The sequence below is a fragment of the Mucilaginibacter sp. PAMC 26640 genome, from assembly GCA_001596135.1.
Taxonomy (GTDB): Bacteria; Bacteroidota; Bacteroidia; order Sphingobacteriales; family Sphingobacteriaceae; genus Mucilaginibacter.
Genome location: CP014773.1, coordinates 173,015 through 288,357 on the forward strand (window position 1 = coordinate 173,015; position 115,343 = coordinate 288,357).

The window sequence follows — 115,343 nt, forward strand, 5'->3', positions numbered from 1 at the left end:
TAGCTGAAATCTCTTTCATGGCACTCTCCCCAATTACCAGAAGAGCGCACTCGGTGATGGCCTGTAAATAGTCGGAAGGAATGATGGGAAGAAGTAAATAATTTGCAGGTGTAATAAAATCCCCTTCCCCGATCAGGCTACTCGTGATGTTCTCCGCTTTACTATTATAATAATTATAACGTAATACACCTTTATCTACAAAGGCAAGGCGCGATTCGATATGACCTGGCTCGGTATAATATTCCCCCTCATTCAGATGAATATTTTCGACTTTATCGCTAATGAGTGCTATTTGCTGTTCATTTAAATGATCAAACAATAGTAGCTTGTTTATTAATGTGTTCATGATGATTTACAACTATTTCGTTTTTATAAGCGGGGTCAATGACCCTAAAAATCAAATGTCCAGCTAAATGAACTTACGCCATTTGCCAAATGGCAAAAACGTCTTTTTATAGATGAGAAATATTTTTTTGCGTTTTAACGCTATTTGCCATTTGGCAAATGCTGCCAGGGATTATCTGCGGATGTTTGTATTGTCGTAACGAGACAAGAAAAATTATAAATCACAAAACATAAAATCATGAAAACACAAGCAACAACTCCCGCAAACAGCAAGTATCCTCAAACAACTGTAACCGCTATCGTCGACGCTCCAATTGGTCAGGCCTTTAATTACATTGCCCCAATATATCTTCCGCACATCTTCCCTGGTGCCGGGCTTATTCCTGGCATCACCAACACCAGTATCAAAGAAGGCTGGAACAAGGCGGGTTTAAGCAGGACAGTTTATTTTGCAGACGGCTCTACATCACAAGAGACCATGCTAACCCATAACGGGCCAACCTCATTTTCTTACAAAAACGATAACTTTACTTCTCCCATTTTGGGTGCGCTGATTGCCCGCCTTGAAGGTGAATGGCTATTTACAAAGCTAAGCGATGGAAAGACAAAAATAGAGTGGACATACAGGACGATACCTACGAATTTCTTCGCAAGAATATTCATCCGTGTAGTGCTGATCCGCTTTTTCAAGCAAATGCTTCAGCAAGCGATCGATATTTCAAAAAATGATCTGGAGACCGGTAACCTGATCGGGGCAAATTACCCCTCTGAGCCGGTATTATCAGTTAGTTGAGATTGCCGATTTAAAAAAAGCCACAATAAATGCTTTCAAGACTTTAGTTGTGGATTTTTGCTGGCTTCCCCAATGCAACGAAATTGAGAGGGCGTTGCCAATACAATTAAAATGCGTTAGTAGTGCGTGCAGTATTGCTTTGTAAACAATTAAATTTATCCGTACCTGGATTTTAGTTATGCAAATCCGCAATTCGGTTACTTGTGCCCATATCGCCTACTGCATCTTTGTATGATCAAATACAAAAAACATGAACATCGTCATAACAGGCTCAATAGGCCATATCGGAAGACCGCTGACACAAGAGTTGGTCAGTAAGGGACATACCGTAACAGTTATCAGCAGTAAAGCAGAAAGAAGCGCAGAAATCGAGCAACTTGGAGCAAAGGCCGCCATAGGCACTTTTCAAGATGTTGATTTTTTAATGCAAGCTTTTAAAGGTGCAGATATCGTGTATCTCATGGAAGCATGGGAAGGCATCGGCAGCATCTTCGATAAAGAGTTGGATTTTGTAGGAGCCTTTAATAAGATCGGTAATAATTATAAAATAGCGATAGAACGATCAGGCGTAAAACGCATCGTGCATTTAAGCAGTATAGGTGCGCATACCAACAAAGGAACCGGTAGCCTTTACTTACACAACAGTGTCGAAAACATCTTAAAACAGCTGTCTGACGAAGTAGCTATTAAATTCATCAGGCCACCCAGCTTTTTCACCAATACATTTAGGCTGCTGCCAACCATCAAAGCCAAAGGAGCGATCATCAATACGTACGGTGGTGACAAAGAAGAACCATGGGTATCACCTATAGACATTGCTTTTTTTATTGCTGAAGAAATGGAAAAGCCGTTCTTTGGCAAAACGGCCTATTACGTAGCGAGTGAAGAATTATCGCCCAACGAAGTTGCGCGAATCATTGGTGATGCTATCGGAAAACCGGATCTGGAATGGATCGTGGTTCCGGAGGAACAAATGCTGAAGCAGATGCTTGATGCCGGATTAAATGAATTTATTGCGAATGGATTCATTGCTATGCAGGCCGCTCAGGGAAGCGGAAGTTTATACGAGGACTTTAACCTGCACAGACCGGAATTCGGTAAAACCAGGTTACAGGATCTTACAGACGAAATCGCTAAGATTTATCACAACTTATAATTTAATACATTATGAAAAAAGTATTGATCACGGGTGCCAACAAGAGCATCGGATTTGAAACAGCACGACAGTTGCTGCAAAAAGGCTATTTCGTCTACCTTGGTGCACGTGACCTGGGGAAAGGTATTGCTGCAGCGGAGAAGCTTAAAGCAGATGGTTTGACCAACGTAGAAGCTGTTCAGTTAGACGTCAGCAGTACGGAGTCGGTTTTGGCTGCACGCAAATTGATAGGCGAAAGAACAGAGGTGCTTGATGCGCTGATCAATAATGCAGGGATCAATGGAGGGTTTCCGCAATCAGCGCTTGAAGCAAGCATCGATCAGTTTAAACAGGTATTTGAAACCAACCTATATGGTGTGGTGCGGGTTACCCAAGCATTTATGGACCTGCTGAACAATTCGACGGAACCCCGAATTGTTAACGTATCGTCCAGCGGTGCTTCCCTAACCCTGCATAGCGACCCCACCTGGAAATATTAAAGTCATAAAGCGGCGCTATATCCATCATCAAAAGCGGCCTTAAACATGTATACGATCGACCTGGCTTATGAACTACGGGATACACCCTTTAAGGTGAATGCCGTATGTCCCGGTTTTGTAGCTACCGATTTCAATGGTCACCGGGGTACCGGCACAGTTCAGGAAGCCGGTACAAGGATCTCTAAATATGTTTTTATCAGTAAGGACGGGCCAACTGGTAAATTTATCGCAGAAGAATACAACCCTGCAACAGGCGAAACACCCTGGTAAATTATCTTTTCAAATACATTAAATTTGTTTCTTATGAAAGAAGTTGCTTCGATATACAAATTTGATTCATTAACGGACTTTCACTGGGTGTTCGGGCTGGCTAAGCCCTTACACCCGCTGATCAGCTTTATCGATATTGCTGATATGAAATACATTCCAGGTCAGTTGCCTGCCTCTATAATAATGGATTTCTACAAGATCGCTTATAAACCTGGCCTGTGCGGTAACGCTAAATACGGCCAGAACTATTATGATTTTGGTGAAGGTGGATTGGTATTTACAGCGCCTAATCAGGTCTTTGAATCACCGAACGGAAGCTCCACTTCTGGCTGCCTGCTGCTGGTACATCCTGATTTCTTCTTGTCTTATGCGCTCGCAAAGAATATCAGTAAATATGGCTTTTTCTCCTACGCAGTCAACGAGGCCCTGCATTTGTCGGATTCTGAACGGATTACGATCATGTCGGTCTTCAAGATCTTGAGTGAAGAACTGAACAGCAGAATTGATGATTTCAGCCAGGATGTGATCGTCTCCCAGGTGGAGCTTCTACTCAATTACAGCAACCGTTTTTACAAACGCCAGTTCATTACCCGTAAAGCGGCACACGTCTATGTACTTCAGAAACTGGAAACTATCCTTGATGATTATTTTAAAAACGAAAGATCATTGCAGCAAGGATTACCAACTGTGCAATATCTCTCAGATCAATTAAATATTTCTGCAAGTTATCTGGGCGATATTATGAAATCATTAACAGGGCTGAACGCGCAGCAGCACATCCATCATAAGCTGATCGAAAAGGCTAAGGAGATCCTGTCCACCTCTAATTTATCTGTTGCTGAAGTTGCCTATCAGCTGGGTTTCGAACATCCGCAATCCTTCAGCCGCTTGTTCAAAACGAAAACTAACCTGTCACCATTAGCGTTCCGGCAAACGTTTAATTAACGAATTACAGCCGCCTTCTGATCCAGTTCGTTAATAACGTTCTACCTATCAGGCAGACAAATCTTCATCCACCAGCTTAAGCCTTTTATTTTCAATTTATCTTGCAATTCACTGATCGCTTTTAATGGCGGCTACGCGTGAAAGTTTAATTTATCTACCGCTTTATCTACTTTTTTATTTTCTCCATAAATAACGATACCCACCAGGCCGAGGCCCGCATCAGGATGCTTTGCAATTTCGGCAAGATTCCCTTCTTCGTTCTTTGTCCCAAACAGATCCCGGGTGTAAATACCTAGGTGCAGCCCTCTTTCTACAGCCCTGCTAAAAGCCCGCCTGAGCTGTTCGTCCGAGCCTGCCGCATACACTAATATGGGATGCTTCATAAAGGGCAGATACACTGTTCCGGTCGCACTGACCAGCGCCGCCCCGTGCGTCTCTGGAAAGGCGATCGCTACTGAACTGGCCAGGAAAGCGGTTACGTTTAATTTTTGCCAGTCGTACAGGCTTTTATGGATAACGATGGCTATTTTGTTTTCATACATGATATTCATTCATTTTTGAGCTTACCGATCGTTACCGCCATTTGAATATTGCACCTTTCATAAGGAGTAGCATGTCCGACGATCTTCTGAAAGCCCAGTTTATGATAGAGACTGATGGCGGGTTTTAAGCTGGTGTTACTTTCCAGGTACACTTTTTTACCACCCAGTGCCTTGGCCTGTTCCAGCGCGTGACTACCTAAAAGCCAACCAATACTTTTGCCCTGCGCGGCAGGATCAACCGCCATTTTAGCCAACTCAAAATCGAATTCACGACCCTGCAACCGAATCAGCGCGCAAACGCCGACGGGTTTTCCGCGATAAACGGCGACATAGATCTGCCCGCCTTTACCGATAATGTAACCTTCCGGATCGTCTAATGACTTATAGTCCGCCTCTTCCATTTTGAAATACGTGCTTATCCATTGCTCGTTCAAAGACCGGAACGCCGGGGCGTATTTACTTTCATAATTGACGATCTGCACCGTGCTACTTTCCCGCAACTTTTTTTGCTCGGTTACCCGGCGCAGCAATGACTTTTGTTCCAGCAAGAACTCCCATTCTTGGATGGCCTGCCAAAGGTCATGGTTCGCCTGATCGTTGATCGCTTTGATGGCATATTCTACATCCTGATATTGATCCTGTATTTTTTCCTGATAGGCACGCCCTTTTTCACTCAGGCATACCGTATTTCGCCTGCCGTCCGACTTGTCGTTTCCTTCGCTGATCAATCCATGGCTCGTCATCTCGCTGACGATCTTACTCACCGATGGGTGAGAATGCCTGATTTGCTGCGCAATACGGCTAATGGTCAACTCTTCTGCTTGTGACAAGGCGTAGAACACCGGAAACCATTTAGGCCGCAGCTCGATATCATATAAGTGGTAAACCGCTGCCGCATCCTCTGTTATCTTTTCCGTCAACATCCGCAGCCGGCTCCCGATCGCTTTAATACCTGCGTTATCATAAAAATCCATATTAAATAAATTACGTAACTTGTTACGCAATTATAAGGAGTTATTTAATTAACTCCAAATGAACTTCATGATATTTTGATATTTTTACCTACTATGAATCCTTTCCTTCTTGCCTTTCAAGCCCGCAACCTTACCGTAGAGATCCATCATCATTCGGCCTATCAGATCGTCTTATCGAACGATACGCCCTTTAATTCAACAATAAATGGAATGCTTTATGAACGTATTCACGGGTTTCTCATCAAACCGCAGGTGCCACATTTTTGCGAAGCCGAAAAGGGAACGTTGAATGTTTTGAATATAGAACCTTACTCGAGTGTTGGGTTAGAGCTGGCCGGCAGATTTAAAGAGAACGAGGAATATATTGTCTTTGATTCACCATCCGAAACCAATACTTTCTTTCAGACAGCAAAAGACAGTTTAGCCATTAGCCAAATAGTTGATGCTTTGCTCGCTAAATTGCCGGGTACAGCCTATGATGAAAGAGTTGCCAAAATAGTAGCCTATATCAAATCCAATTATATCGAACAAAACATCACGCCGCAAACATTTGCCGATATCGTTTTTCTTTCGCCATCCCGTTTAGCATCACTTTTCAAGCAACAAACGGGTAGCAGCTTATCCAAGTATTTATTATGGACAAGATTGCGCCAGGCTATCTATCTCACCCTTTCTGAAAAAGACAGAAGCCTCACCGAGATCGCCTACGATACTGGATTTTACGACCTACCGCAATTTAATAAGTATATGTACGAAATGTTCGGTATGCCTCCTAAAGCCTTAAAATTCAATAGTGACCTGATTGAGATCTTATAACTACAGTGATTTGATACAAGTTTACTGATCAGGCTGTTCGCAACTTTGTGATATCATTTCAACAATTAAAAATAATATCATGAAAGCAATAGTATATGAAAAGTTTGGCAAGACAGATGTGTTGCAAACTGCAGAACAACCTAAACCTACTATCAAAGCAGACGAGGTACTGGTCAAAGTAAAAGCCTTTTCCATCAATCCTATGGACTGGAAGATCAGAAACGGTGAAATGACGCTGATGTCCGGTTCAAAATTTCCAAAACGCATCGGTACTGATTTCGCAGGTATTGTTGAGCATATCGGCGCTGCTGTTAACGGCTTCAATAAAGGCGACGAAATTTTCGGCGTGGTTAGAAACATGATGAAAGAAGGCGTTTCTGCCGAATACGTAGCCGTACCTTCTTCACTGGTCTGGAAGAAACCCTTTAACATCAGCTTTGCCCAGGCTGCCTCTATTCCTGTAGTCGGAACTGCTGCCGTTACTGCTTTAGAAAAATTGGGTAATTTTAGTTTGCAAACCAGCATTTTGGTAAACGGTGCCACCGGCGGTTTTGGGATGTTTTTACTGCAAATATTAAAAGAACGGGGCGCTAACGTAACAGCCGTTGCCAGCAGCCAGGGTGCAGCCTTTGCGAAAAAGTGGGGAGCCAGTTCCGTGATAGATTATACCAAAGAAAACGTGCTTTCCCGAAAAGCCACTTATGATATTGTGATCGACTTATCCGGGAAAATAGGTTACAAAGCTGCCAAACAGATCATGAAGCCTAGAGCCATTTTTCTGAATCCTATACCAAAGCCAATTGACATACCGCTTTCGTTATTAGGCAACTTATTCAGGGGCAAAAAGCATGTAGTTATCCTTTCCAGCCCTGCTACAAAATACACTAACGTACTGCTACATGCCGTGAATAATGGGCTGCAGATCGAGATCAACAAAGTATTTCCATTTGCGCAGTACAAAGAAGCTTATGAATATGCTGAGCGTGGCGGTTACATTGGTAAAGTAGTTATAGAGATCAATTAAGATGCTGACCAAGATTGATAACACCATCAAGTATGGTAAACAACATGGCGGCTTTGGCATCCAGATTTTGTATCCGGGGCTCATCCGGCCCGAATTATACGATACCGGCTTGTCAACAATAGGAAGAATAGACCATGCCCGGATAACACCAGGCACACTCATCCCTATGCATCCCCATAGGGATGATGAAATAATTACCTATTTACGAAGTGGCCGGGTAAAACACTTAGACTCTAAATGCCACACAGGTATCATCTCCAATCAAAATTTAATGGTAATGAATGCGGGTGCCAGCTTTTATCACGAAGAAAGGGTGGTGCCGGAAGGCGGTGTTTTAGAAGGCTTGCAAATATTCATCAGGCCGGAGACGGCTGGACTATCACCGCAGGTTCAATTTTACGATTTGCCTGAAATTTACAGTGACACCATTTGGAGAAAAATAGCGGGCAAAGGCGACGATTACCCGTTGCAGATCAGAAGCAATACCTGGCTGATGGACTTGCGACTGGAAAAGGGCGAAGAGATCATCTTGCCCGAAGCACCAGCTGAAAATTGCACCTTCCTGTTTTATGTATTTGACGGAAAAATAAACGTCAATGAAGCCATGGCCCTTACTACAGGGGAAAGTGTCTTGATCGAAAATGAAAGTCCAACGTTTTATGCAGCGGAAACCAGTGACATCATCTTATTTGTAACCCAAACAGATGCGGTTCATTTTGACGGCGGCATGTATAGCGGCAATCTTCACAAATAACAAAACAGTGATTTGATACAAGTTTGCTATGCGCCATCAGCGCACCTTTGTATAGTAATAAACAACAACAATTAAATAATAATACCATGAAAAAGAAAATAGTCGTACTGGGCGCCACCGGAACAGTGGGCAGTAAAGTATCCGAAATGCTTTTAAACGAAGGACAACAGGTAACCCTGATCGCCAGGCACACAGGGAAATTAGAAAAATACCGCAGCCTGGGCGCAGAAATTATTGCAGGTGACATTACCGATGTCGAAACGCTGACCAAGGCTTTCAAAAACGCCGACAGCGCATTCATTCTGCTACCGGACAATATTAAAGCAGAGCATACCAGGGTTTATCAGCGCATGGTTACAAGCACGCTGATCAAAGCCATTGAAGACTCCGGCATCAAATACGTTGTGAACATGAGCAGCCTTGGTTCTCATATGCACGAAGGCAACGGCATAATGGCGGGCACCGGAGAGCAGGAAGTTCGGTTTAATCAGCTAAGCGATGTAAACGTGCTGCATATCCGCTCAGCCTATTTTATGGAAAACTTCCTAAGAACAATAGGCCTGGTGAAGAATAAAGGCATCAATGGTACAGCAGCGGTTGGTGATCATGCTATACCGATGGTAGCCACTCAGGATGTGGCAAAGATAGCAGCTGGACATCTAGCCAGCCTCGATTTCAGCGGCAAAAGCATTCATGCTGTGATGGGTCCAAGAGATTATACCTACAGAGAGTTTACCACCTTGATAGGTAAAGCCATTGGCCAGCCTGGTCTGCCTTATGTACAGGTCCCCGTTGAGCAGATGAAGAAAACCTTTTTAGGCAACGGCTTTGCTGAAGATTTTGTCGATAACCTGCTCGAAATGGCTACCGCTATCAAAACCGGCTTTATGAACTATCAAAAAAGGGAAGATTCAACAACCACCCCAACAACGGCGGAGGATTTTATCAACCAGGTTTATGTACCTGCCTACAATTTATAAAACGATACATTAATCATTATATCAAAATTAAGATCATGAAATTATTAGAGAAAACAACTTTAGGAAAGCTAACCTTAAAGAATAGCATGGTGATGTCGGCCATGACCAGGAGCCGTGCGAACCAAAACGGCGTGGTAGGCGAAATGACCGTTCAATACTATACGCAAAGAGCCGGTGCCGGGCTGATGTTTACTGAGGCCATCCGGATCAGTGAAGAAGCGACAGGCAGCCCATTAACTCCCGGAATTTATACCGCAGAACAGATCGCTGCCTGGAAAAAAGTCACTCAAGCCGTTCATGACAATGGTGGCTTGATCGTTGCCCAACTTTGGCATACCGGCCGTGCAGGACATTCTGTTGACCGGAACGGCAAATTGCCGCTGGCGCCATCTGCACTACCGATCACAGGCGCGCAGCATTTTACCTCACAAGGTCCAAAAGACTATGAAACACCTCAGGAGATCACTATTAACGAGATCCGGCAAACGATCGCTGATTACGGGCAGGCTGCCAAAAATGCGCTTGAGGCCGGATTTGACGGCGTTGAATTGCATGCGGCAAATGGTTATTTACCAAGCCAGTTTCTGGCGGAAAGTGCCAACCAAAGAACAGATGACTATGGTGGCAGTATTCCCAATAAAGCCCGTTTCGTGCTGGAGGTGATGGAGGAACTGATCAGGGTAGTTGGAGGTGATAAAGTCGGTATTAAACTTTCACCTTTTCACCCTTATGGAGATATGATTTTGGATGACCCTGCCGGAACCTACACTTATTTAGTTGAGGAATTAAGCAAACTGAACTTCGCTTATGTAGAACTGATGAAGCGCAGCCCATACTTTCCATCGCCTGCTCACTATCCCGCGGATGATGAAATAGATTTTTTCGGCAGTAGGATAAAGCAAACCGTTATTGCTAATGCAGGTTATGACAAAGTAATAGCCGAGGCAGAGTTGGAAAAAGGCATTGCTAAACTTGTATCTTTTGGGACACTATTTTTAGCCAATCCCGACTTGCCAAAACGTTTTGAGTTAGATACAGAACTCAATCAGTCTGACAGGGCCACTATGTTTGGCGGCGGGGACCAAGGCTATATTGATTATCCATTTTTGGATGTTTAAAGCGTTTGTCAGCTAAAACTATTTTAAGCCTAGTCTTCACGGTAAAGGTCGCCAACCCGATTCTTAACGGTGAAGGCCGTTTTTTTGAGCTTCTTTAATTTCGCAGACTGGGCTCGAATCACTTTAATTCTTAAATATTCATATTTTATAAATAGTTCGATGTTTTTCGCACCGAAGATTCTCAACCCAAAGATTAACTAGCCAAAAGCTTCAAATCACCTACAAAAGAGTTCGAGATCGTTCCCTTACGGGCTAAAACCGAAAAAGAATGAGGTAATTAATATATAGTTTCGTTTTTCTTATATTAAGCGTTGATTAAAAAAAAATCTAAATTCCATGGCAATTAAACCGCTTAATGTTATTATTGTTGGTACCGGAATTTTGGGTTCTAGCATCGCTTATCATTTAGCTCGTTTAAATGTGCGTGTTACAGTGATTGAAAAATCGCGACATCCTGCGACTGAAATAACGGAAAAATCTTTTGCATGGATCGTTGATAATTATGACGAGCATAAAACATCGTTGAATATAAGAAGTAGCGCAATTGCGGATTGGCATAGGATAGAGAAAGAATTTAATGGCCAACTGAAAATTGATTGGCAGGGGTCTTTGATGTGGCTTGGAAATAATTCAAAAACCAAAGAATACGGCCGTGAACTGATTAATATGGATCACAAAATTCGAATCCTTGAACAAAAAGAGATTAGTTTATTGGAGCCAAATCTAAAAATTGTACCAGACAACGCTATATTTGCACCAAATGAAGGTTCAATAAACCCTGTTAGCACTTCCGAGCTATTTCTTGAGGCAGCTCGTGAAGCAGGCGCTAATATTCAAATGAACAACGAATTTATTTCTTTTATTACAACTGATTCAAAAATCACAGGTGTAAATACAAAAAATGGAATTATTCATTCCCAACTTGTTGTATTGGCTGCTGGTGCAGAAACCATTAATCTTTGCAAGCAAATAGGCGTTACTTTGCCGGTTTGCATATCACCTTCGATTTTAATGAAAATATCCACTGACCACCGATTCGTTAAAAGAATTGTATCCAATCCATCCATGGAAGTACGTGCTGCCTCTGAAAACCTTTTATTAGCCGCAGAGGATTATATCGACGAATCGATAGAAAATTGTCCGCAAGCTATTGCTATACGTACAATAAAAAGTATAAAAGAACATTGGTTTGGCGCTCATCAGATTGAGCTTGAGGAAGTTTTAGTAGGAAGACGTCCTTTATCTCAGGATGGTAAACCAATAATCGGCCACATAAATGATGTAAATGGATTATACGTTTCAGTAATACATCCCGGTGTAACCATGGCTCCCATTGCAGGCAGGTTGATTGCAGGCGAAATTGTATGTGGTCAGGATACTATGGCATTAAATGCTTATCGACCAGGAAGGTCGATTAATTATTAGAGTTAATTACTATAATCTTTTATGGTTAACATAATTGTCTAGCCCAAAAGAAAATCGAACCTCATTTAGGCAACCTTAATATCATTCAAAATTTTTCAATTGCTCCACCAATTGGTTCGAATTGTGCCCAGTCTAGAGACAAAGTCCTAAACCTCATCGTTCCCGAGTGATATGATTCTAATAGAATCAGACTTTCCATTTACTGCTTAATAATTTTACAGCATCCCTTATTGCCAATTTCTGTCTGTTTTAAGGACTATCGAAATAACCTTATTCAAATTACGAGGCAATTAGTTAAAACAAACACTTGCTCAATATAAGTGTTGATCTAAAAAAGCTTAATGAACAAAATTTACGCATTTGCAGCAATGTTTACTTTCATAACTTTTGCCTACACGTATAGCTTCGCACAGGACACAGCCCGTAAGCAATATCACCTTTTTAAGCCCTTACCCAAGTCGCTAATGCGAGAGGATATGGAAACCGACCGCCCAAATGTAACGGAGTCACCTTATACTGTTGAAGCTGGCCACTTCCAATATGAAGCAGATTTTTTTAACAAGGAAACGCTGCACACGGAACAAAGCATACAAAATACTTGGCTGATCAACCAGGCCAACCTAAAATTTGGAATTTTAAAAAATACCGCCCTGCAGCTTAAGATACAAAGCTATGGCCACGAATTCAGCCAAGACCTGGTAAGTGGTGACAAACAAAAAGGTTCAGGCTTCGGCGACGTTACCTTGCGTGTTAAACAAAACCTGCTCGGTAATTACGACGGCAACTTTAGCATCGCAGTAATGCCTTATGTAAAGTTTCCGATCAACCGCTATTCAGATAATAAAAATTATGAAGAGGGCCTGATGGTGCCTATGGTAGTCAAATTACCGCACGATTGGAGGGTTGGAATAATGGTGGAAGGTGACCGCTTGAAAGATGATGATACAGAAGCTATGCATAACGAGTTATTACAGTCGCTTACCGTTAGCCATGTGCTGTTTAAAAAACTGGAAGTTTTTGGCGAAAGCTATTACACGTATAATTTTAAAAACCACCAAATCCTTAACTTTTTGGATGCCGCCTTCCAATTCGAAATTGTAAGCGCTTTGAAGGTTGATATCGGCTTAAACTATGGCCTGCAGCATGATGCGCCTACGAATTATTTCGCCGGCATTGCTTTCAGGTATTAGCCGTCACTCATAATATAGAACGATCTAGCCAATAGGAGATACCGAGCAAATTGAATAATCTACAATTGTCAACTTATTCGGTTGAAAAGTTCAGGATTTCGATCAACTTAATAATGGATAAAATTAATTTAAAAATAAATTTGCAATTATTGTAGTCAAATCGTTTTCTACCAGTTTGTAATGATGTTAATTTTCTACCGACGGTATCGATTAATCATTTAAAACTATTTTAATTTGTTAATCAGATGAATCCGCTTACAATGGGAAGTGAATTTGCTTTCTATTAGCCAATGGTACCCGTTATTACTTTGCCCGCCTTGCTGTATTCACCATAATTAACCCGGTTAGTGTAATATGGTGGATAGTCCGGACGCCCTGACCATGTAGTTTTGTCGGATGTAGAGCGCCGATTTGTGTAGTCGGATTTGTAAATTTATTGTTTTTTAGTCAATAAATTAGCATGGTCAAAGTGTTGTGGAATCGATTTATTGTAGTCACGGAATCAGGTGTTCAATGCCCCCGGAATTTCCACATCTGCGAACCCACCATTAGCACACTTAACTGGCCTACAGCATAAAGCTTCGATCGCTAAAAGCAGGTAGTTTGGCAGCTCCTTCATAAAAGTGCCTGACTTCATCCTTTCTGTCCATCAGGCAAGGCTGTAGAACACCGGCACAAAATGATACGGCGTGGGTGCAGCCAGCTTTCCTAAAATATGGCTGGTGCCGTAATTAATGATGCTGTCGAAGTTACGCTGGTCAATTTCCTTTTTTATCCAGTGATTGTAATCGGCCTCCCAGCCGAAAGGGCTCATATCGCCGGTCGCGAACCGTTGCCTGACCAGGCTCAAGTTATGGATCAGCGACCCGCTGCCAATGATCAAAACCCCTTTATCGCGTAGCGACTTAAGCTGCCTGCCCAGTTGAAAGTGATACTCCGGTGCAGCATGATAATCAATGCTCATCTGAAAAACCGGGATATCAGCATTTGGGAACAGGTGCATCAGTATGGGCCAGGCGCCATGATCCAGCCCCCATTCCGGGGTTTCGGTTACCGATGGAACGATCTTTATTATCTCCCGTGCGATATCCGGCGCACCGGCTGACTGGTATTTCACCTGATAATATTCATCCGGAAAGCCGTAGTAGTCGTAGATCTGGGTTTGCTGAGGCGAAATGTTGACAAATGTGCCCTGCGTACACCAATGGGCCGATACGATCAGAGCAGCCTTAATTTCGTACTTGTGCTGCAGATCTTTTCCCAATTCAAACAAACTGTTCCAGAAGGGTTTCTCGTCTTTAGACAAGGGGATATCCATCGGGCTGCCGTGCGATGTGAATAATACCGGCATCCGCACACTTTGCACGGCAAGCATATCCGTGAAATTTTTGAAATTGTTTAACGTTCCCATCAGTCTATCACTATGCTGTTTACAGTTTTCTCCATGGCCTGCTCTTTTACGCCCGGCACTTTTTACCCTTCGGCACGGAAAACCGTTAAGTCGGTCATGCCTAAAAAGCCGAGGAAAGCTTTCAGGTAAGGGGCGACAAAATCATTGGCTTTGCCCGGGCCCTCTGAATACACCCCGCCCGAAGATATAGCAACATACACCTTTTTGCCGGTAACTTTGCCGACAGGGCCTTTTTCACCGTAGCCGAAAGTGATTCCCGCCCGGGTAATATGATCAATCCAGGCTTTGAGCGCACTATGGATGGTAAAGTTGATCAGCGGCGCACCGATCACAATGATATCCGCAGCAAATAATTGTTTAACTAAAGTATCGGAAAGTTGAATAGCTGCCTGGTCCGGGTCAGATGAAAACATGGCATGAAGTACCTCCGGTTTCAGATACCGCGCCAGCGACAGCAGATCCCAATCTTATCGTAAATGATCCTCTTCTCCGAGTTGCCGTCCGAGGAGATCCCCAAAAGAAAAAGTAGCATGCATCTGTAAGATAAAAGGGCTGGGGTTAATGACCGTTGCTATTATCCTGGCAGAAACCAATGGCTTTGCTCTTTTTGAAAACAGCCGTCAACTGGTAAGTTACGCCGGTTATGATGTTCAAGAAAACGAGTCTGGTACACACAAGGGCAGAACGCGAATCACTAAAAAGGGAAATAGCAGGATAAGAAGGTTGCTACATATGCCCGCATTTAACATGATACGTTATGAGCAGACCTCCTTTTTAAACTTGTTTAACAGGACCTTTCAAAAGCATGGTCGGAAAATGAAAAGCTACGTTGCTATTGAAAAGAAATTATTAACAATCATATTCGCACTATGGAAAAACAACAGCGTTTATTAGCCCAATTATGGGGTAGAATTTACTGGAGAAATGGAGCTGGTGCCTTCCTCTCTGCACACGCTAAAAGAAAGTAGCGCATACCAAAAGGCTGCGCTACCACAAGATAGACCTACTGTCGAAAATTCGCAGTTTGCCTTCTCTCTACAAGAATAAAATTAGTTAAAATAATTTGGTTTTAATGATTGTACTTTTGACCACGCTTATTTATTAACTGAAGAAAATGACTTTGAAAATTCGACTTCACATATCGGTGACCTAAAGCCTACGGAATTGCATGGTTGAGCCCTCCGGAATCTCCAGCCACGTAACCAAATCCATCAAACTCCTTTAAAAGCTAAACAGTGATCAGTTCCGGGTCGCGGTCATCAGGTCCGCCCTGCACTAACCAATGGCCGATAGCAAACAGGTTAAAAGATTGGCTTTACAGCCATTGGATCGCGGCCACAACGGCGGTCGGCATATCACGGTAATGGGTTTTATATCCGAGACCTTCTGTGCCTGATCGTTGTGATCTTAAACTGGCTGGAGTTTTCTCCTATACTATTAATATTACCGGACCGGTGCAACTGTTGTTCGGCCGATCCATAAAGGCTGGATTTCAGGCTGGACGATCCGCAATTTATTACCAAAATAGTTTCTTCTGTAAGGACTGTCATCAAAACAAACCTACGCCGGTAAGGCGCTTTTTTAAATGACAGCCAACTTTATAGAAAGTGACTCTCGTCATTAATTGGTTTAGGATGTAACAAAAACACTTTCAATTGCTTAATAGTGATGAGCATCATTAATTTCCATGCGACTCGTCAGCTATTGCCCTTTTGATAAGCTGGTATTCGTGTTGGCGATTATATAGTCAGGTCCTCACCAAATATGGAAAACACCGCGCTATTAATTGCCATTATTCAAAATGCAATAGATGGGATCATTACCATCGATGACAGGGGAAAGATCGAGCTGATCAATCCCGCAGCCTGCGCATTGTTTGATTACGAGCCGGACGAAGTAATTGGCGAAAATATTAAAATATTAATGCCCGACCCCGATAAGAATCAGCATGATAATTTCCTCTATCGCTACCAGGCCACCGGAAAAGTTAATGTAATAGGCGTTGGCCGTGAGGTACTGGGACTTAGAAAAGATGGTACGATCTTTCCCTTTCGTTTAGGGTTGAGCGAAGTGCAGTTTTTCGGTCGCCGGATCTTTACCGGGTTTATACATAATCTTAGTAAAGAAAAAGAAGCGGAGCGCAAGCTAAAAGATTACGCCGCGCACCTGGAAGAATTAGTGGAAGAGCGGACGATGGCCTTAAAGGATACTGTAAAGGCTTTGCAGGTCGCACAAGATGACCTGAAGGTACTGCTCCACAAAGAAAAGGAACTGGGATTATTAAAAAGCCGGTTTGTTTCCATGGCTTCGCATGAATTCCGCACCCCGCTTACCTCGGTCAAGCTATCCGCATCCCTCATCGAAAAATATGCCGAACCACTTAAAAGTGAAAACATCACCAAGCATGTCGGCAAGATTAAAAACGCAGTTGGTAACCTGACCATCATTTTAAACGATTTCCTTTCCCTTGAAAAACTGGAGGCCGGTAAGGAAGAAGTTAATTACCTGAATTTTGACCTCGTCAAATTCTCGGAAGAGCTCACTGAGGAAATGCAGGTTATAGCGAAAAAGAACCAGTATATCATCTACCTGCATTCCGGCATCCACAGTATGGTACGGCTGGATCAGAACCTGCTCAAGAATTGTATCAATAACCTGATCACCAACGCTATTAAATACTCCGGAGAAAATACCTTTATCGATTTCAACACCGAGATCAATGAGACCCATTGCATCATTACGGTAAAAGATAATGGCATCGGCATCCCGGAAGCCGATCAGAAACATTTGTTTGAAGCATTTTTCCGGGCGCATAATACCGGCACAATACCCGGCACCGGCCTGGGCCTAAACATTGTGACCCGGTATGCGGGCCTGATGAACGGCTCGGTAAATTTCAAATCCGAAGTAAACAAGGGAACGTTATTTACCATTTCATTTCCAAATCATGAGTAAGACCATATTAATTATTGAAGACAATGATGACATTCGCGAGAATGTGGTCGAAATATTGGAACTGGCCGGGTTCAACGTTCACGAAGCACCCGACGGAAAAACCGGGGTTGACTTAGCCGTTCAGGACCACCCTGACCTGATTCTTTGTGACATTATGATGCCGGAACTGGACGGTTACGGTGTGTTATATATGCTCAACAAAAATCCGGAAACGAAGCATATTCCTTTTATCTTTCTAACGGCACGGGCGGAAAGGCTTGACCTGCGAAAAGGTATGGAAATGGGTGCAGATGACTACCTGACCAAACCTTTTGATGATCTGGAATTATTGAACGCTATCGATGTTCGTTTGAAAAAGCAGGCGGCACAGGAAAAGTTTTATAGCAAGTCACTTGACCGGCTGCATACCTTGTTCAGTAAAAATGATGGACTTTCTGAGCTCAAAAAGATTATTCAGGAACGCCGGACAAGAGCGTTTAAAAAGAACCAGGTCATCTATTACGAGGGAGATAAAGGAAACGGGCTGTACCTGCTGCTAAGCGGTAAGGTTAAATGCATCAAACTCGCTAAGGACGGTCGCGAACTGATGACCGGGCTTTACGGCCCGGATGAATATTTGGGCATCAATGCCATCTTTTTGAACAAAGAACATTCTGATACAGCTACTGCAATGGCGGATTCCTTGTGTTGTCTGATTCCAAAGGACCTCCTGGAACAGCTGTTAGATCAGTACCCTGATGTGGCCCAAGAATTTATTAAGCTTTTAGCACAGGATATCAAGGAAAAGGAACAACAGCTGTTACAAATGGCTTATCATTCGGTGCGAAAAAAAATGGCCGAAGCGATGGTGCGCCTGCAGGTAAAACACCCTGAATTGGAGCATGGCTTTAAGATTTCCCGGGAAGACCTGGCCGCCCTGACCGGTATGGCAACCGAGTCGGTAAGCCGGACATTGACCGAATTTAAGGCCGAAGGCCTGATCGGTAAAAAAGGAAGTGTGATCACGATTTTAAAATTAGACGCGCTGGCTAAAATGAAAAACTGACCAGTGTCATACTAATATGCAATGCAGCGCATGCTTTATCTGCTTCCCGAAGCCTAATTTTGTATAATAAATACATTATTATGAAAGCAGTAGCTTATGGCGTTCTGGCTTATGAGAAAGAATACATCGCCAAAGCCAATAAAAAGAAGCATGATATCACTCTCATTGCTAACCCGCTGGGTATGGAAACCCTCCATTACGCGGAAGGGAAGGAAGCCATTATCCTGCCGGAAGACTTTAGAGCCTCCAAAGAAGTGACTAACGAATTATTCGGGATGGGAATTAAATATATCATTATCCGGCATGCCTGCGATAATATGGCAGAGTTACAGGAAATCTCCGAACAAACGATCAAAGACCTCGATACGGCCAATGAGGATAACCGGCTTTGCCGGCTTCCTGAAAGATAAAAACATTTAATAACAAAACCGACATGAAAACAATTGCCAATGTACAGCAGGTGAGCGCTGAAAAATTATTTAACCAGTGAAAAAAAAGCATTTCCGGATTACATTAATTCAAAATTAGATTCCAGCCTGGCGATTGAGTTCGCGCACGTCTATAATGTGATCAATCTATTGTTCCCGGAAGTGATCGAAGGCGTGGCTTTAACGGTAACCGTTACAGATGAGGAGATCACCGTTTCAAATAACGCCGTAGACCATTTTTACAATACTGCGCTCCTGGAAGAACAACTGGTTAACTTTATTACCGAAAAGTGCAGCTGAAGCGGAGCGGTCGTTTTAATCAGTAATGCAGCTTTTCCAGGAGTTGTGCCGAAACCGTAGCCGAATTATCTCCATAACCCGTTGCTAAAATTCCTTTTATACCCGCAGACGAAACGATCGCATATACGGTCGCTTCATCCGCCGGGTCTGAATTCCCTTCATAGCGATAAATGTCCCTGATCTCGAAATCTGCCGCGGCTTGGCTGGCAGAGTCAGACCTGATCCCTTTTTTAGCTAAATTAAAGTCCGTGGTATACCCTTGCTGCCGCAATATATCGATCGCTTCAGTTACCCTTGCATAATGAACAGACCTTTTTCGCGGTCCCCTTTTTTGGATGTTTTCCATTTTGTTGTAATCGGGTAGCTGACTATTTCCTGTATTTTGTAGTTGATCTGCGGGCGATCATTTCCGAAACCTGGTAAAACGCATTTGTTAAACGCTGATCGAGCCCGTAAACGTCTTGGTAGCGGACCAATCCCCATTCACCTATCGCGCAGGTCAGATAGGTTACCCGGACAGGAATGGGCTTTTTAAGTGTGTAAACCCTTGTTTGCTTTGCGCTTACTTTCCTGCCAAGCTCACCGGCAGTGAGGTTCACTCTGTTGTTCTTTAAGATCAGCGCTGATAAACGTGGTGCTTCGGGTATTTGCACGGTACCGTTGCTTAGTGGTCTTGAAGGTTGTTTGCTGGTGACTGTTCTTGCGGAAACGCCTGCCATGGCTAATGAATTGTTGGAAAGTTTAAAAGTGATACCAGATTGGTCTTTGATGATAGCCGTGATATTGCTTTGCACCAAAGCAGTAGCTGTTTCGGGTTTACCAACCATTGCCTTGAACTGATAAGTGGTATCCTTTTGATGGAATTTTAAAGTATAGCTGGGTATATCGACACTGATATAGACCGTGTCAGTACGGTTGATCCAGCGCAGGCGTTCCATATTGATCGCCATGATCTGGATTTCTTCAGGTGGCGTTTCATAGCAATCGAGCGCTTGCTGGCCGGTTACCAAGCGCATATGGCGCTGCAAACTCAGGTAGGCTTTAGAGACTGGCTGCGTGTTTTCTATAGCTGTCATAAAATCTTTTTGTTTCAGGCTGGCGGACAGCACGTCGGCAGCCCTGCAGTCACCCGCATTGCCTTTATCCAGAACATCAGCCGTATAAACCGGGTTGAGTTTCCCGAAATGCATATTGTTGATCATCGTGATCATCGCATCGGTCAGTAAGATATCGTAAATAGCTTTTTGCTGTTGACCGACCTTTTCATGTTTGGCCATCATGGCATTTAACCGCTCGTATAAAAGTTCCCGCGGATGATAGTCGGTAGGGCTTAAGCCATAATGCAGGGCGCAATCTAATAGCAGCATCGCATCCCAGGCATGGGTCTTCACGGTATCCGGGGCGATCCAGGCCAACCGGTAACCGGTTTGCTTGTAAAATCGCTTTACCGTTTGCGGGTAGTTCAAAAATGGATAACCGGCCAGTTGCGTTTTCAGGCTTGCTGCAACGAATGTATCCCTTTGGGTAATGGCCGCTTTTGCGTTGACGGTTATGGATAGTATCAGGAAAATAACACTGATGATCACGCTTACCTGCGCAAATATCTTGCAGCAGGGGATCAGTTGAATGGGCTTTTGCATAATTGATTTGTTTGTATGCAAATATCCCATATACCCTTCTTCTAAAGCGTGATAGCTGTCAGCCTGAATAATGATCCTCGACACCCGATCAGGCCGAGATCACCAGTAAGGGGATTGCGATACGACTAGCCATACGTTCAGTGTGACTGCCGTTAAACAGTGAATCAAAGAAACCATGCTGATGGTGCAGCATCGCCAGCATATCAACCTGGCCGTGTTCACAAAGCCATTTTAAACCCTTATCGGTATTGTCACTGGTCACGATCCGGTAATAGATTTTCGCATAATCGGCTTTGTTGGAAAGCTTCGTCAGAAAATGGTCCATCCATTTTTCGAATCCGAATGTGGGCTTCTTGTCGTGCTCGATATGCGTGATCAGAATTTCTGCATTTAGTGATTTGGCCAGCGGAATGAGTTTGTAGAGTTGCTCCAGGTCCTGTTCGGCGCTTTCCAGATCGATCGCGAAAGCGATCTTTTTTACCGGATTAAATTTTGCAGCAGGCGGTATCAGCAACAATGACTTTAAAGAATTATCGATCATTTTATTGCAATGGTTACCCATTAAAAAGGTGCTCAGGCTATCATTGCCGTGGGTCCCCATTACGACCAGGTTGATATGCTGTGTTTTCATGATCCGGTCTACCACGTCGGTAACGACTCCGGCCTCCTCAACAAAAGTAATTTCCGGACGAAACTGATCTGAATGGTCATGCTGCTGCATGCCCGCTTTTAATTTTTTTAATTCTTCTTCGCTATCGCTGAGCAACAGGTCTGTTTCTTCCATAGGCCAAACGACCAGACCCGCCTGCGGGGTTTCCGCCGGGACGATAACCGCGTTGCAAAGGACAATGTCATACTTTAATTGCTGGGCGAGCTGATACCCATACTTGGCAGCGTTCGTTGCGGTGGCTGAAAAATCGGTCGGAATGAGGATCTTTTTCATAGCTTAAAGCTGGCCAAATTAAAGCGTTCTGCTAATGACCAGGATCAGTATATTTAGTGCGCCATATCATTTTTAAGCTGGAGGATATACAGCATCTTTGTAATCACTCCTGATCAAAAGACCCATCATGAAATTCTTAAAATTCAATTTTAGCCACCCCTTTACAGGCAGGGCTAACCTGATCCAGTTGAATACAATTGCGCCCCAAAACCAAACGATCCTGATCGATAATGAAGGCTTACTAGAGATTCCAATCAGTGCCTGCCAGACCGGCAAATGGCGGCTGGTTTTAGATTGGATATACGAAGAAAACACTTTTTGCTACCACGAAAATTTCGAAGTTTTTGACCACTTGGGCTATAGCTCATTAATTAATTGTTAAACTATTGATAAAAAACACATTCAGGTTAATAGTCGTACATTTGGTATGCTCCTATTCCCCTTGTCAGGATCAATATTGCTTTTTTAAACATTAATTAATCGTTTAACATGCAGAATATCATCCCTGATTACATCATTGCCATCGGCGCTTCTGCGGGAGGAATGGACGAGATTAATTCGTTTTTTGACCATACCCCGTTGGACGGAGTAGCCTATGTCATTATCCAGCACTTATCCTCTGATTATAAAGCGTGAAAGAACTTCCAATTCCATCGAATGAAAGCGAGCGCTTAATAGCACTTCAGCGTTATGCCGTACTGGATACTTTGACCGAGGTTGAATTCGACCGGATAACTAAATTGGCGTCGCTAATTTGTCATACGCCGATTTCTTTGATTTCGCTCATCGACAAAAATAGGCAATGGTTCAAATCAAAGGTCGGGCTAAGAGTTAATGAAACTTCAAGGGATCTTGCTTTTTGCCAGTACGCGATCATGGACACCGCCATTTTTGAAGTGGAAGATGCAACCTTTGATAGTAGGTTTAAAGGTAATCCCTTAGTGACCGGTGATCCCAATATTCGTTTTTATGCCGGTTTTCCTTTAGTTGACCCGGCAGGGTTCGCCCTCGGCACATTGTGCGTTATCGACAATCAGCCGAAAATATTAACAGATGATCAAAAAGAGGGTTTGCAATTACTTGCCGCGGAAGTGATCGACCTGATCGTTGAGCGGCGCAAAAAACAAGAATTAAAGTATTTTGAAAAATTGTTCAACGTGTCCAATGACCTTGTTTTCGTTGGTGGTTTGGATGGTTTTTTTAAAAGGGTCAATCCGGCTTTTCAGCGATTATTAGGATGGGATGAGCAATATTTATTATCGACCTCTTCTTTAGAATTGATACATCCCGATGATATACAGGCAACCGAAAATGAACTTGAAAAATTAACAAAGGGGGAAGATACTATTAACTTTGTTCAACGGTTCAAAACAAGCAATGGTGCGTATAAACGCATTCAATGGACATCATCTCCTGAACCGGCAAGCGGCAATATATTTGGCATAGGGCGGGACATTACTGAACGATATCTCTTGGAAAAGGAATTGGAGCATACCCGAGAAATGCTGGAGCAAACCAATAAGGTTGCCCGTGTAGGCGGATGGGAGTTTGATGTAACGACGCAGACGCTATTTTGGTCATCAATCACTAAAGAAATACATGGGGCTGCAGACGATTATATTCCTGATCTGAGTACAGCCATTGATTTCTATAAGGAAGGCGAAAGCCGGGATAAGATCACCGTCGCTTTCACAAGGGCTATGACGAAAGGAACGCCATGGGATGCGCAATTACAGATCACTTCCCTGAATGGAAAAGATGTTTGGGTGAGGGCCTTGGGCGATGCTGAATTTGAAGACGGTGTTTGCAAAAGAGTGTATGGCACGTTCCAGGATGTGAATGATTTCAAGATGGTTGAAAAGGCCCTTAAATTATCAGTCGAGACCCAGGAAGCATTGAATGTTGTATTGCTTGAGAAAATCGAATTAGTTAAAGAGCAGGATCATACTATTGAAAAGATCAAAGAGTTTAAATTTTTAGCAGACTCTATACCGGAGATCATCTGGACTACCAAGCCGGATGGAACGGTTGATTATTATAATCAATACTGGTTCACTTATTCCGGCATGACTTTACAGGAAACAGAAGACCAGGGCTGGGCATCCGTTATGCATCCTGATGATCTTGACAAATGCCTGGCAGCCTCTACAGAATCCTTTACGAAAGGTACACCCTTTGAAAGTGAATATCGGCTTAAGCGGGGTTCTGATGGTATTTATAAATGGCATTTGGGCCGTTCACAGCCGATGAAAAATGCAAATGGTGAAATCAGCAAGTGGTTTGGGTCAAGCATTGATATTGACGAGTATAAAAAGGCGATAGAACTGCATAAAAGAATCGCACAGTTTGAAGATTTTAACCGGATAGTAGCACATAACTTACGGGGGCCTGCGGGAAGTATTCAAATGATATTAGCAATGATGTCCGAATCCGATTCGGATACAGAAAAAGCGGAACTTTTTGGGATGCTGGAAAAATCGAGTGTGACACTTAACGCAACATTAAATGATTTGATGAACGTTTTGGAAGTCCGGACGAACAGTACTTTGCCGTATGATGATTGTAATCTGGCGGAAATAGTGGCAGGAGTGGAAGCCATGTTAACTGGGCAAATTATTTCCAAGAATGCAAAGATCTATACCGACTTTGAAGCCCTTTCCATAAATTTCCCCAGGATTTACCTGGAAAGCATATTCTATAATATGATCAGTAATTCCCTAAAGTACAGTAAAGCCGATATACCACCGCAGATCAGGATCACCTCCCGCCGCTCAAATGATAAAATTATCCTTACTTTTAGTGACAACGGACTTGGAATTGATTTAATTATGCATGGAAACAATATGTTTAAATTGAACAAAATCTTCCATAAGGGATTTGAGAGTAAAGGTGTTGGTCTTTTTATGACAAGAACACAAATAGAGACGTTTGGTGGAACGATCAGTGTAGACAGTAAGCCGAATGTTGGAACTACTTTTACAATTGTACTGTAAGTTTTTTTATTAATTAGGTTGCCAAACCTAATTAGGTTAACACAACATACCAGTTTTATTGAAATGAAGATTACCAATCAAAATAATAGTTTCATCCCTAAATCGCCTGTAAAATTATTACAATGAAAAAAATTGCGGTAGTAAGCATTATTGATGATGATGCTTTTTTTCAATTCTCGACAAAAAAAACATTAGAATTGAGCAACAAAGTCGAACGCATACTTCAATTTCATGATGGTGAAGAAGCCATTCAATATTTTGTAGAAAACAAGGATGATCCTGGAAAAATACCTGATCTGGTTTTTTTAGACCTTAATATGCCTTACATGGACGGATGGCAGTTTCTAGATAAATTTATCATCAATGAATTTAAAAAGGAACTCATAACGATTTATATCTGTACCTCCTCTATCAGTAAATTTGATTTGGACAAAGTTAACGGTTATCCAATACTAAAGGGATATCTGATCAAACCCATAACGAAAGCGGAATTTTTTGAGAAATTAGACCAAGAACTCGAAAACGATTCCCTCCTGAATTAATATCTCTTGATGCTGGCCTGTTCGCTTTTAGTAGTACCTATCTGTTTTTTATACGCCTACCTTTGGAAGATGCTTACCTCTGTAGCATTACATTAAAAAGAGACTGCTGCTATCAATATAGCGGCCAATTAAATTTTCAGGCATTTGTGCTGCAAAACCCTGAACGTCAGGTCCGCGTTCAACGCATCATTTCATCCGTGCCTGTTCAAAACGCTCCTCTTCGTTTCGCCGGGCAAACCGCACTCGTCTTTCATTCCTGCCCTGAACATTAGATTGTTGTAGGGCCGCCCCCGTCGCTTTCAAAAGACCAGGGTGAAAGCACAACCAGCCCTTCGGGAGCCTCGTCCGGCAACGGTAGCCGGAAAGGCTTTGTCCTTTCATCCGGTCAACGTCCTTTCTTTAATTATTTCCAGGTGTCTTTCGTAATAGCCCTCCCGGAATGCACTAAGCTTTTTAAATGCTTTTCATTTTGCCTTTGCTGAGGCGAATTTACACCTCTTCAGCGGCCAAGGCCACGCAAGTGCCGCTATAAAAAATCTCCACACCTGCGCTGCGCTCCGGGTAGTATTTTTTGCGGCAGCCTTGTCCGCTAGCCCCCCGCGCAAGTATTCTGCCTCTATCAAAGGCCAAATGAGGGTTTTACCAAATGGTCATTGAAGAACAGATTTTTTAACAAATAAATTTTTAACGAGATGGAAATCACAGGAAGATTGGTAGCAGACGCTACCGTGAGAGCAGTAAACGAAAACAAAAATGTAACAGGGTTCAGGGTAGCCGTTAACCGCCGTTACAAATCACAGGGGGCGCAAAAAGAAGAAACCGCCTACATCGATTGCACCTACTGGCGTGGCGAGGGTATTGCCCCATTTTTGACCAAAGGCATGTTGGTGCAGCTTTCGGGATTTATGACCGCTGAACCGTGGGTAAGCCGTGACGGTGAACCGATGGCAAGTTTAAGGTTTCGCACTGACGAGATCAATATGTTAAGCAGACCGGCTAAAACCGGTGCAGGTGATAAAACCCCCGCTAAACAGGCAGGCAATAAAAAAGGCGTGATCAAACCAAGCGAACAATTCAACTAAGCGAAGCAGTAACAAATTTTTTAACTATAAAATTTAAGAAAATGGCACACAATCTTTTTTATAACGAGCAGACAGAAAAACACAGTTTTTTTAGTGTAAAGGAAAAAGCATGGCACGGTTTGGGGCAGATCGTTCAGGATTACCCCACCAGTGCGGAAGCGATCCGCTATGCGGGATTAGATTACACCGTGGAAAAACGCCCTTTGTTCACCAATGCGCTGAACAATGAATTAGCAGGGTTTGATACCGATTTTGCGACCTCCAAATTAGATGTACCTGCATTTTATGCCACCGTTCGCAATGATAATGATACCGTTTTAGGCGTAGTGGGTAAAGATTACGAAGTGGTTCAGAACGCCGATGCATTCCAGTTCTTTGATGCCATCGTAGGTGGTGGTGACGGTATCAAATACGAAACAGCGGGGGCTTTGGGTAAGGGGGAGCGCATCTTTATTACCGCCAAATTACCTGATTATATCAAAGTCGGTAAACAGGATTTAATAGAACAGTATTTATTCCTGACCACTTCGCACGATGGTTTCGGCAGTATTACCGCCGCTTTTACCCCTACACGTATCGTTTGTAACAATACCTTAAACGCTGCTTTGCGCAACCAGTCGGGTGGTATTAAGATACGGCACACCGCCTCTGCTAACGACCGCCTGAAACAGGCGCATACCTTAATGGGCATTTCGCATGTAGTGGCGCAGGAATTAGAGGAACTTTTTAATCATTGGGCAAAAGTGCGTATTACCGATGTACAAGTGAAAAAACTAATACAGGTTGCACTGGCACCAAACAAAGAGGTTATCCTAAATCTCGAATTGGGTTTACTGGATAAGCTGTCTACTACCTATACCAATATCGTGGATAACGCTTATGCCTATGCGATGGGTAACCCGACCCAGCAAATGGAAACCACGGCAGGGACAGTTTTCGGTGCATATAATGCCATTACAGGTTATTATCAGAACGTCCGCAACTTCAAGGACGGCGACGCCAAATTCAAATCTATCATGGACGGTACGGCCAAACAACGTGCGCAGGTCGCTTTTGACCTTTGCGGAAATTTTGCCCGTCTGGGTGCGGATGCTTTAAATCTTAATTAATCAGCAAGGGGGAGCAATCCCCCTTGTTTTAATATATTTTTTTATCATGAGTATATTATCAATAAAAACAGAACGAAACGCCCTTAAATCAATAGCTAAAACCCTGCGCTTTTTTGATGAACTCACCTGTTGCCAAATGACAGCGGAGGACGATGCGGACACCGCCAATGCTAAAAACTTGTTATTGGGCATAATCGAAAGCGGGGATTACCGTGCAGTTTACCAACGGCGAAAAGGAACGAAACTCATTAAAATCGAAAAGCCATGAAAAACACATTTTCAACAGCGATGATACTGATCGCAATAGGTTTACTGCTACGCTACCATATCGGCAGGCGCAGGTTCAACCGCAGGGGTATCGGGGGTTTACAGCAGTTCTCCACTTACGGCAGGTTCATTTTTACCATGGTCGTGGAAAAGGTCATCTATTTTATCGCAACGCTATGCTTGTTAGCAGGCTTGTTTTTACTCGCCTTAGCAGGATTTAATCACTTTAAATATTGACGATTATGAAAACGAATTTTTTTCAGCAGATAGCAGGATTAGGCTTTAAAGGTAATTTTCTACTCAATATCAATCAGGACGAAACAGGGTTGCAAACCGTCTGTAGTTCTCAAAAAAGATAAGACCATTGACGGTTTACCCCCGATGTTATTCAAAGCGACCGCCGAATTAGGCCTATACAAATCGGTCGCCTTGATTAACCGCATCAATCGATTTTTTGGTACGAACTGGCGCGCGGAAACTATCCGTTATGATAAAGCATCATTAAAAGACAGGGAGTTGGCAATCGCCACCATTACTTTTTCCTGCGTTGATGTGGTCGATGCCCGTTACGAAATAGCTGAAGTCCTGAAACACCTGGCTGATAAGTATAGTGGCCGAAACCGTGTGCAGTACTGGATGGATTTTGGCAACAGCTGTTCGAGCGGTCAGGTTATCCTGTCAACTTTGGAGAAGATCAAACAACCCGCTTCGGAGCTCTATCGTCCTGTAGAAACTTTACCCTTATTTACCGATGAATTTAAAGAACTGCTTTATTCCTCGGAGCAGGGGGACAATACCCCAAGCTGTTCGCTTGCCGAAACCTTGACCAAGCAGGATTTGTTTATCAATTCCGCACTCGCTAATTGTGGGGCGTCCCTTGTATGGCAGCTATTCAAAGAGGGTATCTTATTTAACCGTGGGTTCTTTTTGAATTTGCAGGATTTCAGGACACAGCCTTTGAAAGTGCCTGATTCTTTGATGTCAATTAGCACTAATACGTTAACGATTTAGTGCGGATTGACACCACTCCGCCAAATTCCCCGGCGGGCGGGCATGAGCCCGCCCCGTTTCGCCCCGTGTTTTCGTATCATTTTGGTTACTATGGTGAAAACACGGGGCGCTCTCATTTCCTGATATGGAGATAAGCTAGGTAGCAGCTCGGACTGACCACCGAAACGATCAGCCAATTGATCGTTGAAATTAAACTACACAACTCTCAGCAGCTGCACAATAAATTACTGCCTATCAACCTCGTAGCAGAAATTACGACAGTCAGAGTGAGCCAGTTGCCATTGATCGGTAGGGTCAGTGCGAAAGAACGTGGTAGGGAGTTTCAGGATGATGAAAGCAGTTTGGCGCTGAATACGTCAAAAATTGACATCTGCTCGTACATTTCATTCAAAGCTGTGCCCACCAATACAATGACCGATTGAAACTGAGCAAACTGTTCTTCTACACAGATTTCTATCATTACCGCAATTTTGGAAAGCCTGTCAGCGGACTGGCTTATAAGAATATCAGTGTTGGACCGGTTCCGAGATGCTATGATCATTTCTTTACCTACTTCGAGCAACAGCATGTGATCTTCCCGGAATGGAAGCAGATCACAGACGGCGGAGCGCAGGAGATTGTCAGTACCCGGCGTCATTCAGGTATCAATGAAATTTTCAATGAGCAGGAAAAGATGACCATTTTCTGGGTGATCGATTCGTTCAAGCTTATGTCCACTTGGGATATGGTCACCAAAAGCAATGCACATATCAAAGCGGAAACCCGTGAGCACGAACATATGATCGGCTTTCAGGAGAACGCATTTCTATTGGAAGGTGTGTAAGCGTCACCGTAAAATTCAATCTCAATCACTCGAGGAATGTACTTGACTTTTCAACGGATCAATTAAACCCTTCACTGAAAATTGGCCCGGGGCGACGCCAAGCGCTTGGAAGATCTTCAACAGGCTACTGTATTTGAAGTTGCTGCAAAGTTCCATCCGGCCCAGTAAGATGCAGCCATTGTTATTCTTAAACGCGAATTTCTCGTAATCGTGATGGACTGCTTTAATGCGCGGGGTTTTAATGCGGTTATCTGATTTTTTAAGGAAATCCGGGGCGATGCCGTCGATCACATTTAATTTATTTGATATCATCCGGCAAAATAAAATAACGACAAGAACATACGCCACTCCTTTAAATCGGTTTCTTTTGCGAACTTTTTAACATAAATTTGGATGTCTTTTTTTATGGACTCTTTCCGTCAATGTGATAAGGTTTAGGTTGAAAGGTCCCGACAGTAGGTGTTTATTTGTATAACCCACGCCTAATTGGAATAGAAGTGACAATAATACCAGATGACGTTTTTGCAAATTTACAAAATACAATTAACCAAATATTTAGTCTTTTAACCAGCGGTTCTACTTTGGTAAAAGGCTTATTGTATCAGGACGTTGACGTTTCAATTAAGATTATTATCTGAAAGGCTCTAGGCACATCTTTAATTGTGTGAGCAATTGATTAATCAGAAGTACTTCCGTTTAAATCATAGGATTGAACCGGGGTTAATAATTGTGTATAATCAAGGTTTCATTTGTATATGTGAATGAATATTGAAACGGTCAGTAGGCAACTCAACAGCCCTCATAAAAGCCTTATTTTGACACGATCATTGGTGATTTCTATAAACAAAAGACTCTTCGGAATCTATCCGAAGAGTCTCACTATTGACTAAAGAACACCCCTGCTCTTCAGTTCTTCTCTTAGACACAATTCATTAAATTTAGTTTAATGAATAATATAATTTATTTTGAAGCCGATATTTCTAAATTACCAATTTTATTAATCATCCGTACTCTTAATTCACCATTGTAAACTTCTAGCAGCTTAATATATTTATCTTTCCAGAAGTCAGAACCACTTTTTTCTTCACTTAGCGATTTGAAATTTTGGTCTCGCCTATTTTTCTTTAGGTCAAACTGGTCAGTGGTAAATAAATGAGGAAACTCCTTTGAAAAATCATGTCTAACGATTAGTCCAATTTTGTAGATAATGTCATATTTAAGATTTGGCGTTTGGAAATAATTATAGATTGATCTCCTTTTGACATTTAATTGGGTAGCTAGATCGGTTATACTGTAACCATTCTTCCTCACTACATATTCTACAATTTGTCCGTGATGTTGGTCCATAAATGTTACTATTTACAAGCTTAAAGCCAATTACCAAGCCAGAAAAAATTGCATCCAGTCTTAGTTATTATATGAGCAAATAATTTTAATAGACTTATATGGAAACTGAGTCTATGAATTGTTTTAACAGTAAGCTATTAGAGATTTTCAGTCTCATAAATGTACCAAATTGTGGTCTAATTTTGTAAAATATATACACTATCTTTCCGAATAATTATTTAAAGCATAGTCAGAAGGTGAAATTTTGCATGTTTAAAGTCAGTCTAAGAATGGGCACTTATATTGGTGATCGATCTACTAATGCAGTTATTTTAAAGCTAATAACCAAATTATCAGATCAAAATATTAACACGAGGTCGTTATTTAGGAAATAGGATAAAAATAATTAATCCAAATCTCAAAGGAAGATCCGAACAGCTCCAGTCTGTCGGTGGACTTACAATGCAAGTTATGGAAGGCTTTAACATTTAACATTACAGTTCTTTAAATATAATTGGAGATACACATTAATGAAGAGACGAATACTTATTATTGAAGATGACAAGGACATTTTAGAAATTACCGCGATGGTTTTAAAAATCAATGACTTTGAAGTCGCCACAGTTAGTGAAACTGATGACATCATCAACTTAGTGAACATACACCGGCCACATTTGATCCTTACAGACTACATGTTGCGGGGTTTGACTGGAGGTCAGATATGCAAAATCATTAAAACAAATGAGGATACAAAAATGATCCCTGTTGTACTATTGTCATTCTATAGCAAAACAGCAATTGACATTGGAAACTTTAAGTTTGATGCATTTGTGAGAAAACCTTTAAATCTAGAATATTTGACTACCGTGTTGAACAAACATATTATCAATTGAATTTGTAAGCAATCGCCTGCCTTTTTTGCGGAGGAGCGACGGTTCACCGAATAAACATCGCCGTTGATTAGCTACTACTACTAGGACTATTTTTCAAGAGAGCCATCTTTTTCTGACCCTTTAACAATTGGTAGCAATCTTTTTTTAATGCAAACGAATTGGCAAATTGCCATTACGATGAACGAAAGGGAAAAAAACGATGCTCATTGAAGACATTTCTGTTTTTGTTCTTATAATTTGCATGGGACAGCTCATCACGAGACCTGTTTATTAGGAAAATCAATTCCGCAGTATCATATTGTTTTCCTCTCCTAAATAATTCACTATTTAACCACTGATAATGCACAGGATAATATTTATCGATCTTAGGGTTTTATTTATACTACTGTTTAAACATATTTTTCTACTATACGCATCGCTTGCGATTCACCAACCCTTCTCGTTAAAATTATACTTTAACATGATATAGAATGTACAAAACGCAGACTGATACCTCCTCGAGTGGAATAAGTTCTTTCCATCTCGAAAAAAAGAAAATGGAACATACAACTCGCCGAGTTGATTTTTATAATTTACTGAGAGCAATAACCAATTATTAGAAGTAGCATCCATTAGGCGTGGTTCGTTAGTATTTCTGGTAATTTCAGTAAGTGGGCGAAAATGAAATCATTTTAATATTCAGCAATCCACTTCAGGGTTACATTTACTGTGTCGATCGATTCGAATTTATTATTTAAGGAACCAAAAGATTCGACATGATTGATAATTTCAATCATGTCATAATAGGAAGTTTGGTTCGGTAAGCAGTCTGAGTTTCGGGTAATTGGTTTGGAAATGGATATGAAAGACTCACCAGATTTTGTGTATAGTTTTATTTGGTAGAGATGCCTTTTGATTTTTATATGGCATTATCCAGATTCAAGATGCCATAGACTCGGCAAACTATTGCAAAAATCATATAGCAGCGATGTTTATTTTACTACAGATGTAAATCTAATAAAACAATTGTAGATTTATTTTAATTTTCAGTTGCCAAAGCCTATACTAGCTTATGATAGAGCATCATCGGAGATGCATATTAATTCATCGTAGCTTTATTAATGTAAATTAGAATAAAAAGATATGTTACCTTCCTTCTTTATTCACTTACTGGCTACCAAGAGTAAGTTTTAATTGTCATCATCAGAAATAGTGGAATAATGATAAGTTGTTACGCAAAAACCTTCGTTTTTTGTACTCCAAATTATCAAAAAGTCATCATCAAAAACTAAAATTCTGATTTGAATAATGGAATGGGTTTATGATAATAAGCAAAAAGAAAAAGAGATACTTAATGCTTATCTGGAACGGTTTACTTTGCTTAAAGGCGTCGGCATTTGCTCACAATCGACTATCAGGAAAGTAGGGTTTAATGGGAATATAATCTTTATCCTAACTAGTCGTGCGGAAGAAATCATATACGTTGGTCACGGTCTAAGTGATATCATAGCAAGTAGTAAAGTCGGGATCCTGGTAGTGGCAGTAGCCTGCAGAAACAGCAGAGCCTGAAGAGTTGAAAAAATTATATCCGGATATGTTGTTTAATAGTATCAGCGATGTAGTCATTGGTTAACATTAAGTATATGAAAGGTTATCGAAATGGAAGCCAATTCATGGCAATGTTTGATAATAGCATTTAAGCAAGATCGGAGTTATAGACCGCAGGCTTGAGCTCAACGACAAATAAATCAAAATCGTTCCTGAAAAATTGAGTAAGAGCTTGATGCCGGTAGCAAGCATGGATGAATACTAAGGAAACTAAGCTAAAGGAATTGTAAACCAAAAGGCACTTCCTTTACCTACCTCGGTATCTACGCCGATCTCTCCAAAATGCTTTTTAATAATTTCCGAACAAATATATAAACCTAGTCCTAAACCGGAATACTGGCTACCTTTACTATCTGCCTGATAATAACGTTCAAAAAGGTGAGGTATTTTTTCAGCAGAAATACCTGGGCCATTGTCAATTACAGACACTTTAGCCATATCGTTCACTTTTTCAATTTTGATCAAAATTTCTTTTGACCTCGAAGCGTACTTTATAGCGTTGTTAACAAAGTTCACAACGACTTGGTCAAGTCTCCCTTCATCTGCAATAACCTGAATTTCATGATGATATTCAGTTCGGATAGTATAAACACCTTCTGTGTGTAAATGAGCGCAGCAATCATCAATCATTGTAGATAGTGAAAATTGTTTTTTAGTCAAGTGCAGCTGCCCATTATTTACTTTACTGGCGTTTAATAGATCCTGGATAAGCACACTGACTTTGTCTAAGCTCTTATTAGCTAACCCTAAAAGTTTAGCATTCATAGTAGAAGAAGTATTACCCTTGATTTTATCTAACAGTTGTAAGGAGGCTTTAAGACTGGTGATTGGTGTCTTAAGCTCATGGCTCGCAATGCTGATAAAGTCGTCTTTCTGCTGTTGTAACAACTTAAGTTCCTGTATATCAGTTGCCGTACCAACCCAAAGCTGGACCGTACCATCTTCATTGCGAACGGGCATCAACCTGAATAATTGCCACCGGTAAAGTCCGTCTACACGCTTTAAGCGAATCTGTAACTCCCCGCCCTCACTGGTTTGTCTTATGGATTTATATTGACTGAGAACATTTTTTAAATCATCAGGATGAATGGCCGTTTCCAGTCCCCCATTGTTATTTCTGGTACGATCCAGTCCGGTATAATCATACCATCGCTGATTGTAAAAAGTAACCTGACCATCCGGTATGTTTGTCCATGCAATCTGAGGAATGGTTTCCATCATGGTCCTAAACCGAATCTCACTTTCAGTTAAGGCTTTGGTGCGGTCAGCCACCCGTTCTTCCAGTTCTAAATTTAGCTGTAACAGTTCTTTGTTAATAATTCGAACCTTTTCTTCCTGCTTCGTTAGCAGATCATTCGCTACCTTTAATTCTTCCTGCTGGGATTTTAAATTTGCTGACAGTGCGATCAAGGCAGCTGCACGTTTCTCTTTCTGGTCATTCTGGTAGGCCAGTTCTATATTTGCGATGAGCAGCTCTGCGTGCCGATCCTCTTTCTCGTTATTTTGAAATGCAAGTTCTATGTTAGCAAGGATAAGCTCGGCAGCCCTGTTTTCCTTTTCATTATTTTGAAAAGCAAGTTCTTTATTGGCGATAAGCAGCTCAGCTTGCCGGTTCCCTTTTTCATCGTTCTGATAGGCAAGTTCTATATTAGCAAGGATCAACTCTGCTGCTCTATTCGCTTTTTCATTATTTTGAAAAGCAAGTTCTGTATTTGCAATAACCAGTTCTGCAGCCCGATTCCCTTTTTCATTATTTTGAAAAGCAAGTTCTTTGTTGGCAATTCCAAGTTCGGCTGTCCGTTGAATAAGATACTCCTCTGCTTCTTTCCGATGGGTAATGTCTACTCTGGTGGCTAAATATTGGTAAGGCTTCCCCTTTTCATTCAAAAAAGGTACAATGGTGGTATCTACCCAGTAAAAGGTTCCGTCTTTGGCTTTGTTTTTTACTTCACCTGTCCATATTTTACCACTGGCAATAGTTGCCCATAAATCTTGAAAAAATAGTCTTGAATGATACCCTGAGTTGATAATTCGGTGGTCTTGTCCTATTAATTCTAGCTCTGTATACTTCGATATTTTACAAAAATTGTTGTTTACCTTTTTTATGGTTCCTTTTCGATCAGTTATGGCAATAATTGTTGCTTCTTCTAAAGCATATTTATATTCAGATATTTCGTTTAGATTGCTGTGACGTTGATTTTCAAATTGGTCAAATTCATCATTTGTAGTTTTTAAATCTACCCCATGATTTACTTCATAATAATTGAGGAAAGCCGGTTGTACGGCTTTGCTATTCTTAGCATCGTCTTGAAAAGCAATTTTCTCTTTAGCAACGATTGACTCCTTCAATTTCTTCATGTTCACCTTGCTAGTCTATAAATATTAAGAATTTGTACAAACTCTATCTAGCATAACTGTACCAACCGTTCCATCCGTTGCTACGTTACCAAAATTCATATCATTATACTTTGAAATGCTGATAGGCGTATCAATCGTAGCTGATGCATTTGCTGTAGCAGAAGCCTGTGCAAATGTGTCAGTTGAAAAAGTTAACACGAAGAGGGCAATGCCCAGAGTTACATAATTTTTTTTCATTGTATAAATTTATTAGGATTAAATTATGGTTCCTTACACGTTGCAAAAAAGTCAATGTTCTATTTTTGAAAAATATTTAATTTTTATTTTAAAAAATATAAATAATGGTAAAAATATTTAATTATTAATAACCATGATGCCTTTTAGTTAAAATTTGGGACTGCCTATATATTTCACTTGAAAGCTCGGTACATCTTTATTGCTTTTCGAGAAAGGCATTATGAGGAAATTCAAATTTGGCCTTCCCCATATGTTAATACGCAAGAGGTTAGAGCCCTACCAGCAATTGGAGCGAGGAAGGCACGCTTTAGAGCCTCTAATTTTTATTATAAATTTCACACGGAACAGACATTGGCACCTGTAAATTCTACTTTAATTATGCTACTTATTTCAGTTACATTGTGATGGATGAAGATTTGCGGCGCCTTTTAATTAGAAAAAAATAGCCTACTATGCGCGATCCCCGGTCCGCGTGGACATTCCGGAGCCATTGATCACCCCATTCCGGAATAGCCAACAGGTAATTCCGTAACACTTTGACCATGTTAATATATTGATTATTAACTGGGATTTTCTTAATTGCTTACACAACTCGGTGCTCAAAAAGGCACGGAATAGCCTGGTCAAGCCTCCCGGAATATCCAAACCACAAACAAAATCTAAATTATATAGTTATTATGTCTAAAATGACTAACAGTCAATTTATGAAAGTAAAATCAAAACACCTTCCAAAATTGGATAGAGAAGAGCAAATTATCAATGCAGCAGATCATGTATTGAGAGAAGTTGGTGCCCATGATTTTACGGTTGACCGAATAGTAGAATACTTGGATGTGGCCAAGGGGACTATTTATAAGTATTATAAAAGTAAAGACGATATCCTTGCGGAAGTAAGCGTGAAAGCCATAGAGCTGCTAATGGATCATTTTAAACTTGCGGTTGAAAACGAAAAGAACCTGCTAGAAGCTACAAAAGCTTTAATCATGGCTTGTTATCAATATTATTTAAGCCATCCCAAATATTTCGAGCTCATTCTTTATATGGAAAGACCAGACTTTAACAGTAGCATTAAAAACTATTTAATGATCAGTAGAGAACTGAGAAACTATTTCACAGAACATATAAGCAACTGTCAGGAATCAGGTGTAATTAAGAAAGAATTAAATGCTACATACTGTACTTACATGATATGGGGAAGCTGTATGGGATTGATGAACTTTATTGAAGCAAAGCGGGTTTTTATTGAAGACCTTGAAAAAATAAGTCGGGAAGAACTGCTAAAATTATACGCCGAGACATTAGTAGCAGGAATGAGCACTTGATTTTTTTTTTAAAAAAGTGACTCATAGTCATTTTAGGAAAAATGATTATACTGTATGTATATAACCATTGAAATAAGAATTAAAAGCCGAAATAAACAGTTATGACCAGAGGATAAATATAGAGCCTATCAGGCCTATTTAAACGTACCCCAAGATTGACATTATCAAAACAAATTCTATAACTATAAAAAAACAACTTATGATTTTAATTACTGGTGCAACAAGTGTCATTGGACAAAAGCTTTGTCAATTATTAGCTGACAACAATGAACCCTATCGTGCAATGTGCCGAAAAGAAGAGCAACTAGAAAAATTTCACAAACAAGGTATTGAGGCTGTTCTAGGCAACTTTGAAGACTCTAAAAGCTTAAGAGCAGCTATGCAGGGCTGTAATTGTTTGTTTTTGACTAGTCCTCCTACTCAGAATCAAGTGCAATGTGAAAAAAATGCCATTGATAGTGCGAAACAAGAAGGTATAACCTACATTGTTAAAATTTCGGCTTCTGATGCCAATCTACAGTCTTCAGTACCATGGGCAAAGTCTCACGCTGAAATTGATCATTACCTTCGTAAGTCTGGCGTAGAATGGACAATACTTAAACCAACTGCGTTTATGCAAAACTTCCTGACTTTATCTAAACCCATCTCAAAAGGCATATTACCTCAGGTAGCGGGTAATGGACTTGTAGGTTATATTGATGCCGAAGACATTGCCCGGGTAGCGTTGAAGGTACTGACAGAAAATTATCATAAGCGTGCTACTTACTATCTTAATGGCCCCGAGATGCTGGACATGAAAAAAATCGCTTTCCAGTTATCGGAAATCATAGGTAGGAAAGTACGCTATGTAAATCTACCTTCATTTGTCTTCCGCATCATATTAAGACTTTCGGGTCTGTCCCGTTGGTTTGCCAACGGCCTTATTGAACAATTCGCAGAGGTAGTAGCAAGAAATCACGATAATGATTTAAATGAAGAAGTTATACGCATTACCAATGCCCAACCGCGCTCATTCCTAGACTTTGCAAAGGATCATAAGGATGCCTTTTCAATCTAATATAATACGGACAATATTCAAATCCTAATTTTTCGAGTTATCTAACATTCGCACGAAACGGTGTATTGAATGGAAATTCCGAGGCCATTGACCATTTTATTCCGAAAATGCAATAATCGAATCCGCTACTCTTTGACCAGGCTAATATATTGACTGAAAGAAATGACTTTGAAGAACCGACTACACAAATCGTGCTCTTAAGCCTACGGAATAGGATGGTCAAGCCTTCCGGAATCTCCAATTAAAGGGTTGTTTTTATCATTAATACAAAATATCAAGAAACGGTCGAATATGAAGATGATACGATAGATGACCTTACCACATCAAAATCAGCACTTTCGATTGTTCTCTACATTATAAGGAAATGATATCTATTTTTGAGAGCACTATCATCTACACGCGCGGCTGATTAAGATTGACCTTTCGTTTGAATTGGTCTCTGGATAGGGATTAATTAATAACCTGACTTGGCCTAGAACTATTCCGTATAGCCATTGTTCATTGTAACAAATTTATATAAAATGGGTTTTGGTTTTTCAGTAGTTGGCATAGGGTATTCTGCAGGAGGTCTTCCTGCGGTACTTGAATTATTTTCGTTAATTCCAGTAAATAGTAATGTGGCATTTGTTTTGGTTCCACATTTACTACCTACTAAGAAAAGCAATCTTAATACCATACTATCAAGACTTACAACTATCCCTATAGTTTGGGCAATTGATGACCTTGAAATAAAACCTCAAAATATTTATATTCTTCCTGAAAATAAAATTATGACCATCAGCGAAGGGCGTTTGGCTTTAAGAGACCGACGTCCTGAAGAAATAATAAACCATGCCATTGACATCTTCTTTTTATCCTTAGCATTGGATGCTAAGAATAATGCCATAGGCATTCTTCTATCCGGTTGTGGGGATGATGGAGTCAAGGCCGCAGAAGAAATTCACAGAAACGGGGGCACTGTAATTGCTCAAAATCCTACAACTGCTGAATTTCCATATCTGCCTAAGGCTTTGATCTCAGCTGACCACCCAGATTTTATTCTTAGTCCACAGGGCATAGCTGATAAAATTAAAGAAACTATATTATAGGAGCGGCGTCGTGTCTTGTCTGTATGCTATCAAATGAGAATCTCGAGAAATGATGGAATAGTGATAATGAGTCACATGAATACCTTCGTGTTCTTGTAATCCAAATATCAAAAACTCATCATCTGCTTTTTATACTGACTAAAGCCATGTGTAGATATTAGTGATCGAAATTTGGCTATGTAAAAATCCAAATTGGTTTTTTGTTCTTTGTACGGTATAGAAAATCCAATCTACGTAATTAATATTATCTTATTTTCATGAGGAACCTCTCTTTAAAAAAGGCGAAAATCTACAGCGATTGATAAAGGTGGAAAAGTTGTATCTAAGTAGGTGGCTGTTAATAAAATATTGTTTGTAAAGAGTGCATTGTTATAGTTTTTAAGAAATCTCATTTTACAAAATTTTGGTTAATGTCCTTAACAACGTTTGGATCCTTACTTTGGTCATTGCCTTTTAAATTTATATCGTTCACACTTCAAATTTAGGTTTTCGATATTGCTTCAGAATGAAAAAAATCTTTTCATTATGAAAAACTGTAACTTGGAAAAAAATGTCTGTTTTCTAAATTTAATTATATAGACTTGTATATCAATATTTTAATTTTAAATAACGTTTACTGGCATCGTTTCCGCTAACGAAATTATCGGCTGTAGAGATCTGATTATCTACACCCCGCTGACTGATGAATACAAACAATTTATTTGATGGAAACGAACAGGTAAAAATTGATTCCGATGAAAAATTAGATACCTATATTCAGGCACATCACAAGCGCTTTCACAACATTCTATTTTGGGCAGGCATACTGATCGTTTTAAATTTTGCCATGCTGATAAACAAAATTCTAAACCTGTATACCGGAACCGCATCAACTGAGATGCTCTATTTCAAAATGGGATTGGGTTTAATGATCGTTGCATTTGTACTATTTTTAGTTTTCCTATGGAAGGCTGATAGCGAAATCGGGCCACCTGAATGGAGCAGAATAAAAATCTTAATTCACTATCAAATTGGTATAATTAATAAAGAAGTCGGTTTGATACTTGCTTACCTCGTAGCATATTCTTTGGTGTTGCTATACGGATATATTTTTTACACCTCGACAAAGGTGATTTCTACAAAAAAAATTACAGAGATCGTAACACCTGGAACCATGCTGGTTTACGGCATAGGTATTTATTTTTTATACCATGGCTACAGCCGTCGCTCAAAATTGAAGAGCGGAATAAAACAATTGGAAAATGAATCTGATCAACAATTTTTATAGCTTATTTTATCATTAGCCAATGTATTAGTTTAACTGTGATAAAAAAGAAGATGGATCTATTACTTCATCCCAATTTCAATTTAAACTATACAGGTTGCTATCGTGTAGTCGGGCCGGGGTTCTATGGTGGTACATGTTAGAGATCATTATTATTTATCGATTATACAGGTTTTTTCAAGACAAGCAACTATTTTTAATGGCAGGAAGCTTAGGTGGAGAGTCGAAACGCTTGACCATCCAATTCCGTAGGCTTAAGAGCACCGATTTGTGTAGTCGATTCTTTCAAGCATTTGTTTCAATCAATAAATTAGCCTGGTCAAAGAGTAGCGGATTCGACTATTGCATTTTCGAAATAAGGCGATCAATGGCCTCGGAACTTGCACTCACGCTGTCTCGTCCTGATATAGCTGGTCGTTTTTAAATAGTAATACTGGAATCAGTTTACACCAATATTCCTTGATCCTGATTCTACTTTACAAGGGTACCGTTTTTATTTTCATAAAAGCTGGAAGCTTACGTCTTATTGTTATTATTGGCGTGTTAGCAAGCGGCAAACTCCTTCAGTTTTCCTTATCCTAATGCGTTTTTTGCTTCGTTTTTTCTTTTTGTCAGCACATCCACAAATGTTGGTAACCTGACTTTACCCCTTTCTTTTTTTGAGGCGCGGATATCCCTTCCAACGCTTATTGATTTTACCTGACATGCCATGAGCCGGCTCTGGTGTATGGAAGCTTAAGCTTGCGTGTGGACGCCTATCGTTGTAATGGCCAATGATCACTGCAAGGCTTTTCTTCGCATCCTTATGGTTCATGGTCTACCTTTTTAGGAAAGAACTCATTCTTGACAATTTTATTAACGCACTCGTCAAGCATATTTTCATTAAGGGCTGCCGCTTTGAGTCATACTGATGGCGAGCCTGCGCTGGCTTAGCAGAGCTGTGCAATTCTGGGAGCAATATCGTATTGCACGATCAGAATGGTGGATCAGGATAGATGGAGATATACGCATGCTACTGTCTACTGCCATTTTCAGGGCTGCAATACTGGGATGCAGTTCGTATCCTACAATCTTTCTGGAATAAGCATCTGTGATCAGGTTCAATAACTGAAGCCCTCCAGTCTACGAATACAAGTTATATCATTCACCCAGAGCTGCTCTGGTGCTTACAATGATAGATGGGTGATCAGGTATAGGATATTTTCTTAGCTAGTGATAAGAATCCGTTAATTTAACTATACGCATTCTCCGGCGAATCAATAAGCCATGGAGCACAACAGATCAGACAGCAAGTCCGTCCCATTTTTATCTAGTGTTTTTCCATCTCCGGAATGAGCATGTGTAATAGTTTTCTGCTTTCCCAGCATAGAAATAGCAACAGCAGACTCACCAACCATTGACAACGTCACCCATGTGTTATGCTAGTCCTGGCAGCCATTTTATTATCTGACAAAGTCATAGTGATCTTCTTGATTACAAAAGTGTGAATCATGTAATTAATTAAAAGAATTGTGTAATAGATCGGCTGCTGAAATGCCGCAGATTTGCTATGCTCTAATAAAAATAGTGACGCAGAGCATATTGACTGGAATGCCCCCCGGCGTTTTCTATCACAATCATATACTTAGTTCTACATTTCGTGCAAATACAGCACATAAAATAGCAGCTATTTCTCAAAAGTAATTACTCAATGATTAAAAAATATACCCATGATTAAAAAAAATCTCACAAGCACTATCGCACTTTTGTGTGCTGTCGGCTTAACAATCGGATCGTGTAAAAAAGACTCAGCAATTCTTTCGGAAGCTTCTTCTGTGAAGCTAACGGCTTCGGCGTTAGCAGCAACAGGAAACATGTCAATGGCAGATTTATCACCCGGTTTTGTATTAGGTGTGAATGGTCACCCTCTTGGAGACGAAGCTTACTTAGGCGTATCGGCTGCCGATCAAATAAGTTTGATCAAGAAAATGGGCATGGGCATTTATCGTATAAACGTTAGGTCAACAAGCGATGGTACGGTCACCGTTCCACAAAGGTTGCAGCCATTGCTGGATGCAGCTAAAGAGGGTAATATTACCTTACTACCTATGCTGTATACAAGTACGCTTGATTACGACGATACAGAAGCGATTGCATATACAAAGGGTAAAAATGTTGGTGGTAACTTTGCTGCCAAATATGGATCAGTATTTAAGTATTACGATATGGGTAACGATTTAAGTATTAACATAATCAATGCAGGCAAGGATGGCCGCTATGCGGAAGACTATGACCAAAAAAAGATAGGCGTAACTGCATCTTACCTTAAAGGCATGAATGATGGTATCCATGCTAACGACCCCGATGCACAAACCATGATGTCGGCAAGTTGGGTGCACTGGGGCTTTATTAAATTCTGTGAGAATTATGGTGTTAACTTTGATATTTTGGCTTACCATTGGTATTCTGACATGGAAGCAGCGATTCAGCGTTCAAGTTCTTTAAATATCACTGATATTACCCTTACGCTGAACAAAATCTTCCCCGGTAAACCTATTTGGATCACCGAGGTTAATTTAAGGCCAGGCAACATGAGCGTTTTTGAAGCTGATCAAAACTCGTTTTTAACCAGCTTTATTGCTAAATGTAAAGCTAACCCCACCGTTAAAGCATTTTTGATATACGAACTTTTTGATGAACCGTATAAGACCGGGGGCGAAGAATACTATGGAATCGCTAAATGGGCAACACCGTATACCGAGTGGATTAACAGACCTGCCGCTGAAAATTTCATCAAGTTAGCCACGCCTGAGCTGGTAACTGATATAACCACAGCTACAGGCGCTAAACTGAAGTTAAACAACTTTATTGCAGGCGCTAACTACTATACTGACAGAGATTATCGAATAACGACTAAAACACCTGGCTATTTGCTTAAAAACCCAATAATTGAGACATTTAATGACGATAAAATAAACACATTAAGCTCTTACCTATCTTTTAATCTTAACCGAGCATCTACCGTATATATTGCTTACGATCCGCGTGCCAAAGAGATACCAGCATGGCTGCAAAGCTGGACTAAAACTACAGACCAAGTAGGAGTTACTGACCCTAATATATCCTCCTTGGATTTGTACGCTAAAGACTATGCAGCCGGACCAGTCACATTAGGCGGAAATCTTTCAGATTCTGCCACGGGCGCTCTAACCCATTATTTGGTCATAGTGAAGGAAAAATAGGATCAGCTTTTACTATAAACCAACAAAATTAATTTAAAGGGTGAGCATTATGTTCACCCTTTAAATAATATTATTCCAGGTTGCGTTTCTGTAATTAATTTGCACCAGGAGATAAGAAAGGAGCGCGGTTTAATGAATAACGAAGAAACCGTTTGTCATGCTACACCGTAAAACGAAGTTTAAAAATTGTACAGTTTCTTCTGACCAATTGGAAAAAACGTTTAGCGGGTTGCACTGACCTATTCAGCCAACTTATCGCGGTAAAAAACTGACTAAATTAAAGAGTTATACTCAATGACTAGAATATGGTTATTGGTACGAATGGAGCATATTGGAGCATCCCAGCTCAATAGACGCATTAAGAAATTCTTAAAATTGAATTTTAGCCACCCTTACAAAGGCTCGGCTAACCTGCTCCAATTGAATACAATTTCGCCGTAAAAACACACGATTTTAATCGATAATGACGGCTTACCTGAAATTCCAATCAGCGCATGCCAGACCGGAAAATGGCGGCTGGTTTTAGATTGGATATACAAAGAAAACACCTTTCGCTACCACGAAAATTTCGAAGTTTATGACCACTTGGGCTAAAGCTCATTAATTAATTGTTAAACTATTGATAAAAAACATATTCCGGGTTAATAGTCGTACATTTGGTATGCTCCCACTCCCCTTGTCAGGATCAATATTGCTTTTTTAAACATTAATTAATCCTTTAACATGCAGAATATCATCCCTGATTACATCATTGCCATCGGCGCGTCTGCGGGAGGAATGGACGAGATCAATTCGTTTTTTGACCATACCCCGTTGGACGGAGTAGCCTATGTCATTATCCAGCACTTATCCTCTGACTTTAAAAGCCGGATGGTGGAACTGTTGGCTAAACATAGTAAACTGGAAGTTTTAGAAGCGGAAGATGGTTCAGAAATAAAAAGCAACCAGGTTTACCTGACCCCTAACGATAAGTTCATGACGATCTCCGGCGGCCGTTTGCACCTGAGAAATAAGACCAAAGTAAGAGGACCGCACCTGACCATCAACGCGTTTTTTAATTCTTTGGCCGAGGATTGCGGGAATAAAGCTATTGCTATTGTATTATCAGGTTTAGGCTCTGATGGCACAGAAGGTGTCAAAAGCATTAAAAAAGCGGGCGGAATGGTGATTGTGCGAAACCCGGATACGACCGAATTCGCCAGTATGCCTTCCCATGCTATAGCAACTGGCTTGGTTGATTATATACTGGAACCTGCCGCGATGCCGGACGCGATCAAAGATTATGTAAAACTAGGTTTGGCGATCTTAAGAGAAAATCCCCACGACGAAAAATTCATCAAACAGATCATCGAACTGGTCAAAGAAAAGTCGCCGCTGGATTTTTCGGATTATAAATTGCCGACCATACTCAGAAGAACCAAAAAGCGCGCAAACCAGGGGAATTTTTTATCCCTGGAAAGATACCTGCATTTTTTAGAATCAAATACGGAAGAAGTGGAAGCGCTCGCAAAGGACTTCCTGATCAGTGTAACTTCTTTTTTCCGGGATAAGGAAGCATTTGCTGTCATTCAAAAAAAGGTATTACCCCTTATAATTGAAAAAGTGGCACCCGGCGAGGAATTAAAAATGTGGGTGGCCGGCTGCGCCACTGGTGAGGAAGCTTATTCACTCGCTATTCTGGTTGCCGAACAGCTAAACGGAAAATATAAAAATATCGTCGTTAAAATATTTGCGACCGACATTGATAGTGTGGCCATGGCCCATGCCGCTAAAGGCATTTATCACAAAGACATCGTCAAGCATGTATCTGAAGAACGCCTGGGAAAATATTTTATCAAAGAAGGAGAAACTTACCGAGTAAAGCCGGAGATACGCAATACGGTCATCTTCGCCCAGCATGACCTGGTGAAAAACCCGCCATACTGCAATATGAACTTTATCAGCTGCCGAAACCTGCTTATCTACATGACCCCGGTTTTGCAGAAAAAGATCTTTTCCATGATGCTTTTCGGGTTGAAAATGGATGGCTACCTGTTTCTCGGTACCAGTGAAAACCCGATGCCGATTATAAATTACCTGGAAGCGGTTAATAAAAAATGGAAGATCTACAGAAATCTAAAGGCCCGTCGGGACGTAAGCTTTGATGCTTTTACGCTCCCGGAATTATTGGATATCAAACGCACACCGGCTTCCCAGCGCGAAGAAAGCACCATCAGTACCAGTAGCAAAGTTGCGGAAGCGATGCATACCAAGCTCGCTGAGCAGCAGGATTACCTGGCCGTATGCATTGATGAAAATAACTCCGTGGTCAAATCATACGGGAATACCCAATACCTGCTCCGACAGAATTTTAATTTGAATCTATCGGAACAATTACCAAAACCGCTCGCCGTCGCTTTCAGCACCTTAAAAAGGAAAGTTGGGCAAACCGGTGAAGCGGCCACCTTAACCGGTATAAAGATCAAAAATGCAAACGCCGTGATCAAAGTCACGCTGATCATTAGTCCCCTTACGGTAAAAAGGAACGAACAAAAACTGCAGATGGTCACCATCTGCAAGGATACACAGCAGGATACTTCAATAGTGGATAATTCAGTATTTGATGAAAACATACACCAGGATCAGTATACCCTGCACCTGGAAGAGGAGCTGAAGGAATTGCAGGTAAAACTGCATTCCGCCTATGAACGACTCGATGCTTCCAATGAGAATATGCAGTCCTTTAATGAAGAACTGATCTCAGCTAATGAGGAGATGCAAAGCACGAATGAGGAAATGCAATCGGTTAATGAAGAATTGCATACCATTAATGCGGATTATCAGCTCAAGAATAAAGAACTGCTGGAAATTAATGATGACCTGAACAATTATTTCCGGAGTAACATCAACGGCCAATTATTTATAAATAATGAACTGCTGTTAATGAAGTTTTCGCCGGGTACGGTCAAACAGATCAATCTGCTGGAAACAGATATAGGCCGCCCTTTGAGCAATATATCGACCAATATCAAGTTTGAGACGATTATAGAAGATATTAAAGTTGTTTTAGCCCAAGGCACCGTGATTACCAAGGAGATCGAAACCAATAACGGCAAATGGTACCAGATCATGACCATGCCGTACGTACAGCTAGTTGATGAAAAAAGAAATGGTGCCATCGTCACATTCAACGACATTACCGAATTAAAAGCCACCCAAGTCGAATTGCATCGCAAAAATAAAAGCCTGGAGCGTATAAATGGTGATCTGGACAACTTTGTGCATACCGCATCTCATGATCTGCTCGCACCGCTGGCCAATATTGAGACCAGTATTGGCGTAATGAACCTGATCAAGATCACAGATCCTGGCTTGTCCAAATTTATCACCATCATCAATTCGTCGGTTAAAAAATTCCGGACATTGATCAACGATATTTCCGTCATTGCCAGGATCGAAGGTGATATGCTGACCATGGAAATGGTGGACTTGTCAGAGATCATTGCCAACATTGAATGGAGTTTGGAGAGCAGGATCAAAAAAACTGGTGCAGTGATCACCAAGAACCTCGAAATTAAACAAGTACTGTTTTCTAAAAAGAACCTGCGCAGTATCCTTTTTAATCTGGTCGCTAACGGGATCAAATTTGCTAACGGAAAAAACCCGCTTATCAACATTGCGGTTATAAAAAATGACGATCATATTTTGCTCTCGGTCAATGACAATGGTATCGGTATTGCTCAATATCAAATGGATATTATTTTCAGCATGTATGGCAGGTTGAATAAAGAAATGGAAGGACAGGGCATCGGATTATATTTGGCTAAAAAAATAATAGATGCGGCAAATGGCAATATGACTGTCGAAAGTGAAGTGGGAAAAGGAAGTACATTTAATATCTTCTTGCCCGTGCCTGCGGTAATTAATAATTAAACCCTTGAGCATCGTTGTTGAAATTGGGCACCTGTTTTATTTAAAAAATTTTAATAGATTGAGATTCAATGATCAGGGCAGGCACTTAATTAATTTACATTTGAGATAGATTACCCATGGCCGTCTTCCTAAAAGTGGATATTTAATATCTCTAATTTGTTCAGATTATTCTTAACTCTAAAAATGTTTTGCGATATCAGGTTAATTTATCTTGTAAGTACAAAAACCTATTTTTAGATTTTCTAATTACTTGTCATTATCCTGATATAGCTTGTAATTAAAGACAAGAAGAAAGCAATTCCAGGAAGGAAAAGAAAACGGTGGGTGTCGTACGACGAAGCCATTTGACAAGGTCGAAGAACAGACCAAAATAAAGATTGTAAAATAAATAAAAACGGGCTTGATCAGTTCCTTGGGGCAAGCCGGAAATACCGGATTTTACAAAAACACCATTAAAGCATGGGCGGGGATGTTAATTTGGCTACTTTACTGAATGCAGGCAATATGTCAGCGCTTCCCGGGATGACTCAAAGTCAGGAATTAAAGTTGCTCATCAAATGACAAATGAGCTTTCTAGGGCATGAAAGCTATCTCAATTGAAGAATCTTACCTTGGAAACGATGATTGAGATAGCTGAAAAGACATAATCAACTTTATTTATTAGCTCGCATTCTTTATTTGTGGGAATAAGAACTCATTTACTATCAGGTAAGCCGCGTCGAATTAACAAACGCCCGGCAATCTAACCAGTTAATTTGCTTTATAAAGGAAATTAAAGCAGTTTAACCATTTTCTTTTCCCAGTTAGTCAACAATGCATTGATGTTTAGTCGGGGAAGGCGAACGATGCCAACCTTGTTTCGTACCATAATAAGTTATTTCAAATCAGTTTTGAGAACAAACACAATATTATCCACTACAGAACCTTCGATATTACGTTTAATTTCAAAATTGGCTAAAACCGGATGAGCTGTTGAATGCATTTTAGCTAACTGAATAGGATTAATTCTTGCCGTATAAGTTCCGGGCATTAACCCCAGATAGGTAAAATATCCATCAACTTCTGAAACGGTAGAAGCTACCATCCGGTTGTTATCGAAAAACTGGATTGATATCCTTCCTGTTCCAGTTTTAGTGCCGTTATCATCAGTTATGACCCTACCTGATACTAACCCTAAAACCAAAACCGGGATGTAGATCCGTTCCACAAAGTTTGGCCGGCATTTAACAAGATATTTTTTTTTAGGGAGTTGCCATGAAATTTCATCAAAACCGGAGCCGTCTAACTCAATATTAATATTTTCATAAGGTATCACTCCGGTTATCCGAAACGTTGTATCGGTTGAAAGCGCTAGACGCCCGCTGTTAACCGTGACTTTAAGTCCGGGTGCCCCTGGTTCATCAGCGTCATGACGGTTATTGCCGTTTAAATCCAGATAAGGAATTAGCGTAATTGCAGCTTTTCCAACACTGGTTTTACTGTCAAAGAAAGTATGACCGGATTGATCGTCGTAAATAAGGCTGCCATTGATTGATTCAAAATAGCCGAGGGCCTGATTACTTTTTCGGAATGTACTTTTAGTTTGAAAAGCGGCGAAGTTATATCGTAGCCCCAATTCGTAATTATTAATATTTGAGGAGAAGTTCCTTTCGTAAGAAATATCTAAATATCCGTTTTTTAGTATTCTCTTTTCAAATACGGTTTTAGCATCAGCAATTTTATTTTTTGCATATTCATACTGGATTTGTTGTGTGACTGAAATATTTTTAAAAATTCTTGTTGATATTGAAAGTTGGCTGTATACATAAGGATTGCCTTTATTCAATAAAAGCGCATAATTATTTAAACTGGAAATAAACTTTCCAAAAATACCGGAAATTAACCATTCAGCTTTTGTATAGGTGTTAAATGGCAACAAGATTTGTTCTATTGTTAATCTTGAATAGGCAGCAAAACCGTTTGCTTTGAATGGAAAAGAAAGTATAATATTGCGGTCTTCAATATACAAATTATTGATTGCCGTTTGCCCCCTTGTGTACCAGGTGTCATTTACTTCTAACTGTAAGCCGGATGGCAAATTATAACTCAGCCCGGCTTTTGACTTAACGCCAAAATCATACTCTCCGTAAAACAATAGGTTGGGCAAAACACGCACCGAGGCGTCGAAAAAAGGAATTTCTTTTCTTGTGCTGATGCTGGAAAGATATTCCATCCCCCCCCCTATGGTAATTTTTTTTGTCAAACCATAATTACTGCTGAACCTGGAATAAAACCCGGAATTAACATTGTCTACAATTCCGGCTGTTGCTGTATATTCAAACTCATTTTGCGGTAAAAACTTAAAAGGAATTAATATATTTTGCTCGCTGGACCGCTCTTCACCATAAGGACCGTAAAAACGAAGTTTTATAATAGAGACGCCGTATACAAGGGGAACACTGAAAGAATAGAAACCAACGGCATCGGCTTTGATATAGCTGATCAGGATGTTGTTAACATATAACTCAACTAACCAGTTTGGTTCAGTGCGATTACTGAGTGTGTAAGTGCCAAAAGACTTCCGATAGGTTGAGGGGGCATTTGTTACTTGAACACCTATGATAGGCGCATAAATTGATGCTATTGCTGGTGCATTAACTTTACCCACCGAAATCTGTTTTATTAACGTATTATCGTTGTTTACTAATCTCCAAAGATAGTTTTGCTGTTGCTCATTGAACCTTTCATTGGTATTGTAATTCAAAAAAACGTTTGTTTCACCACCCGCAATAACCCCTCCGAGGCCAACACTCAAACGGGCATCGTTTCCCAAGGCACCAAGTTCTGAGACGACTGAATAATCGGCCATTCCCACACGAAAAATCGGAAGGCTTTGGGCAATCACCGTATCAGATTTAAACTCCCCTTTTAGCTTTGAAATATTACTTCGCATTAGCTCCAGGCGCATATCCCGAAAAACCGGCAGATCCAAGACGGTAGTTAGGTTTACTGAAAGATTGCGGAAATTAAAAGTGCAATCCAGTCCGAAGATTGGGCCAAAATAATTTGATGATAAATAAAGATCTGAGAAAGTGCTGATCAAATCTCCTGGTTTGACCGGAAATTTTTTTCCGTTGTAAAGAATGTTATTGTGAGTTTTATCAATTAGAAATATTGATTGGGGATGAATAAAAAATCCTGACACTGAATCCTTTCCTGCTGAAAGCGTATTTTTAATGCGCAGGTAATTAAAAATGGCAGCAATGGGCAAATAAGCTGACTGCCCACGGATCAGTATAGGAATCTCGATTCCACCTATCCGCTGTACATTTAAAGAAACAGAAACTTCATCGTAATCTGCAATTGATTGCGCTTTTGCATGGTCAGGCAGAATTGCAACCATTCCCAAAAAAAACACAATTGCCAGTGGAAAAAATTTGCATCGTTGCCCGTGTCCTCTATTAGAAAAATCATAGCTTAAAAATGCCGGCTTAATTTTGATTGATTGGCATAACATGATTATTGCTGTATAAATATTACAGAGAAAGTGCCGCTGTAATTACCAGGTGGATTTGCGAGGGGATTGGCCACTGTGAGTACACCCCCAATTCGAATTTCGGTTCTGTCGGGTGATTTTACTCTAGTTACAATTGGACTGGAAGGATCGGAACTGCCTATATGCAATATCATAAACCCGCCGTTGCTGCCTGTTAAACTAACATCAGGACCATTGCTTAACGTCACTATTGTGCCCGGTTCGGCATCAACTTCAAAAACCGCCGGTGAAAAAGAAAAGCCCATATTGGTGAGCACTACACTGCCTGTGCTAGATCTTAACCCATTTGGATAAATAGTAATAGTTCCGCCTGAGGCACCCTGATAAAAAGATCCAAAATTTAAACTTAATGCCGGGTTGACGAATAAAGTTAATGGACGTGGTGGGTTCTCAGGAGTTTGTGACAAAGACGATAAACTCATCATGATCAGCACCCCAAGTAAAATAAATCTTAAGGGCATTGCACCCGGGCTATTTCCATTTTTTTCTATCATCTGCTTACCAAGAATATTTTTTTTGAATACACCTTTTTTGAGGTTATAAAGCTGACTATGTAAAGCGAATTCGCGGTAACACCATCTACAATGTAATCGCCATTTGCGGAAATTGGTTTACTTGAAATAACCTGCCCTGATACATTGCTGACTACCAAGTTTCCGTTCCGGCTATTAATCAAGTTAATTTTAACAAATAATATTTTGTCTGAAATGTATAAATTGTAAATGTCAGTTTCGACAACTGGTCTACCGGCATCTACGGGCTTTTTAAAGGTTAAGAAAAAACGATTTTCATAAATACCTTTTGACAAATTGACCGTATAACGAGAGTTTTGCTGCAAATCCTGGTAAGTATTTGCTGTCGCATCATTCAGGTAAACGCTCAAACCTGCGGGCCACTGTTCCTGATTACGTAAATTGAAATTAACTGCTCCATCTTTGCCAGTTTGTAATCCTAAAGGAATAACAGTGAGTGTGTCAAGGTTAACAATTGAACTAATTACCCTTTTCGTGCCGTCGTTACCCACGGAATAAAAATTAGGCAGCTTCATATTGGTGTTCATCAGTTTTATGGCATCTAATTCCCGGTTAAAAGTTGCTACGGCATTGTTATTAGTATACACAACTAATGGATCCGACGATGATACATCGTCCGAAAAACTGGCGCTCAGCCTCAAAAGTATTTGCGGGTTATTTTTTTCGACGCCGAAAATAGATTTATGAAAGACAGGCGACAAATCATCAACCCTTACATTGTTGTTTGCTGACAAGGTACCGCCTACGGGATAAGCACCATCGCTGACATGCACGAAGAAACCCTGTAATGAGGCGATAATATTTCCGGCAATCCCGTCACTGGAAACATTGTTGACAAACGTGCTATAAGCGCCCTCGTACTGGCTAGTCCTTCCGGAATCAAAATAATAAATTGCATCGTCGATGTTTGTTTTAACCCATCCTGTGGCTGCATTCCAGTTGATAGGTGAAGGATAAGGATTACCTACTAAATTAAAACCTTTTGTGTAAAGCTGGTTATGGTTGTACAATGCTGATGAAATTACCCCGTTGGTAACAACACCTTTCAAGCTAACGGTTTTCTGCGTAACATCTGATCCGAAATCAGCTGCATACCCCTGCATGGGTATCAAACTATTGGCGGGATCAGCATATTTTGTGAAACCGGTAGTGGCCTGATTTTCGATATAGTTAAAAAAATCTGGAAACGTAGCATTCAGATCTACCGCGCTTGAAAAACCACCTACCTTGGCATCAGCAAATGGTGAACTGAAATATTTATATCCATAAGCGGCGGTTAGGTAGCGTTGCATTGTCACAATTCCAGATACATTGCCGGTTCCGCTACCCGAAATAAGCGCGGTTTGAGCAGGCGTGGAAATAAGCGTTAAAAAGCCCGCTGAACTAAATTGACCATTTGAAGCCAACAGCACTCCGCGAATGTTTAATGGGCCTGCTAAATTTGCCCCTGCAAGATTGTCAATTGTAAGATTCTGTGCTAAATTATTAAAAAAAGAACCCGCCGCAATGGTCTGTCGAACAGAACCGTTCATGTAAATTGATGCACTGTCAGCTATAAAAATGCCTTTACTAGAAGTGCTGCCTCCAATTTTCAATATTCTGTTATTGATGTTAAATGTCCCGCTGGTGACGCTTAAATTATTGGCAACCAAAATATCACTAACCGGCGCAACAGTTGCAGAACTTTTAATATCAAGATTGTAATAAGTTAGTGGTGTTAAGGTCTGAGGCGCAGATCCCCGGTAACTAACAGTAGAAAAATTTGTATTTGCGTTAACCGTGGCGCTCCCTGATATAATCAAATTATTAATAACTCCTGTGGTATCGGCACTCAAGGTTTTTTCGCCACTATTGCTAACCAAAATATTGTTGTAGGTAAAGGCAGATATTGTTTGCAGGCCGGTTCCGTTAAAATTAAGTGTACTACCCGTAATAGAATAAATATTCCTGCCGGGAATAAACGTGCCGGCAACGCCGGTGGTCGCCCCTGCGGCAAGCGTTCTGCTACCGGACGATGAGCTTACCAGATTAAAATAATTATAAGCTGGAATAGCTTGCGGCCCGCTTCCGGTAAAGCCTACGCTTCCGCCAGAGATGAGGATCGATCCGGAAACCATAGGAAAAGCTAATTTGGTATTTAATGTACCAGCAATCAATTTGAGGTCCCCAGACACATTGAGTGAACTCACCGAATCAATTGTTATTTGCAAATTGGCGTTATTCATCAATAAACTTTTCGCAACGGCAGGCACATTAATTGTGATTATATCGCCTGTTGCCAATTGCACATCATCGGCTGCTGTTGGAACACCATCAATATTCCAGTTTGCTGCATCACCCCAATTTATTGTATGGGCGCCTCCATCCCAGGTTTTTACGGATGCCTGTAACACTCCAATTTGAAAGTCCCCGAAAGTTGCAATGGAACTTGCTGATAAACTTGTATCGGTGCGGGAAGTAACGGCCGGATAGGCCCATAGCCCGTTGTTAATCTCACCTAAACTTAATGAACTGGTATTTAAACCCTTAGCAAGGTCGCCAGGCACATAATTAAATGTAACATTGAACTTATCAAAAGCAATTCCTTTGTTGGCCAGGGTCCAGTATCGGTTCACTGTTGCAGCAGCATTAATTGTCGAACTACCAATACTGGGATGGTTGCTGGCCCGGGTTGACATGATAAGATTACCCGTAGTTATAACATTGGCAAAAGTTATGGCGACGGGTGTAAAGTAAACAGAATCACCAATCTCATAGCTTTTGGTGGCAGCGCCCGTTGGAATATTTTTCATTAATTTACCATATACCCAACCGGTTTTTTGACTAGCGCCGGTGACCGTTCCTGAGGCGGATTGGATGAGCGTATCCACCCCTGTTTGAATGCTTCCTTTAATAAAATTCAGTACGCCATTTACGCCTGCATTAGAGGATAGTTTTACTGAGTTGGTTGATTTATTTATTGTAAGGTTATTGAAATTAGATGCGGTAAAAATGTTTTGAGAATTCGCACCATTCAGTATAAAGGTCGATGTTGCGCTATTGATAACGCCCAAATTTGCAATATTACCACCAACGTTATACGAATAGACGCCGGCATTGAATGTGCTACCTTTAACTACCGTTAGATTATTGGTAATAAGCCATCCCGATGAAGGTAATATTCCATTCTTATTGGCAATTTCTACATCGTGGAAGGAAAGTGGGTTCCCTGCAATTGTTATTTGCCCTGAGCCGTCAAAAACCACGGTGCCTGTGCTTGAAAAATTGCTGCCCAGATTGAGTGTGGCCGAAATTGAGGGCGAAAAAATGAATTTACCTGTGCTGGTGATCTTACCATTGTTGGTTACCGACCCTAACAGGGTTTGAACAGAGCTTCCACCATTAAATGCAGCACCGCTCCCTACCGTTAAATTATAAAGAATAGTCCACCCTACACTTGGATTTACGCCCGCGGTGTTATTGATATTCAGATAACCGAATTGCGGTGGAGATGTTGAATTAAGAACAGGCGAAACAAAACCATTGAAATTGACTATGGCTGCAACGGTTGTTTTTGCATTAATTAAACTAAGTGTTTGCAAAACATTGCCTGTAAACGTAGTAGTGCCAAGCGTGTTTAAAACCCCACTATTCGTGAAATCACCGTTCACCGTTGTATTTATTGTCGGTCCTCCGATTAACGAACCTGTACTTGTAACGTTTAGCAGTCCGTTGTAAGTAATATCATTTAAAACGGTATAACTGCCTGTTATGGTAAACTTGTTAAAAACATTAGTGCCAGATATTGATTTAGCCGATCCTGTGCAAAGTACCGTGCTTGATGAAGGTGTGAAAGTTCCGCTATTGATCCAGTTTCCGCTCAGCGTTACCAGGTTAGCACCCGCATTAAAGCCAGCACCATTTTCAATTGTCAAATTTCCGTTTACTACTATCGGAGAAGTTAATGTTTTAATACCAGAGTTTCGAAAAACGATATTGCCGGCTGCAAAAGGAGCAGGTATGTTTTGCGCATTTACACCGTTAAAAATTAGCGTACTGGAATTTGTTAAAGTACCCGCGCTAAAACTTACTGGTGTATTATTAGCCCCGACAATCAACGTACCCTGATCATCCATCAAAAATGTTCCACCTGCTGTAGTTCTGTCACAAACAAATGTTCCGATATCCAGCGTACCAGATACAACTGTCAAATTGCCGCCCAAAGGTATATTGCCGATTAGTACTGCACTAGTGCCAACGGGTTTATTAATGGTAAAATTATTGAAGGCAGTTGCCGAAATAGTTTGTGTTCCGGCACCATCAAAGATTACGCTTGAGCCTGTTGCTGTAAATGTCCCGTTATTTAACCAGTTGCCCCCAATATTAATATTACCAAGATTTTGCATCGTTGAGCCAGCCGTAATCACAACATTACCGGCTATGGTAGCTGTAGCTATATTATTAAGTTTACCGGCCAAAAGATTGAGATTACCTAAAACGTTAATTGAACTATCGATAGATGTGTTGCCTGCGGTTTTGTTAACTACGAGGTTATTATAACTGACGGAGGCAACGTGCTGATCTGTCGAGCCCTTGTAAGTTACTGTGCCGGCACCCGGCATAAATGCGCCGCTGGTATGATTAAAATTATTGGAGAGGATCAGGTTTCCGGCACCGCTAAAAACGATCGCCGACCCGCCCGATTGGGTTAGTGAACCACTTACAGTTACGTTCCCTGAACCGATATTCAGATTAATAATATGACCGCTTGTTGCGTCGCCTAAAGACAAATTACCGTTAACCATTACTGTTTGGTTATTTGCATTGATAACATGGGTTAAATTATTGGACCAGTTGCCAAAAATATCACCTGAAGTAAGAGAGCCGGAACCGGAAATAGTCAAATTTACGCTTTGAACCGTACCAAATATTACATTTTTGACGTTTACCGCAGTGCTAATCACGGGTTGATTAATAAAGGCAGCGTTTCCAATTAAGGCGGCATCATTAACGGACGGCGGCGTTGAAGGCGACCCCAGAAAAGCGGTCCAATTAGCTGCTGTATTCCAGTCAGAGCTTACACTCCCGTTCCATTGTACACCGTTCGGTGTGGCGGCTAGCGTCCAGCGGTTACTTATATTGGTAATTCCGGTTTGCTCTACATAATTTGCCGAAATACTGTTGGCGGATTTACCCAGCGGCAGCCACATTGTACCATTAAAGTTCCACAAACCTATAGCAGTTTCACTATTGCCGTTCAATTCGCTGTCTTCATAATGTAGCCGAAGCGTAGCGGTATAATTGCCGTTAGGAACAGCGATATTATAAACTCTGCTTACGGAGCTTCCCTGCGTAAAATCAGTGACGGTAGCTTGAAAAACAGAAACAGTAATATTATTTACGCCTGATACAGCGGTAAAAAGTATGGTATTTGCCGGGCTTTCAAAAGCGTAGGCTACACCTGTTGTGAACAAGTGTGTGCGTTGTATATTGCCTAAAATAATCCCGCTTCCAGTCCTCGTTGTTGTTATAGTAATTGTATTTAACCCGGTAAATAGTGTACCCTGTAACATATTTACTGTTGCAGCAAATACGTTTGCTTTCAGAATGACCTGTATAGGTGCGTTTGCACTATTTACGGTAAGTATATTAAAAGTGGTTAAACCAGTTATATTGCTGTTACTGCTTCCAAGAAATTGGATGGTACCAGTACCTGCATTAAAACTTCCATAGTTGTTCCAATCAGCATATATAGAGTGGGTATAAGGTCCTGAAACAAAACTGGTACCGGATGCAATTGTAATGCTGTTATTTGCCGTTAGGTTACCTAATGCTGTTTTATTAAAGCCATTTGACAGAGTGAGATTATAATAACTTATATTGTTAATATTCTGTGCTATGGCGCCGTTGAAATTCACCGTGTTGGGTATTGAAGAGGTAACGTTTAGCGTGCCGGATGTGATTGTTAGGGCACTTGCGATGCCCATATTTGAGTTGGCCGATAACTGCAGCGAGGTGGCATTGATATTTACATTAAAAAGATTAACAATACCGCTAAGTGTGGAAGTGCCCGTAAACGTAGCGATGCCCGCTGATGCAATAAAGCTTCCGGTAACAGTGATGCCCGTTGCAATTGAAAAATTGGCGTTGGTACTAACTGAGCCTGTAATGGATATTGTGCTGAAAAGGATGTTCCCCGGACCCTGGATAGTTTTTGAAGTTCCTGCGAAAACAATTATGCCTGTAGTTGACGTAAATCCACCGCTTACGATTAAATTACCTGTAAGTGTAAAAGAACTTGTAGTAGATACGGCACCACTGATTTGGAGGTTTTCCAACGAAATGCCTGATCCGCTTATGGTTGTTCCGGTTCCAGACATCAATAAGGTTTCACCGGGATCCTGGATAAACGAACCCGGTCCTGTTGTCGCCAGGTTACCAGTTAAAGATATATTTCCCGAAGAAAAATGCACCAGGCCGGCAGCGATAGTAAGATTGTTGAAATTTTGAGTCCCTGTGCCGCTAATAAAAGCGCCTGCGCCAGTAAATGTAATTGTAGAGGTATTGCCGTTAAAAATTCCACTATTAACCCAACTCCCTTTGACATTACATAGATAACCTGCCCCATTGAAGGTGGTTGAAGTGCCAATAGCCACATTTCCCCCTATAGTAATTGCTGAACCAGCAGTAAACGTCAAAGTACTTCCCGGATTTGCGGTACTGCTTAGATTGCCTACAATTGAAAGCGCTGTTCCGGGAAAGGCTTTTTGGGCAGTGGTCGTGGTGCTGCTTAACAGCAGGTTTCCGTACACCTGGTTAGAAACAGCTTGGCTTGTTCCGTAATATTCTACCGTACTGGCAACTACAAGGGTGTTCGTTCCGTAATTTAAGGGAAAGCTATTGGTTCCTCCAATTCTGATGAGACCGTTATTGGCAACTGACAATACCCCTCCAAGCGCTATGCGGTTTGCCGTAAAAGTGGACAGGTCAAATGTTCCTGTAGAAACAGTAAGATTACCATTGATCCGGATATTGGTATTTAAAATAACGGCACCAGCTGAACTTGCAATAGTAAGATTATTAAAAGTCGTTCCAAATGTTCCGCCTATCGTTTGGCTAGCGCTTCCACTGAAAGTAACCGTTGCACTCCCGGCTGTAAACGCAATAGCGGAGCTGCTGTTTGTCCAACTTCCATTTATTGCTACCGCGAAATTATTTGCGTTTAGAACACCTGCATTTATTGCCATGTTGTTGTTGATAACAATGGCCGAGGGCAACAAAAGGCCATTAACGTTGCTAATGGTAAGATTAAAAAATGAGGATACGCCCGAAAAAGTTTGCTGCCCGGCTGAGCCGTTAAAATTAATGGTGCCAATGTTTGCGATGCTGCCATTATTAGTCAACAAGCCTGCGGTATTCAAAATTCCGGTTCCGGTGATAGACAGGGAAGCGCCAGAATTAATAATAAGGTTATTGCAGGCAACACTAGTGGTGATAACAGGCATCCTGGTAGCACCGGAGGTGATAGTAACGTTGGTTGAAGCAGATGGTACCACTCCCGAGCACCAATTGCCCGGAGTCGCCCAATCCGCACTGGTATTCCCCGTCCATTGCCCGGAACTTGTTGTGGAAGATGCCCTGGTATAAGCCGTAGCCGAACAGCCTCCCGGGCTTGTAACCTTCAATGTATATACGCCTTCAGACGCATTTGTAAAAACAAACGAGGGATTTTGCAAAGTAGACGTAAAGCTATTCGGACCTGTCCAGGCATAGGTAGCGCCGCTTAAGGTGGTGGCACTAAGACTGATAACTGAACCATTACAAGCTGGTCCACTATTTCCTGCCCCATCAGGAGATGCGTATAAAGTCGTAATTTCTGTTGCACTTAGTGCTCTGGTGTAAATTAAGGCATCATCCAAAGATCCGTTGAAAAAGTAGCTACTGGGCGCCGATGTCCACCCGCTTAAATTATCATACCCTAAACGCCAGTATCCGGTATAATTTTCTCCGGTTGTTGCTTTGGCATTACTTGCAACATTTACGCCATCTATATATAAGATTATACCCGCGGCAGCGGATAAAGTGGCTGTAGCCAGATGCCAGTTGCCGTCATTATAGGCTAAGGGAGAATTAATTGTAAAGATAGCAGTAGCATAAACTCCAAAATAAATCTGACCGACGTTATTCATATAAATATGCCGGTCAAACTGTCCGCTGGATCCGGTTTGTTCTCTTCCAAATCCAATTAACTTTCCTCCAGTTTGAGATGTTGTCTTGAACCAAATGGACAAAGAAAAATCGCCCGGGTTTAGATAACTGTTCTTGGTCGACACGTATTGTGAGCTTCCATTAAAAGTATAAGCCTTGCCGGCATTCCCAAACCGATCCGCAGATTGAACAGGCGCGTTTTGTAATGTACCGGTGTTATTTCCGGTAGCGTCATTGCCACTACCATTAAAATTATACGCAGCGATAAGATTTGTGACTGGTGTTTGAGAAATGTTTGGAGAACTCACCGTAACCGCTATTGTAGCAGGCAAACTAACGCATCCACCCACAGTTTGCGTAACTGTATAATTGGTTGTGCCGGCAATTGCTGTTGAGGGAATAGGCGCTATGGATGAGCCTACCCCTACTGTAAACTGGATGTTGTTATAACATCTTGTTCCCGCACTGGAAACACTCGTTATATTGATTGCACCTGTTGATTCTGTTATCGGAAAGGTGGGGTTATCGGACCCGATAACACCAAATCCTGCAGACAAGCCAATGCTATAATTACCCGGTGTAGTTATTACATAGTTGAATGTATTTGTTATTGCTACAGCGATAGCAGCGGCAGTTTGCGTAGTGTTAATACTTGATGTGGCGATGACAACCCCCGAACTGTTAAAAATAGATAGTACGAGTCCACTTACCGATTGGTATGGGGGAATAACGTAATCTACTGATAAAATAGTCACATTGGCAGCTGTAGTTGTAAAATTCGTTTTCTTGTTAGCGGAAAAAGTTTCTACGAAATTGGTCGTCGCTAATTTACTAACTCCTCCAACCGAACCTGCAACCAGCGCTCCGCCCCAAATAAGATTTGTTCCCGAGGCGGTAAGCCTAGTGGCAGTCGCATTTAAACAATAATTTACAGGACTGGAAACAATTGGGGCACCTGGTGGCGTACATGCCGCCAAAGCAACAGGTGTATTATTTACAGTTTGCGCATAAGCGTAATTGATAGTAAAAAGTAACAATAACCCGCCGAGCAAACTAAAACGGAGCCGGCGGGTCAATAATACATTCTTTTCATCTTCTTCCAAAACAACTATTGTATTAGCAACGATGGCTGAAGTGACTGACTTCAGTTAGATTAATTTAAGATCTGATTCGGTAATTCTAACAGGTTTTGCATAAGGGGGGGTAGTATACATAATATGCAATTTACCCGTATGGTAATTAACGTTTTGGCTAGTATTTAAATTAACTTTAAAATCTCTCTTTGTATTAGGGGTATAAATAGCAAAACCTTTAGCAGTGGCTACCCGTATTACCTTACCCTGGGGTGATGTATAATCCACTGTGATATCCCCGTATGAGGATATATTACCGGAACGGTTAAATTCGACGTTCAATTCGGGCACACCTTTCTTGGTGAATTTAACAGAAGAGTTTGATACGGTTACGGTTCGTGAAGTTATGCCCAGCCGTATTATTACTGGAATCGCAACCCCAAAGGATGGAACAAGTTGAACAGACAATGCTTTGACACTTTTGTCTGTATTTTGCTCTCCCAAAGGTTTAGCATTTGGCACGGCTCTGAAAAACAAATGTGACCTGTACTCACCAGTTTTCATTCCAGTGGTATTAACTACTTGTATTTTAATAGTTTGCGCTTCATTGGGAGCTAATACAACACTTCGGGGAAAAAATCGAATATTTTTGTCGGCAAAATATTGGCCTGAGTCGGCTTTCTCAATACTTTCAAAGGATCCATCTGTCCGCATTCTGTATTCCACAACAGAGATAAGATATTTAGAAGTGTCTGTTCCCGTATTTGCCAGATTAAGCTCCTGTGTTTTTTTAGGCCCTTCAAAAACTACCCTGCGGGGTATAACAATTAAATTACCTTGCGCCAATGCAATTGAAGAAATCATTAAATTCCCAACTAAAATTGCCAAAAACATTGACAATGGATTCATTTTGGTTTGGGTTATTATATTTTTCATAGAATATTTGTTAAGATGTGCGATTATTGATTAATTGTAATTAACTATGATTGTAAATGGCGTGGCTGATGTATAAAGACCGGCTAATTGACTAGCACCGATATTTAAAGTTGCTCCAACCGTCAAAGTTTGCGCGCCTGCTGTAAACGCGCCAGTAAGTAAAGGCGTACTTGTAAAGGTGTCAACTGTCATATTATTTACGCCGCTGGTAATTGTTACTGAGGCCGGTAAGGTGATAGCATATGTATATAAGTCAGATCCGGTAACATCAAAGGAGGCTGCGGTCACCGTTCCTGCAGTTGCAGGCAGTGTTGTTCCTCCAGTTATAGAGCGCGTACTTTCCGGTGATAGAACGACGGTACCTACAGTACCGTCGGTTGCGATATTACCAAAGTCCATATCGAAAGTCTTGGTAATACTAATGGGCGTTACGATGGTAGCAGATGCAATTGCCGTAGCAGTAGCCTGAGCGAAAGCTGCATCGACACACAATAGGAACGCAGCGGATAAAAGAATTGATTCAAATAACTTTTTCATAGTAGAGTGTTTAAATAGGTGAAGCATTTTTTAATGGATTTAGGTATAAAACGACTACTACAAATGTGAAAGATTCTCTTTTGCATCTATTACATAATAACTTTATTAAGTTACATAATTCACACCTTTTACTGATCAAGTAAACCTATAATAAGGATGTTCGACGTGATGGTTAAACCTGAATAATACGGAACATACAATGTGAGTGAACCCTATGTGGAATATGGCGAATTTGGATATTCTGAGTCCGTTTAACATAAATTGGCTGACAGATGCAAAACAGACCTCTATTTTCAAAAGGTGATTTATTACGGTAAGCGTAATGAATAGTACAGTCTAAACCAGACAACAGAGATAGCAAACGCCTGTCAAAACCATTAAACTGGGATTTTTCTACTGGACTTGAAATTTTATTCAGGCATGTAAATCCCCACATGCCTGCACAAACTCTAGTAGCTATCTGTTCCGAACTTGAAGGGACAATTATTTATTGTAGCACCTTTAATGCCAACAAACGGAGTTAAGCTGAACTAAGGGGATGCTGACCTCATTGCCTTCAGCCAGGCGTTGTTAGCAAATCCCGATCTGGAACAACGCATCATCACGGAGCGAAATTAAACCCACCGATTTCACCACCATATGTATATATCGCGTGCCAAAGGGTACGCCAATTACCCGGTTTTATTAAACTGACTATTACCGTTAAGGACTGGATAGGTCGCTATTCCTGGAGGCTTGACTAGGAAATTCCCTACGCTTTGGACCATCAGATTGTGTTGGGAATTAAGAAATTGCACTTCAAAATCGATAAATTAACATGGTCGAAGTTTTATGGAATTATCGGTCTGGTATTTCGAAACAAGTTGATTAAAGTCAATAATACCCAACTCCTTCTAAATTGGCTATTTTTCGACAGTGTCTCAACACTCTACTTCTTTTTGGTAGGAATTTGAATTAGTATTTATTTATGTAATTGAGGGTATGTCACCAAACTATATTAAGAAAACCTATTCGATCATACTTACACCTATGATAGGGCGGCATCGGCAACTATATTAACCTGTGCAACCCGATTTCGTTTTTGGCAAAATTGCCAACTGTATCCTCCATCAACGAGAATATAATTATTTTACCGTGATGTTGCTAAACGGTTTGCGTCTGAATTCCATCGTGGAGCGCTTTAAAGTAAACAGTGGTAAACTTTGGCTAAGCCACCAATAATACCAATCGTTTTCATTTTTTTTTCTTATACAATCTGTTTTCCGATTAGTGGCAAAAATACTTATCCAACTATACTACAAGTCTTTCAATTAACCCAAATTGGCCAAGAAGCTCTAGTCTCAAATGCAGAGGTAGTTTGTAAATATAAGTTATGTAAAGCAGTTCTCCTATGACTCGATTGGCAATTATCTACTGATTATCTTGATAAGGTTAAATCTAAAGTCATTATCCATTGTAAGGGCACTGTGCCCAATTCGCTCGATGGCATTATAAACTTTGTTGAGTCGGGCCTTGGCTTCATTATCTTGCCTGCAGATTGATGGCTCAACACAGCAATGCCGTAAACTTGAAAAGGTTTCCACCAAATAAAGAACTGGATACGATGTCAACAGTGTTAGTATTTCGCAAAGCAGGGCTTTCAAAGCTTTTTGGAATGTATTTTAATCCAACGCATCCTCAATACTGCTCGAAACCAACTCATCATCATATTCTTCTAAATAAGTCCTGGTCATTTCTTCTGTTTCATGCCCCATAGCCTCTTGAATAATGCTGATATCAACTTTTTTGTGTTTAAGATTAGTCGCAAAGGAGTGTCTGGCGACATAGGAGGTTACATGGCGATCTATATTTTTAGCATCTTTGATCACCTTCAGGTCTTCGTTCAAGTCTTTTAAACCACTATCCACCCGGGCATCAATCTTTGCAGCCGAATCATGTTCAGCCATTAAGATCGGAAAAACATACCCGCCGTTACTTTGAAGCGGATAGTTTCTGAAAATATCTAAGATTGCTTTGGCTTTGGAATGCATTTTAAAATCATAATACCGGCCATTCTTGCTCCTTTTATAGTTCAGTATGTCGCCATTGAAATTTTTCTCTTTTAGCTTCACCATATCATTATAATTGATGCCACGGCAGTAATAGCTGAAAAGGAATATCTGCTGATTCCTATAAACCCTGGAAGTGTAGTCTGCCTCATAGCTTTCGATCAGCTTCATATCAGCCGCGGAAAGAGCCCGCTTGCTTGTCTTATATTTTTTATAGGGTTTAAACTTAATGGTCTTACTGGGATGGTGATCTTTAGGGCACATCCCTTCTTTAATGGCGATATTCCAAACACGATAAAAGGTACGCAAATAAGCACTCATAGTGGTTGGCTTTAATTCCAGCTCAGTAAGATGGTCTTCCATCAGCCTGAAATCGGCTTTGTTAAAGCTGACAAAGGACCTGTCTTTTTCACCGAAAACTTTTTTCAGGACGTATTCCCTGTTATTGTGAAAGGTATCAGCATACCCGATCTTGTCCGCTGCCCGCAATTCGGCTTCAATATGTTCAGATAATGCATAGATCTTTGCAGCTACTACCGGCTGATCATATTTCTTTACTCTCGATATCAACTCCGACAACGAAATATATTCATGACCATTTTTTTTCATGAGTTTAATTTCGAAATCAACCTCGTCCAAAAAGTCTTCGATTTTACGGGTGATCGCCCGATAATCGGGACTTCCCGGTACGGGTGCGCCGGCTACTTCATCCCAGTTATCAAGAGAGCAGGAATGGCCAACGTTAAAGTACTTTTGCTCTTTATGAAGGGTAAGTCTGATCCGAATCTCATACACCCCGTTAACTGGCTGCTTGTAGGTCCAAAGAACTACTTTTTTTAATATCTCCATCACTTTCCTATGTTTCTAAGTATAATAGGTAATACTAAAAGTGCCCTTTTAGGTAATACTTAGGTAATACTAAAGTCGGAAAAATAGCTCAAAATATGAAGTGATTTGAAAAATAAATTTTCGTAAATAACTGATTATGAATTATTTGAATAAATTTGAATACTATTGAATTTAGCAAAAATGGTTATGGCATGCAAGAGGTCATCGGTTCGACTCCGATATTCTCCACCCAAAATAGTAAGAAGGCTTTTAGAGTAAACTCTAGAAGCCTTTTTTTATAGATTAAGCCCAGCTACGATACCTCCGATCCTATTTAATAAGTATATGGCCGTTTATACGCGCACAATCTTTTAATATATAACCCAATTCCAGGGCAAGCTTGTACTGTTCTACTGTTTCCAATCATGAAGGATATGATTATGTCACTATACCAAATAGGTAAATTAAAACGTTGTTATATTAACTATTTGTATGATCTAATTGTAGTTGATATTGCCGGGGTGAAAACCCCGTTACCTTTTTAAATACTTTAGAAAAATAGAAAACATTATCGAAACCTGTATGCGTCGCAATTTGTGACAAAGTCATTTGGGTGGCCACCATTAGGTACTGCGCCCTTTCTATTCTCTTCTCATGTATGTAATTAATTGGTCGTTCTCCTGTGTATTGCTGGAATAACCGGGAAAAGTAATCCGTATGCTGATTGGCTCGTTCTGCAAGCAGTTTAACCGATAACTCATTCTTTAGGTTTAAGGATATGTAGCTGATTGCTTCCATGATCTTCATAGGAATATGACCAGATTCCTGTTGTTTGAAAATCCCGCTCGTGAAAAACCGTGAGATCAGTTGCAAAATAATTCCTTGCGTTTCAAGAAAGGTAGCCATGCTTTGCCGGTTATTAAGCTCTTGGTATTCTTTATAGAAAATGTCTTTTTCGTAAATTTTGGGATTGTCTGACCGGTTGATCCCCCTACCAGGATTAATAACCAATAAGCGGGCAAAATTTTTAACATCAACTTCCGTGGCTTTAACTTTCATCATTGACCTGTTACCCGCAAATAAAGAAATCCCATCTGGCGATTCTTCAAAGAATTGTATAAAGTATTGGCTCATGTGACTTAGGCAACAGAGATTGCATAAAGTAAAACTTGGTATAATATACAGATAGCCAGGCTCCAATTGCAATACCGTTTTAACATCGGAAATTTCTCCGGCACCTTCATCAATGTAGTAGATCCGGTAGTAAGGGCTAATTACATTTCGGTAGTTCCACTTTTCACCGAGCTTGACACGATCTACATTTAGCATGGAAAAAGTATGCCTTAAAACTCTTTTGTTCATTTGCTAATTAAAAATCAAACATCAGAAAATTAGGTGAATAATCATTATCAACCTACCCAAATGTCTGATTTGTATAAAAAGAAGTCTATTTAAGTGCTATTTTCAACAAGCTCCTTAAGTTAAATTTGTCTACCAATTCAGCAAACCATAGCCAATTTGTTTAGCTTTTGTAAATAACAAACCTTGGGCATTTATAAGTTAAAACTTGTGCAAGGCATACGTTAAAAGTTGCTGTTCTCTGGATGAGATGAGAAGACTAAGTTCAGAGGTCATTGTTAATAACCAACCAATTATTGTTAAACCTAAAAATTTGCTTATGATAAAATAACAACCAAAAATCTTCAAAGATCGAGAACGTGGTTCTAACATTCTCCTAACCAGTCCTCTACAGATATCTATGCCACCTTTTAAATAAGGTGCAGAGGGGGATTATTGTCTCATTTTTAACCAAATAAAACATCCTAGTATATGAGTTTTAATTTAAAAAAAAATATTTCCTGGCGCAAAATCCTAAAAAGATCATGTAGCCAGTTAATGCTCCTTATTTTCTTTACCAGCATTGCGTTATCCAGCAATGCATCTGTTACCTTAGTAGTAGTTACTGGTAAAGTTACTGATGAAAACGGGCAGGGGTTGCCCGGCGTAGTAGTGAAACTAAAAGGAACCAATACCGCGGCCAGTACCAATGCGCAAGGCGTCTTTTCTATTACCGCCCCAGATAACACCGGCACCCTTATATTTTCTTATACTGGCTATGGCAGCAGGGAGTATCGTTTAAACGGGCAAACAACCGTAAATATTCAGTTAAAGCCCGAAAATAAAAGCCTCAACGAGGTAGTGGTAGTAGGTTACGGCACACAAAAGAAAGTCGACCTTACTGGTTCTGTGGCCTCAGTAAGCGGGGCGGTGCTTAATCAAAGATCAACGTCAAACGCAGCTAACCTTTTATCCGGAACAGTAGCCGGTCTGGATGCGGTACAAGGCTCAGGACAACCAGGTAAAGACGCACCTAATCTTCAGATCCGCGGAATGGGTTCATTCGGGGCAGGTAGCGCGCCTTTGATATTAGTAGATGGAGTAATTGTAACCAACTTAAATTCCATTGCCGGAAATGATATCGAATCTGTAAGCGTATTGAAAGACGCTGCTTCTGCCTCTATTTATGGCAACCGGGCAGCAAACGGTGTAATACTAGTTACTACCAAGCGCGGCAAGCCTGGAACTACCACCATCAATTACAATACTGATCTTTCAATAAACCAAGCCATCAGCCTGCCAGATTTGATATGGAATTCGGCCGAGTATATGACTATGTATAATCAGGCGAGGGTCCATAATGGCACTAATAGTACACCTGTTTATACCCAAGCCCAAATAGATGCCTATAAAAATGCGCCGGCCAACAGCGCCCAGTATCCCAATTATAATTATATAGATCATTACATTAAAAACGCGTTTTCACAAAACCATCACGTAAGTATTAGTGGCGGAAATGAAAATACCACGTTTAACATAGCAGCCGGCTATTTGCAGCAGAATGGAACTGTAAAGGGTACCGCGAGTAAACGTTATAATTTATTATTAAGCCTGGATTCAAAGATTAATAAAACATTTAAAGTAGGTGGAACAGTAGCATTGAACAAACAGGATATTTCCGAACCTGTTCTGGGCAATGATCAACTGATACTCCTGATTTACGGATCTGGCCCAACATATGCACCATATTTAACGGATGGCAGCAACAGGATCGCCAAAACCGATTATTCCAATAACAACGCGGGCCATAACCGCAGTATTGAATATGTTTTAAACAGTGGTGGCAGGGTAACCAATAATTATGAGGTAAGAGCTCAAACATATCTGGAGGCTAATATAACTAAAGGACTTACCTGGTTAGTAAAAGGTGCCTATAATTATAACGATCAGTTTCTGAATGATAACCAATTTGCTCTAAATCAATACAGTTTTCAACCAGACGCTAGTGGCAATTATAGCGTAATAGATAACGGCAGCCCGACAAGCTTAGGCGTTTTTAATGGAGATACGCGCCAATTGTATGCAAATGCGTATTCCACTTTAAATTATAAAACCAGCATAGCAACTAATCATCATTTAAATTTTTTGGCGGGGGCCAGCGTTGAAACTTATACCCAACAATATTTATCCGGACAAAGAACCTCTTTCCCCAATAATCAATTAACGCAGCTTAATGCAGGTTCGGTAACAGGTCAGAGCCTTAGTGGCGACCAATACCAGTACGCATTGCAATCATTTTTTGGACAAATTAACTATGATTATAAAGGAAAATATTTACTTCAGTTAGATGGTCGCGATGACGGCACCTCCAGGATTTCTTCATCCAAGCGTTGGGGCTTCTTTCCGGCTGCCTCTATTGGCTGGCGCTTATCAGAAGAAGAGTTCATGAAACCGCTAACATGGCTTGATAATTTAAAAATACGCGCCTCTTATGGCAGATTGGGTAACCAGAATATTGGCTATTACCCATATCAGGCCTTACTAAATGTAACCCAGTACTCTTTTACAAGTTCCGGACCTGTTCAGGGGGTTAATCAGCAAAACCTAAACAATCCCGATATCGAGTGGGAAAAAACGGACAATACCGACATTGGCTTTGATTTAAGTATCAAACAAGGACTGTTTACCGCTACCGCCGATTATTACAACAAAAAAACATCTGGCATTTTGTTTACACCAAATGTGCTGGCAGCTGTTGGATTAAATGCACCGGTTACAAATGCAGGAACTGTACGGAACAGGGGTTTTGAACTTGATCTGGGTCACGCTAATCATATCGGAAATGACTTCAGATATTCGGTTAACGTAATATTTTCACTTAACCGGAACAAGATTCTATATCTGGCTAACGGAACACAGGATCAAGGTATGTATATGAACAAAGTTGGACTACCTTATGGCTCATTTTATATGTTAAAGTGGACGGGCATCTATAATTCGCAAGATGAGGTCAATAATTCACCCAAGGAGACTTTTGCCAGTCCAAAACCCGGCGATTTGAAATTTGAAGACACCAACGGTGACAATAAAATAGATGCTAATGACAGGCAAATTATTAAAGGTGCCTTTCCTGATTACACCTATTCATTCAGGGTTAATTTCGGTTATAAAAACTGGGACCTTAGTACTTTTTGGCAAGGAGTACAGGGGGTACAACACTATGTACAAGGCTGGGGTATTGACCCGTTCAGGCAGGGCGGAGCTCCGCCAACATTCTTCAGAAATGCCTGGACACCTGAAAATCATTCTCAAACGGTGCCTGCTATTTTCGATTACAATGGCAATTCAGGCTATGCACCTAATACAAGTCAAAATTCAACCTATTATTTAAAAGATGCTTCCTTTCTCCGCCTAAAAAATGTGCGCTTAACTTATCATTTAATGTCCGATCTGGCAAAAAGATTGTTTTTAAAAAATGCGTCAGTATTTATCTCCGCGGATAACCTTTTCACTTTCACAAAGTTTCCGGGCGATCCTGAGCGATTACAGACAGGGCCAGTTAGCCAGTCAGGATCAGGTGCATACGGAGCCACAAGCAATTATGCTGCCTATCCTCAGATACGCATGTTTACCGCAGGCTTGAATGTAACACTTTAATAAAAACATCATGAAAAAAATATTTAAACATCCAGTAGTATTGTTTCTTTTAGTCTCGATGATGGCTGTGTCATCTTGCAAAAAGGGATTTTTAGACACACAACCCCAGGACCAGATATCTACTGCTATTTTTTATAAAACTGCGGCCGACGCCCAACAAGGTTTAACAGGAGTTTATGCCTCCTTAAAAAAAGGCTTTAATGGTGCAGGCAAAGTTTATCAGGATTGCTTCACCGATAATGCCTATGCAAACTTTAATAATTATGATGCCAACAACATACAACTTGGAAACTATGCAACCACCAATGGTGCCGTAAATACCGTATGGAATGCCAATTATGCCGGTATAGCACAGTGTAATCTTTACCTAACCAATGTTACGCCTATAGCAATGGATGAGGCAACCAAGAACCAATACTTTGCAGAGGTGCGCTTTTTACGAGCGTTCTTTTATGCAAATTTGGTTAATCGCTTTGGTGATGTGATTTTGTATGACAAAGGCGCAACTCTTAGCCAGGCCACAGCTCCTGTAGCCAAAACTCCAAAAGCTCAGGTGTTAACTTTTATAAACAATGATTTAGACTTTGCTATTGCCAACCTCCCTGACGCTGCTTTTAATGGACACGTGGTGAAAGGCTCGGCCCTTGCGCTAAAAGCTAAGGTGGCGCTCTTCAACCAAGATTGGACCAATGCAGTTGCTTTAACTAATCAGGTTATTACCGGCGGGAAATTTAGCCTGTATGCCGATTATACAGGTCTGTTTTTTAGAAAAAACCAGGACAATAACCCCGAGATCATATTCTCTACCAATTATAAGGCGCCTAATGACCAGCAGGAAACAAATGGTTTAGATCTTGAAATTGGCTGGTGGCAAGCGATAGACCCCTTCCAGGAGATGGTAGATAGTTATGAAACTGCTGATGGAAAACTGATTACCGACCCTACTTCAGGGTATACAAGAGCTAAACAATATGTTAATCGTGATTCTCGCCTAAAAGCAAGTTTACGGGGATCTGATCAACCGTGGTACAACCCGGATGGGAGCCTGGTTACGCATGACGGTAATACTTCTAAAACCGGTTACCAAATGGTGAAATATATCGACTCTACATTATTTCCTATGGGATATAGCCATACAAATGACCGTGATGAAAATATTATCCACATTCGTTACGCGGATGTTTTATTGATGTATGCAGAGGCAAAAAATGAATTATCGGGCCCTGATCCTTCGATCTTCGCCGTATTAAATCAAATCAGGACAAGGGTAAAAATGCCTAATGTTGATCAGTCTATATATGGAAACCAAGCTGCACTAAGAGACTTTATCCGCCATGAACGAAGAATTGAACTGGCTTTTGAAGGCAATCGATACGACGATTTAATAAGGTGGCGAATTGCCGAACAGGTAATTCCAAAAGTAAAGCTTCCGGGGAATAGCCCTCCCCTCATCATTTTCGATCCTACCAAAAATTATCTCTTCCCAATTCCGCAAAATGATTTAACAATTGATCCATTATTAAAGCAGAACCCAGGTTACTAAGTCAATGTCGTCAAAATGCGCATTTAAATTCCAAATAAAACACCTGGAATTATAGCGCAATTCGTACGCTTAATCAACTATAACCAAGGCCTCACTTATTTAAAAAATTAAGTGAGGCCGTTTTAACAAAAGAATGAAAAGAAAAAAAGCCTTGTTTTTAATTCAATTTAAAAACTGAGAATTAAAAAGAAGCGTGGTTTTACAATTATTTCGAAAGATGCACATTAGGTAAAGAATTTAAGACGAGGCGTTTACCGAAGGACTTCAATTAGTAAAAATGAGATTTTTCTATTTACGTTTTAAATGATAGGTTTATGGTAAAAAAACACCTTAATAAAAGAAAAATAATCAATTGATTATTTCCGTTTCAAGATGCCAAATCTTTAAAAAGGTAGGTCTGCTTGGCACTTCACCAACTACGGGTAACTTTTAATAATCACAGCACAATAGCTCCTATTTCTGTTATAGGAATAAATGCTAAAACGGTTAAAACGAAATGTGGCTATGCAGCCACTTTTGCAACCAAATAATGAATGAAATATAATGTACCAGGATTTTAAAATTTTCAAATAAATTATTGATGAAGTATCTAAATTTTTTCGCTTTGTTTTTACTGTTAACTTCAGCAAAGTACGCCTATTGTCAAAAGCAATCAGTTGTATTTAGCAGCCCAAACAAACGATTAACACTAACTGTAAATACAGCCGACAAAAAATTAGCTTACGCTATTAAGTTAGGAAATACTACTATTATTAAATCGTCAGCTTTAGGTTTGGTAGTTGATAGTACCGACCTGGGCGATAATGCACGTATAACAGGAGCCGCAGTTTTAAGCAAGATCAATGAAGATTATGCTATTATTGGTAACCACACAGCAGCGCATAACCGTGCTAATGAGGCGGAGATACCTGTAACTACTTCGGGTAGAAAATTCAGCCTGATCGTTAGGGTTTATGATGATGGTGTGGCTATCCGTTATACGCTTCCGACCGACGCGAAACATATTAATAGCGAACATACTGCTTGGACCTTACCAGATAACATTGCTAAAATTGCCTGGGCCGATTACTCGCAAAGCTATGAAGGCCTAAATTACGTGACCCCTCTTGATCATGTTACCGAAGGAAAAACCATTATGGGGCCGATTACTTTTCAAACCAATGGTTACTATGTATCAATATCAGAAGCTGATTGCGAGAATTTTTCGGATATGGCATTTGTGCGTGCGGGCAATGTGCTGAGCGTAAATTATCCTTTCGCTCAATCAGGTTGGGAAATAAAACCTGGTACTGCTATTTTAAAAGGCACCTATAAAGGCAAGCCGGTTTCGCCATGGCGCACCACTTTGGTAGCCGGGTCGTTGAACCAGTTGGTGAATTCAGATCTTATAACCAACCTTTGCCCGCCGCCTGCAAAGGGTTCAGATTTTTCATGGGTTAAACCGGGACGTAGTTTATGGCAATGGTGGAGCGTTGGCGAGCCAAAACTGGATGATCAGAAAAAATGGTATGATGCAGCTGCTAAACTAAAATGGGAGTATTATTTGGTTGATGATGGTTGGCGCAATTGGAAACAGGACAATAAGGACCAATGGCAATTGTTAAAAGAAGTAATAGACTATGGCAAAACAGTAGGTGTAAAATCAATTGTTTGGGTTGATTCAAAGGAGTTTAGGAAAGCGCCCGAGCGCCAGGCCTATCTTCAAAAAATTAAGGCTTTGGGAGCATCGGGTATTAAAATAGATTTTATACCTGATGCCACAGCCGAAATTATGCAATGGTACGCTGAAACCCAACAAGAATGTGCCGACCTGCATTTGCTCCTCAACTTTCATGGCAGTGTAAAACCTACCGGCTTGCGGCGCACTTTTCCTAATGATATTACACGCGAAGCGATACGAGGGAACGAATACCATATGACCCGTTACAGCCGGGTTATGCCGCCACAGCATGATGTCACTGTGCCGTTTACCCGTTTATTGACGGGCCCGGCAGATTTTACATCAGTAATATTAAATCCTAAGGAATTGGCCAGCACAAAATTTACCTGGCCGCATGAGTTTGCACAAACAATTGTATACCTGTCGCCGATAACCCATTTTGCCGATCAATACCAGTTTTATTTGGATAGCCCCATTTTCGATTTGTTTCAGCAGATACCAACTACCTGGGACGAAACCCGCGTATTGAGCTGCACCAGCCTGGGCGATATAGCCGCTTTTGCCCGCCGCAAAGGCAATACCTGGTGGATTGGCGTAATGAATGGTGCCACCGAACAGGAAGTAAAAATACCACTTGACTTTTTAACCAGCCAAATTAAAGCCAGCTTAATTTATGATGGCGAAACAAATACTAGCGTTTACCGGAAAGAACAGATGGTAAGTAATAAGACTGTATTGACCATAAAGCTACGTCCAAGCGGTGGGTTTGTGGCTAGGATGTAACCTTTTTCGATATTTTATCAATACTAAGTTTGCCCAATGGTTGATTGATCCTTACAAAACGCAATCAAACGGCGTTTAATTTCTGGCCTGCCCAATCTTTTGGACCTGATGGTACAATAGTATCCATCGTATTGCTGTGAAACTAAATTAATGGCTAACTGAAATCAGGAAAGGAGCCTTTGCCTCAACAAAAATTCCAATTGATCATTAGATTCTTCCAGCTTTTCGTTAGTGTCTTTTAGTTCTGCCTTTTCAACGTATTTAAGGTAGGCTGCGTTAATACTGTTGTCCAGTTCCTCTTCATTCCATGGTTTTGCCAGGTAATGGAATATTTTCCCTTTGTTAACCGCATCAATCACGGCGGTCATGTCAGAAAATCCAGTTAGCAGTATGCGCATAGGATCCGGAAATTCCTTTACAACCTTTTCTAAAAATTCTACACCTGTCATCTCTGGCATACGTTGGTCGGTAATAATAACGTCGATCTCATTATTTGCCAGTATTTTAAGCGCTTCGTCTCCACTTAATGCAGTCAATACATGATGTTTAATCCGGAAGGTAGCTTTGAATGAAAAAAGGTTATTCGCTTCATCATCCACATAAAGCACATTTATTTTCTTTTTATTCATATGGAATTATTCATGATTTCTCCTGTAAAGTTAATCATTAGATATTGTTTTACGCCATTTTCTAGCGCTGCAACAAGTGCTGATATGGTAGTTTTCGATGCAGAACAGCCACTATGCCCGGCGGTTGCTGACGAAAAAGAATTGTTGAGGTATTTTGGGCTCAAGATGGAATACATTTATTCATAAGCTTTGATAGCAAAGTTTTATAGTAAGACTATAATAAGTTTTAAAAAAAACGGATCTATAGTTGATATAAGCTCATTTTTTTAATTATAAAGAATTGGGGCCATCTTATTCGGTAACTTTGACATTATAATATTTCAGAGAATTTTCATCAATGACAGGAGTTGTAGGGGGACAAGGACCGGAAGTGAGGATAAGAGCGTTCAGAGCTATCGAAGAACCGGAAACTTGTGAATTATTTATCAAGGGGCATACCGAGGTATTAACCAGCATAGGAGTAACAAAGGTTACATCATCTAAAAACGGATGGGCACAAAATCCAAATGCATTTGTCATCATCGTGGAATCGATGGATAAAAGACAAGTTTTTGGCGGCGGCAGGCTTCATGTAGCCGGGGGAACGGAGGCATTGCCCATTGAGCAGGCCACCGGGTCGCTGGACCAGGGCATTCACGAATTGGTTGCAAATCACGCTCGTTATGGCACCGGAGAAATATGCGGGTTGTGGAATTCGCAAACGCTGGCCGGATATGGGATTGGAACTCCACTGCTCATACGCACACTGATAGCAATATCATCTCAACTAGGTATCCGTTCGCTCTTTGCATTGTGTGCCCCGTATACCGTAAAACCTGTTTTTAATTGTGGAATGAGGCTCATTGAAAGCATCGGTAATAAAGGAACCTTTTACTATCCAAAAATGGATTTGATTGCTACTGCTATGATCTTAAAAGATATTTCTGATTTAAGTGAAGCCGATATAGATGATCACGACCTGATCTCAAAATTAAGATTGGCCCCCAACGGCGTAAAGCTTGCGGAATCAAAAAAAAGAGAAATAAGCATTGATTTTAAAGTTCAAATCCCTAAACTTGATCATTGGGATTTAGCGCACGCCATCCAATCAACCGTTTTAATGGAGCATAGTTTTGGCAGTGTAGCTAAATAGAGTTAATTATGGAGATCTTAAAAGACTATTTAAAGGAATTTAGTGACGCGAAACTGGTATATCAACCTACTATACTCAGGATAACTAAGGATCAGGATAAATCAATCTTTACCAGATTGTTTGAAACGTCGCAGGTTGCTTTTGTTTGCGATGAAATGTATGGTCAGCTGCAGGAATTGGTAAAGTGCAGAAACCCCGCTATAACGATTGAGGATGCGGATTATGCCGGGCTTATTGACCGACATTTGAACGGCAAAGATATACAGGAATATGGGGTATGGGTATATTACCCATGGAACCGCAGGTTGGTACACTTGTTAGATGAAGACGAATTTATTGAAGTACGCACTAACAGAAACAGAAATAAGATAACAACTGCTGAACAAAATACGCTCAAAACAAAGAAAATAGGGATTGTAGGATTGTCAGTTGGCCATTCTATTGCGCTAACAATTGCAATGGAAAGAATCTGTGGCGAGTTGCGGTTAGCAGATTTTGACACTGCCGAGCTCAGCAATCTGAATCGGATCAGGACAGGAACACAACACCTCGGGCTTAATAAAACTGTTATTGCTGCTAGAGAGATCCTGGAAATAGATCCTTTTTTGACGGTAAAGATCTTTAGCGACGGTTTGCATGATGGCAATATGAATGCCTTTTTCCTGGATGGCGGGAGGCTGGATTTATTTGTTGAGGTTTGTGATGGCCTGGACGTGAAAATTGGAAGCCGTTTTAAAGCCCGTGAGCTTAAAATACCGGTAGTTATGGATACAAACGACCGTGGCATGTTAGACATCGAGCGCTTCGACCTGGAGCCTGATAGACCCATTCTGCATGGCCTGGCCGATGGGCTTGATCCCGACAGTATTAAGAATCTTACAAATCAGCAGAAAATTCCTTATATCCTGAGAATGGTTGGCGCCGACACCATGTCGGCCAAGTTAAAGCTGTCAATGCTCGAGGTTAAAAAAACGATCAATACCTGGCCACAATTAGCATCTTCTGTAACCTTAGGAGGAGCCGCCACTACTGATATTAGCCGCCGTATCTTATTGGATCAATTTCACGATTCAGGAAGATACTATGTAGATCTGGATGAAATCATTAAGGATAAGTCGTCCAATTAGTTGTCGCGAAACTTCATATTTCTGAGCGCCTAAACCCACTGCTATGACAAAAATTTGCTTTTGCCTTTTATTTCTCCAACTTATTTGCCTAACCAGCACGTTTGCTCAGCAGACCATTGTGTTTAAAGGCGAAAATCAAGTTATCGGAAAAAGTGTTTATGTGCTTGAAGATAATACCGGTACGCTCGACTTCAATTCGGTGCTCAAATCATCCAAATTTATAAAGTCGACAATGCAGGTTCCTAATTTGCAACTCAGCAAATCGGTTTTTTGGCTCCGTTTTACCATTAATAATAAAAGCACTGCAAAACAATTGCTACTAAGCCTGGGGTACCCTACTTTGGATATCTGCGAATTTTATTACCCTTTGCACAACACGTTTGGTGTTACCGCATTAAGCGACCAGAATGCTTTTAAGCAAAGAAAGTATAAGCACCAGGACTTTATTTTCGATGCGATCATCCCAAAGGACAGTACATCAACATTTTACCTCAAAGTAAGGAGTGACGAACAAATGGTTTTACCATTGGAATTAGGTACTCCCCAGCATATTGCAGAAACAAAGCTTACAAGAGATTTGCTTTGGGGACTGCTGGTCGGCGTATTATTAGTCATGATACTTTATAATGCTTTTATCTTTATTTCGACGAAGGATTTAAGTTACCTGTACTATGTGCTTTACGCTTTTTTTATTGCACTCACCCAAACTTCCTTATCAGGGTACACCTATCGTTTTATTTTTCCGGACGCTCCAGCGCTATTTAATATGGGCACCATCATTTTTAACGCATTAGGTGGAATCTGCTTTTCTTTATTCGCGCAGTCGTTTTTAGGGATCAAAGAGCGAATGCCCAAAATGGTCAAAGTCTTTAATTTTATCATTTTTCTATACTCCGCCACTATCATCGTCAGACTACTTGGACATGCATTAATTAGCTACCGAATGACTGATTTGACAGCCTTAGTTGTAACAGTTAGCGTTTATATCGTCATCATAAAACTATCGCTTAGCGGGTACAGACCTGCAAAGTTTTTTTTACTGGCCTGGACCATGTTTTTTACTGGTGTAGTGTTATTTGTAATGCGCAATTTGGGCATACTGCCTTATAATATGTATACCAATTACACTATGCCAATAGGTGCAGCTTTGGAAGTGATGCTATTATCGTTCGCTCTTGCCGATAGGATAAATATTTTCAAAGCCGAAAAAGCAAAAGCCCAGGCCGAGATTCTCCGCGTACTTCAAGAGAACGAGCAGATCGTCCGGGAGCAAAATACGGTGTTGGAGTTAAAAGTAAAAGAACGAACGATGGCTTTAATTAATGCCAACGGAGAGCTGAACAGCACGCTCGAAGATCTTAGGCAAACGCAAGCACAATTGGTTGAAGCCGAAAAAATGGCCTCACTTGGCCAGCTGACAGCGGGCATTGCGCACGAGATCAATAATCCTATAAATTTTGTCACTTCAAATGTCAGCCCTTTAAAAAGAGACATCGAAATGATGTTTAACGCACTGGCAGAAATCGAATCGGTTGGATTATCGGATTTTTCAACCACTGAAAAAGCAAAGAAAATCCAACAGTACAAAGACGACGTTGAATTTGACTACCTTAATACCGAGATCATCCACTTGATTGAGGGGATCAGCGAAGGTGCCAATAGAACAGCCGAAATTGTTAAAGGTCTGCGTTTTTTTTCCCGATTGGATGAAGGCGATTTGAAAAGCGCTGATATTAACGAAGGCCTGGACGCTACAGTTTTCCTGGTTAAACACCTGTTAAATAACAAAATTGAAATAATTAAGGAATATGGAGATTTACCAAAGATTGAATGCTATCCCGGAAAATTGAATCAAGCATTTTTAAATATCATTACTAATGCTATTTATGCTGTTCAAAAAAGATTTGGAAACAATGAAGGTGGCAAGATAACCATTATAACAAAATCTGATAAAAGTAATATATTGCTAACCATAAAAGATAATGGCACAGGGATGGATGCGAAAACACAAGCGAAGGTTTTTGAGCCATTTTTTACAACAAAAGATGTTGGGGAAGGCACCGGGCTGGGCATGTCTATCGTGTATAATATTATAAAAAAACACAACGGGGCAATAAGTGTTTCTAGTTCAATAGGTGATGGCGCTGCGTTTAGTATAAAAATTCCTATATTTCAGCAACAGCAGCAATAGCCTTAAAAATTGTAAATCTTATTTTGATTGTATGCAATCGTAAATTGTAATATCGCTTTTAATTTAACAGACGTGCCGGAAAAAATAACTATCCTTTACCTGGATGATGAGCATAATAACCTTGTCGGCTTCAAAGCATCTTTCCGGATGGATTACCGGATTTTAACGGCGGTCAACGTGCCGGAAGCGTTGAAACTGTTGGAGGCCAACCCTGAAATCAGCATCATTTTTTGTGATCAACGCATGCCGGGCATAACTGGTATCGACTTTTTTGAAGAAATAATTATAAAGTACCCGCTTCCTGTGCGTATTATGATTACTGCTTTTACTGATGTTGAAGAAATTATCGATGCGATCAACAAGGGTAATATATTCAGGTTTGTAAAAAAACCATGGAATGAAGCCGAGATACGCGGGGCAATCTCTGAGGCTAGCAAATTCTACCTGGCTAACTCAATGCTTTCTATAAAAAACCAGGAATTAGAGCGTGCCTATGCTGAATTGAATAAGTTCGCCTATAGTGTCAGCCATGATATCAGAGGGCCATTATCAGGGATTTTAGGAGCAATCAATCTCGCCCATGAGATTGACGATATAGCGGAGATTAGAAACATGATGTCGCTGATGAAAAAGTCTGTGAATAAAATGGATGCTTATGTTCTTAGCATGCATGACTATTATCGTTTGCAAAGAGGGGAATTAAAAATATCAGAAATTGATTTCAATATAATAGCGGGTGAATTAAAAGCGATCTTCAACGTAATTGCCCAAACAAATAGTGTAGCATTTAATATCACAACACATATTAGCGAGGTGTTTAGAAGCGACAAGATGCTTTTGTTACTAATTTTAAACAACCTGCTATCCAACGCTTTTAAGTATCAAAACCGAAACAGTAATAATAAATCCGTTGAGGTGATGATAGAGGTTAAGCATAGTACAGCCAAAATTTGCATTAAAGACACGGGAGTAGGCATTATTTCCAGCCATATTGAAGAGATATTTAAACTTTTCTATAGATCCAAATCAGTGGAGGTAGGATCTGGCTTGGGTTTGTACAACGTTAAAAGCGCGTTAACCAAACTAAATGGGCAAATAGAGGTAGATTCTGTTCTTGGCGAGGGCTCTACTTTTATGGTTACAATACCATCAATCTGAATAGGAATTATACCCCGTTAATTATTTCGCCTTATTAAGTTCAGCCTATGTAAACTGGCAGTCTCAGCAGCGCAAAAGACGGTTTGTTATGTACAGTTTTTTCTCATTAATTATTCAGCTAAATGGCCACAATTTACTAAAGCCTGTAATTAGTACAAGCTTTAGTAAACGGCCATTCTCATTTTTATTTAGCCCTTTGCACCTTTACAAGTGTTCCGTTAGCTTTGAAAGAAGCTTCGTAAGCAATTCCCATTTTTGTAAAATGAACTTTGTATAAGGAATCGCTGGTGAATTTCCATTCTCTAACGGTGCTGCCCGGAAATAATTTATTGAATGAAAGCATGACTTTGGCAGGCACATTGATCTTTTTATCGTCGGTACCGCTGTGTTTAGCCTGATTATCATCGTTGGCATCGTGTTTCACACCATCATCCACACCACTGTTCTTAGGTAAATTGTCGTCATTGGCATCGTGGTTAATAAGGTCATCCGCACCATCATGTTTAGCGGCCAGGGTACTAGCTTCCGGAGTAGAAGAAGCTGGTGAGATACCAGCTGTTTTTTGGCAAGAAGCAAATGTGATTGCGGCGAGCGCAAGAGTTAAAAATGACTTTTTCATAATAAATTGATTTAAATTTTATTATTAGTCATTCCCAATTAACCTTATGTAACCACGAGAAAATTTTTTATTGAAAATATTTATAAATAGTCCCTGATGTGTTAAAATGATAAGCTCAAGCGAAAAGATTGGTTGAACTACTAGACTATAATCTGTAATGCTGATAGGTGGAATTTGCAGGTCTTAAAGCAAGGCATTTTTTCCAGGTTGAATGATGCTGGTTAGACTACATTAACAGAATAGCTTTGGTAAAAAAGGAAATACTAGTCTATATAGTTAGATGGGCTGAACACTGTCTTGTAAGCTTATGAACACTGATTGTGGTAGCATTATATATGATACGCTGATAAACCGGCGCGTACGTTATCGATCAACTCTTATCCATTCGCAAGTTTCAAAATCATAGCGTTTTAAAATTTTTGCCGGGTTGCCGGCCACAACGCAATATGCCGGGACATTTTTTGTAACTACCGCTCCGCCGGCTACAACACTATGTTTGCCAATAGTTACGCCGGCAGTTATCACGGCGTTTGCTCCAATCCAAGCCTCATCTTCAATAACAATCGGGGCGGTTGTCACCTTCTGCAGGCGAATGGGGACCGAAATATCCTGATAGCTATGATTTAACCCGCTGCATACAATATTTTGTGCCATAATTACCTGGTTGCCAACAATTACGGGGCCTATTAAAACACTTCCTAAACCAATACGCGTATCATGCCCAATGGTAATTTCGCCCACGCCGTTGTTAACTGTGCAAAAGTCCTCAATGGTTGAATTTGCACCTAATGAAAACGGGTGGAAAGGAAAAATGTCAACTCTCGTGCTTTTACAAATTTCTGAGTTTTTACCCCTTTTATGAAAAAACGGAGCGGCAAACCACCGAACCCATAAGCGGGGCTTGGCATTAGTAACCAACAGCTTATGTGCAATACTTTTTAAGCGTACGCTTGATTTTATTTTTGCTTTGATCGTCATCACTGTAAAGGTTAAACTTGTTTTTGAATTGTTTTAATGAACTTGGCTGGCACACCACCCACCAAGGTATAAGGTGCAACATCTTTAGTTACCACAGCCCCCGCCGCTACTACCGCACCCTCTCCTATTGTTACACCTTTTAAAATCATACACCTCGTAGCCAGCCATACCTTATCGCCAATAATAATAGGTTCGGCGCCAGATCTTTTGTCTCTCCCGGCAACGTCATGAAAGTCGTCATCCATCATGATTACTTCGTTGGCAATATGGCAACCACTACCAATTTTTATGAATTTCCGTGACGAAATATTTGCGCCGGTATTTATGAAAGTGTCACAGCCAATTTCTATAGTTGCTCTTGGCCCGGCAGAAAGCAAGGTGTGGCCGGTTTGAGCCCAAATGCGGCAGCCATCTCCTATAATGATCTTTCCTTTTGCATTAACTTTTAAGCGCCCTTTTACAGTAACTAATTTCCCTTTTGTACATTGGCGTAGCCGCCAGGCTGCATTAGGTATATCCCATATGCCTTTTAAAACGGCTTTAAACAGCACCCAATAAACGTTTAAGTATTCGGTTTTTGTTTGTGGCGCCCGGGCGTAATAATCGTTGCCCAGCACCAATACCTTATTTTTTAATTTTTCGATTATTTTCATCGTATTAAATAGCTTTCTCAATCTCGTGATAAATTGCTATTGTTTTAGCCGTGGCGGCGTCCCAGCTAAATAATTTAGCGCGCTCTTTACCCTGTTGTGCTAACCTGTAGCCAAGTAACGGAAAGTTTAATATTTGGTACGCCGCAGTGGCAATAGCGCAAGGATCATAGGGATTTACCAGGATTGCTGCCTCGCCGGCAATTTCGGGCATGCAGGATATGGAAGATGTTATTACCGGCGTGCCGCTTGCCATCGCTTCTACTATTGGCAAGCCAAACCCTTCACTAAATGATGGAAACAATAGCATGCTGGCGCCCTGGTAAATAGCAGGTAGATCTGCCTGCTGCACATATTTTATCACATCTATACGTGATGACAGGTTCAACAGGTTTTCTTTTTTTAGCATTTGATGCAACTGCTGAGCGCTTATGCCTTTAATTAACAAGTTTGGTGCAGAAGAATTGATCCTTAGTAATTTCGCGTAGGCTCTTAAAACCCCGGTAGTATTCTTGCGCGGATCTGTGTTGGCCATAAAAAATAAGTATCCTCTTTTTAAACCATAGCAATCTAAGGTATTTTTAAGTTCGTTAGCTGAACATTTATTAAAAAAACGTTCGTCAACCCCATTATGAATCACCTGGATTTTTTCTTCGCTTATTCCAAGTTTCTCGATAATAAGTGCTTTTTGAAATTCTGAAACGGTTATTATTTTCATTGCTTTTTTTGCTATACGTGTTACTAGCATTTTACGATAAATGTTGCCAAGGCGCTGATACAGATTGCTGTTCGTTTTTCCATTATTTTCTTCTAAAAAAATAACATCGTGCAGCGTAAGAATCAGTGGCAGATCTGAATTCAGCGGCGCTGTGTTTGCAGTGCAATGCAAGATATCGGCCTTGATTTTTTTACAGGCCCTTGGCAGCAGGTATTGCTCCCATATCATATAAGGTGCTTTTATTAACGTGTGAACAATTCTATGCGGAATTGTTGCTATGCATTTATCACTATCACTTTTAACCATTACATGATAGTCTATATGATCATCAGTTAATGGCAAGCGCTTCAAGAGCTCTTGTGCAACTATGTCCATCCCGTGTTTACGAGGCCTGAAAACACGTTGAACTTCTACAGCTATTTTAAGCCTGGCTTTGCCGTAAACTTCCTGGTTACAATTTTCAAATGTTGGTGCAAGCATCATAATTTTAAGTTTTTATTATTAATTATGAAATGCTATAGACCACTTATGTGCCACTATCTTACCATATTCAATATCAGCTAGTTAAATATATTTATTCTCCAAATTATAGAAATTTTTCTAATTTTTATATTAGATGATAAATAAGTTCGGCTATTAGTTTAACTTGTCACAACTTTTACAAATTGTTCTCGTATAGCATTATAAACCTACCAGAATAGATAGCGGCATGAGTATTTACAACATATTTATAGTAGAAGACGATAAATGGTATGGAGAGATCCTGGAGTACCATTTTAGTTTAAACCCAGACTATAAAATAACCCGCTTTGAAACCGGCAAGGCGCTGCTGGATAACTTATACCAGCAGCCGGATCTTATAACTATAGATTTCTCCTTACCAGATATGGCCGGTGATAAACTTTATAAAAAAATCATCGAGATAAACGGAACGATACCCGTGATCGTAGTTAGTTCACAGCAGGATATTAAAGTAGCGGTTGATCTGTTAAAAATGGGGGTTCGGGATTATGTTGTAAAGGATGAAGCCACAAAGGAATTGCTGTGGAACAGTATCTCCCGAATTAGAGAAACCCAAACTTTAAAAAATGAGGTAATACATTTAAAAGAAGAGCTTAGGCAAAAATTTTCATTTGAAAAAACGCTTATTGGTCAGAGTGACTCGCTAAAAAAAGTTTTTTCCATGATGGAAAAGGCCACCAAAACCAATATTAACGTATCCATTACAGGAGAAACTGGAACTGGAAAAGAGCTTGTGGCTAAAGCAATTCACTATAATAGCGATCGTAGGAAGGGTGCATTTGTACCGGTCAATATGGCTGCAATACCAAAAGAGCTGATAGAAAGCGAATTATTTGGTTATGAGAAAGGCGCCTTTACCGGGGCGCTGGCACGCAAGAGCGGTAAGTTTGAAGACGCCAACGGTGGGACAATTTTTTTGGATGAGATAGCAGAACTCGAACTTAGTGTTCAAAGTAAATTGTTACGGGTTTTACAAGAACGTGAAGTAGTGCGCGTTGGTGGGAACGAAAAAATAAAGCTGGATATACGCCTGATTACGGCAACTCATCAAAATTTAGCAGATAAAGTAAAAAACAATCTCTTCAGAGAAGATCTGTATTACAGATTAATGGGACTACCTATTGATTTACCAGCCTTGAGAGACCGTAATAACGATGTATTGATCCTGGCCAAACATTTTGTTGACGATTTTGCACGCCAAAATAAATTAGGCGCTATCTCGATAATGCCTAATGCAAAAGCCAAACTATTAAAATATAGCTATCCTGGTAATATACGCGAGTTAAAGGCTATTATAGAATTAGCGGTTGTAATGTGCGAAAACAATGAATTACAGGCGGACGATATCACTTTTAATTCAATAAAAAGGGAGAATGAGTTTTTATTTGAGCAAAAAACACTGAAAGCTTATACACGTGATATTATTAAATATTACCTGAAAAAAAACAACGACGATATAGCCGCCACTGCGCAAACTTTGGATATAGGTAAAAGCACAATTTACAAAATGATGCAGGATGGTGAATTAACATAAGAAACTCAAAATTCCAGAAATTAGAATTTTTTCTAAAACTTAGAATAACTAAAGTTATTAATTTATGCAAATAATTACAGATCAAGCATTTATGCATTAATTTATATTTGGCTTGATTTTTTACTATTAGATTTCTGTTTTATTAAAAACTGAAATCTAATGCAATGCTACGCAGTATCTGACAATGACACGGAGTTAAACCTAACCGAGATGAATTTGACAAGTGATAAAAAATCTAAGGATTTAGCGCTTCTTGCATTTCAAAATCCCGATCCCCTTTTCTGTATTAGTTTACGGGGTGTAATAATTATGCGCAACCCCGCAGCAAAGGAATTAGAATTTGTAACTTATAATGGAAGAACATCTACAATTGAAAGTTTCTGGGTTAATTTTTCAGAAGAAAAAAATTACACGTCAGATCATTTCAGCTTCGAGATAGAAGCTAATGGGCGTGTGTTTGCTTTTATATGCCGATCTATACCTAACGAAGACTATTTCAATGCTTATGGCCGTGACATAACTCAGTCGAAAAAAAACGAGGAACAACTTATCCGTTTATCTTTAGTAGCCAGCGCAAATGAAAATGGCGTTATTTTTAACGATAGCAAAGGCAAAATACTGTGGTCAAATGATAGTTTCTGCAAACTCACCGGATATAACCTGGAAGAAGTTATTGGCAAATCGACCCTTGATTTTTGCCGCGGACCGTTAACAGATGATCATGTAATTAACAAAATCAGTGAGGCAATAGGTGTTACCGATTCTTTCGACAAGGAATTAATTCATTATCGTAAAGATGGATCATGGTTTGTAGCGCGCGTTCGCGGGCAGAGTTATAAAACCGACACCGGCGACATGCAATATTTTGCTATTGTGGAAGATATTTCCTGGGAAAAAAAAAGGGAAGAACAGCTTAAAGTACTATCTCAAATCGCAGAGAACAACATCAATGCCGTTATTATTACCGATAACCGGGGCGTCATTACGTGGGTAAACAAAAGCTTTACCAAAATGACCGGGTATGAGCCAGGAGAAGCTATTGGACTTAAACCCGGCCATCTTTTACAGGGAGCCGGTACCGATAAAACTACGGTCAAATACTTGAAAAATCAGATTTCAAAATCTTTGCCCTTTCAAACAGATATATTTAATTATACAAAATCTGGAAAGGGATATTGGCTCAGAATACAAGGGCAACCAATAAGAAACGACAACGATGAAGTAGTTGCTTTTTTTGCGGTAGAAGAAAACATTACCAGAGAAAAAGAGATCCAAAACTTAATAAAACAATCTGAAGACCGTTTTAAACTTGCCCTCGAGAAAATTGGTGATAATGTTTGGGAACACAATTTCCATACCGGGAAAACGCAATTTTACAAATCTACTGATGAGCTATGGGGTTATGATGCAAGCAACACCGTTGATGGAATGGGCTGGTGGATAAGCGTTCATAAAGACGATTTGCCGCTGTTAAAGCATAACTATGAACAATACAAAGCAGGAGCCATTTCATCCCATAATCTGGAATATCGAATTTTAGACAAAAATGGGTCTATAAAATGGGTATTAGATAAAGGAATAGTTTTAGAGAGAACTGAGGATGGCCAACCGTTAAAAACCATTGGGACCCACACCGACATTACATCAATTAAACAAACCGAAATTGAATTAGCGCAAAGGGTAAAACAGTTTAAATCACTCTCAGAAAACATCCCGGGAGTGGTTTATGAATATGAATTTAAAAAAGATGGAACGGAGGGTTTTAATTACATAAGCCCCGCAATCGAACGCATTTTTGGCATTACCCCAGACAGATTTGCTGATTATTTGCAATTTATCCATCCTGATGATCGGGAAAGGATTATTAAAAAGAATGCTCATTGTAGACAAACACTGGAACCCTTTTACGACGAGGCCATATTGTACGTACCAGGTCAAAAACCGAGATGGCATTCGGTACACTCTTCATTTTCATATGTTTCTCAATCCGGCTCAACGGTTTTCACTGGATTTATCAATGATATTACTGAAAGAAAAAATACTGAAAATGCATTAAGAGCTAACGAAGAAAAATATCGCAGCATAATTGCTAATATGAATCTGGGTCTTTTAGAAGTTGATAACGAAGGCAAGGTGACTTATGCAAACCAAAGCTTCTGCAACATGAGCGGTTATACGCAAGCAGAACTTACCGGCGCTGATGCCTCTAAATTACTATTAGCTGAAAAAAGTGCTGAAATAATCGACCAGAAAAAGGAAATAAGAAAAAGCGGGGTTGCTGATGCATACCAATTGGAGGCCAATGATAAATTTGGAAATAAAAGATGGTGGCTGGTTAGTGGCGCCCCTAGGTATAATGACAAAGGTGAGTTGGTTGGTTCAATAGGGATACACCTGGATATCACAGATCAAAAAATACAGGAAGTTGAGTTGGTTGCGGCACGTACAAAAGCAGAGCAATTGGCTCAAGCAAAAGATTCGTTTCTGGCTAATATGAGCCATGAAATTCGCACGCCGATGAACGCTATCATGGGTATGAGCAACCAGTTGGCAAAAACGCAGCTGCTTCCGCAACAGCACTTTTATTTAAACACTATTTTGTCCGCCTCAGAGAATTTACTGGTTATTATCAATGACATTCTCGACTTGTCGAAAATAGAGGCAGGCAAATTAAGTTTCGAAAATATCGGGTTTCAACTCAGCGATATTGTGAATAATGTGAAACAAGTTATCACGCACAAAGCCGAAGAAAAAGGGATCATTTTACACACAGACGCTATCGACAGCGGAATTGAAAAAGTGCTCATCGGTGACCCCTACCGTATCAATCAGATCTTGCTCAACCTGATGACAAATGCAGTAAAATTTACAGATCAGGGCTCTGTCACGCTTAGTTGCAAACTTGTGAGTGACAAATCGGAATCGCAATTGATAAGCATCGAAATTACAGATACAGGGATCGGGATGGACGAGTCATTTGTAAAAGTGCTGTTTGACAAATTCAGTCAGGAATACGAGTCTGTTACCAGGCAGTACGGTGGAACGGGTTTGGGTATGAGCATTTGCAAAGAGCTTGTTGAGTTGATGGATGGCGAAATTACTGCCACAAGTACCAAGGGTATCGGCACAAATATTAAAGTGATGATCCACTTCAAAAAAGGCACAATGGCTGACCTTCCGGAAAAAGTGACTTCAAAGTTCGACCACAAATTACTTTCAGGTAAAAAAATCCTGGTTACAGATGATAATGAATTAAACAGGCTGGTAGCCACCATTATTATGCAAAATTATGGAGCTACCGTACTATCTGCCGAAAATGGGGAAGAAGCATTAGCCGTGATTGATGAACACCAGCCGGATATGGTTTTGATGGATATTCAGATGCCGGTTTTAAATGGGTTTGAGACAACAAAACAGTTGCGTGAAAAAAATACCCCTATTCCTATAATAGCCTTAACCGCTGCAGCAATTAAAGGCGAACGGGACAGGTGTATTGAAGCCGGAATGAATGATTACATCACTAAACCATTCAGAGAAGAAGAATTTTTAAAAACAATAAGCAAATGGATAAATGCCCCAATAGAAAAAACAGCAGGCTATATTCAATTAAATGAGCAACCACTATATGAGTTAACTAAACTAAAGGAGATCAGTCGCGGAAATGAAGTTTTTGTAAAACGAATGGTTGATATTTTCTGCACGCAAACTCCACTATTAGTAAAAGATATGGTGTCAGCCTATCAGGATGGCAAAATGGATCAGATGGCAGCGGCAGCTCATCAGTTAAAACCGAGTGTTGAGAATTTAAACATCCATGATCTGAAACGAATTGTAAAAAGCATTGAAGATATTGGTAATCATCGCGTTGAAAATACCGGCTTACATAAATTGCTTGAGAATGCAGAAGATTTAGTAGAGCAAGTAGTAGCAAAAATGAAGCAGGAATATCCCGACTAACAAAAACAAAGCAGAAAATGAAAGTGGCTCAAAAGCTGTACAACAATGGGGCGTTTGTAAAAAGTGCCGGAGACGAACCTACAGGTAACGGAAATTTACTTGTTTTAGGGTTTGGTAGTAAAGGTGTTCTTATTAACGACAACATCTACGATACCTTAAAAAAAGAGTACCCTGATGGCGATATTGTTATTTGTTCCACCTCAGGCGAGATATATGACGATGCGGTGTATGACGATACCGTATCTGTTGTAGCAATGGAATTTGAAAACACTAAAGTAAGAACGCTGCAGCTAAACATTAAAAACTACCGCGATAGTTATGATGCCGGGAAAGCGCTTTTTGCCAGGCTGAATGATTTTGATATCACCTATTTATTATTAATATCAGACGGGGGGCTGGTTAATGGCAGCCAACTGGTTAAGGGTATAGAAGACCTAAATATTAATAAGATACCCGTTACAGGTGGCATGGCTGGCGATGCAGATAATTTCGACTTTACAGTTGTAGGGTTAAATGGTAGGCCGGAAGAAGGTAACATCGTTGGCATAGCATTTTATGGTAAAAATTTAAAGATTGGGCATAGTTCTTTTGGCGGCTGGGAAATATTTGGCCCCGAAAAACGGGTTACAAAATCATCTGCCAACAGATTATTCGAAATTGATAATAAAAGTGCCCTGGAGCTCTATAAACAATACCTTGGCCAATACGCCAAAGATCTGCCGGGCTCCGCCTTACTATTTCCCCTCTACGTAAGGTTTGATGGTACTGACAGCAGTGTAGTGCGTACCATACTCTCCATAGATAGCCACGAGCAGAGCATGGTTTTCGCGGGGGATATTCCGGAAGGGTCATACGTGCGCTTTATGAAAGCCAACTTTGATAAACTTATCGACGCGGCAACTTTTGCGGCGGTAAATGTTATCACACAGTTTCAGCAAATAGATGCGGCTAAACCCCAATTTGCCCTACTAATAAGCTGCGTAGGCAGGAAACTTATCCTGGGCAAGCGTATAGACGAAGAAGTGGAGGCGATAAAAGAGATATTGGGCAGCGATACAATTTTGAGTGGCTTTTATTCTTACGGCGAAATATCACCACTAAACGCAAATGCACAATGCGAGCTGCATAACCAAACCATGACGATTACAACTTTTACCGAACAGACAAATTGAGATGGCAATTCATAAACTTTTAACCAGACAACTTAATAAATACTCAAATAATGACTTGGGAGCTAACCCTGATTTTTTGCGTTTTACAGAAGCGGTTAATGAGTCCTATAAAGCTTTCGACAGAGACAAAGAACTATCTGACCATGCTTTTCAAATAAGTGAACAGGAATTTGCAGAAATAAATAATCGGCTAAAAGAAGAAGCAGCCTTGAAGCAGCTGCTGATTCAAAAATTAAAGACCACTTTAAATCATATTAAGGCTGAAAATAACGCATTGGTAAGCGAAAATGATGACGATGTTTTGGAGATTTTGGACCTGCTGAATGATGAGATAACGAAAAGGAAGGAAACCGAACAGCAACTATTGCTGGCGAAGGAACAATCGGAAAAGGCCAGTCTGGCTAAATCTGAATTTTTGTCGATCATGAGCCACGAAATACGTACACCTTTAAATGCCGTATTGGGGATGGGCCACTTGTTGTTAAAAAACCAGCCGAGGCCGGATCAGGTCGACAACCTTAAAACGCTAAAAACCTCCGCCGATAACTTGTTGGTGCTGATCAATGACATTCTTGATTTTAACAAAATAGAGGCCGGTAAGTTAGATTTGGAAGAAGCGCCATTTAACATTGAAAAATTGGTAACCGATATTGTAGATGCCAATAAAAATGCAGCTGCAGAGCGGGAGACAGAAATAATATTTACGATTGATAAAAATGCTCCACGCACTTTTATTGGCGATGTGCTGAGGCTTGGCCAGGTGTTAAATAATTTGGTTTCTAATGCGGTTAAATTCACGTCAAAAGGAAAGATTACGATAAACGTTGATTTGTGTGAAGTAACAGAATTAACTGCGCTGATACGATTTTCTGTAACAGACACCGGCGTTGGCATAGCAAAAGATAAGCTACAGGAAATATTTAAGCCCTTTACGCAAGCCTCAACATCAATTACAAGGCAATATGGCGGCACGGGCCTTGGATTAGCAATTACCAGGCGCATTCTTAACTTATTGCAATCAGAAATTTATGTTATTTCAGCATTTGGCGAAGGTTCAACTTTCTACTTCACGATTGAACTTGAAAAGAATAATGATAACGCCACCGCTAACCTGGCGCAAACCCCCATCGCATACGACCTCAACTGCAAAAGCATATTATTGGTAGAGGATACGCTGTTTAATGTGCTATATGCTACCCAGCTTTTAGAAGGATGGAACACTCATGTTGAAATTGCTGATAATGGCGCCATAGCGGTAGAGATGGTTAAAAACAAAGCTTATGATATGATTTTGATGGACTTACAGATGCCTGTATTGGATGGCTATGCGGCAACATTACAGATAAGAGAATTTGATCATACCACACCCATTATTGCACTGACGGCTTCTGCAACAAGCAATGTGAGGGAAAAGGTGATGACTGTGGGGATGCAGGACTATATAACCAAACCTTTTAATCCGGATGATTTCTTTCTGAAATTGAAAAAGTATTTAATCTGAGGGAGTCCATAAGCTATCGCAATAATTAATTACAAAATTCCAGAAACTAGAATATTTCTATAAAATAGAAAGAACAAAAAGGAAATTAAGATATAAGATGCTAACTATCAGAATTTTATATCAAAAATGCAGGCTGGCACGCTTTTAACTATTAGTAATAAAGGTTAATACTTATTAAACAGAATGTTTACATACCAGGCTAAAATATTGCAATTGTTAATGTGCGCATTAATGCTAACTACTATACAGTACAGCAATGCACAAAACAAACCTGCGCCAAATACACCCGAAACCATAACGCTGGATGTACAAAAAGATTTACAGGCGCAATTGATCTCTTTGGATAGCATTATCGATATAGCCATTTTACATTCTCCTTCCGTAAAATTCCAGGCAGATTTGGTAGATGCAGCCAAGTCTCAATTAGACTTTAGTAAGCGGGTATGGACCAACAACATTGTTGGTTTCGTGAATTATTCATCCGGAAATCAAAGTATCGTTACATCTGACAGCCAAAACACCGGTAGCCTTGCGGCGTCAAACATTACAAATGGTTACCGCGTGGGGGTCCAAATAAATTTGCCGCTTTATGAATTTGTCGGGCGGAAATCGAGAGTCAATCTTTACAAATATCAGCTGAATTCTACCGTAAATAAAAAAGACGAAACGATACAGGAACTGAGAAAAAACTTGATACAACTTTATTATTCCATGTTGTATTACAACAATCTTTTAAATATCCGTAGTGAAGCCAAGCAATCGGCAATAAACCAGTTAGGTATTGCGCAAAAGCAGTTTAAAGATGGGATTATCGACATTGTAGAACTCTCGCGTCTCAAATCTTTTGAAGTGAACGCACGGGCAGACTATGAAGAAGCTAAACGTGAATTTTCTATCAGTTACTATCAAGTTGAGGCCCTTGTAGGTGTACCATTTCAACAAATAATGCGGAAATAATGAGTTTGATACATTACATAAAGTTATTATTGCAGAATTTGAAGTGGCTGGTTCTGGTCCCGGTGATTTGTGCAATAACCGTGTTTTTACTTACCCGACATGCAAAAAAACAGTACACCAGCACAACCACACTTTACACTGGCGTTGCAAGCGGATATTCGATAACCAGTACGGAGGATGACCGGCTGGATTACTTTGCAGTAAACAATGCCTTTGATAATTTACTCGCTTCGGCAAAATCACGAGAAACGGTAGCAGAAGTAGCTTTGCATTTATTGTCGGAGGATCTTAGTTTAACGAAGTCCAATCCCAAAATACTCAGCGCAGAAGGTTTCGAAAGCTTGAGAATCATGGCCGGAAAGGAGCTTTTAGAAAAATGCCGGAAACTCAAAACTCCCGAAGCTATCTTCACCTATATCAGCCAGGTATACCTATCGCAGCCCGGCAATATTATTTCAGAAATTTTAAACCAGCCGGGCTCCTATTACAATATTGACGACCTAAAATCTAACCTCATTGTTACGCGTATCAACACGAGTGATATAATCCAGATAGTTTATAACTGTACGGACCCTGCAGTTTGCGTGCGTACTTTACAAATACATACCAAAATATTTGTTGCCAATTACCGGCGCTTAAAAACCGATCAGACAAACAGTGCCGTACAGTATTTTGAAGCGCAGTTAGCAGCAATAAAAGCCAAATTACAGCGCTCTGAAGATTCGCTGAAATTGTTTGGGCAACAAAACCGAATTATTAACTATTATGAACAAACCCGCTATATATCAGAATCGAAAGAACAACTGGACAAAGAGATATACGGCCAAAAAATGGCTCAGAATGGCAGCAAAGACGCCCTGGCACTTGTAGAAAAAAAACTTAACTCCCGCGACAAGCAAATTAAAAACAGTACAACGATTATCAATTTGCGGCAACACCTGAGCGATGTAAACGCAGCGCTGGAGAGAGCCAAAATTTTTAATAACAGTGCTAAAATAGATGAGTTTTCGGCCAGGTCCCGCAATCTAGAAGACTCCATCAAATCTGCATCAACCGAATACAATAACCTTAATTACACTTTAGAAACTGTTCCCCGGACTAATTTAATGCAAGAATGGGTAGATAATGCGGTAAGTAGTGGCAAAGCCGAAGCCGGCCTGAAAGTACTGAATAATCAGCGGCAAGAGTATTTGAAAAACTTTGATGAGTTTGCCCCGCTGGGTTCAAAACTTAAGCGGCTGGAGCGGCAAATAGACATTAATGAAAAGGAGTTCCTATCCATATTGCATGGTTTGGAACTGGCCAAACTACGGCAAAGCAATTTGGCACTCAACGCAAATATTGCCATTCAGGATAAACCTTTTTTCCCGTTAAAGGCTCAGCCATCTACGCGCAACTTGCTGATTATTGTTTCTTTTATTGTTGGCGTTATCATGGTTATTTCGACAGTGGTAGGGCGCGAATTGATGGATTCATCTATTCGGACCCCTGCACGTGCAAAAAAACAGCTTAGTTTACCACTTGCCGGCATATTGATTGCTAATAAAAACAGCAATGCTCCATCTTATTTAGAACGTCTCCAAAATATGCTCGCAGAGCAATTTATAAGCACCATACTTCCGAATTTAAACTCCACCATTGAAAACGGGAACACAGCGCAGTTAACTTTCCTAACTACCAAAGCAAATATCTACGCTAAGCACATTATTGCGTTGATGCAGAATACGCTGGCTTCGTTATTCAACAGCATATTTTGGGTAGTTCCAAGCGAGTATGATTCTATTTTTAATAATGCGCTACCTGCAAAAAACTATTCGGTGTACACCCCTGTGGTTGCCAACCTAAATCATAAAACCCCGGGCGAATTAATTAACAAGAACCTGGATGCGTACAAGCTTGTTATTTATTTAGCTCCAAATCTCAGCCAGCATAGTTTATCGGCTGCTATCGCTAAAGCCGCGGCTGTGAGTGTTTTAGTAGTGGATGCTAACGATACCTGGTTGCCCCCCGATAAGGAAGTGGTAGGCAAAATTAAAGAAACGCTTCCTGCTGGGTCACTCTACAGCTTATTAATCAATGCCGATGAAAACAACCTCGCTGGCATAATAGGCGAAATCCCTAAGGAACGAAGCTGGTTCCGGAAAAAAGTGAAGAAGGTTATAACGCTAAATTTACGATAATGCAAAAGCGCAGCATTAACCATATTGTGTGCCTTGCATTACCGGCATGGGAGGCGGAATATTTACGTTCTACCGTAGAACTTATGACATGCCTTGCAAAAACGAATTTGGTGTTATATGTTGACTATCCTTATACCATTTCGGATTTTATAAAAGGCCTGCTTGGGAAAAAGAAATTTGAGTGGAAACGATTATTGGGGATACGACAGCGGTTACAGAAAGTGTTCGGAGATACACAAACCGGGCTATACGTTCTCTCGTTGCCGCCGGTGTTTCCGTCGTTTAATATTGGTTACTATCCGCTATTCAAAGTAGCTAATAAAATTAATGCGGTGCTAACCGGGTGGTTTATCAACCGTGCGATAGAAAAGCTTAAGATGGCCAATATCGTAGAGTTCAACGCTTCCCAAACATTTTTAGGTAACTACTGGAAAATTAAAGGCGTAGATTTCAAGGTGCTTTATACATATGATGAGTTTACAGACGTGCCCTATTTCCGAGGTTTTGCACGTACCGAGGAGCTTAATTATACAACAAAATCAAATTTGATAGTTGTAACATCAAACGAGTTAAAAATTCGCAAGCAATACAAGAATATTCCAATTGAGATTGTAAATAATGGTGTCCATTTCGCTGATTTTAACAGACATGCCAACTATCGCCTTGCTGAACATAGACATTTGAAAATAGTAGGTTATACAGGCTCTATCGATGACAGGTTAGATGTAAACCTGTTAGACGCCGTAATACAGGCAATGCAAAATGTAAACTTTGTTTTTATTGGTAAAGTGTTTGAGCCGGCAATTGTACACCGCTTAGGGCAACACAGCAACGTTCTTTTTCTGCCGGCCGTGCCCGCTAAGGAAATCCCAATAGTGTTAAGCAGTATGGACGCAGGTATGATACCTTACGTGTGCAATAAGCTCACCGCTGCCATTTACCCGTTAAAAGCAAACGAATACCTGGCTGTAGGGCTACCCGTTGTTATGACTCCGTTTGCATCTATTGGTGAGGCTGATGAGGTGGTTTATGTAGCTAACAACGCTATTCTTTTTGAACGACAATTAGCTTTAGCATTGATTGATACAGAGGAGAAACAGGTAAAAAAAAGGATTGAAGTTGCGCAAAAAGCTGACTGGAGCGCTCGAGCATACCAGTTGCAGGATTATATTGAGTTACACAGGGCTGCCTATCACCAAAACCAACTGTCATGATCAAAAAGATAGTCAAGAGTAACGCATCGTGGTCGCTTTTATCTAACGGCATAACGGCTTTGCTTGGTTTTGTAAACCTGGCATTGATTGCGCGCTTGTTTTCTAAGGACGATGCTGGTAAATGGTTTATGCTGCTAACCGTTTATACCGTTTTAGAGTTGTTGCGCAGCGGCTGGGTGCAAACGCCATTTGTGCGCTACTATGTAGTTGCTACTGATAAACAAAGCCAGTTAAAGTTAATAGCGGCATCATGGCAACTCTTGTTGTTTTTTACACTGATTTTTGCAGTATTGGGTTTGCCACTGATGTTTTTTTTGAAGGCAGACAACAATGCCTTTATTTTAGCCCGAAAATTCACGCTGCTTTGGCTGGTTGCGGCCCTGCCTTATCAATTGCTACAATGGCAATTACAGGCTAAAAAAATGTTTAAAAAACTGGCTGCTATCCGGCTGGTCTTTCCCCTGGCGTTTACTGGTTTGCTATTGGTTCAAATGCTGTTGCATTTGAACATTGAAAACGTGGTTTTACTGTACGCCGCGCTACAGCTTTTAGCCGGGATAGTAGGAATAGCATTCGGCTGGTTAGCCATGGGCACCTGGAAAACAAACCTATCCAAAGAGCGTAAAGAACTTTCAAATTTCGGCAAATACAGCATGATCACCATGGTGACAGCAAGCCTGCTCCGCAGTTCAGATCAATTTATCATTGCCTTTTGGCTTGGTCCCGCAGCGGTAGCTGTCTATTCCATCCCCCAAAAACTAATCGAAGCTATTGAAATTCCTGTCAGGTCGTTTGCTTCGGTGGCTATACCAAATGCAACCTCGCTATGGCAGCAGTGTAAAATTCAGGAACTACGCTCATTTTTTTACCGCCAGTGCGGCCTTTTAACCGCCATGATCATTCCCTTGATCGTTCTGTTTTTTGCCTTTCCCAATTTTATAGTCAATTTGCTTGGCGGGGCCAAATACAAAGAAAGTGCGCAGTTACTCCAAATATTTTGTTTTTACGCCGCTTTAATCCCTATCGATCGCTATTGCGGGATGTTACTTGATGCAGGTAACAGGCCAAAAAAGAACACGATTAAGGTAGGTTTGATGCTTATCACTAATATAGGTTTAGATGTATTTGCCTTACAAATAGGTTTGGGCGTTTACGGGGTGGCGGCGGCATCAACCTTAACATTTTTAGCGGGTATAATTATAGGCTGGATACAATTGAAGGATATTCTTGGCGCGTTTACGGGTAGATTATTTTGGCAGGAAGGTGTGCTTGGCTCTATAAATAGTTTAAGAAACAAACCATTACCCTTATGACAAGCACCAAAAAACTATCTGATTTTTGGGAAATACAGGCCCTGGTAATTGCGGGTGTAGCGGTTGTATTAGGCTGGATCATAGCCAAAGCAGAATTTGCTGGTGCAGCCGTGTTGATCGCACTACCCTTTGCAATACTGTACATCGCCCTTGTATTCAAAAAACCGCAGATTGGCTTGTACACCGTTCTGAATTTTGGCTTTTTCATTAATGGCAGTATTCGTTACTCCACTGCGCCGTTCGGTTTATCAATAGATGTGTTGCTGCTCATAACACTAATTGCTGCGTTGACCAAGGCACGTAGAAGAGACACCATTTACCTTAAAAATCCGTTTGTATACGCCATAAGTGTATGGACCGCATTTACAATTTTTGAACTCATCAATCCAGAATCGCGTAGCGCTCTGGCTTGGTTCTACGCCGTCAGGGGCGTTTCGCTGTATATGATACAGCTGATGATATTAACCATACTACTGCTTAATCAACCTAATCAACTTAAAATGTTTTTTAAGGTGTGGATCATCTGGTCGGCAATTGCCTGTTTGTGGGCAATGAAACAATTATACCTTGGCGTAAACCATTACGAACAACTCTGGCTGGATGCCGGCGCATATAAAACACATGTTCTTTTTGGCCGACTGCGGGCATTTTCATTTTATTCAGATGCAGGCCAGTTTGGTGCTGCCATGGGCCACATATCTTTAATTTGCCTTATACTTTCCTTTGGTCCGCATCGATTTAAAACCAAATTACTATACTGGTTTTTAACGATCTTTTTCTTTTGGGGAATGGCCATTTCAGGCACAAGAGGGGCGTTATTTGTGCCCCTTTCCGGGATAATGGTCTACTTGTTTCTAACAAAAAACTTCAAAATACTATCGGTAGGGATTGGTGTTGTGGTGATATTATTTTGCCTGCTAAAATTCACCAATGCAGGTGCCGGTAACTACCAGGTTCAGCGGATGCGAAGCGCTTTGGACCCGAACGACCCATCTCTGCAGGTGCGGATAGAAAATCAAAAGAAATTCAAGGCCTATCTTGCAACCCGACCTATCGGCGGCGGAATTGGGTCAGCCGGATCCTGGGGGCAACGATTTAGCCCCGGGACGTTCTTGGCTGAAACACCTACCGATAGTTGGTACGTTAAAATATGGGCCGAAACGGGTATAGTTGGCCTTTATATTCATTTGGCAATGGTGTTCACATTTATAATTACCGGCGTTGTATTAATATTTAAGATGAATAACGATAAGATGCTGCGGCAAATGGCTATGGCATTATTATCGGGATTTGTGGGAATAGCGTTTGCAAGTTACGGTAACCAGATCATGGGCCAGGCACCAAGCGGTATAGTTGGTTTCATGAGCCTTGGCTTTATATACCTTGCTTATCGTTGGGATAAGAAAGCTAAATAACCATCAGTATTATCGGAAATAAAATAATTATGCAAAATATGGAAGGCCTGCCATTGGTGTCAATTATCACGGTAAATTACAACACAAGCGAAGTAACTTCTCAACTACTGTTATCGTTGCAGTGGGTAAGTTATCCAAATATTGAAATTATTGTAGTGGATAATGCTTCTATTACCAATGCCGCTCATCTTGCAGTTGAATTTCCGGCTATTATTTTCATACAAAACAATGTCAATGAGGGCTTCGCCGGGGGCAATAATAGAGGAATAGAAGCAGCAACAGGCGAAATCATTTTCCTGTTAAATAACGACACTGAAGTTGCTCCGGATTTTATCCAACCCGTTGTGGAACTATTCGAATCGAATAGATCAATCGGAATTATTAGTTCAAAAATAAGGTACTACCACTCGCCGGAAATCATTCAATACGCTGGTGGCACAGCTATTAACCCATTTACGGCTCGTGGACAATTTATTGGATCGGGCCAAAAGGATAACGGCCAATTTGATATGCCTATGAAAACCCACCTTGCGCACGGCGCTGCCATGGCTATTCACAAAAAGGTTTTTGATAAAATAGGCCTGCTGCCTGAAATGTACTTCCTATACTATGAAGAACTGGATTTTACAGAACATGCCCAGCGCGCCGGTTTTGAGGTGTGGTATCAGCCAAAATCGTTGGTTCTGCACAAAGAGTCTATGAGTGTAGGCAGGGCAAGCCTTTTAAAAGTTTACTATCAAAACCGCAACCGCTTACTGTTTATCCGCCGCAATATTTTTGGAATAAAGGGATTTATTAGTACCCTTTTCTTTACGGTTATAGCTATGCCATTAGCTGTTATTAAATTCCTTTTTAAAGGCCAGTTAAATATGGCTATGCAAATTATTAAGGGATTTTGCTGGCATTTTAAATACAACCCCACTGGTGTTTAATGTTACCACTCTCCTAACAGCGTTTGCACTATGCTAAAACTCTTCTGGTTATAACATTCCTTCCGAAGTTTTTCTGATTGATTTTATTTCATCATTTCCCTTAATGTCGAACTAAAGCGTTACTGCAGCAACCCTACTCGTTATGATCCAAATAGCTACGAACCTAAAGAGGCCCTCCTTTTTGCAAGGATGGCCTCTTTAGGTTTGTACTTAAAAATCAGGTTATTTATTCGTTATTGGGAATCAAGCCAATGATCGTACTAAACTATTATTTTTTGTATATCAGTCCCTCGTTTCTGTTCCCAGGCAAATTAAGGTACCAGTCTTTATGTAAACTCCCGCCAGATTTTGCCCATTGTAAGAAATAATTGTATGATTTATTAATTGCGTTACCTTCGGCAGAGTAGTCAAATTGTTCCGTAAAATTAAGTGCATACGGCCAGGCATTCTTACTTTTGTAAAGCACGTTGTTATTAATTTTAGTAGCATCCTGAGCTGTGCCAAAAAGCTTACGGTCAGCCAAATCAGTAGGTAAGTTATCTGGTAAGTGCACTTCGTATCCTCTGCGCTGGTTACTTATTAAAAACGGGTTGAAAGGTGCAGTGCCTAAAGTAGTTGTAGATATTGGCGCTGTAAAGCCCATATAAATATGGATGGTGTCACCTTTAACAACAGGGGCATCGTTTTGTGTATTAATGTAATATCCCCCCGGCCGTTTGATCACTGCCTGATAGTTATCAAATGGAATTATAACTGCCTTCGCCTGGTTAGCTTCAGTACCATTTCCATTTTGGCTAATATAACTCCCCACAAGTTTTTGCCCTGAAACATTTTTTACCAAAGTTGAGCTAAAGGGGAATTGAACACCGAAACCGTTTAGGAACGATGCACCAGATGCTTTCACAGCATAATCTGCAAATAGCTCTACTGCATTATTTTTTGCGTTGGTAACAGTTTTATAGCGGTAGCCTACCACCATGTCGTTTAAATCGTAATCACCAGTTGCAGGCCACAGATCTTCGAAAAGCAATGTACCAAATGTCGATTTGGATGGATAGTAGGTAGCATAGGCCCTGGCTGGATCATTTGGGTACTGGTCAAACACATCGGTAACACCATCACCATCCGCATCTTTAGGCTGATCAATTGGCTGCACATTATTGCTAGAAATAGCAGTTACCGGGTTAGATGTAGCGTAAAACAATAAATCATTAAAATCATTATCACTCCCGCCCTGCCTGTTTTGATCATCAATACCGATAAGATAAAGGTTTTGGGTTTCAGAATATAACAATACAGTATGCTTCTTTAAATCGGCAGTGGTTTCCGGATTGCAAGCGGTGGTTGAGTAAAACTTAGTGGCACTATGGTCTACTAGTCTGGCGCCACTGTTCCATGCATTTGCCAATAAAACAAAGCCAATTGAAATACCTGCATCAAACCGGCCCAATTTAACCTTGCTGCCCGATTTAAGCCCGCCGCCAGACCCTGGCAACGACGCATTTGGGAATATATAAGTTACTTTAGAGATGTCAGATGCACTTTTGGGCGCGCTACCGGTTGGATAGGTATAGTAGCATAATGTATTCAAGTAGCCCGCCCCTTCGCTTACAAACGTGATCCAGACATCAGCTGTTTTTGTGATAATTAAGTCGGCTGTAGCAGATGACTGTAGATAGCTTGGATGGAGTTTACGCACATCCTGAGTTTCGGGCAGCGACGCGTTGATGTAAGATAAAAGGTCAGCGCTTATAACGTCTGATGTAGCTTCAAGATATTTGGGAACGCCAGAATTATCATAAGCCCCCATGTACTCAAATGCCCCGGGTGACGACATTGCAGCAATGCTGTTTAAAACAAATTTTGCACGTGCACCACTGCCGGTATAGTTATTCATCACAATACTACCGCCGTATGCATTTGGCCCGCCAATGATTGCATTAACATTATCGCCGATTATTACCGCTTTTGCATTGCGCATCAAACCAACATATTTGGGATCGATAATTAGAGTATCCATATAAGCAGGGATACTTACACTTGCCTGTATCTTACCGTTTGCATCGGTTATCGCGGTATATAGCGCATCCAAAGCGTCAGGATCGTTAGGCATAAAGTTTACCGGAACCCCCGCAATTGGTTGATTGCCATTGGTTAATAAACTTAAATTTACTGAGACCGTGCGGGTTGTATTAAAACTAAAATTGGCTGGCGCAATGGTGCTGTCAATTACAGCAGGTACTACAGCTGCCGGGGTGCTTCCTGAGGAATTACCGGTAAAGCTTTCTTTTTTACATGCAGCAAAAAAGCAGCTTAAAATTAAAATTGGGACTAAAAGCTTATTCATAATGATTTTGTAATTTTTTTGAAAGAGCAATTACAATGCCTTTGCCAAAACTACAAAACATTGATTATCAAATATTTATAAATTTTGATGATGATAAATATTTCAATATTGGGAAATGTTTCTAAATACTAGAACAATAACTACTTGATAAACATGTTGGTAACGGATACCTAAATTACAACAGCCTGTTAATGAATCATTTCACGGGTGTCTAGAACCTAATGATCCAGTTTAGCAGAAATGGTCCGCAGCATATCAAATTATTCAGTTGATAGTCCTGCCAGATCAGCCATCTTAGGTCGGCTTTTACCTGCTGGCGTTCTCTCACAATTTGATGATGCGATCTGCAATACATCAATCTATCATTAAGACCGAAGTAATAATGATGCTGGTGAATAGTTAAAAACAGGAATTTTCAGCTGATTCAAGGATTAGTGACCAGCGTCATTGATCGGGACAACCTGCGTCATGCTCTGAACCATGAATTTTAGAAACCTTTGTATCAGTAAATTCCGCCGACCGGTGGATATCGCCACCAATAAAGAAAGAAGACAATGGAAAAGATTCTCGTTACTACCGATCAGTCCGCCAATTCAAAAGCCGCTATTCGCTTCGCAATTAAACTGGCCAAGCAGCGGAAAGCGGAGCTGATCATTATCCATGTGTATCACCTTTTAAAACCTTTTAACTGGACCGAACACGCATTTAAAAAGTACGGAGATAGCTTTCGTGAAAAAACAGAGGCAGAATTGACTTCTTTTATCGCTGAGATCTATCACGAGATCCATGAGCCCGAAATCCAACATCTGGTGGTATTGGTATCCAACACTGATGTTGTAGACGGCGTAATGGACTATGCGACCAAACATGAATGTTCCTACATCTGTATCGCAACCCGCGGAGCGGGCATCCTGACCAAATTATTCGGTACCCATACTGCTAAATTGATCACCCATTCCCATGTACCTGTTATCTGCATTCCAAGTACCTATCATTTGAAAGAGATAAAGCATGTTCTTTACGCCTCTGATATGAGAGATTATGAAAAGGAGTTAACCAAAGTGGTAGCATTTGCAAAGCCTATCCATGCCACAGTAGAGATGGTTCATATTGCTTATCCCTTTGAGTTTACGTTTGATAAAAAATGGATGGAAGCCAGATTAAAGGAAAAAGCAAATTATGAGGTAATCGTTCTTAACAGGACAAGAGATATTACCAACGAATTGCTGGAAGATATTGATGATGCAGTTAAGGCTAGTAAACCTTCTATTTTAATTTTATTTACACACCAGTCGCGGTCAGTTTTTGAAAAAATTTTTTATCCGTCCAATGCGGAGAATTATTCTTTCTATGGAAAGATCCCCCTGCTTACCTTCAATAAAAATGAAAGCAATTGAACACTTCCCAGCGCGAACTTTTCATCTTCAGTAATAACTCCAATCCGGAATGCTAGTGAAATATCCTTTAAACCACCCCTATTCACTAGCCACCGGCGAGGTCATCACGCTGCTTCAGACTAATCCCGTTAAAGGCATCACGCAAAATGAGGCAAGTAAGCGATCGCAAACTTATGGGCACAATACTTTTAAAACCCAAAAGCAAAAAAGCCTTTGGTGGATCATGCTGATTCAGTTTAAAAGCCCGATTGTTTATTTACTGGTATTTGGCGCAGCTGTATCTATTTACTTTAAAGATGTTTTAGAAACTATAGCCATACTTGTTGTTATTGTGATTAATGCCCTTATCGGCTTTTTCATGGAAATGCAGGCCAGGAGTTCCATGAATGCATTAAAAAAAATGGATGTTATACTGGCCAAAGTAATTCGTGGTGGTAAAACAAGATCTATCCCGTCGGAACAACTGGTTCCCGGAGACCTGGTACCACTGGAGGCGGGAGATATAATCCCTGCCGATGGGCGTTTAGTAGCTGTGAGCCGCCTGCAATGCGATGAGTCTTCACTCACAGGAGAATCACTCCCATCCGATAAAACTATTGAAGCGTTGCAAGAAGATACTGTTATTGGCGACCAACACAATATGGCGTTTAAGGGAACTTCTGTAATCAATGGTAACGGAAAAATGGTAATTACGGGCATTGCTGCCCAAACTCAGTTAGGTACTATAACGTCACTGGTGGATAGTGCTGCTGACACCGTCACGCCGCTGGATAAAAAGTTGAATAAACTTAGCCGTAAGCTGATCTGGATTACTTTGGTTATGACTGCAATTTTTGCAGTAACAGGATTTATCCAGGGCAAAGCGCTATTAACGATCATAGAAACCTCCATCGCCCTGGCCGTGGCTGCCATACCAGAAGGTTTGCCTATTGTTGCCACGGTAGCATTATCTTACGGCATGCTATTGATGGCAAAGCGCAACGCAATCGTGAAAAAGCTTTCGGCGGTAGAAACACTGGGCAGTACAAGCGTGATCCTGACGGACAAAACAGGTACCTTGACAGAAAATAAAATCTTTGCGGACACTTTCGCTTTTCCCGATGAAAGTGTAAAAGTTCATATAGCAGATCATCAATTAAAATTCCCGGACGGGGCGATCAGGTTAAGCGCTGAAAACTTTGATAAACTCTTACTGATTGGGATCCTGTGTAATAATGCCGTATTAAGTACGAATGATACGGATAATAGTGTTCCCAAACTATCAGGCGATCCCGTTGAGGTAGCCTTGATAAAACTTGCTAATGCCGCAGGTATAAACACCTTAACAGTCCTGAAAACCTACGTACGCATAGGCGAAGTACCCTTTAGTTCGGAGCTGATGATGATGGGGACTTTGCACAAAACGCCCCACGGGGATTTTGGGGCCGCGAAAGGTTCGGTGGAACGGTTGCTTGAAAAATGCAGCCAAATACAATCAGGAGCCCAAATTAAAAAGATGGACACCCTGTCGAAAGAAGCGATACTGCTCAAGTCAGAACAAATGGCGGCTGCGGGATTAAGGGTACTGGGTTTTGCCTACTGTGTGGACAAGAAGATGGATGACAACGATTTTTTGAATAATCTGATCTATGTGGGCATGGCTGGTTTCCTTGATCCGCCCCGTATGGACATCAAAGGGGCAATTTTAGACTGCCGTAATGCCGGGATCAAGGTAGTAATGATTACAGGAGACCATCCCCAAACAGCCTTGAACATTGCACGAAAAGTTGGCCTGATAGAAAAAGTCAATAAACAAGTAATCACCGGTAAGGAATTACCTAATAGCGACCTGTTAACTAAAGAATGGCGGCAACGCATATTGGATACTGCTGTTTTTGCGCGCGCATCGCCCAAGCAAAAGTTGGAGATAGCAGATGTGTTTCAACAGGATGGCTCCATAGTAGCTATGACCGGCGACGGGGTTAACGATGCTCCGGCATTAAAAAAGGCCGATGTCGGGATCGCTATGGGTATCAGAGGAACGCAGGTAGCTAAGGAGACAGCCAGTATCATTTTAAAGGATGACTCATTTACTTCAATTGCCGAAGCAGTTGCACACGGACGTGAGATATTTCAAAACATTCAAAAGTTTGTAGTTTACCTGGTCTCCTGTAACCTGAGCGAGATCTTTATTGTCACAAGCTTGGCGGTTATTACACCTGCCGCTACGTTACTTCCCCTGCAGATACTGTTCCTGAATATGGTTACCGACATATTCCCGGCACTGGCGTTGGGTTTAGGTTCCGGTGATCAAACCGTTATGCAACGACCGCCCCGTGATCCGAAAAAAAACATTATCACCAACAAGCAATGGCTGGTTATAGCGCTTTACGCCGCAGCGATGACCTCGGCAGTAATTATTGCGGTGGTTTATTGTCGTGAGGTGCTTCACGCGGATGACCGGGTATGTAACAACGTAGCTTTTATTACACTCACCTTTACTCAGCTATTCCACGTGTTCAACATGTCTTCCGGTGGGTCTGCCTTTTTAAAAAATGAGATCACCCGTAACAAATTTGTATGGATCGCGCTATTTATTTGCGGCGGACTAACTTTGATGGTATTTGCGGTGCCCGGCATGCGAGCTGTGCTGGGCTTAGCGGTACTTCCTTTGAAGTTTTGGTTAATTGCCATCTCAATGAGTTTACTCCCTTTAGTGGTTATTCAGTGCTATAAAGCTATCCACAAGCGCAAGCTAAAAAAGGCGCTTTAAACATTAAGCCGGCTCTTTTGGGGCCGGTCATCGCCCAGTAATACACCCCATTGTTTATAATCCCCGGTGTGGTCAAATACTATTTTTAATATAGAAAGTACAGGCATAGCCAGGAACATACCTGATATACCGGCCATAGTTCCGGCAATGATGATCCCGACGATAGAGACCAGCGGATTAATTTTGATCTGCGAGCCAACGATACGCGGCATCAGAATATTGTTATCAAGCAGTTGTACAGCAGAGATAGCCGCTAAAACGATCAATACATCGGAAATGCTTTCTGAGGAGGCAAGCGTTAATAAAACCCCAAGGATATTGCCTATCAATGCCCCCAGGTATGGGATAAGGTTCAGGAAGGCAAAGATGATCCCTATCAATAAAGCGTTTTGAATACCAAACGCCCAAAGTGTCCCGGCAAGCAGGATGATAATGTATGTGATCTGTATCAGTAAACCAATGAGGTAACTTTTAACCATGTTTTCAGTCTGACGGACGGTTTCCTCTACAGTTTGGTATTCTTCTTTTTTAAACCACATCAGCACAAACCTTAAAAAAAGATTTCTGTACAAAAGGATCAGGTAAATGTAGATGGGTAATAACCCGATAAATATAACAATCCCCGATAGTGAACCTGCTGCACCACTCAGCAGCCCCCCCAGCGAACTAAATAATTTTTGGCTTTGGGTATTAATGAACTTAAGCTGTTCTGCGGAGGAATAGGCAAATGAATTGCTGATCCATATACTTAAGCTATCGAGGTGTTTGGTTACAGTTCGTTGGATCTCTGGAAAGTCTGCAACCAAGGCTGCAACCTGGCTGGAAAACAACCAGATGATCAACGCCAAAACAATAGTCAGCAAAAGGATCGGCAGCAGTACCGCGATAGCTTCCGGCAGCTTTAATCTTTTAAAAAAACGAAAAACCGGCAAAAGCACCAGGCTGAAGAAAAATGCCATTAAAAGGGGCATAATAATCGTACTCCCGGTCACAATAATTGTTCCCAGAACAAATAGGCCCATTAACTCTATTGCGCGTTTAACCGTTGGCGGCATGTCTCTGATCATAAGGAAAATTTATTTAAACCGTTTTTAATTGTTAGCCAATTTAAGCCTTAAACCTTGAACAATAGCATTTTGCAAGTGATTGATATCAGCCCCCTTAGTGACTATCGTCATTAAATAAAGATCCTTAAAAGACGAGCTTTATACGATGATAAACTTCCGTTATTTACCTGAAATATTAGCCATGATTATTTAAAATGGTTCCTGAATTAGGGTAAAGACCGCAAACTGTTTAAAGGTTCACAACAAATAGTAAAACCGACGATGCCGCGGGATCATCGTGACGCGATATTTAAAAATTGATGCTAATACCTGCTCTCCGCCAGTTTAAACAATCTGGTCATAGCATTAACATAAAGATTCATGGTAATAGATAACTTTAAAACGGAAGGACTCACTGATCTTGAAGTGGAAGCATCCAGGTTGAAATATGGATCGAATAGCCTTACTTTTAAAAAAGAGAACGGATTTATTGATGCCTTGAAGGGGCTGGCGAAAGAACCCATGGTTATTTTGCTATTAGTTACATCGGGTATTTATTTTATCAGCGGCAAAACCGGCGATGGTATTTTTTTAGCTGCTGCCATAATACTGGTTGCCGGTATTTCTTTGTTTCAGGATTCACGCAGCCGCAACGCCCTGGAACAGCTCAAAGATTTTAGCCAGCCGGTGTGTAAGGTGATCCGGAACGGTGCCGTTAAAGAAATTAAAAGTGAAGAGATCGTAATTGGAGATAGCCTGATGGTTGATGAAGGGTCTTCCATTCCGGCAGACGGTACGATCCTCCACTCCAATGATTTCTCCGTTAATGAAAGCATTCTTACGGGTGAAGCATTAGCCGTCTATAAAAACCTCTCTGCCACCGATCCTGCAATTTATCACGGCACTACGGTGGCCAGCGGGTCGGCCATTGTAACCGTAACAGCCATTGGTAATCAAACCCGGCTGGGGAAGATCGGCAAAAGCCTGGAATCGATAGTGGAAGAAAAAACGCCACTGGAATTGCAGATCAACAATTTTGTTAAAAAAATGGTGATCGCCGGCATCATCGTCTTTCTGATCGTTTGGTGCATCAATTATATCCGCTCCGCAAATGTTTTAGAAAGCCTCATCAAAGCGCTTACGCTGGCCATGAGTATCCTGCCGGAAGAAATTCCCGTAGCTTTCACCACTTTTATGGCGCTGGGTGCCTGGCGGCTGATGAAGATGGGTATCGTTGTAAAGCAAATGAAAACCGTAGAAACGCTGGGCAGCGCCTCGGTGATCTGTACCGACAAAACCGGCACGATCACCGAGAACAAGATGCAATTGGCTAAACTTTACACGCCTGAACAAAACATCATTAGTTCTGCAGACGGCGCGCTGACCGGCGCGGAAAAGGAAACCATCTCCCTGGCCATGTGGGCTAGCGAGCCATTGCCATTCGACCCGATGGAAATTGCCCTGCATGAGGCGTATTCCAAAATAGCGGTTGTTGATGATCGTCCTGACTATCAAATGATCCATGAATATTCATTGAACGGGCAGCCCCCCATGATGACGCACCTTTTTCAAGATCACCGGGGTCATCGCATTATAGCCGCCAAAGGTGCGCCGGAAGCCATCATGGAGGTAAGTAATCTGCAGCGCAAGGAAAAAGACAAAATAGCGTTGGCTATCAAACAGTTATCCGGAGAAGGATACCGGGTGCTGGCTGTCGGACAAACCGTTTTTGAAGGAAACGATTTTCCGGTAACCCAGCAGGAATTCAAATTTACCTTTAAGGGGCTGGTTGCCTTTTATGATCCGCCTAAAAAGAATATCGCTAAAGTGCTTTCCGGGTTTTACCGTGCCGGTATTGCCGTGAAGGTAATTACCGGTGACAATGCAGAAACCACGAGGGCAATTGCCGGGCAAATTGGCCTCCATGGTTCCGAGGATGGAATAACAGGCAGTGAACTGATGAAGTTAAGTGAAGGCGAACTGGGGAGCAAAGTGGAATCGGCCAGTATATTCAGCCGGATGTTCCCGGATGCCAAGCTAAAGATCATCAATGCGTTGAAAGCAAAAAACGAGATAGTCGCAATGATTGGCGACGGGGTCAACGATGGACCGGCTTTAAAAGCGGCGCATATTGGTATTGCCATGGGGCAAAAAGGCACCGAGATCGCTAAACAGGCGGCGTCATTGATCCTGCTGAAAGACGATCTTTCGAAACTGGTTGACGCGGTAGCTATGGGGCGGCGCATTTATGCCAATCTGAAAAAGGCCATTCAGTATATCATATCCATTCATATTCCGATTGTGCTGACCGTTTTCATCCCGTTGGCATTAGGATGGATATATCCCAATATATTTTCGCCGGTTCATATTATCTTCCTGGAACTGATCATGGGGCCTACCTGTTCCATCATCTATGAGAATGAGCCCATGGAGAAGAACACCATGCTGCAAAAGCCAAGACCTTTCAGTGCCACATTCTTTAACTGGAAAGAATTAATGACCAGCGTTGTACAGGGATTGGTAATAACGGCGGGGACGCTGGCAATTTACCAATACGCAGTGCGTACCGGTGCCGATGAACAGCTTAGCCGCACCATGGTGTTTACATGCCTGATAGCTGCCAATATACTGCTTACATTGGTGAACCGATCGTTCTTCTATTCGCTGCTCACGACCATACGGTATAAAAACAATTTGGTTTTACTGATCATATGCATCACTGTACTTATTACAGCATCGTTGATCTACGTTAAACCATTTGCAAGGTTCTTTGGCTTCGAGCAGCTGAGCTTAAAGCAACTAACAATAAGTGTAAGTGCCGGCTTCCTATCGGTAACCTGGTTTGAACTTCTTAAATGGCAGAAACGACTGTCTGCCGCAAAGGCCGATAAACATTAATCTATGATGAACAGAAGAGTTTTGGCAGACCTGACGGCAATACCTGGTATTTTACGTGCAATTGGTGTTATACTTTTAACAGTAACAACATATAAGGATCCTACTTTGTAAATATGAATAAGTCTGTCATAACTTACCTACCGTACTTATTTATTGCTTTGTTTGCTTCCTGCAGCGATGCCGGAAAATCAATTAAAGTTAAGGGCTCGGATACCGAGGTTAACTTAGCCGTAAGCCTTGCCGAAAATTTTTACAAGGTACATCAGGATTTCAGCGTGGCAATTTCCGGGGGCGGGTCTGGCTTAGGTATTGCATCGCTGCTTAACGGGCAAACTGATATTGCCAATTCATCGCGCCCATTAAATGCCGAAGAGCTATCTCTGCTAAAGGTTAAAGGTGTACCTATCCGGACGATAATTTTCGCAGAAGACGCTACAGCCTTTATTGTTCACCGGGATTTTCCGCTGGATGTTATTGATATCGCAACGCTAACCAAAATTCTAAGCGGACAATTTAAATCATGGAAACCGCTTACGGGGCAGGATATTCCTATCAGTATTTATGGGCGGCAAAGCAATTCAGGAACACATTCTTTTATCAGCAAAAAGTTAAACATTCAATTTAGCCGGGATGCCAAGGAAATGAACGGCAATGCCCAGATCGTAGAAGGCATAAAGCACGACCGATCGGGCATTGGGTATGTTGGCGCGGGGTATATACTACACAATGCAAGGGAACAGCCTGTCAAAGTATTAAAGATCATGTTAAAAACCGGAAGTACTGCGATATCGCCTTTAGATGTAAAAGCAATTTCAGCGGGACTGTACTATTTTCAGCGGCCGCTTTACCAGTTCATTCCGGTTGCATCCTGGAACAAGGTGGCAGCATTTATTGCGTTTGAAAAAAGCCCGGCGGGGCAAAAGATCATCACTACAGCAGGTTACTATCTTATCCCTATAAAGCCATGAAGTTAGCATTCAGAGAGAAAACGGATCAGTTTGCCAGGTTACTTTTCGGGATGACCGGCCTTATGGTGATCGCAATACTGGCCGGGATATTCTTAATGTTGCTGTGGAATACGGTGGCGTTCTTTTTGAAAATAACACCCTGGGATTTTATCACTGGCACCCAGTGGGCTCCATCGGGAAACCCAGCTAACTATGGTATGCTGCCATTGCTGGTAAGTACCACGCTGGTCACTTTCGGGGCAATGTGCATTGCTATTCCTTTGGGTATTGGCACTGCTGCTTTTCTGTCAGACTATGCCGGCAATAAGCTGAAAAGCATTTTAAAACCGGCCATAGAGATGCTGGCATCCGTACCCTCTGTGGCAATAGGGTTTTTAGGTATTGTTGTGCTTGGGCCTGGTATTGCGGGCATAACCAGCCAGTCCAACGGATTAAACGCATTAAACGGGGCTGTTTTACTAGCCATTATGTCGCTGCCCACCATCATCACCATTACCCAGGACGCGCTGCAGGGAGTACCCAACGCTTATAAAGAAGCCAGCTACAGCGTTGGCGCCAACCGCTGGCAAACGTTGGTGCAGGTAACTATACCTGCTGCGGCCCCGGGCATACTTGCCGCTGTGATGCTGGGAGTTGGCCGTGCCATTGGTGAAACCATGACCGTGCTGATGGCCACGGGCAACGCCTCTGCATTTCCAAAAGGATTTTTCCATTCGGTACGTACCATGACGGCTACTATAGCGATAGAAATGGGTGAAGTACCCTATCAAACAACCCATTATTACGCACTGTTCGCTATTGCTGCCGTACTGTTTTTAATGACGTTGGTAGTTAATGTTGTAGGAGAACATTTTGTTAATAAATACCGCAAATACCAGGCTGTATGATCAAGAAAATAACACCGTTTGTGGAATGGGGTACGCTGTTGGTGAGTACAGGCCTGGTGTGCTTTTTTCTCGTGGCTATCCTGTGGGATCTGATCAGTAAAGGGGCCTCCTCTTTGTCCTGGGGATTCATCAGCACGTCACCTACCGATGGTATGACTAAAGGCGGCATTCTCCCTGCCATCATCGGCACTGTTCTACTTACTTTGATCACGGCGCTGATGGCAGCACCCTTTGGTATTTGCTGTGCCGTTTACCTGAATGAGTATGCTGCAGACAATTGGCTCACCCGGATCATCAGGGCTTCCATTCGTAATTTGGCCGGTGTACCATCAATTATATACGGCCTGTTCGGGTTAGCATTATTTGTACAGGGCCTGCATATGGGCACCTCGCTCCTCGCCGCAGGCTTAACGCTGGGTTTACTTTCACTGCCCTATATTATCATTACTACAGAAGAAGCTCTGCGTCGTATACCCAACCGCATGAGGGAGGCCGCTTTGGCAGTTGGGGCTACCAAATTTGAATCTATACGGGATGTGGTGCTGCCCTCTGCCGTACCTGGTATGCTAACCGGCCTGGTATTGACGCTCTCCCGGGCTGCCGGAGAAACTGCGCCTATACTTTTTACAGGCGTTGCTTTTTATATCAATAAGCCCGCGGGCTATTTAAACCAGGAGTTTATGACACTTCCTTATCACCTTTATATGCTATCCACTCAGCACCAGGCTATTGAGCAGGTAAGGCCTTTAGCTTATGGCACGGCGCTGGTATTGATCATCGTAGTGTTCTTTTTAAACCTAACCGCTTTTTACATCCGTTATCAGCATAGTAAGCATGAATAATGAAAATATCAAATTATCGGCAATAGAAGCAAACCTGTGGTTTGGCAGCAAGCAGGTACTAAAAAACGTTAACGTGGATTTCCCGGAAAAAAGAATTACCGCACTTATTGGCCCGTCGGGTTGTGGCAAAAGCACCCTGCTCAGATGCTTTAACCGGATGCACGATCTTGCGAACGAGGTTAGGATAACGGGGAAATTTCTATTAGGAGACCAGGATCTTTACAAGGGCCAGCTCTCTGCTACGGAAGTTCGCAGACGTATCGGCATGGTGTTTCAACAGGCTAATCCTTTCCCCAAAAGTATTTACGATAATATAAACTATGGTTTAAGGATCAACGATATCCCGAATGCAGAACGTGCTGAGATTATCGAAAATGCATTAAAGGAAAGTTATATCTGGGATGAGGTGAAAGATGACCTCCAAAAGCCAGCTACCAGGTTATCCGGGGGGCAGCAGCAGCGATTGTGTATTGCCCGGGCTGTAGCGCTGCGGCCCGATGTGATACTGATGGATGAACCATGTTCTGCGTTAGACCCCATCAGCACCGCAAAGATCGAAGAACTGATCCTAAAGCTCAAAAAAGACTACACCATCGTGATCGTTACCCACAATATGCAACAGGCGCAGCGCATTGCAGATAAAACTATTTTTATGTACCTGGGAGAAATTATTGAGACGGGTGATACGCGGCAAGTTTTTAACTCACCTGATCATGAACTAACAAAAAACTATGTGAAGGGGCATTTTGGATAACTTATCATTTGCCGTAATCAAGTACGCCATCCGAAACTTTGCTAACCTATTAGGGGGGCAAACTAATTTACTTAAATAACACTAATATACTGCACGCCATTCTTACTTTATATAGCCAACAATTCAGCATGACTGATTTTAAATTGCATCGCCTTGGAATCATCATGGCATCGGAGCCCGGAAACGAAATGGAAGCAGAAGGAGTTTTAAATCCGGCAGCTGTTCGCGGTCCGGATGGCGAATTATATTTATTTCCCAGGATGGTTGCGAAAGGGAACTATTCAAGGATCGGCATTGCAAAAGTGATATTTAATGAACTTGGCGATCCTATCGGTGTCAAAAGGCTGGGGCTTGCTTTAGAACCTCAGGCTGATTACGAGATGAGACCCGGAGGCGGGGGCTGCGAAGATCCGCGGATCACCTATTTCGAGCCGTTGAAAGAGTATGTTATGACTTACACCGCTTTCTCCGCCAACGGCCCAAGAATTGCTCTGGCCACCTCTAAAGATCTTTTCCATTGGACACGTTTAGGGCTTGCTGATTTTGCCGACTACAAATACATTCAATTTAATAACGTCAACAATAAAGATGCCTGTATCTTCCCTAAAGCTATGATCAGTCCTCATGGTCATCCATCTATGATCATGCTGCACCGGCCACTTTTCCCTGGTACATCGCCGGAGGACATTATGCATGACCCTGTAGACAGGCGAATAAGGGATCATCATGAGTGTATATGGATCTCCTACAGCCATTTGCATAAAAAAGAAAATCGGGTAGAAGGTCAATTAGAAGAGTTTGAATCTAATAGTCCGCTGGCATTACCAGAGGCGCCATGGGAAAAAATTAAAATAGGAGCCGGCCCCCCCCCGGTTTTAACTAAATATGGCTGGCTGCTGATCTACCACGGTGTTCACGTGACCCGCACCCTTTCCGACGATCCGCATAACCTGGTTTATGCTGCAGGGGTTATGATCCTTGATATTGATCATCCCGAGCGGATACTTTACCGGTCTTTAACCCCTATACTCAGCCCCGAAACAGTTAGCGAGCGTGCCGGACAGGTTGACAACGTTATATTTCCTACGGGAATTGACCGGCGCGATGACTTGGGCATGCCGAACAGGTTTGATATTTACTATGGGATGGCTGATAATTGTATTGGCGTTGCCAGGCTAACGCTACCTGATGAACTCCCGAAAAGATGAAGTTATTTGTCCATACCGTAATAACTTGATTGGATCTGAAGGTTTCCGTAAACAATAGTATT

The 115,343-nt window shown here is 41.0% G+C and carries 83 protein-coding genes and 2 pseudogenes (1 of these 85 cut by a window edge); 58 read left to right on the plus strand and 27 right to left on the minus strand.

Annotated features, from left to right (window positions below; genetic code table 11):
* A protein-coding gene (locus A0256_00855; protein ID AMR30064.1) for a hypothetical protein crosses the window boundary here: on the minus strand, positions 1-346 show its 5' portion. It extends 200 nt beyond the left edge of the window; 346 of the gene's 546 nt are visible here — the first part of the coding sequence; it begins with the start codon at positions 344-346; its stop codon lies beyond the left edge, outside the window.
* A 237-nt stretch (positions 347-583) separates the two neighbouring features.
* Here A0256_00855 and A0256_00860 point away from each other — a divergent pair, with 237 nt between their 5' ends.
* The 4 genes and pseudogenes from A0256_00860 to A0256_00875 all read left to right on the plus strand — a co-directional run bounded on the left by A0256_00860 (position 584) and on the right by A0256_00875 (position 3,988).
* Entirely contained in the window at positions 584-1,138 is a 555-nt protein-coding gene (locus A0256_00860; GenBank protein AMR30065.1) for a hypothetical protein, read from the plus strand.
* Between the two features lie 250 nt (positions 1,139-1,388).
* Positions 1,389-2,294: an NAD-dependent dehydratase gene (locus A0256_00865; GenBank protein AMR30066.1), complete on the plus strand. Its 906-nt coding sequence runs from the start codon at positions 1,389-1,391 to the stop codon at positions 2,292-2,294.
* Between the two features lie 11 nt (positions 2,295-2,305).
* Positions 2,306-3,043 (plus strand): annotated as a pseudogene (locus A0256_00870) (short-chain dehydrogenase).
* Between the two features lie 33 nt (positions 3,044-3,076).
* A complete protein-coding gene (locus A0256_00875; GenBank protein ID AMR30067.1) occupies positions 3,077-3,988 on the plus strand; it encodes an AraC family transcriptional regulator in 912 nt (303 codons plus the stop codon).
* A 131-nt stretch (positions 3,989-4,119) separates the two neighbouring features.
* On the opposite strand, the gene A0256_00880 is transcribed toward A0256_00875, so the two are convergent.
* Entirely contained in the window at positions 4,120-4,539 is a 420-nt protein-coding gene (locus tag A0256_00880) for a hypothetical protein (GenBank protein AMR30068.1), read from the minus strand.
* Positions 4,536-5,504, minus strand: a complete 969-nt coding sequence (locus tag A0256_00885; protein ID AMR30069.1) for a MarR family transcriptional regulator — start codon at positions 5,502-5,504, stop codon at positions 4,536-4,538. The genes A0256_00880 and A0256_00885 overlap by 4 nt, the downstream gene beginning before the upstream one ends.
* Before the next feature lie 93 nt (positions 5,505-5,597).
* On the opposite strand from A0256_00885, the gene A0256_00890 reads away from it, so the two are divergent.
* The 7 genes from A0256_00890 (at position 5,598) to A0256_00920 (ending at position 12,811) form a co-directional block, all read left to right on the plus strand.
* The gene (locus A0256_00890) at positions 5,598-6,320 is read left to right on the plus strand and encodes a hypothetical protein (protein AMR30070.1); all 723 of its coding nucleotides are present in this window, start codon (positions 5,598-5,600) and stop codon (positions 6,318-6,320) included.
* A gap of 79 nt (positions 6,321-6,399) precedes the next feature.
* Positions 6,400-7,344, plus strand: a complete 945-nt coding sequence (locus A0256_00895) for a hypothetical protein (protein AMR30071.1) — start codon at positions 6,400-6,402, stop codon at positions 7,342-7,344.
* Between the two features lies 1 nt (position 7,345).
* Complete coding sequence (locus A0256_00900) at positions 7,346-8,098, plus strand: pimeloyl-CoA dehydrogenase (protein AMR30072.1); 753 nt, start codon at positions 7,346-7,348, stop codon at positions 8,096-8,098.
* 86 nt (positions 8,099-8,184) lie between these two features.
* Positions 8,185-9,078 (plus strand): hypothetical protein, encoded by an 894-nt coding sequence (locus A0256_00905; GenBank protein AMR30073.1) that lies wholly within the window; start codon positions 8,185-8,187, stop codon positions 9,076-9,078.
* Between the two features lie 35 nt (positions 9,079-9,113).
* Positions 9,114-10,196, plus strand: a complete 1,083-nt coding sequence (locus A0256_00910) for an alkene reductase (GenBank protein AMR30074.1) — start codon at positions 9,114-9,116, stop codon at positions 10,194-10,196.
* 336 nt (positions 10,197-10,532) lie between these two features.
* Positions 10,533-11,621 (plus strand): hypothetical protein, encoded by a 1,089-nt coding sequence (locus A0256_00915; protein AMR30075.1) that lies wholly within the window; start codon positions 10,533-10,535, stop codon positions 11,619-11,621.
* A gap of 341 nt (positions 11,622-11,962) precedes the next feature.
* On the plus strand, positions 11,963-12,811 hold the full coding sequence (locus tag A0256_00920; GenBank protein AMR30076.1) for a hypothetical protein: 849 nt from the start codon (positions 11,963-11,965) through the stop codon (positions 12,809-12,811).
* A gap of 566 nt (positions 12,812-13,377) precedes the next feature.
* Here the strand turns inward: A0256_00920 and A0256_00925 are convergent.
* Both A0256_00925 and A0256_00930 read right to left on the minus strand, forming a co-directional pair.
* A pseudogene (locus tag A0256_00925) lies at positions 13,378-14,222 on the minus strand (dioxygenase).
* A 62-nt stretch (positions 14,223-14,284) separates the two neighbouring features.
* Positions 14,285-14,635 (minus strand): FMN-dependent NADH-azoreductase, encoded by a 351-nt coding sequence (locus tag A0256_00930; protein ID AMR30077.1) that lies wholly within the window; start codon positions 14,633-14,635, stop codon positions 14,285-14,287.
* 148 nt (positions 14,636-14,783) lie between these two features.
* Between A0256_00930 and A0256_00935 the strand changes: the two genes are divergently transcribed.
* From A0256_00935 to A0256_00950, 4 genes are all read left to right on the plus strand, one after another.
* Complete coding sequence (locus tag A0256_00935; GenBank protein AMR30078.1) at positions 14,784-15,116, plus strand: hypothetical protein; 333 nt, start codon at positions 14,784-14,786, stop codon at positions 15,114-15,116.
* A gap of 870 nt (positions 15,117-15,986) precedes the next feature.
* Entirely contained in the window at positions 15,987-17,177 is a 1,191-nt protein-coding gene (locus A0256_00940) for a PAS domain-containing sensor histidine kinase (GenBank protein AMR30079.1), read from the plus strand.
* Entirely contained in the window at positions 17,170-18,222 is a 1,053-nt protein-coding gene (locus tag A0256_00945) for a transcriptional regulator (GenBank protein ID AMR30080.1), read from the plus strand. Before A0256_00940 ends, A0256_00945 begins: the two co-directional genes overlap by 8 nt.
* 80 nt (positions 18,223-18,302) lie before the next feature.
* On the plus strand, positions 18,303-18,632 hold the full coding sequence (locus A0256_00950) for a hypothetical protein (protein AMR30081.1): 330 nt from the start codon (positions 18,303-18,305) through the stop codon (positions 18,630-18,632).
* Positions 18,633-18,969: 337 nt separating this feature from the next.
* Here the strand turns inward: A0256_00950 and A0256_00955 are convergent, their stop codons facing one another.
* The 3 genes from A0256_00955 to A0256_00965 form a co-directional block, all read right to left on the minus strand.
* The gene (locus A0256_00955; protein AMR30082.1) at positions 18,970-19,296 is read right to left on the minus strand and encodes a hypothetical protein; all 327 of its coding nucleotides are present in this window, start codon (positions 19,294-19,296) and stop codon (positions 18,970-18,972) included.
* 22 nt (positions 19,297-19,318) lie between these two features.
* Positions 19,319-20,590, minus strand: coding sequence for a hypothetical protein (locus A0256_00960; GenBank protein ID AMR30083.1), 1,272 nt, complete (start codon positions 20,588-20,590; stop codon positions 19,319-19,321).
* Between the two features lie 88 nt (positions 20,591-20,678).
* Complete coding sequence (locus A0256_00965) at positions 20,679-21,533, minus strand: hypothetical protein (GenBank protein ID AMR30084.1); 855 nt, start codon at positions 21,531-21,533, stop codon at positions 20,679-20,681.
* 127 nt (positions 21,534-21,660) lie between these two features.
* Between A0256_00965 and A0256_00970 the strand changes: the two genes are divergently transcribed.
* The 8 genes from A0256_00970 (at position 21,661) to A0256_01005 (ending at position 28,537) form a co-directional block, all read left to right on the plus strand.
* On the plus strand, positions 21,661-21,915 hold the full coding sequence (locus tag A0256_00970; GenBank protein AMR30085.1) for a hypothetical protein: 255 nt from the start codon (positions 21,661-21,663) through the stop codon (positions 21,913-21,915).
* Positions 21,916-22,408: 493 nt separating this feature from the next.
* Positions 22,409-24,526, plus strand: coding sequence for a hypothetical protein (locus A0256_00975; GenBank protein AMR30086.1), 2,118 nt, complete (start codon positions 22,409-22,411; stop codon positions 24,524-24,526).
* 122 nt (positions 24,527-24,648) lie between these two features.
* Positions 24,649-25,068, plus strand: a complete 420-nt coding sequence (locus A0256_00980) for a hypothetical protein (protein ID AMR30087.1) — start codon at positions 24,649-24,651, stop codon at positions 25,066-25,068.
* Positions 25,069-25,760: 692 nt separating this feature from the next.
* Positions 25,761-26,150 (plus strand): hypothetical protein, encoded by a 390-nt coding sequence (locus A0256_00985; protein ID AMR30088.1) that lies wholly within the window; start codon positions 25,761-25,763, stop codon positions 26,148-26,150.
* Between the two features lie 41 nt (positions 26,151-26,191).
* Positions 26,192-27,259: an alpha/beta hydrolase gene (locus tag A0256_00990; GenBank protein AMR30089.1), complete on the plus strand. Its 1,068-nt coding sequence runs from the start codon at positions 26,192-26,194 to the stop codon at positions 27,257-27,259.
* A gap of 46 nt (positions 27,260-27,305) precedes the next feature.
* A complete protein-coding gene (locus A0256_00995) occupies positions 27,306-27,527 on the plus strand; it encodes a hypothetical protein (GenBank protein ID AMR30090.1) in 222 nt (73 codons plus the stop codon).
* Positions 27,524-27,763: a hypothetical protein gene (locus A0256_01000; protein ID AMR30091.1), complete on the plus strand. Its 240-nt coding sequence runs from the start codon at positions 27,524-27,526 to the stop codon at positions 27,761-27,763. The genes A0256_00995 and A0256_01000 overlap by 4 nt, the downstream gene beginning before the upstream one ends.
* Positions 27,764-27,907: 144 nt before the next feature.
* A complete protein-coding gene (locus A0256_01005; protein ID AMR30092.1) occupies positions 27,908-28,537 on the plus strand; it encodes a hypothetical protein in 630 nt (209 codons plus the stop codon).
* A gap of 322 nt (positions 28,538-28,859) precedes the next feature.
* Here the strand turns inward: A0256_01005 and A0256_01010 are convergent, their stop codons facing one another.
* Positions 28,860-29,105, minus strand: coding sequence for a hypothetical protein (locus A0256_01010; protein ID AMR30093.1), 246 nt, complete (start codon positions 29,103-29,105; stop codon positions 28,860-28,862).
* Here A0256_01010 and A0256_01015 point away from each other — a divergent pair, their 5' ends adjacent.
* On the plus strand, positions 29,106-29,360 hold the full coding sequence (locus A0256_01015) for a hypothetical protein (protein ID AMR30094.1): 255 nt from the start codon (positions 29,106-29,108) through the stop codon (positions 29,358-29,360).
* A 21-nt stretch (positions 29,361-29,381) separates the two neighbouring features.
* On the opposite strand, the gene A0256_01020 is transcribed toward A0256_01015, so the two are convergent.
* Together A0256_01020 and A0256_01025 are read right to left on the minus strand one after the other, a co-directional pair.
* On the minus strand, positions 29,382-29,672 hold the full coding sequence (locus tag A0256_01020; GenBank protein AMR30095.1) for a hypothetical protein: 291 nt from the start codon (positions 29,670-29,672) through the stop codon (positions 29,382-29,384).
* A 648-nt stretch (positions 29,673-30,320) separates the two neighbouring features.
* Positions 30,321-30,707 (minus strand): hypothetical protein, encoded by a 387-nt coding sequence (locus A0256_01025; protein ID AMR30096.1) that lies wholly within the window; start codon positions 30,705-30,707, stop codon positions 30,321-30,323.
* A gap of 509 nt (positions 30,708-31,216) precedes the next feature.
* On the opposite strand from A0256_01025, the gene A0256_01030 reads away from it, so the two are divergent.
* Together A0256_01030 and A0256_01035 are read left to right on the plus strand one after the other, a co-directional pair.
* The gene (locus A0256_01030) at positions 31,217-31,579 is read left to right on the plus strand and encodes a hypothetical protein (protein AMR30097.1); all 363 of its coding nucleotides are present in this window, start codon (positions 31,217-31,219) and stop codon (positions 31,577-31,579) included.
* A gap of 1,287 nt (positions 31,580-32,866) precedes the next feature.
* On the plus strand, positions 32,867-33,127 hold the full coding sequence (locus A0256_01035; protein AMR30098.1) for a hypothetical protein: 261 nt from the start codon (positions 32,867-32,869) through the stop codon (positions 33,125-33,127).
* 249 nt (positions 33,128-33,376) lie between these two features.
* Here the strand turns inward: A0256_01035 and A0256_01040 are convergent, their stop codons facing one another.
* Positions 33,377-35,524 carry a hypothetical protein gene (locus tag A0256_01040; protein ID AMR30099.1) on the minus strand — a complete coding sequence of 716 codons (2,148 nt, stop codon included), beginning with the start codon at positions 35,522-35,524 and terminating at the stop codon, positions 33,377-33,379.
* Between the two features lie 24 nt (positions 35,525-35,548).
* Positions 35,549-35,761 (minus strand): hypothetical protein, encoded by a 213-nt coding sequence (locus tag A0256_01045; protein AMR30100.1) that lies wholly within the window; start codon positions 35,759-35,761, stop codon positions 35,549-35,551.
* A gap of 686 nt (positions 35,762-36,447) precedes the next feature.
* Between A0256_01045 and A0256_01050 the strand changes: the two genes are divergently transcribed.
* The 6 genes from A0256_01050 to A0256_01075 all read left to right on the plus strand — a co-directional run bounded on the left by A0256_01050 (position 36,448) and on the right by A0256_01075 (position 47,625).
* On the plus strand, positions 36,448-37,083 hold the full coding sequence (locus A0256_01050; protein AMR30101.1) for a hypothetical protein: 636 nt from the start codon (positions 36,448-36,450) through the stop codon (positions 37,081-37,083).
* Between the two features lie 199 nt (positions 37,084-37,282).
* A complete protein-coding gene (locus A0256_01055; protein AMR30102.1) occupies positions 37,283-38,140 on the plus strand; it encodes an NAD(P)-dependent oxidoreductase in 858 nt (285 codons plus the stop codon).
* Between the two features lie 521 nt (positions 38,141-38,661).
* Positions 38,662-39,228, plus strand: coding sequence for a hypothetical protein (locus tag A0256_01060; GenBank protein AMR30103.1), 567 nt, complete (start codon positions 38,662-38,664; stop codon positions 39,226-39,228).
* Between the two features lie 682 nt (positions 39,229-39,910).
* On the plus strand, positions 39,911-40,495 hold the full coding sequence (locus A0256_01065; GenBank protein AMR30104.1) for a hypothetical protein: 585 nt from the start codon (positions 39,911-39,913) through the stop codon (positions 40,493-40,495).
* 1,850 nt (positions 40,496-42,345) lie between these two features.
* A complete protein-coding gene (locus A0256_01070) occupies positions 42,346-43,713 on the plus strand; it encodes a hypothetical protein (GenBank protein AMR30105.1) in 1,368 nt (455 codons plus the stop codon).
* Between the two features lie 723 nt (positions 43,714-44,436).
* Positions 44,437-47,625: a chemotaxis protein CheR gene (locus A0256_01075; GenBank protein ID AMR30106.1), complete on the plus strand. Its 3,189-nt coding sequence runs from the start codon at positions 44,437-44,439 to the stop codon at positions 47,623-47,625.
* Between the two features lie 874 nt (positions 47,626-48,499).
* Here A0256_01075 and A0256_01080 read toward each other — a convergent pair.
* The 7 genes from A0256_01080 to A0256_01110 all read right to left on the minus strand — a co-directional run bounded on the left by A0256_01080 (position 48,500) and on the right by A0256_01110 (position 66,664).
* Positions 48,500-51,121, minus strand: a complete 2,622-nt coding sequence (locus A0256_01080; protein AMR30107.1) for a hypothetical protein — start codon at positions 51,119-51,121, stop codon at positions 48,500-48,502.
* Between the two features lie 2 nt (positions 51,122-51,123).
* Positions 51,124-51,654 (minus strand): hypothetical protein, encoded by a 531-nt coding sequence (locus tag A0256_01085; protein AMR30108.1) that lies wholly within the window; start codon positions 51,652-51,654, stop codon positions 51,124-51,126.
* Complete coding sequence (locus tag A0256_01090) at positions 51,651-60,983, minus strand: hypothetical protein (protein ID AMR30109.1); 9,333 nt, start codon at positions 60,981-60,983, stop codon at positions 51,651-51,653. The genes A0256_01085 and A0256_01090 overlap by 4 nt, the downstream gene beginning before the upstream one ends.
* A 45-nt stretch (positions 60,984-61,028) precedes the next feature.
* The gene (locus A0256_01095) at positions 61,029-61,889 is read right to left on the minus strand and encodes a hypothetical protein (GenBank protein ID AMR30110.1); all 861 of its coding nucleotides are present in this window, start codon (positions 61,887-61,889) and stop codon (positions 61,029-61,031) included.
* A 30-nt stretch (positions 61,890-61,919) separates the two neighbouring features.
* Positions 61,920-62,426, minus strand: a complete 507-nt coding sequence (locus A0256_01100; GenBank protein ID AMR30111.1) for a hypothetical protein — start codon at positions 62,424-62,426, stop codon at positions 61,920-61,922.
* A 1,661-nt stretch (positions 62,427-64,087) separates the two neighbouring features.
* On the minus strand, positions 64,088-65,323 hold the full coding sequence (locus A0256_01105; GenBank protein AMR30112.1) for a hypothetical protein: 1,236 nt from the start codon (positions 65,321-65,323) through the stop codon (positions 64,088-64,090).
* A gap of 459 nt (positions 65,324-65,782) precedes the next feature.
* Positions 65,783-66,664 carry a regulator gene (locus tag A0256_01110; protein AMR30113.1) on the minus strand — a complete coding sequence of 294 codons (882 nt, stop codon included), beginning with the start codon at positions 66,662-66,664 and terminating at the stop codon, positions 65,783-65,785.
* A gap of 468 nt (positions 66,665-67,132) precedes the next feature.
* On the opposite strand from A0256_01110, the gene A0256_01115 reads away from it, so the two are divergent.
* The 3 genes from A0256_01115 (at position 67,133) to A0256_01125 (ending at position 74,283) form a co-directional block, all read left to right on the plus strand.
* Positions 67,133-70,297 (plus strand): hypothetical protein, encoded by a 3,165-nt coding sequence (locus A0256_01115; protein ID AMR30114.1) that lies wholly within the window; start codon positions 67,133-67,135, stop codon positions 70,295-70,297.
* A gap of 58 nt (positions 70,298-70,355) precedes the next feature.
* Entirely contained in the window at positions 70,356-71,840 is a 1,485-nt protein-coding gene (locus A0256_01120; protein ID AMR30115.1) for a hypothetical protein, read from the plus strand.
* A 580-nt stretch (positions 71,841-72,420) separates the two neighbouring features.
* Entirely contained in the window at positions 72,421-74,283 is a 1,863-nt protein-coding gene (locus A0256_01125) for a glycoside hydrolase family 97 (GenBank protein ID AMR30116.1), read from the plus strand.
* Between the two features lie 164 nt (positions 74,284-74,447).
* Here the strand turns inward: A0256_01125 and A0256_01130 are convergent, their stop codons facing one another.
* Positions 74,448-74,912, minus strand: a complete 465-nt coding sequence (locus A0256_01130) for a two-component system response regulator (protein AMR30117.1) — start codon at positions 74,910-74,912, stop codon at positions 74,448-74,450.
* On the opposite strand from A0256_01130, the gene A0256_01135 reads away from it, so the two are divergent.
* The 5 genes from A0256_01135 to A0256_01155 all read left to right on the plus strand — a co-directional run bounded on the left by A0256_01135 (position 74,913) and on the right by A0256_01155 (position 80,520).
* Positions 74,913-75,098 carry a hypothetical protein gene (locus A0256_01135; GenBank protein ID AMR30118.1) on the plus strand — a complete coding sequence of 62 codons (186 nt, stop codon included), beginning with the start codon at positions 74,913-74,915 and terminating at the stop codon, positions 75,096-75,098.
* Between the two features lie 151 nt (positions 75,099-75,249).
* On the plus strand, positions 75,250-76,044 hold the full coding sequence (locus A0256_01140; protein AMR30119.1) for a hypothetical protein: 795 nt from the start codon (positions 75,250-75,252) through the stop codon (positions 76,042-76,044).
* A gap of 8 nt (positions 76,045-76,052) precedes the next feature.
* The gene (locus A0256_01145; GenBank protein ID AMR30120.1) at positions 76,053-77,171 is read left to right on the plus strand and encodes a hypothetical protein; all 1,119 of its coding nucleotides are present in this window, start codon (positions 76,053-76,055) and stop codon (positions 77,169-77,171) included.
* A gap of 43 nt (positions 77,172-77,214) precedes the next feature.
* Positions 77,215-79,362 (plus strand): histidine kinase, encoded by a 2,148-nt coding sequence (locus tag A0256_01150; GenBank protein ID AMR30121.1) that lies wholly within the window; start codon positions 77,215-77,217, stop codon positions 79,360-79,362.
* Between the two features lie 72 nt (positions 79,363-79,434).
* Complete coding sequence (locus tag A0256_01155) at positions 79,435-80,520, plus strand: hybrid sensor histidine kinase/response regulator (GenBank protein ID AMR34387.1); 1,086 nt, start codon at positions 79,435-79,437, stop codon at positions 80,518-80,520.
* A 184-nt stretch (positions 80,521-80,704) separates the two neighbouring features.
* Here the strand turns inward: A0256_01155 and A0256_01160 are convergent, their stop codons facing one another.
* The 4 genes from A0256_01160 to A0256_01175 all read right to left on the minus strand — a co-directional run bounded on the left by A0256_01160 (position 80,705) and on the right by A0256_01175 (position 83,968).
* Positions 80,705-81,139 carry a hypothetical protein gene (locus tag A0256_01160; protein AMR30122.1) on the minus strand — a complete coding sequence of 145 codons (435 nt, stop codon included), beginning with the start codon at positions 81,137-81,139 and terminating at the stop codon, positions 80,705-80,707.
* A 363-nt stretch (positions 81,140-81,502) separates the two neighbouring features.
* Positions 81,503-82,117 (minus strand): acetyltransferase, encoded by a 615-nt coding sequence (locus A0256_01165; GenBank protein ID AMR30123.1) that lies wholly within the window; start codon positions 82,115-82,117, stop codon positions 81,503-81,505.
* An 11-nt stretch (positions 82,118-82,128) separates the two neighbouring features.
* Positions 82,129-82,494, minus strand: coding sequence for a hypothetical protein (locus tag A0256_01170; GenBank protein AMR34388.1), 366 nt, complete (start codon positions 82,492-82,494; stop codon positions 82,129-82,131).
* Between the two features lie 280 nt (positions 82,495-82,774).
* Positions 82,775-83,968 carry a hypothetical protein gene (locus A0256_01175; protein AMR30124.1) on the minus strand — a complete coding sequence of 398 codons (1,194 nt, stop codon included), beginning with the start codon at positions 83,966-83,968 and terminating at the stop codon, positions 82,775-82,777.
* Between the two features lie 226 nt (positions 83,969-84,194).
* Between A0256_01175 and A0256_01180 the strand changes: the two genes are divergently transcribed.
* From A0256_01180 to A0256_01225, 10 genes are all read left to right on the plus strand, one after another.
* Positions 84,195-85,541 carry a regulator gene (locus A0256_01180; protein AMR30125.1) on the plus strand — a complete coding sequence of 449 codons (1,347 nt, stop codon included), beginning with the start codon at positions 84,195-84,197 and terminating at the stop codon, positions 85,539-85,541.
* Positions 85,542-85,700: 159 nt separating this feature from the next.
* Positions 85,701-89,498: a hypothetical protein gene (locus A0256_01185; protein AMR30126.1), complete on the plus strand. Its 3,798-nt coding sequence runs from the start codon at positions 85,701-85,703 to the stop codon at positions 89,496-89,498.
* Between the two features lie 17 nt (positions 89,499-89,515).
* A complete protein-coding gene (locus A0256_01190; protein AMR30127.1) occupies positions 89,516-90,670 on the plus strand; it encodes a histidine kinase in 1,155 nt (384 codons plus the stop codon).
* A gap of 1 nt (position 90,671) precedes the next feature.
* Positions 90,672-92,171: a hypothetical protein gene (locus A0256_01195; GenBank protein AMR30128.1), complete on the plus strand. Its 1,500-nt coding sequence runs from the start codon at positions 90,672-90,674 to the stop codon at positions 92,169-92,171.
* A gap of 183 nt (positions 92,172-92,354) precedes the next feature.
* Positions 92,355-93,128: a hypothetical protein gene (locus A0256_01200; protein AMR30129.1), complete on the plus strand. Its 774-nt coding sequence runs from the start codon at positions 92,355-92,357 to the stop codon at positions 93,126-93,128.
* Positions 93,128-95,308 carry a hypothetical protein gene (locus A0256_01205; protein ID AMR30130.1) on the plus strand — a complete coding sequence of 727 codons (2,181 nt, stop codon included), beginning with the start codon at positions 93,128-93,130 and terminating at the stop codon, positions 95,306-95,308. The genes A0256_01200 and A0256_01205 overlap by 1 nt, the downstream gene beginning before the upstream one ends.
* Positions 95,308-96,522, plus strand: coding sequence for a hypothetical protein (locus A0256_01210; GenBank protein ID AMR30131.1), 1,215 nt, complete (start codon positions 95,308-95,310; stop codon positions 96,520-96,522). The genes A0256_01205 and A0256_01210 overlap by 1 nt, the downstream gene beginning before the upstream one ends.
* The gene (locus A0256_01215) at positions 96,519-97,835 is read left to right on the plus strand and encodes a hypothetical protein (protein ID AMR30132.1); all 1,317 of its coding nucleotides are present in this window, start codon (positions 96,519-96,521) and stop codon (positions 97,833-97,835) included. Before A0256_01210 ends, A0256_01215 begins: the two co-directional genes overlap by 4 nt.
* Positions 97,832-99,250: a hypothetical protein gene (locus A0256_01220; protein AMR30133.1), complete on the plus strand. Its 1,419-nt coding sequence runs from the start codon at positions 97,832-97,834 to the stop codon at positions 99,248-99,250. Before A0256_01215 ends, A0256_01220 begins: the two co-directional genes overlap by 4 nt.
* A gap of 29 nt (positions 99,251-99,279) precedes the next feature.
* Entirely contained in the window at positions 99,280-100,182 is a 903-nt protein-coding gene (locus A0256_01225; protein ID AMR30134.1) for a hypothetical protein, read from the plus strand.
* Between the two features lie 268 nt (positions 100,183-100,450).
* On the opposite strand, the gene A0256_01230 is transcribed toward A0256_01225, so the two are convergent.
* A complete protein-coding gene (locus A0256_01230; GenBank protein ID AMR30135.1) occupies positions 100,451-102,529 on the minus strand; it encodes a hypothetical protein in 2,079 nt (692 codons plus the stop codon).
* A gap of 554 nt (positions 102,530-103,083) precedes the next feature.
* Between A0256_01230 and A0256_01235 the strand changes: the two genes are divergently transcribed.
* Both A0256_01235 and A0256_01240 read left to right on the plus strand, forming a co-directional pair.
* The gene (locus tag A0256_01235) at positions 103,084-103,926 is read left to right on the plus strand and encodes a hypothetical protein (GenBank protein ID AMR30136.1); all 843 of its coding nucleotides are present in this window, start codon (positions 103,084-103,086) and stop codon (positions 103,924-103,926) included.
* Positions 103,927-103,975: 49 nt separating this feature from the next.
* Positions 103,976-106,678, plus strand: coding sequence for an ATPase (locus A0256_01240; protein ID AMR30137.1), 2,703 nt, complete (start codon positions 103,976-103,978; stop codon positions 106,676-106,678).
* Here A0256_01240 and A0256_01245 read toward each other — a convergent pair.
* The gene (locus A0256_01245; GenBank protein AMR34389.1) at positions 106,675-107,742 is read right to left on the minus strand and encodes an AI-2E family transporter; all 1,068 of its coding nucleotides are present in this window, start codon (positions 107,740-107,742) and stop codon (positions 106,675-106,677) included. The genes A0256_01240 and A0256_01245 overlap by 4 nt on opposite strands.
* A gap of 363 nt (positions 107,743-108,105) precedes the next feature.
* Between A0256_01245 and A0256_01250 the strand changes: the two genes are divergently transcribed.
* The 6 genes from A0256_01250 (at position 108,106) to A0256_01275 (ending at position 115,281) form a co-directional block, all read left to right on the plus strand.
* Positions 108,106-110,622 carry a haloacid dehalogenase gene (locus A0256_01250; GenBank protein AMR30138.1) on the plus strand — a complete coding sequence of 839 codons (2,517 nt, stop codon included), beginning with the start codon at positions 108,106-108,108 and terminating at the stop codon, positions 110,620-110,622.
* Between the two features lie 113 nt (positions 110,623-110,735).
* On the plus strand, positions 110,736-111,590 hold the full coding sequence (locus tag A0256_01255) for a phosphate ABC transporter substrate-binding protein (protein AMR30139.1): 855 nt from the start codon (positions 110,736-110,738) through the stop codon (positions 111,588-111,590).
* Positions 111,587-112,477, plus strand: coding sequence for a phosphate ABC transporter permease subunit PstC (locus A0256_01260; GenBank protein ID AMR30140.1), 891 nt, complete (start codon positions 111,587-111,589; stop codon positions 112,475-112,477). The genes A0256_01255 and A0256_01260 overlap by 4 nt, the downstream gene beginning before the upstream one ends.
* Positions 112,474-113,319, plus strand: a complete 846-nt coding sequence (locus tag A0256_01265) for a phosphate ABC transporter, permease protein PstA (protein AMR30141.1) — start codon at positions 112,474-112,476, stop codon at positions 113,317-113,319. Before A0256_01260 ends, A0256_01265 begins: the two co-directional genes overlap by 4 nt.
* Positions 113,312-114,073 carry a phosphate ABC transporter ATP-binding protein gene (gene pstB / locus A0256_01270; GenBank protein ID AMR30142.1) on the plus strand — a complete coding sequence of 254 codons (762 nt, stop codon included), beginning with the start codon at positions 113,312-113,314 and terminating at the stop codon, positions 114,071-114,073. Before A0256_01265 ends, pstB begins: the two co-directional genes overlap by 8 nt.
* 128 nt (positions 114,074-114,201) lie before the next feature.
* Positions 114,202-115,281: a glycosidase gene (locus tag A0256_01275; GenBank protein AMR30143.1), complete on the plus strand. Its 1,080-nt coding sequence runs from the start codon at positions 114,202-114,204 to the stop codon at positions 115,279-115,281.
* Positions 115,282-115,343: the final 62 nt, after the last annotated feature.

Excerpts from the sequence above, each read along its gene's own strand:
- A0256_00860 (AMR30065.1), top strand. The coding sequence starts at position 584 with ATGAAAACACAAGCAACAACTCCCGCAAACAGCAAGTATCCTCAAACA.
- A0256_00865 (AMR30066.1), top strand. The coding sequence starts at position 1,389 with ATGAACATCGTCATAACAGGCTCAATAGGCCATATCGGAAGACCGCTG.
- A0256_00875 (AMR30067.1), top strand. The coding sequence starts at position 3,077 with ATGAAAGAAGTTGCTTCGATATACAAATTTGATTCATTAACGGACTTT.
- A0256_00880 (AMR30068.1), bottom strand. The coding sequence starts at position 4,539 with ATGAATATCATGTATGAAAACAAAATAGCCATCGTTATCCATAAAAGC.
- A0256_00885 (AMR30069.1), bottom strand. The coding sequence starts at position 5,504 with ATGGATTTTTATGATAACGCAGGTATTAAAGCGATCGGGAGCCGGCTG.
- A0256_00890 (AMR30070.1), top strand. The coding sequence starts at position 5,598 with ATGAATCCTTTCCTTCTTGCCTTTCAAGCCCGCAACCTTACCGTAGAG.
- A0256_00895 (AMR30071.1), top strand. The coding sequence starts at position 6,400 with ATGAAAGCAATAGTATATGAAAAGTTTGGCAAGACAGATGTGTTGCAA.
- A0256_00900 (AMR30072.1), top strand. The coding sequence starts at position 7,346 with ATGCTGACCAAGATTGATAACACCATCAAGTATGGTAAACAACATGGC.
- A0256_00905 (AMR30073.1), top strand. The coding sequence starts at position 8,185 with ATGAAAAAGAAAATAGTCGTACTGGGCGCCACCGGAACAGTGGGCAGT.
- A0256_00910 (AMR30074.1), top strand. The coding sequence starts at position 9,114 with ATGAAATTATTAGAGAAAACAACTTTAGGAAAGCTAACCTTAAAGAAT.
- A0256_00915 (AMR30075.1), top strand. The coding sequence starts at position 10,533 with ATGGCAATTAAACCGCTTAATGTTATTATTGTTGGTACCGGAATTTTG.
- A0256_00920 (AMR30076.1), top strand. The coding sequence starts at position 11,963 with ATGAACAAAATTTACGCATTTGCAGCAATGTTTACTTTCATAACTTTT.
- A0256_00930 (AMR30077.1), bottom strand. The coding sequence starts at position 14,635 with ATGTTTTCATCTGACCCGGACCAGGCAGCTATTCAACTTTCCGATACT.
- A0256_00935 (AMR30078.1), top strand. The coding sequence starts at position 14,784 with ATGACCGTTGCTATTATCCTGGCAGAAACCAATGGCTTTGCTCTTTTT.
- A0256_00940 (AMR30079.1), top strand. The coding sequence starts at position 15,987 with ATGGAAAACACCGCGCTATTAATTGCCATTATTCAAAATGCAATAGAT.
- A0256_00945 (AMR30080.1), top strand. The coding sequence starts at position 17,170 with ATGAGTAAGACCATATTAATTATTGAAGACAATGATGACATTCGCGAG.
- A0256_00950 (AMR30081.1), top strand. The coding sequence starts at position 18,303 with ATGAAAGCAGTAGCTTATGGCGTTCTGGCTTATGAGAAAGAATACATC.
- A0256_00955 (AMR30082.1), bottom strand. The coding sequence starts at position 19,296 with ATGGAAAACATCCAAAAAAGGGGACCGCGAAAAAGGTCTGTTCATTAT.
- A0256_00960 (AMR30083.1), bottom strand. The coding sequence starts at position 20,590 with ATGCAAAAGCCCATTCAACTGATCCCCTGCTGCAAGATATTTGCGCAG.
- A0256_00965 (AMR30084.1), bottom strand. The coding sequence starts at position 21,533 with ATGAAAAAGATCCTCATTCCGACCGATTTTTCAGCCACCGCAACGAAC.
- A0256_00970 (AMR30085.1), top strand. The coding sequence starts at position 21,661 with ATGAAATTCTTAAAATTCAATTTTAGCCACCCCTTTACAGGCAGGGCT.
- A0256_00975 (AMR30086.1), top strand. The coding sequence starts at position 22,409 with ATGGACACCGCCATTTTTGAAGTGGAAGATGCAACCTTTGATAGTAGG.
- A0256_00980 (AMR30087.1), top strand. The coding sequence starts at position 24,649 with ATGAAAAAAATTGCGGTAGTAAGCATTATTGATGATGATGCTTTTTTT.
- A0256_00985 (AMR30088.1), top strand. The coding sequence starts at position 25,761 with ATGGAAATCACAGGAAGATTGGTAGCAGACGCTACCGTGAGAGCAGTA.
- A0256_00990 (AMR30089.1), top strand. The coding sequence starts at position 26,192 with ATGGCACACAATCTTTTTTATAACGAGCAGACAGAAAAACACAGTTTT.
- A0256_00995 (AMR30090.1), top strand. The coding sequence starts at position 27,306 with ATGAGTATATTATCAATAAAAACAGAACGAAACGCCCTTAAATCAATA.
- A0256_01000 (AMR30091.1), top strand. The coding sequence starts at position 27,524 with ATGAAAAACACATTTTCAACAGCGATGATACTGATCGCAATAGGTTTA.
- A0256_01005 (AMR30092.1), top strand. The coding sequence starts at position 27,908 with ATGTTATTCAAAGCGACCGCCGAATTAGGCCTATACAAATCGGTCGCC.
- A0256_01010 (AMR30093.1), bottom strand. The coding sequence starts at position 29,105 with ATGCTGTTGCTCGAAGTAGGTAAAGAAATGATCATAGCATCTCGGAAC.
- A0256_01020 (AMR30095.1), bottom strand. The coding sequence starts at position 29,672 with ATGATATCAAATAAATTAAATGTGATCGACGGCATCGCCCCGGATTTC.
- A0256_01025 (AMR30096.1), bottom strand. The coding sequence starts at position 30,707 with ATGGACCAACATCACGGACAAATTGTAGAATATGTAGTGAGGAAGAAT.
- A0256_01030 (AMR30097.1), top strand. The coding sequence starts at position 31,217 with ATGAAGAGACGAATACTTATTATTGAAGATGACAAGGACATTTTAGAA.
- A0256_01035 (AMR30098.1), top strand. The coding sequence starts at position 32,867 with ATGGAATGGGTTTATGATAATAAGCAAAAAGAAAAAGAGATACTTAAT.
- A0256_01040 (AMR30099.1), bottom strand. The coding sequence starts at position 35,524 with ATGAAGAAATTGAAGGAGTCAATCGTTGCTAAAGAGAAAATTGCTTTT.
- A0256_01045 (AMR30100.1), bottom strand. The coding sequence starts at position 35,761 with ATGAAAAAAAATTATGTAACTCTGGGCATTGCCCTCTTCGTGTTAACT.
- A0256_01050 (AMR30101.1), top strand. The coding sequence starts at position 36,448 with ATGACTAACAGTCAATTTATGAAAGTAAAATCAAAACACCTTCCAAAA.
- A0256_01055 (AMR30102.1), top strand. The coding sequence starts at position 37,283 with ATGATTTTAATTACTGGTGCAACAAGTGTCATTGGACAAAAGCTTTGT.
- A0256_01060 (AMR30103.1), top strand. The coding sequence starts at position 38,662 with ATGGGTTTTGGTTTTTCAGTAGTTGGCATAGGGTATTCTGCAGGAGGT.
- A0256_01065 (AMR30104.1), top strand. The coding sequence starts at position 39,911 with ATGAATACAAACAATTTATTTGATGGAAACGAACAGGTAAAAATTGAT.
- A0256_01070 (AMR30105.1), top strand. The coding sequence starts at position 42,346 with ATGTCAATGGCAGATTTATCACCCGGTTTTGTATTAGGTGTGAATGGT.
- A0256_01075 (AMR30106.1), top strand. The coding sequence starts at position 44,437 with ATGCAGAATATCATCCCTGATTACATCATTGCCATCGGCGCGTCTGCG.
- A0256_01080 (AMR30107.1), bottom strand. The coding sequence starts at position 51,121 with ATGTTATGCCAATCAATCAAAATTAAGCCGGCATTTTTAAGCTATGAT.
- A0256_01085 (AMR30108.1), bottom strand. The coding sequence starts at position 51,654 with ATGATAGAAAAAAATGGAAATAGCCCGGGTGCAATGCCCTTAAGATTT.
- A0256_01095 (AMR30110.1), bottom strand. The coding sequence starts at position 61,889 with ATGAAAAATATAATAACCCAAACCAAAATGAATCCATTGTCAATGTTT.
- A0256_01100 (AMR30111.1), bottom strand. The coding sequence starts at position 62,426 with ATGAAAAAGTTATTTGAATCAATTCTTTTATCCGCTGCGTTCCTATTG.
- A0256_01105 (AMR30112.1), bottom strand. The coding sequence starts at position 65,323 with ATGGAGATATTAAAAAAAGTAGTTCTTTGGACCTACAAGCAGCCAGTT.
- A0256_01110 (AMR30113.1), bottom strand. The coding sequence starts at position 66,664 with ATGAACAAAAGAGTTTTAAGGCATACTTTTTCCATGCTAAATGTAGAT.
- A0256_01115 (AMR30114.1), top strand. The coding sequence starts at position 67,133 with ATGAGTTTTAATTTAAAAAAAAATATTTCCTGGCGCAAAATCCTAAAA.
- A0256_01120 (AMR30115.1), top strand. The coding sequence starts at position 70,356 with ATGATGGCTGTGTCATCTTGCAAAAAGGGATTTTTAGACACACAACCC.
- A0256_01125 (AMR30116.1), top strand. The coding sequence starts at position 72,421 with ATGAAGTATCTAAATTTTTTCGCTTTGTTTTTACTGTTAACTTCAGCA.
- A0256_01130 (AMR30117.1), bottom strand. The coding sequence starts at position 74,912 with ATGAATAAAAAGAAAATAAATGTGCTTTATGTGGATGATGAAGCGAAT.
- A0256_01135 (AMR30118.1), top strand. The coding sequence starts at position 74,913 with ATGGAATTATTCATGATTTCTCCTGTAAAGTTAATCATTAGATATTGT.
- A0256_01140 (AMR30119.1), top strand. The coding sequence starts at position 75,250 with ATGACAGGAGTTGTAGGGGGACAAGGACCGGAAGTGAGGATAAGAGCG.
- A0256_01145 (AMR30120.1), top strand. The coding sequence starts at position 76,053 with ATGGAGATCTTAAAAGACTATTTAAAGGAATTTAGTGACGCGAAACTG.
- A0256_01150 (AMR30121.1), top strand. The coding sequence starts at position 77,215 with ATGACAAAAATTTGCTTTTGCCTTTTATTTCTCCAACTTATTTGCCTA.
- A0256_01160 (AMR30122.1), bottom strand. The coding sequence starts at position 81,139 with ATGAAAAAGTCATTTTTAACTCTTGCGCTCGCCGCAATCACATTTGCT.
- A0256_01165 (AMR30123.1), bottom strand. The coding sequence starts at position 82,117 with ATGACGATCAAAGCAAAAATAAAATCAAGCGTACGCTTAAAAAGTATT.
- A0256_01175 (AMR30124.1), bottom strand. The coding sequence starts at position 83,968 with ATGATGCTTGCACCAACATTTGAAAATTGTAACCAGGAAGTTTACGGC.
- A0256_01180 (AMR30125.1), top strand. The coding sequence starts at position 84,195 with ATGAGTATTTACAACATATTTATAGTAGAAGACGATAAATGGTATGGA.
- A0256_01185 (AMR30126.1), top strand. The coding sequence starts at position 85,701 with ATGCAATGCTACGCAGTATCTGACAATGACACGGAGTTAAACCTAACC.
- A0256_01190 (AMR30127.1), top strand. The coding sequence starts at position 89,516 with ATGAAAGTGGCTCAAAAGCTGTACAACAATGGGGCGTTTGTAAAAAGT.
- A0256_01195 (AMR30128.1), top strand. The coding sequence starts at position 90,672 with ATGGCAATTCATAAACTTTTAACCAGACAACTTAATAAATACTCAAAT.
- A0256_01200 (AMR30129.1), top strand. The coding sequence starts at position 92,355 with ATGTTTACATACCAGGCTAAAATATTGCAATTGTTAATGTGCGCATTA.
- A0256_01205 (AMR30130.1), top strand. The coding sequence starts at position 93,128 with ATGAGTTTGATACATTACATAAAGTTATTATTGCAGAATTTGAAGTGG.
- A0256_01210 (AMR30131.1), top strand. The coding sequence starts at position 95,308 with ATGCAAAAGCGCAGCATTAACCATATTGTGTGCCTTGCATTACCGGCA.
- A0256_01215 (AMR30132.1), top strand. The coding sequence starts at position 96,519 with ATGATCAAAAAGATAGTCAAGAGTAACGCATCGTGGTCGCTTTTATCT.
- A0256_01220 (AMR30133.1), top strand. The coding sequence starts at position 97,832 with ATGACAAGCACCAAAAAACTATCTGATTTTTGGGAAATACAGGCCCTG.
- A0256_01225 (AMR30134.1), top strand. The coding sequence starts at position 99,280 with ATGCAAAATATGGAAGGCCTGCCATTGGTGTCAATTATCACGGTAAAT.
- A0256_01230 (AMR30135.1), bottom strand. The coding sequence starts at position 102,529 with ATGAATAAGCTTTTAGTCCCAATTTTAATTTTAAGCTGCTTTTTTGCT.
- A0256_01235 (AMR30136.1), top strand. The coding sequence starts at position 103,084 with ATGGAAAAGATTCTCGTTACTACCGATCAGTCCGCCAATTCAAAAGCC.
- A0256_01240 (AMR30137.1), top strand. The coding sequence starts at position 103,976 with ATGCTAGTGAAATATCCTTTAAACCACCCCTATTCACTAGCCACCGGC.
- A0256_01250 (AMR30138.1), top strand. The coding sequence starts at position 108,106 with ATGGTAATAGATAACTTTAAAACGGAAGGACTCACTGATCTTGAAGTG.
- A0256_01255 (AMR30139.1), top strand. The coding sequence starts at position 110,736 with ATGAATAAGTCTGTCATAACTTACCTACCGTACTTATTTATTGCTTTG.
- A0256_01260 (AMR30140.1), top strand. The coding sequence starts at position 111,587 with ATGAAGTTAGCATTCAGAGAGAAAACGGATCAGTTTGCCAGGTTACTT.
- A0256_01265 (AMR30141.1), top strand. The coding sequence starts at position 112,474 with ATGATCAAGAAAATAACACCGTTTGTGGAATGGGGTACGCTGTTGGTG.
- pstB (AMR30142.1), top strand. The coding sequence starts at position 113,312 with ATGAATAATGAAAATATCAAATTATCGGCAATAGAAGCAAACCTGTGG.
- A0256_01275 (AMR30143.1), top strand. The coding sequence starts at position 114,202 with ATGACTGATTTTAAATTGCATCGCCTTGGAATCATCATGGCATCGGAG.